The 113,535-nt window shown below is 65.0% G+C and carries 112 protein-coding genes, 2 tRNA genes and 1 pseudogene (1 of these 115 cut by a window edge); 56 read left to right on the top strand and 59 right to left on the bottom strand.

Annotation, left to right across the window (positions count from 1 at the left end; genetic code table 11):
* Positions 1-18 precede the first annotated feature (18 nt).
* Genes CSW57_RS06080 through mca form a run of 3 tightly spaced genes read right to left on the bottom strand, consistent with a single transcriptional unit; the run spans position 19 to position 3,153 of the window.
* A complete protein-coding gene (locus CSW57_RS06080) occupies positions 19-2,058 on the bottom strand; it encodes a thioredoxin domain-containing protein (protein ID WP_099381835.1) in 2,040 nt (679 codons plus the stop codon).
* Positions 2,030-2,284, bottom strand: a complete 255-nt coding sequence (locus tag CSW57_RS06075; RefSeq protein ID WP_023963047.1) for a hypothetical protein — start codon at positions 2,282-2,284, stop codon at positions 2,030-2,032. Before CSW57_RS06075 ends, CSW57_RS06080 begins: the two co-directional genes overlap by 29 nt.
* Positions 2,281-3,153, bottom strand: coding sequence for a mycothiol conjugate amidase Mca (mca, locus tag CSW57_RS06070; protein WP_099382102.1), 873 nt, complete (start codon positions 3,151-3,153; stop codon positions 2,281-2,283). The genes CSW57_RS06075 and mca overlap by 4 nt, the downstream gene beginning before the upstream one ends.
* A gap of 129 nt (positions 3,154-3,282) precedes the next feature.
* Between mca and CSW57_RS06065 the strand changes: the two genes are divergently transcribed.
* The 4 genes from CSW57_RS06065 to CSW57_RS06050 all read left to right on the top strand — a co-directional run bounded on the left by CSW57_RS06065 (position 3,283) and on the right by CSW57_RS06050 (position 5,581).
* Positions 3,283-3,711, top strand: a complete 429-nt coding sequence (locus CSW57_RS06065; protein ID WP_062799928.1) for a DUF4307 domain-containing protein — start codon at positions 3,283-3,285, stop codon at positions 3,709-3,711.
* 119 nt (positions 3,712-3,830) lie between these two features.
* Entirely contained in the window at positions 3,831-4,604 is a 774-nt protein-coding gene (locus CSW57_RS06060) for a queuosine precursor transporter (protein ID WP_099381834.1), read from the top strand.
* 96 nt (positions 4,605-4,700) lie between these two features.
* A complete protein-coding gene (gene greA / locus CSW57_RS06055) occupies positions 4,701-5,195 on the top strand; it encodes a transcription elongation factor GreA (RefSeq protein ID WP_030170928.1) in 495 nt (164 codons plus the stop codon).
* Between the two features lie 131 nt (positions 5,196-5,326).
* On the top strand, positions 5,327-5,581 hold the full coding sequence (locus tag CSW57_RS06050; protein WP_099381833.1) for a hypothetical protein: 255 nt from the start codon (positions 5,327-5,329) through the stop codon (positions 5,579-5,581).
* A 126-nt stretch (positions 5,582-5,707) separates the two neighbouring features.
* Here the strand turns inward: CSW57_RS06050 and CSW57_RS06045 are convergent, their stop codons facing one another.
* From CSW57_RS06045 to CSW57_RS06030, 4 genes are all read right to left on the bottom strand, one after another.
* Positions 5,708-7,252, bottom strand: coding sequence for an FAD-dependent oxidoreductase (locus tag CSW57_RS06045; RefSeq protein ID WP_099381832.1), 1,545 nt, complete (start codon positions 7,250-7,252; stop codon positions 5,708-5,710).
* 2 nt (positions 7,253-7,254) lie between these two features.
* Entirely contained in the window at positions 7,255-8,256 is a 1,002-nt protein-coding gene (locus CSW57_RS06040) for an AurF N-oxygenase family protein (protein WP_099381831.1), read from the bottom strand.
* Between the two features lie 187 nt (positions 8,257-8,443).
* Entirely contained in the window at positions 8,444-9,085 is a 642-nt protein-coding gene (locus CSW57_RS06035; protein WP_189339136.1) for a hypothetical protein, read from the bottom strand.
* A 44-nt stretch (positions 9,086-9,129) separates the two neighbouring features.
* On the bottom strand, positions 9,130-10,023 hold the full coding sequence (locus CSW57_RS06030; RefSeq protein ID WP_099381829.1) for an Lrp/AsnC family transcriptional regulator: 894 nt from the start codon (positions 10,021-10,023) through the stop codon (positions 9,130-9,132).
* A gap of 254 nt (positions 10,024-10,277) precedes the next feature.
* Between CSW57_RS06030 and CSW57_RS06025 the strand changes: the two genes are divergently transcribed.
* Genes CSW57_RS06025 through speB form a run of 8 tightly spaced genes read left to right on the top strand, consistent with a single transcriptional unit; the run spans position 10,278 to position 17,471 of the window.
* Entirely contained in the window at positions 10,278-11,108 is an 831-nt protein-coding gene (locus tag CSW57_RS06025) for an ABC transporter substrate-binding protein (protein ID WP_033335516.1), read from the top strand.
* Positions 11,109-11,113: 5 nt separating this feature from the next.
* Complete coding sequence (locus tag CSW57_RS06020) at positions 11,114-11,842, top strand: amino acid ABC transporter permease (protein WP_030170909.1); 729 nt, start codon at positions 11,114-11,116, stop codon at positions 11,840-11,842.
* A complete protein-coding gene (locus CSW57_RS06015; RefSeq protein ID WP_099381828.1) occupies positions 11,839-12,606 on the top strand; it encodes an amino acid ABC transporter ATP-binding protein in 768 nt (255 codons plus the stop codon). The genes CSW57_RS06020 and CSW57_RS06015 overlap by 4 nt, the downstream gene beginning before the upstream one ends.
* Before the next feature lie 26 nt (positions 12,607-12,632).
* Positions 12,633-13,637 carry a C-terminal binding protein gene (locus CSW57_RS06010; protein ID WP_099381827.1) on the top strand — a complete coding sequence of 335 codons (1,005 nt, stop codon included), beginning with the start codon at positions 12,633-12,635 and terminating at the stop codon, positions 13,635-13,637.
* Positions 13,634-14,539, top strand: a complete 906-nt coding sequence (locus CSW57_RS06005; RefSeq protein ID WP_143696484.1) for a sugar phosphate isomerase/epimerase family protein — start codon at positions 13,634-13,636, stop codon at positions 14,537-14,539. Before CSW57_RS06010 ends, CSW57_RS06005 begins: the two co-directional genes overlap by 4 nt.
* On the top strand, positions 14,539-15,735 hold the full coding sequence (locus tag CSW57_RS06000; RefSeq protein ID WP_099381825.1) for an aromatic ring-hydroxylating oxygenase subunit alpha: 1,197 nt from the start codon (positions 14,539-14,541) through the stop codon (positions 15,733-15,735). The genes CSW57_RS06005 and CSW57_RS06000 overlap by 1 nt, the downstream gene beginning before the upstream one ends.
* Positions 15,735-16,499 (top strand): class II aldolase/adducin family protein, encoded by a 765-nt coding sequence (locus CSW57_RS05995; RefSeq protein WP_099381824.1) that lies wholly within the window; start codon positions 15,735-15,737, stop codon positions 16,497-16,499. Before CSW57_RS06000 ends, CSW57_RS05995 begins: the two co-directional genes overlap by 1 nt.
* 9 nt (positions 16,500-16,508) lie before the next feature.
* Positions 16,509-17,471 (top strand): agmatinase, encoded by a 963-nt coding sequence (speB, locus tag CSW57_RS05990; protein ID WP_099381823.1) that lies wholly within the window; start codon positions 16,509-16,511, stop codon positions 17,469-17,471.
* 18 nt (positions 17,472-17,489) lie between these two features.
* Here speB and CSW57_RS05985 read toward each other — a convergent pair whose 3' ends face one another.
* The 4 genes from CSW57_RS05985 to CSW57_RS05970 form a co-directional block, all read right to left on the bottom strand.
* Positions 17,490-18,191 (bottom strand): Tellurium resistance, encoded by a 702-nt coding sequence (locus CSW57_RS05985; protein WP_099381822.1) that lies wholly within the window; start codon positions 18,189-18,191, stop codon positions 17,490-17,492.
* A gap of 40 nt (positions 18,192-18,231) precedes the next feature.
* Positions 18,232-19,449, bottom strand: coding sequence for a threonine ammonia-lyase (ilvA, locus tag CSW57_RS05980; RefSeq protein ID WP_099381821.1), 1,218 nt, complete (start codon positions 19,447-19,449; stop codon positions 18,232-18,234).
* A gap of 132 nt (positions 19,450-19,581) precedes the next feature.
* Positions 19,582-20,754 (bottom strand): cystathionine gamma-synthase, encoded by a 1,173-nt coding sequence (locus CSW57_RS05975; RefSeq protein WP_030170888.1) that lies wholly within the window; start codon positions 20,752-20,754, stop codon positions 19,582-19,584.
* 82 nt (positions 20,755-20,836) lie between these two features.
* Positions 20,837-22,225, bottom strand: coding sequence for a cystathionine beta-synthase (locus CSW57_RS05970; protein WP_099381820.1), 1,389 nt, complete (start codon positions 22,223-22,225; stop codon positions 20,837-20,839).
* Positions 22,226-22,285: 60 nt separating this feature from the next.
* Between CSW57_RS05970 and CSW57_RS05965 the strand changes: the two genes are divergently transcribed.
* Positions 22,286-23,197, top strand: a complete 912-nt coding sequence (locus CSW57_RS05965; RefSeq protein WP_099381819.1) for an SGNH/GDSL hydrolase family protein — start codon at positions 22,286-22,288, stop codon at positions 23,195-23,197.
* A gap of 108 nt (positions 23,198-23,305) precedes the next feature.
* Positions 23,306-24,526, top strand: a complete 1,221-nt coding sequence (locus CSW57_RS05960; RefSeq protein ID WP_099381818.1) for an acetyl-CoA C-acetyltransferase — start codon at positions 23,306-23,308, stop codon at positions 24,524-24,526.
* A gap of 82 nt (positions 24,527-24,608) precedes the next feature.
* Here the strand turns inward: CSW57_RS05960 and CSW57_RS05955 are convergent, their stop codons facing one another.
* The 6 genes from CSW57_RS05955 to CSW57_RS05930 all read right to left on the bottom strand — a co-directional run bounded on the left by CSW57_RS05955 (position 24,609) and on the right by CSW57_RS05930 (position 31,394).
* Positions 24,609-25,481, bottom strand: a complete 873-nt coding sequence (locus tag CSW57_RS05955; protein ID WP_099382101.1) for a Bax inhibitor-1/YccA family protein — start codon at positions 25,479-25,481, stop codon at positions 24,609-24,611.
* A 157-nt stretch (positions 25,482-25,638) separates the two neighbouring features.
* Positions 25,639-26,400, bottom strand: coding sequence for an SDR family NAD(P)-dependent oxidoreductase (locus CSW57_RS05950; RefSeq protein ID WP_099381817.1), 762 nt, complete (start codon positions 26,398-26,400; stop codon positions 25,639-25,641).
* A 47-nt stretch (positions 26,401-26,447) separates the two neighbouring features.
* Positions 26,448-27,146, bottom strand: coding sequence for a TetR/AcrR family transcriptional regulator (locus CSW57_RS05945; protein WP_099381816.1), 699 nt, complete (start codon positions 27,144-27,146; stop codon positions 26,448-26,450).
* The gene (locus CSW57_RS05940; RefSeq protein WP_099381815.1) at positions 27,097-29,379 is read right to left on the bottom strand and encodes an MMPL family transporter; all 2,283 of its coding nucleotides are present in this window, start codon (positions 29,377-29,379) and stop codon (positions 27,097-27,099) included. Before CSW57_RS05940 ends, CSW57_RS05945 begins: the two co-directional genes overlap by 50 nt.
* A 133-nt stretch (positions 29,380-29,512) precedes the next feature.
* Entirely contained in the window at positions 29,513-30,691 is a 1,179-nt protein-coding gene (locus CSW57_RS05935; protein ID WP_099381814.1) for an oxygenase MpaB family protein, read from the bottom strand.
* Between the two features lie 31 nt (positions 30,692-30,722).
* On the bottom strand, positions 30,723-31,394 hold the full coding sequence (locus CSW57_RS05930; protein WP_084248573.1) for a TetR/AcrR family transcriptional regulator: 672 nt from the start codon (positions 31,392-31,394) through the stop codon (positions 30,723-30,725).
* A 260-nt stretch (positions 31,395-31,654) separates the two neighbouring features.
* Here CSW57_RS05930 and CSW57_RS05925 point away from each other — a divergent pair.
* Positions 31,655-31,728: transfer RNA gene (locus CSW57_RS05925), tRNA-Leu, on the top strand.
* 2 nt (positions 31,729-31,730) lie between these two features.
* Here CSW57_RS05925 and CSW57_RS05920 read toward each other — a convergent pair.
* Genes CSW57_RS05920 through CSW57_RS05905 form a run of 4 tightly spaced genes read right to left on the bottom strand, consistent with a single transcriptional unit; the run spans position 31,731 to position 35,399 of the window.
* Positions 31,731-32,738, bottom strand: coding sequence for a glycine betaine ABC transporter substrate-binding protein (locus tag CSW57_RS05920; RefSeq protein WP_099381813.1), 1,008 nt, complete (start codon positions 32,736-32,738; stop codon positions 31,731-31,733).
* Positions 32,735-33,505, bottom strand: a complete 771-nt coding sequence (locus CSW57_RS05915) for an ABC transporter permease (protein ID WP_099381812.1) — start codon at positions 33,503-33,505, stop codon at positions 32,735-32,737. Before CSW57_RS05915 ends, CSW57_RS05920 begins: the two co-directional genes overlap by 4 nt.
* Positions 33,502-34,704, bottom strand: a complete 1,203-nt coding sequence (locus tag CSW57_RS05910) for an ABC transporter ATP-binding protein (protein ID WP_317615572.1) — start codon at positions 34,702-34,704, stop codon at positions 33,502-33,504. The genes CSW57_RS05915 and CSW57_RS05910 overlap by 4 nt, the downstream gene beginning before the upstream one ends.
* A gap of 47 nt (positions 34,705-34,751) precedes the next feature.
* On the bottom strand, positions 34,752-35,399 hold the full coding sequence (locus CSW57_RS05905; RefSeq protein ID WP_023962993.1) for an ABC transporter permease: 648 nt from the start codon (positions 35,397-35,399) through the stop codon (positions 34,752-34,754).
* A 340-nt stretch (positions 35,400-35,739) separates the two neighbouring features.
* On the opposite strand from CSW57_RS05905, the gene CSW57_RS05900 reads away from it, so the two are divergent.
* The 3 genes from CSW57_RS05900 (at position 35,740) to CSW57_RS05890 (ending at position 36,860) form a co-directional block, all read left to right on the top strand.
* Positions 35,740-36,219, top strand: coding sequence for a carboxymuconolactone decarboxylase family protein (locus CSW57_RS05900; protein ID WP_099381811.1), 480 nt, complete (start codon positions 35,740-35,742; stop codon positions 36,217-36,219).
* A 77-nt stretch (positions 36,220-36,296) separates the two neighbouring features.
* Positions 36,297-36,500: a DUF3072 domain-containing protein gene (locus CSW57_RS05895; RefSeq protein ID WP_099381810.1), complete on the top strand. Its 204-nt coding sequence runs from the start codon at positions 36,297-36,299 to the stop codon at positions 36,498-36,500.
* 156 nt (positions 36,501-36,656) lie between these two features.
* On the top strand, positions 36,657-36,860 hold the full coding sequence (locus tag CSW57_RS05890; RefSeq protein ID WP_020108824.1) for a cold-shock protein: 204 nt from the start codon (positions 36,657-36,659) through the stop codon (positions 36,858-36,860).
* Positions 36,861-37,022: 162 nt separating this feature from the next.
* Here the strand turns inward: CSW57_RS05890 and CSW57_RS05885 are convergent, their stop codons facing one another.
* Positions 37,023-37,226 (bottom strand): DUF2945 domain-containing protein, encoded by a 204-nt coding sequence (locus CSW57_RS05885; protein ID WP_099381809.1) that lies wholly within the window; start codon positions 37,224-37,226, stop codon positions 37,023-37,025.
* Positions 37,227-37,279: 53 nt separating this feature from the next.
* On the bottom strand, positions 37,280-38,962 hold the full coding sequence (locus CSW57_RS05880) for a DUF7800 domain-containing protein (RefSeq protein ID WP_099382099.1): 1,683 nt from the start codon (positions 38,960-38,962) through the stop codon (positions 37,280-37,282).
* 131 nt (positions 38,963-39,093) lie between these two features.
* On the opposite strand from CSW57_RS05880, the gene CSW57_RS05875 reads away from it, so the two are divergent.
* The 5 genes from CSW57_RS05875 (at position 39,094) to CSW57_RS05855 (ending at position 42,400) form a co-directional block, all read left to right on the top strand.
* Positions 39,094-39,612: a mycothiol transferase gene (locus CSW57_RS05875; RefSeq protein WP_099381808.1), complete on the top strand. Its 519-nt coding sequence runs from the start codon at positions 39,094-39,096 to the stop codon at positions 39,610-39,612.
* Positions 39,613-39,657: 45 nt separating this feature from the next.
* Positions 39,658-40,134, top strand: a complete 477-nt coding sequence (locus tag CSW57_RS05870; protein WP_099382098.1) for a MarR family winged helix-turn-helix transcriptional regulator — start codon at positions 39,658-39,660, stop codon at positions 40,132-40,134.
* Positions 40,134-40,556, top strand: coding sequence for an organic hydroperoxide resistance protein (locus CSW57_RS05865; RefSeq protein ID WP_099381807.1), 423 nt, complete (start codon positions 40,134-40,136; stop codon positions 40,554-40,556). The genes CSW57_RS05870 and CSW57_RS05865 overlap by 1 nt, the downstream gene beginning before the upstream one ends.
* A 129-nt stretch (positions 40,557-40,685) precedes the next feature.
* A complete protein-coding gene (locus CSW57_RS05860; protein WP_099381806.1) occupies positions 40,686-40,994 on the top strand; it encodes a hypothetical protein in 309 nt (102 codons plus the stop codon).
* Entirely contained in the window at positions 40,991-42,400 is a 1,410-nt protein-coding gene (locus CSW57_RS05855; RefSeq protein WP_099381805.1) for a carotenoid oxygenase family protein, read from the top strand. Before CSW57_RS05860 ends, CSW57_RS05855 begins: the two co-directional genes overlap by 4 nt.
* An 18-nt stretch (positions 42,401-42,418) precedes the next feature.
* Here the strand turns inward: CSW57_RS05855 and CSW57_RS05850 are convergent, their stop codons facing one another.
* Positions 42,419-43,117 (bottom strand): SIMPL domain-containing protein, encoded by a 699-nt coding sequence (locus CSW57_RS05850; RefSeq protein ID WP_223249057.1) that lies wholly within the window; start codon positions 43,115-43,117, stop codon positions 42,419-42,421.
* 264 nt (positions 43,118-43,381) lie between these two features.
* Positions 43,382-44,116 (bottom strand): annotated as a pseudogene (locus CSW57_RS05845) (TetR family transcriptional regulator); the annotation flags it as partial.
* A 146-nt stretch (positions 44,117-44,262) separates the two neighbouring features.
* On the opposite strand from CSW57_RS05845, the gene CSW57_RS05840 reads away from it, so the two are divergent.
* From CSW57_RS05840 to CSW57_RS05820, 5 genes are all read left to right on the top strand, one after another.
* Positions 44,263-45,357 carry a ferredoxin reductase gene (locus CSW57_RS05840; RefSeq protein WP_099381802.1) on the top strand — a complete coding sequence of 365 codons (1,095 nt, stop codon included), beginning with the start codon at positions 44,263-44,265 and terminating at the stop codon, positions 45,355-45,357.
* A 41-nt stretch (positions 45,358-45,398) separates the two neighbouring features.
* A complete protein-coding gene (locus CSW57_RS05835) occupies positions 45,399-46,514 on the top strand; it encodes a fatty acid desaturase family protein (protein ID WP_099381801.1) in 1,116 nt (371 codons plus the stop codon).
* 51 nt (positions 46,515-46,565) lie between these two features.
* Complete coding sequence (locus tag CSW57_RS05830; RefSeq protein WP_023962967.1) at positions 46,566-46,763, top strand: hypothetical protein; 198 nt, start codon at positions 46,566-46,568, stop codon at positions 46,761-46,763.
* Positions 46,744-48,213 (top strand): MFS transporter, encoded by a 1,470-nt coding sequence (locus CSW57_RS05825; protein ID WP_099381800.1) that lies wholly within the window; start codon positions 46,744-46,746, stop codon positions 48,211-48,213. Before CSW57_RS05830 ends, CSW57_RS05825 begins: the two co-directional genes overlap by 20 nt.
* A gap of 119 nt (positions 48,214-48,332) precedes the next feature.
* The gene (locus CSW57_RS05820; RefSeq protein ID WP_099381799.1) at positions 48,333-48,827 is read left to right on the top strand and encodes a DUF4395 domain-containing protein; all 495 of its coding nucleotides are present in this window, start codon (positions 48,333-48,335) and stop codon (positions 48,825-48,827) included.
* On the opposite strand, the gene CSW57_RS05815 is transcribed toward CSW57_RS05820, so the two are convergent.
* The 5 genes from CSW57_RS05815 to CSW57_RS05795 all read right to left on the bottom strand — a co-directional run bounded on the left by CSW57_RS05815 (position 48,817) and on the right by CSW57_RS05795 (position 53,061).
* Positions 48,817-49,770 carry a Ppx/GppA phosphatase family protein gene (locus CSW57_RS05815; protein ID WP_099381798.1) on the bottom strand — a complete coding sequence of 318 codons (954 nt, stop codon included), beginning with the start codon at positions 49,768-49,770 and terminating at the stop codon, positions 48,817-48,819. The genes CSW57_RS05820 and CSW57_RS05815 overlap by 11 nt on opposite strands.
* Positions 49,767-50,318, bottom strand: coding sequence for a DUF501 domain-containing protein (locus tag CSW57_RS05810; RefSeq protein WP_099381797.1), 552 nt, complete (start codon positions 50,316-50,318; stop codon positions 49,767-49,769). Before CSW57_RS05810 ends, CSW57_RS05815 begins: the two co-directional genes overlap by 4 nt.
* Positions 50,318-50,824 (bottom strand): FtsB family cell division protein, encoded by a 507-nt coding sequence (locus tag CSW57_RS05805; protein ID WP_223249056.1) that lies wholly within the window; start codon positions 50,822-50,824, stop codon positions 50,318-50,320. The genes CSW57_RS05810 and CSW57_RS05805 overlap by 1 nt, the downstream gene beginning before the upstream one ends.
* A gap of 107 nt (positions 50,825-50,931) precedes the next feature.
* Positions 50,932-52,218, bottom strand: coding sequence for a phosphopyruvate hydratase (gene eno / locus CSW57_RS05800; RefSeq protein ID WP_030170791.1), 1,287 nt, complete (start codon positions 52,216-52,218; stop codon positions 50,932-50,934).
* 153 nt (positions 52,219-52,371) lie between these two features.
* Positions 52,372-53,061 carry a lytic transglycosylase domain-containing protein gene (locus tag CSW57_RS05795; RefSeq protein WP_099382096.1) on the bottom strand — a complete coding sequence of 230 codons (690 nt, stop codon included), beginning with the start codon at positions 53,059-53,061 and terminating at the stop codon, positions 52,372-52,374.
* Between the two features lie 352 nt (positions 53,062-53,413).
* Between CSW57_RS05795 and efeU the strand changes: the two genes are divergently transcribed.
* From efeU to efeB, 3 genes are all read left to right on the top strand, one after another.
* Complete coding sequence (gene efeU, locus CSW57_RS05790; RefSeq protein ID WP_099381796.1) at positions 53,414-54,307, top strand: iron uptake transporter permease EfeU; 894 nt, start codon at positions 53,414-53,416, stop codon at positions 54,305-54,307.
* A gap of 83 nt (positions 54,308-54,390) precedes the next feature.
* A complete protein-coding gene (efeO, locus tag CSW57_RS05785; protein WP_099382095.1) occupies positions 54,391-55,572 on the top strand; it encodes an iron uptake system protein EfeO in 1,182 nt (393 codons plus the stop codon).
* Positions 55,572-56,918, top strand: coding sequence for an iron uptake transporter deferrochelatase/peroxidase subunit (gene efeB, locus CSW57_RS05780; protein WP_099381795.1), 1,347 nt, complete (start codon positions 55,572-55,574; stop codon positions 56,916-56,918). Before efeO ends, efeB begins: the two co-directional genes overlap by 1 nt.
* 68 nt (positions 56,919-56,986) lie before the next feature.
* Here efeB and CSW57_RS05775 read toward each other — a convergent pair whose 3' ends face one another.
* On the bottom strand, positions 56,987-57,637 hold the full coding sequence (locus tag CSW57_RS05775) for a MazG family protein (RefSeq protein WP_370623914.1): 651 nt from the start codon (positions 57,635-57,637) through the stop codon (positions 56,987-56,989).
* Positions 57,634-61,221, bottom strand: a complete 3,588-nt coding sequence (mfd, locus tag CSW57_RS05770; RefSeq protein ID WP_099382093.1) for a transcription-repair coupling factor — start codon at positions 61,219-61,221, stop codon at positions 57,634-57,636. The genes CSW57_RS05775 and mfd overlap by 4 nt, the downstream gene beginning before the upstream one ends.
* A 187-nt stretch (positions 61,222-61,408) precedes the next feature.
* Between mfd and CSW57_RS05765 the strand changes: the two genes are divergently transcribed.
* Genes CSW57_RS05765 through CSW57_RS05755 form a run of 3 tightly spaced genes read left to right on the top strand, consistent with a single transcriptional unit; the run spans position 61,409 to position 63,656 of the window.
* Positions 61,409-62,302 carry an oxidoreductase gene (locus CSW57_RS05765; protein ID WP_099381794.1) on the top strand — a complete coding sequence of 298 codons (894 nt, stop codon included), beginning with the start codon at positions 61,409-61,411 and terminating at the stop codon, positions 62,300-62,302.
* The gene (locus CSW57_RS05760) at positions 62,299-62,823 is read left to right on the top strand and encodes a GNAT family N-acetyltransferase (RefSeq protein WP_099381793.1); all 525 of its coding nucleotides are present in this window, start codon (positions 62,299-62,301) and stop codon (positions 62,821-62,823) included. The genes CSW57_RS05765 and CSW57_RS05760 overlap by 4 nt, the downstream gene beginning before the upstream one ends.
* Before the next feature lie 50 nt (positions 62,824-62,873).
* Positions 62,874-63,656, top strand: coding sequence for a dioxygenase family protein (locus CSW57_RS05755; protein WP_099381792.1), 783 nt, complete (start codon positions 62,874-62,876; stop codon positions 63,654-63,656).
* Between the two features lie 29 nt (positions 63,657-63,685).
* Here the strand turns inward: CSW57_RS05755 and CSW57_RS05750 are convergent, their stop codons facing one another.
* The 4 genes from CSW57_RS05750 to CSW57_RS05735 form a co-directional block, all read right to left on the bottom strand.
* Complete coding sequence (locus CSW57_RS05750; RefSeq protein ID WP_370623913.1) at positions 63,686-64,357, bottom strand: TetR family transcriptional regulator; 672 nt, start codon at positions 64,355-64,357, stop codon at positions 63,686-63,688.
* 57 nt (positions 64,358-64,414) lie between these two features.
* Entirely contained in the window at positions 64,415-65,311 is an 897-nt protein-coding gene (locus CSW57_RS05745; RefSeq protein WP_223249055.1) for a DUF5995 family protein, read from the bottom strand.
* Between the two features lie 66 nt (positions 65,312-65,377).
* Positions 65,378-65,449: transfer RNA gene (locus CSW57_RS05740), tRNA-Gln, on the bottom strand.
* Positions 65,450-65,512: 63 nt separating this feature from the next.
* Positions 65,513-66,322: an SDR family oxidoreductase gene (locus CSW57_RS05735; protein ID WP_099381791.1), complete on the bottom strand. Its 810-nt coding sequence runs from the start codon at positions 66,320-66,322 to the stop codon at positions 65,513-65,515.
* A gap of 100 nt (positions 66,323-66,422) precedes the next feature.
* Between CSW57_RS05735 and glmU the strand changes: the two genes are divergently transcribed.
* The 3 genes from glmU to arsC are packed head-to-tail and all read left to right on the top strand — an operon-like array spanning position 66,423 to position 69,249.
* Positions 66,423-67,925, top strand: a complete 1,503-nt coding sequence (glmU, locus tag CSW57_RS05730) for a bifunctional UDP-N-acetylglucosamine diphosphorylase/glucosamine-1-phosphate N-acetyltransferase GlmU (RefSeq protein ID WP_099381790.1) — start codon at positions 66,423-66,425, stop codon at positions 67,923-67,925.
* Complete coding sequence (locus CSW57_RS05725; RefSeq protein WP_023962927.1) at positions 67,922-68,902, top strand: ribose-phosphate diphosphokinase; 981 nt, start codon at positions 67,922-67,924, stop codon at positions 68,900-68,902. The genes glmU and CSW57_RS05725 overlap by 4 nt, the downstream gene beginning before the upstream one ends.
* 8 nt (positions 68,903-68,910) lie before the next feature.
* Positions 68,911-69,249, top strand: a complete 339-nt coding sequence (arsC, locus tag CSW57_RS05720) for an arsenate reductase (glutaredoxin) (RefSeq protein WP_062800567.1) — start codon at positions 68,911-68,913, stop codon at positions 69,247-69,249.
* Positions 69,250-69,265: 16 nt separating this feature from the next.
* Here arsC and CSW57_RS05715 read toward each other — a convergent pair whose 3' ends face one another.
* On the bottom strand, positions 69,266-69,745 hold the full coding sequence (locus CSW57_RS05715; protein ID WP_099381789.1) for a limonene-1,2-epoxide hydrolase family protein: 480 nt from the start codon (positions 69,743-69,745) through the stop codon (positions 69,266-69,268).
* A gap of 255 nt (positions 69,746-70,000) precedes the next feature.
* Here CSW57_RS05715 and CSW57_RS05710 point away from each other — a divergent pair, with 255 nt between their 5' ends.
* Positions 70,001-70,642, top strand: a complete 642-nt coding sequence (locus tag CSW57_RS05710; RefSeq protein ID WP_099381788.1) for a 50S ribosomal protein L25/general stress protein Ctc — start codon at positions 70,001-70,003, stop codon at positions 70,640-70,642.
* Position 70,643: 1 nt separating this feature from the next.
* On the opposite strand, the gene CSW57_RS05705 is transcribed toward CSW57_RS05710, so the two are convergent.
* Positions 70,644-71,582: a DMT family transporter gene (locus tag CSW57_RS05705; protein ID WP_099381787.1), complete on the bottom strand. Its 939-nt coding sequence runs from the start codon at positions 71,580-71,582 to the stop codon at positions 70,644-70,646.
* A 63-nt stretch (positions 71,583-71,645) separates the two neighbouring features.
* Here CSW57_RS05705 and CSW57_RS05700 point away from each other — a divergent pair, with 63 nt between their 5' ends.
* The 6 genes from CSW57_RS05700 to CSW57_RS05680 all read left to right on the top strand — a co-directional run bounded on the left by CSW57_RS05700 (position 71,646) and on the right by CSW57_RS05680 (position 76,682).
* Complete coding sequence (locus CSW57_RS05700) at positions 71,646-72,251, top strand: TetR/AcrR family transcriptional regulator (protein ID WP_099381786.1); 606 nt, start codon at positions 71,646-71,648, stop codon at positions 72,249-72,251.
* Positions 72,252-72,276: 25 nt separating this feature from the next.
* A complete protein-coding gene (gene pth / locus CSW57_RS05695) occupies positions 72,277-72,867 on the top strand; it encodes an aminoacyl-tRNA hydrolase (RefSeq protein ID WP_099381785.1) in 591 nt (196 codons plus the stop codon).
* A gap of 119 nt (positions 72,868-72,986) precedes the next feature.
* Positions 72,987-74,003, top strand: a complete 1,017-nt coding sequence (locus CSW57_RS05690) for a beta-ketoacyl-ACP synthase III (RefSeq protein WP_099381784.1) — start codon at positions 72,987-72,989, stop codon at positions 74,001-74,003.
* A gap of 210 nt (positions 74,004-74,213) precedes the next feature.
* Complete coding sequence (locus CSW57_RS24415; RefSeq protein WP_189339135.1) at positions 74,214-74,369, top strand: hypothetical protein; 156 nt, start codon at positions 74,214-74,216, stop codon at positions 74,367-74,369.
* Between the two features lie 64 nt (positions 74,370-74,433).
* Complete coding sequence (locus CSW57_RS05685; RefSeq protein ID WP_099382090.1) at positions 74,434-76,035, top strand: peptide chain release factor 3; 1,602 nt, start codon at positions 74,434-74,436, stop codon at positions 76,033-76,035.
* 95 nt (positions 76,036-76,130) lie between these two features.
* The gene (locus tag CSW57_RS05680; RefSeq protein WP_143696483.1) at positions 76,131-76,682 is read left to right on the top strand and encodes a hypothetical protein; all 552 of its coding nucleotides are present in this window, start codon (positions 76,131-76,133) and stop codon (positions 76,680-76,682) included.
* Here the strand turns inward: CSW57_RS05680 and CSW57_RS05675 are convergent.
* The 12 genes from CSW57_RS05675 to CSW57_RS05620 all read right to left on the bottom strand — a co-directional run bounded on the left by CSW57_RS05675 (position 76,679) and on the right by CSW57_RS05620 (position 91,101).
* Positions 76,679-78,724, bottom strand: coding sequence for a neutral/alkaline ceramidase (locus CSW57_RS05675; RefSeq protein ID WP_099381782.1), 2,046 nt, complete (start codon positions 78,722-78,724; stop codon positions 76,679-76,681). The two genes, CSW57_RS05680 and CSW57_RS05675, sit on opposite strands and share 4 nt — an antisense overlap.
* Before the next feature lie 17 nt (positions 78,725-78,741).
* Positions 78,742-80,052 carry a D-arabinono-1,4-lactone oxidase gene (locus tag CSW57_RS05670; RefSeq protein WP_099381781.1) on the bottom strand — a complete coding sequence of 437 codons (1,311 nt, stop codon included), beginning with the start codon at positions 80,050-80,052 and terminating at the stop codon, positions 78,742-78,744.
* Positions 80,040-81,299, bottom strand: coding sequence for an alanine racemase (locus tag CSW57_RS05665; RefSeq protein ID WP_223249054.1), 1,260 nt, complete (start codon positions 81,297-81,299; stop codon positions 80,040-80,042). The genes CSW57_RS05670 and CSW57_RS05665 overlap by 13 nt, the downstream gene beginning before the upstream one ends.
* Entirely contained in the window at positions 81,296-82,549 is a 1,254-nt protein-coding gene (locus tag CSW57_RS05660) for an MFS transporter (RefSeq protein WP_223249053.1), read from the bottom strand. Before CSW57_RS05660 ends, CSW57_RS05665 begins: the two co-directional genes overlap by 4 nt.
* A complete protein-coding gene (locus tag CSW57_RS05655; protein WP_223249052.1) occupies positions 82,546-83,259 on the bottom strand; it encodes a TetR/AcrR family transcriptional regulator in 714 nt (237 codons plus the stop codon). The genes CSW57_RS05660 and CSW57_RS05655 overlap by 4 nt, the downstream gene beginning before the upstream one ends.
* Before the next feature lie 178 nt (positions 83,260-83,437).
* Positions 83,438-84,439 carry an enoyl-CoA hydratase/isomerase family protein gene (locus CSW57_RS05650; protein ID WP_099381780.1) on the bottom strand — a complete coding sequence of 334 codons (1,002 nt, stop codon included), beginning with the start codon at positions 84,437-84,439 and terminating at the stop codon, positions 83,438-83,440.
* 13 nt (positions 84,440-84,452) lie between these two features.
* Entirely contained in the window at positions 84,453-86,273 is a 1,821-nt protein-coding gene (locus CSW57_RS05645) for an ABC-F family ATP-binding cassette domain-containing protein (RefSeq protein WP_099381779.1), read from the bottom strand.
* Complete coding sequence (locus CSW57_RS05640) at positions 86,270-87,208, bottom strand: 4-(cytidine 5'-diphospho)-2-C-methyl-D-erythritol kinase (RefSeq protein ID WP_099382086.1); 939 nt, start codon at positions 87,206-87,208, stop codon at positions 86,270-86,272. Before CSW57_RS05640 ends, CSW57_RS05645 begins: the two co-directional genes overlap by 4 nt.
* 24 nt (positions 87,209-87,232) lie before the next feature.
* Positions 87,233-88,096, bottom strand: a complete 864-nt coding sequence (gene rsmA, locus CSW57_RS05635; RefSeq protein ID WP_099381778.1) for a 16S rRNA (adenine(1518)-N(6)/adenine(1519)-N(6))-dimethyltransferase RsmA — start codon at positions 88,094-88,096, stop codon at positions 87,233-87,235.
* A gap of 31 nt (positions 88,097-88,127) precedes the next feature.
* A complete protein-coding gene (locus tag CSW57_RS05630; RefSeq protein ID WP_099382085.1) occupies positions 88,128-89,249 on the bottom strand; it encodes a resuscitation-promoting factor in 1,122 nt (373 codons plus the stop codon).
* 71 nt (positions 89,250-89,320) lie between these two features.
* A complete protein-coding gene (locus CSW57_RS05625; RefSeq protein WP_099381777.1) occupies positions 89,321-90,250 on the bottom strand; it encodes a TatD family hydrolase in 930 nt (309 codons plus the stop codon).
* Between the two features lie 2 nt (positions 90,251-90,252).
* Positions 90,253-91,101 (bottom strand): PhzF family phenazine biosynthesis protein, encoded by an 849-nt coding sequence (locus CSW57_RS05620; RefSeq protein ID WP_099381776.1) that lies wholly within the window; start codon positions 91,099-91,101, stop codon positions 90,253-90,255.
* A gap of 36 nt (positions 91,102-91,137) precedes the next feature.
* On the opposite strand from CSW57_RS05620, the gene CSW57_RS05615 reads away from it, so the two are divergent.
* A complete protein-coding gene (locus CSW57_RS05615; protein ID WP_223249051.1) occupies positions 91,138-91,653 on the top strand; it encodes a GNAT family N-acetyltransferase in 516 nt (171 codons plus the stop codon).
* 10 nt (positions 91,654-91,663) lie between these two features.
* On the top strand, positions 91,664-92,596 hold the full coding sequence (locus CSW57_RS05610; RefSeq protein WP_099381775.1) for an alpha/beta fold hydrolase: 933 nt from the start codon (positions 91,664-91,666) through the stop codon (positions 92,594-92,596).
* Here CSW57_RS05610 and CSW57_RS05605 read toward each other — a convergent pair.
* Positions 92,562-92,969, bottom strand: coding sequence for a TIGR03668 family PPOX class F420-dependent oxidoreductase (locus CSW57_RS05605; RefSeq protein WP_099381774.1), 408 nt, complete (start codon positions 92,967-92,969; stop codon positions 92,562-92,564). The two genes, CSW57_RS05610 and CSW57_RS05605, sit on opposite strands and share 35 nt — an antisense overlap.
* A 264-nt stretch (positions 92,970-93,233) precedes the next feature.
* On the opposite strand from CSW57_RS05605, the gene nhaA reads away from it, so the two are divergent.
* The 3 genes from nhaA (at position 93,234) to CSW57_RS05590 (ending at position 97,349) form a co-directional block, all read left to right on the top strand.
* Positions 93,234-94,526, top strand: coding sequence for a Na+/H+ antiporter NhaA (gene nhaA, locus CSW57_RS05600; protein WP_099381773.1), 1,293 nt, complete (start codon positions 93,234-93,236; stop codon positions 94,524-94,526).
* Between the two features lie 70 nt (positions 94,527-94,596).
* Positions 94,597-96,150 carry a methionine--tRNA ligase gene (gene metG, locus CSW57_RS05595; RefSeq protein WP_099381772.1) on the top strand — a complete coding sequence of 518 codons (1,554 nt, stop codon included), beginning with the start codon at positions 94,597-94,599 and terminating at the stop codon, positions 96,148-96,150.
* Positions 96,151-96,170: 20 nt separating this feature from the next.
* Positions 96,171-97,349, top strand: coding sequence for an aminodeoxychorismate synthase component I (locus tag CSW57_RS05590; protein ID WP_223249050.1), 1,179 nt, complete (start codon positions 96,171-96,173; stop codon positions 97,347-97,349).
* A 70-nt stretch (positions 97,350-97,419) separates the two neighbouring features.
* Here the strand turns inward: CSW57_RS05590 and rsmI are convergent, their stop codons facing one another.
* Complete coding sequence (gene rsmI, locus CSW57_RS05585) at positions 97,420-98,268, bottom strand: 16S rRNA (cytidine(1402)-2'-O)-methyltransferase (protein WP_099381771.1); 849 nt, start codon at positions 98,266-98,268, stop codon at positions 97,420-97,422.
* An 88-nt stretch (positions 98,269-98,356) separates the two neighbouring features.
* Here rsmI and CSW57_RS05580 point away from each other — a divergent pair, with 88 nt between their 5' ends.
* Positions 98,357-99,934: a dolichyl-phosphate-mannose--protein mannosyltransferase gene (locus CSW57_RS05580; RefSeq protein WP_099382082.1), complete on the top strand. Its 1,578-nt coding sequence runs from the start codon at positions 98,357-98,359 to the stop codon at positions 99,932-99,934.
* 61 nt (positions 99,935-99,995) lie between these two features.
* On the opposite strand, the gene CSW57_RS05575 is transcribed toward CSW57_RS05580, so the two are convergent.
* The 4 genes from CSW57_RS05575 to CSW57_RS05560 form a co-directional block, all read right to left on the bottom strand.
* Positions 99,996-101,696: a BCCT family transporter gene (locus CSW57_RS05575; protein WP_099381770.1), complete on the bottom strand. Its 1,701-nt coding sequence runs from the start codon at positions 101,694-101,696 to the stop codon at positions 99,996-99,998.
* A gap of 106 nt (positions 101,697-101,802) precedes the next feature.
* The gene (locus tag CSW57_RS05570) at positions 101,803-102,162 is read right to left on the bottom strand and encodes a GntR family transcriptional regulator (RefSeq protein ID WP_099381769.1); all 360 of its coding nucleotides are present in this window, start codon (positions 102,160-102,162) and stop codon (positions 101,803-101,805) included.
* A 22-nt stretch (positions 102,163-102,184) separates the two neighbouring features.
* Entirely contained in the window at positions 102,185-103,435 is a 1,251-nt protein-coding gene (gene arcA / locus CSW57_RS05565; protein WP_099381768.1) for an arginine deiminase, read from the bottom strand.
* 10 nt (positions 103,436-103,445) lie between these two features.
* Entirely contained in the window at positions 103,446-104,657 is a 1,212-nt protein-coding gene (locus CSW57_RS05560) for an MFS transporter (protein ID WP_099381767.1), read from the bottom strand.
* Positions 104,658-104,806: 149 nt separating this feature from the next.
* Between CSW57_RS05560 and CSW57_RS05555 the strand changes: the two genes are divergently transcribed.
* On the top strand, positions 104,807-105,640 hold the full coding sequence (locus CSW57_RS05555; protein ID WP_099382081.1) for an oxygenase MpaB family protein: 834 nt from the start codon (positions 104,807-104,809) through the stop codon (positions 105,638-105,640).
* 55 nt (positions 105,641-105,695) lie between these two features.
* Positions 105,696-107,843, top strand: coding sequence for a molybdopterin-dependent oxidoreductase (locus CSW57_RS05550; RefSeq protein WP_099381766.1), 2,148 nt, complete (start codon positions 105,696-105,698; stop codon positions 107,841-107,843).
* A 13-nt stretch (positions 107,844-107,856) separates the two neighbouring features.
* Here CSW57_RS05550 and CSW57_RS05545 read toward each other — a convergent pair whose 3' ends face one another.
* The gene (locus CSW57_RS05545; protein ID WP_099381765.1) at positions 107,857-109,368 is read right to left on the bottom strand and encodes an MFS transporter; all 1,512 of its coding nucleotides are present in this window, start codon (positions 109,366-109,368) and stop codon (positions 107,857-107,859) included.
* Between the two features lie 68 nt (positions 109,369-109,436).
* Here CSW57_RS05545 and CSW57_RS05540 point away from each other — a divergent pair, with 68 nt between their 5' ends.
* Both CSW57_RS05540 and CSW57_RS05535 read left to right on the top strand, forming a co-directional pair.
* Positions 109,437-110,021: a TetR family transcriptional regulator gene (locus CSW57_RS05540; RefSeq protein ID WP_099381764.1), complete on the top strand. Its 585-nt coding sequence runs from the start codon at positions 109,437-109,439 to the stop codon at positions 110,019-110,021.
* 149 nt (positions 110,022-110,170) lie between these two features.
* Complete coding sequence (locus CSW57_RS05535) at positions 110,171-110,650, top strand: VOC family protein (RefSeq protein WP_099381763.1); 480 nt, start codon at positions 110,171-110,173, stop codon at positions 110,648-110,650.
* A 6-nt stretch (positions 110,651-110,656) separates the two neighbouring features.
* Here the strand turns inward: CSW57_RS05535 and soxR are convergent, their stop codons facing one another.
* The gene (gene soxR / locus CSW57_RS05530; RefSeq protein ID WP_099382080.1) at positions 110,657-111,133 is read right to left on the bottom strand and encodes a redox-sensitive transcriptional activator SoxR; all 477 of its coding nucleotides are present in this window, start codon (positions 111,131-111,133) and stop codon (positions 110,657-110,659) included.
* 52 nt (positions 111,134-111,185) lie between these two features.
* Between soxR and CSW57_RS05525 the strand changes: the two genes are divergently transcribed.
* Positions 111,186-111,716: an NADPH-dependent FMN reductase gene (locus tag CSW57_RS05525; RefSeq protein ID WP_099381762.1), complete on the top strand. Its 531-nt coding sequence runs from the start codon at positions 111,186-111,188 to the stop codon at positions 111,714-111,716.
* 2 nt (positions 111,717-111,718) lie between these two features.
* Positions 111,719-113,206 (top strand): DHA2 family efflux MFS transporter permease subunit, encoded by a 1,488-nt coding sequence (locus CSW57_RS05520; protein WP_099382079.1) that lies wholly within the window; start codon positions 111,719-111,721, stop codon positions 113,204-113,206.
* Positions 113,207-113,317: 111 nt separating this feature from the next.
* Here the strand turns inward: CSW57_RS05520 and CSW57_RS05515 are convergent, their stop codons facing one another.
* Positions 113,318-113,535, bottom strand: partial view of a universal stress protein gene (locus CSW57_RS05515; protein ID WP_189339133.1) — the 3' end only. Its footprint extends 658 nt past the window's final position; only the last 218 of its 876 coding nucleotides appear in the window; its start codon lies off the right edge, out of view; it ends in the stop codon at positions 113,318-113,320.

Genomic DNA, 113,535 nt, shown 5'->3' with positions numbered 1-113,535 from the left:
GTTCGATTGGGCGATGGATCAATTCGCGGACGTACCGGCCAGCTGCTCCGTCAGCGCCTCCACCGATGTCGCCGGTAGGCCACACACCGACCCACGACACACGTAGGCCGCGGCCCTGCCGTCCACGGGTGGTCGGCCCTCGAGCAGGGGCGCCGAGTCGAGCGTTCCTCCCACCACCACGGTGCCGCCCGGAGCAAGAACGCGAGCCCGGGTCAGCAGTTCGCTCGGCTCGGTGCCCGTCTGGGCCACCGCTATCTGCACCGGGCCTGCGACCGCTGCGGACGACACTGCCAGCCAGTGTCCGGCCGATCGCGGCAACTTGGCCAGCAATACGCCTCCACGCGCCAACGTCGCATCGGCAAGCGCGGCGTACTCACCCGATCCACGCGGGCGGTGTTGCACCGGCGACAACGGGGCCGCGGTCAGCAGCGCCTCGGCGATCAACGAGGTGCCCGAGGGAGTCGCGCCGTCGATCGGATCGCGCGGCCGGGTCAGCAAGCCCTCGGCATCGACGCCTGCATCGAACCACGAACCGGCCGCTTCCGGATCCGAGAAAAGGTCGACGGTGGTGTCGAGCAAGTCGAGTCCGGCATCGAGCCAACGCCTTTCGCCCGTGACCTGATGCAGTGCCAGCAGAGCGGTCACCAGCGCCGCATGATCGTCGAGGACAGCCAGCGGGGCACCCGCCTGCCCATCGAGCGAGGAGCGTCTCAGCCGTCCGTCGACGATGTGGCGCTGCAACAGCTCTTCGGCGCACCAGGCCGCGAGATCCACCCAGTCCGGCCGGTTCAGTCCGGCGCCCGCTTCGACGAGTGCCGTGATGGCCATGGCGTTCCAGGCGGTGACCACCTTGCCATCCCGCGCGGGTTGCGGGCGTTCGGCCCGTGCCGCCGAGAGGCGCGCTCGCACCGAACGGTATCGCTCGACATCGTCGGGGTCGTGCCGCAGTTGCAGTGTGGACGCCCCCTCCTCGAAGGTTCCGGTGGGCGTCACGGTGAACAAGTCGGCGGCCCAGGCACCGTCGTCGGCCCCAAGAACCTCTACGAGTTGCGCGGGCGTCCACACGTAGGTCAGCCCCTCGACGCCGTCGGTGTCGGCATCAAGGGCGGAAGCAAAACCACCGACGACCTTGAGGTCGGCTTCGAGGAAGGCAACGGTCTCCTCGGTGATCCTCTGCGCCAACGGATCCGAGGTGAGGCGCGCCAGATGCGCGTACACCCGCAGCAATTGCGCGTTGTCGTAGAGCATCTTCTCGAAATGCGGGACCACCCAGTTCTGGTCCACCGCATACCGCGCGAAACCACCACCGAGTTGGTCATAGATGCCGCCCCGGGCCATCACCGACGCGGTCCGCACAGCAGCGTCGAGCGCCCGGAGGTCGCCGGACCTCTCGGCCTCACGGATCAGCCCTTCGAGCAGAGCGGATGGCGGAAACTTGGGGGCGCCACCGAATCCACCGTAGGTGCGGTCCTCGTCTTCGAGGATCGTGGTCACCGCATGGTCGAGCAGCTCCGGATCGATGGGCACCTGAGCTTCCGGCAGGCCCGAAGCGTTCGCCTGCAACTGGTCTACGACGGCAGAACCGACGCGGTCGATCTCGTCACGCTTGTGCTCCCACGTCTGGGTGATCGCCTCAAGCAGTTGGACAAACGACGGCATACCGCGACCGGGCCGTGGCGGGAAGTAGGTGCCGCAGTAGAAGGGGCGGCCGTCGGGCGTCAGGAAGCAGGTCATCGGCCACCCGCCCTGCCCTGTCATCGCGACGGTGGCGTTCATGTAGATCGCGTCGATGTCGGGGCGTTCTTCACGGTCGACCTTGATGCACACGAAGTTCGCGTTCATCACTGCCGCGGTGTTGTTGTCCTCGAACGACTCATGCGCCATGACGTGACACCAGTGACAAGCCGCATAACCGACCGAGAGGAGGATCGGGACGTCACGTTCGCGCGCCCAGTCGAGCGCGTCCGCGCTCCACTGTTGCCAGTGGACCGGGTTGTCGGCGTGCTGACGAAGGTAGGGACTGGTCGCCTCAGCGAGGCTGTTGGTGTCTCGGGTCAAGGTCGGTCCCGTCGTCGGCGGCCTGGTCGGCCTCAGGATGGTCCCGCTCGAACTTCTTGGGCAGGTTGCGGATGTGCCGGTTCATGGACCAGATCAGGAAGACGGTTCCCACCAGCAGCAACAAGATGACCAGGAGGCCGAGCGGCGACGCCTTGCCGAATTCGGGACCCTCCGTCTTGGCCAACACATCGGTGAGCTGCGCCGCAGCGTATGCAGTGGCACTCATGACGCCTCACCTTCACTTGCATCGGGTTCGATTCCCGCGAACAGGTCGGTCTCGGGGATTGCGGTCTTGACCCTGGTCTTCGCCAACTCGAACTCCTCGGTCGGCCACAGCCGGAGCTGCCAGTCCATCGGGACCGCGAAGAACACGCCGTTCGGGTCGATCTGCGTGGCGTGGGCCCGGAGCGCCTCGTCGCGCTGCGGGAAGTACTCGCCGCATGTCACCTGGGTGGTCACGCGGCCCATCAGGTTGCCGCGTTCGGGATCCCATTTCGAGAGCCACTCCTTGAAGGGGCTCTCCTTGCCGATCTTGGCGTACTCGTCAGAGAACAACACCATCCGGTCGCGGATGAAGCCGTGCGTGTAGTAGATCTTGGACACCGTCCACGGTTCGCCGGCGTCAGGGAACCGATCCGGGTCGCCCGCCGTCTCGTACGCCGCCATCGACACCTCGTGGCACCGGATGTGGTCGGGATGGGGATAGCCGCCGAGTTCGTCATAGGTGATCATCACGTGCGGTTTGAAATCCCGGATCACCCGTACCAACGCCTCGGTGGCCTCGTCGAGTGGGACCGTGGCAAACGAGCCCTTCGGCACCGGTGGCAGCGGGTCACCTTCGGGCAACCCCGAGTCGACGAACCCGAGCCAGGTCTGCTGCACACCGAGAGCTGCCGCCGCCTTGGCCATCTCCTCGCGACGGACTTCCGGCATGCGGTCCTTGATGCCCGGCAGGTCCATCGCCGGGTTCAGGATGTCCCCGCGCTCACCACCGGTGAGGGTCACCACCAGAACGTCGTGGCCCTCGGCCGCGTACTTGGCCATGGTGGCCGCACCCTTGCTGGACTCGTCGTCAGGGTGCGCATGCACCGCCATGAGTCGTAGTCCACCCACGCGTAGTCCTCACCTTCACACCGTCGTCGATCGCCTGTCCATACTCCCACCGCACCCCGGGCTCGCGCCGCGCCGGTCTCGGTTCTGCCACTCCATGGTAGGTATGAACCCATGACCAGCGCCCGCAGCCTCCCGCAGGGCCGCTATCCGGCCGAACGCACACCTCGATCACGCAGACGCTGGTTCCTCGCTCTCACCGGCCTGGTGATCATCATCGGCGTGGTGATCGCCTGGCTCGCCTACCAGCGGTTCGCCGATCCGGAGATCTCCGGCGAAGCCACCGGATACGACATCCTCGACGACACCTCGGTGGAGGTGAAGTTCACCGTCAACCGCAAGGACCCGACCGTCCCCGCCACGTGCGTGGTGCGAGCCAGATCCAAGGACGGGTCCGAGACCGGGCGCCGCGAGGTGTACGTCCCGGCATCCGAGGACCCCCGGCTCCCGATGTCTGCAGTGGTCCGCACCTCTGCCCCTCCCGCGGTCGGCGAGGTGTACGGATGCAGTGACACCGTGCCGCCATACCTCGTGGCCCCCTGACTTCTCTGTAGTCCGTATGGCCCGGTGCCTCGCGCACCGGTTCACACCGATGCGCGACGCTCACCGCAGCACGTGACCGCCGCGCCGGCAGGCCCGGACGTGCCCCATAATCGGCACCCATGACACCAACAACACAGTCTGGGCAGCCGGACCCGCTCACCGCCAAGGGAACGGGCCCGGCGTTCGCCACCATCACCAGTCACTACTTCCCCACGCTCGTCGGACTCTTCGTCGGCGTGATGATGATCAGCAACATCACCGGCACCAAAGGTGTGGTGTTGTTCACCGACCTCCACTTCGACTTCGGGCCCCTGTCCATGGACGGCTTGGTCACCGACGGAGCGTTCTACCTCTTCCCCCTCGCCTACGTGCTGGGCGACGTGATCAGCGAGGTGTACGGCTTCAAGGCGATGCGCCGCACGATCCTCACCGGTTTCGCCGTACTCCTGATCGCTTCCCTGTGCTTCTGGCTCACCGTCCATCTGCCCGCCGCCGACTTCTACGACGGTCAAGAAAGCTTCGAGACCGTCGCGGGAGTGGTTCCGCAATTCCTCGCCGCCGGGCTCGCCGGATATGTCGTGGGGGAATTCCTCAATTCCTGGGTTCTCGTGAAGATGAAAGAGCGCTCGGGAGAAAAACGTTTGTGGGCCCGGCTTTTCAGTTCGACCGTGGTCGGTGAATTCTTCGACACCCTCGTTTTCTGTTCCATCGCAGCGTCGGCTCTGGGCATCTCGACCTGGTCGGACTTCATCAACTACACCCTCATCGGATTCGTGTGGAAAACGCTGGTCGAGGTGGCCATCATGCCGCTGACGTACCTGGTGGTCGGATGGCTCAAGAGCCGTGAACCCAGCTACCGCACGGCCCTCGCCCAGCAGGGCACAATTCGATAAGAATTCGAGCCGTGTCCATATGTCCTGCTACTCTTGGCTGATACACGGTCCCGAGAGGGGCCGTGTTGCTGTATTTAACGAGAGGGAGTGACGAGCATGACCGACACCGAGGTGACCTGGCTTACCCAGGAGTCCCATGATCGGCTCAAAGAGGAGCTCGACGCCCTCATCGCGAATCGTCCGGTGATTGCTGCCGAGATCAACGAGCGCCGCGAAGAGGGTGACCTCAAAGAGAACGGTGGCTACCACGCCGCCCGCGACGAGCAGGGTCAGCAAGAGGCCCGCATCCGTCAGCTCCAGGAGTTGCTCAACACCGCAAAGGTCGGCGAGACGCCGACGCAGTCGGGGGTGGCACTGCCCGGTTCCGTGGTGAAGGTGTACTACGACGGCGACGAGAACGACACCGAGACCTTCTTGATCGCGACCCGCGAACAGGGTTCGTCCGATGAGAAGCTCGAGGTCTATTCACCGAAGTCGCCACTGGGCGGCGCGTTGATCGACGCCAAGGTCGGCGAGACCCGGAAGTACACCGTGCCCAGCGGGGCCACCATCTCGGTGACCCTGGTGAGCGCGGAGCCGTACCACGCCTGAGCAAGCACTCGAGTGCCCTATCGGGGCGTCCACGAAGGACGTCGCCGGTAGGGCATTTTTGTGCGCAGGCCACCGACACCGGCCGGGCCACACCATGTGTCGAACGGCTGCAGTCCGGGTACTCGGGCGCCATGTCTGAAGAAGTCAGCGCCACAGCCCGTCAGATCGCCCACTTCGCGGGAGAACATCCCGACTACGACGCCATCGCGTTCGACAACGACGGCAAGATCATCGACTGGCAGCAGAACGACACGTGGGCCAACGGTTCCCACCAAGGCGAGCGCATCTACGTCGTCGAGGGCGGCACGACGACTCCACAGGCTGTTCAGGATGTCTTGGACCAGACTGGGGCGCAGCGTGATTCCGCCTCCGACGTGACCACCTGATCGCCGCGACAACCTCCGACTGCAGCGACATCCTCCGGTAGTAACCGGAGCGAACGACTGAAGTCGGAGGACATGGCCGACCTCAAACGCCACCCTCCCCCTCCGGTTGCAGCGGAGTGCGCGAGGTCAGTGGTTCAAAAGCCGCCGCCGCCGCCTCACAGCCGGCGCTGACAGTAGGCCGGCTTCGAGATCTTCGCGGAATCTCGCCACCGTCTCGGCGGAGTCGGACTTGTTCGTCCCGATGAACCCTGACGGGCCTCGTTTGATCCATCCGGTCACATACAGACCTGGTGTCGGACCTGCGGACGTCACGACCCTGCCCTGTTCGTTCGGGATGATCCCGCGGGTGTGGTCGAACGGGAGGTCAGCGACCTCGACACCGCGGTACCCGATGGACGTCAGAACCAGTCCGGCATCGATGGTCTCCACCTCGCCGGTCGCCTCGATTCCACCCCTCTGTGAATCGAGGCGATTGATCCCGAATGTGACCCCGGTGACCGCACCGACTCCGTCGCTCTCGATCTGGAGAGGTGACCGTAGGAAGACAATGCGGATGGTTGGCCCCGAAGTCGCTGGGCGATCGGCCAATTCGGCGAGCAACCGCAGCTTGGTCTCGACTGTGTGATCATCGCTGCCCGTACTGGCGCGAACAGCGGCCACGGCGTCGGAATCGAGCGCCACGTTGACGCCTCCGTCGGCCAACCCGATCAGTTCTGGGAGAGTGAACGCAGCCTCGGCCGGACCACGACGAGCGACCACGACGATCTCGTCGATGTTCGCCGAGCGCAATGTATCCAAAGCCGGTCGTGAGATGGACGTGGAAGCCAGGCGTTCGGGATCGGTTGCCAGGATGCGAGCGACGTCGAGTGCCACGTTGCCGTTCCCGATCACGACTGCTCGGCGCGACGAGAGATCGAACTCCCGATCGGCGAAGTCCGGATGACCGTTGTACCAACCGACGAAGTCGGTCGCGCTGGCCACGCCGTCCAGATCGGCACCAGGTATGTTCAACCGGCGGTCGGTGCCTGCGCCGCCCGCGTAGATCACCCCGTGGTTGTCTCGCTGGAGCTCGGACAAGGTGACGTCGCGGCCGAGTTCACTGTTCAACAGGATGTCGAGCCGGTCGTTGCGCGCGATCTCGTCGAACAGAGCCATCACCTTGCGTGTCGAGAGATGGTCGGGCGCAACACCGTAACGGGCTAGACCAAATGGTTTGTCCAGCCTCTCGTGGATGGTGACGCTCACGTTCGGGTACCGGAGCAGTTCGTCCGCGGCATACATCGCAGACGGGCCTGAGCCGACGATTGCCACGCGCACCGGTTCCCCACCGGGCGAGGCCATCGGCTTCGGTTTCGAGATGGGCGCCAAGGGCAGGCGCAGTCCCGGGTCCACCGGGAATCGGACCGCCGGGGTTGCTGCATCGGAGTAGTGGTCGGCGTTGATGGCCGGATAGCGTTCGTGCGCGGGCTCGATCCGGTTGCCGGGAACAATCGCGCCCACCGGGCAGGCGCTCACGCATGCACCACAATCCACGCAGGTGGCCGGGTCGATGTACAGCATCTCCGATGTGAGGAAATCGGGCTCGTCCGGAGTCGGATGAATGCAGTTGACCGGGCACGCGTAGACGCACGACGCATCGGCGCAACACGCCTGCGTCACCACATGGGGCACTCTCAGGCCGCCGTGTACGTCGGTTCGCTGCGATAGCGCGAAGGACGACCGCCGATGCCGAGCAGTCGCCACACCACCCGCGACACCGGGTTCATCAGGCCACACTGCTCTCCGAGCATCCGGACATCACCGAAGACGTTCCGGAGGAACTGCTTGGAGCTCTCGGACTTCCAGAAGATGTCCTTCATGACCTCGCGCGGGATGTCGAAGTCGCGCTCGAAAGACTTGGGTGGCACGGTGATCGCCCCGCACAGCACCCGCATGACGATCGGCAGCATCAGCGACAGGAGAAAGCGCTGCACCCACGACTTGCGGGGCACAGTGTCGCGCAGCAGGTGGTGGGCGAAGGAAATGTGCCGGGCCTCCTCGGCGACGTGCAGCTGCATCACGGCCATCATGGTCGGGTGCATCTCGTCGCGATTGCGCAGGAAGTCCTTCTGGATGTGGTCGATGGGCTCTTCCCCACCGAGCACACCGAAGTAGAAGATCGTGGGAAAGATGGTGGAGGCCAACGGGACCAGGGGCGAGATCAACCGGTAGCCGAGCTTGGCGCCGGGAACGTCGACCCCGGTGCGGTTGATGAACTCCTGGAACATGAGGGTGTGGTTGCACTCCTCTTTGGCCTCGTGAGTCGTGTAGCGAAACTCTTTGGCTGCGTTGGGGAGTTTGAAGCTGTACTGCATCAGACCGCGGATCAGTACGGACTCGAACTGAAGGCCCACCTTGGCAACGTTGGCCTGGCGCCACATGCCGATCTTGATCTGCTTGTCGAGCGGCTGTTGCTGATACCAGGGGTGCCTGCCGATCGGGTCGACGACCTTGGACAGCACCCACCGCGGGTCGTTCTCGGTGATCGCCATGTGCGGCGCGTCCCAGTCGATGTCGAGATACGGGTCGAAGTTCCTGTGCACCGACGCGCTGGACAGGTCGTCGAGGACCTGGCCGTAGTCGTGCCCATCGGTGTCGCGGGTGTGTTCCGGGACGTACTTCAGCGCTTTCGTCAAAACGACTCTCCTGGCCTGTGCAACGTGTTCTAGACGAACGCTAGGGGGTATGCCCTAGCTTGTCAACGCCCGTTGTCATAAATCAACCACGATTGGCACACCCCACAATGTCATCTGCGAACTCGACCCGCCTTGAACAGGTACTTCACGCTCGTGACGCGCACCGGTTGCCGGCGACACGGACTTTTCAGCACATGTACTCATGAGGCAGTTTCGCGCTGCCCGGAACGAGGTATTCGTCGGCGGAGATCATGCGTAGCCACTCACTGGTCAGCCCCCGATACATATCCTCAGCAACGTTCCAGCCCGCCACCTGCACGCCCGGGGTGACCAGCCCGAGGACCGCGCCCGCAATGGCCGATGGGGCACTGTCGTCGGCATCCCATACCCCCGCGGCCAGTGGTCGAGGCTCGATGATCAGCTCCTCATCGACGACCGCCGCCACACCTCCGAGTCTGCGCACGTTGTCGATGACGCCGGTGACGTCGCCTTCGGTGACACCCCTCAGGCGGCTCACCCCCGTTGTTCGCGTGGCCAGCACGGCGATCAACGGAACGAGATCCGCGACATCGTGCACCGCCGCGTCAACAGGACCGAGCACCCCGCTGGTGGATCGCGAGGTGACCGTGAGACCCGCGTCAGACGTCACCACGTAGCCGTCCATCTCGGCGAAGACGTCGCAGATGGCGTCACCGGGTCCGCGTTCCCGCGGCCAGTCGCGGATGAGGACAGTGCCCCCGGAGATCAGCCCGGCTGCTGCGAACCCGGCTGCGACCGCAGGATCGACACGGCCCAAGGGCCCTTCAGGAGCGACGACACGCGCGCGCACCGGACTGGAGGTTGACGGCGTGAGCCACGCTGTCCTACGTTCACTCACGGCTTCATCGCCTCCACCGGGTAGTGGTAGCTCTCCTTGACGGTGTCGAGGTGAACCCAGCTGTCGAGCCTGAGCACGGGTCGCAGCGCACGCAACCGGTCGAGAACAGTGACGATGTCGGCCAGCGAATCCGCGTGCACGGTGGCGAGCAGGTCATAACGCCCCAAAGTCGCTGCCAAGAAACGGATCTCGGGCATCTCCGACAGCAGGTCGCCCCCGGTGGAGGCGGGGCCCCGCAGCGAGATACCCACCCCGACATCGAATTCCGTATCGCGGCCCGACCTCGCGATCGCGCCGATCCGTACGACTCCTTCGTCGATCATGCGCAGCACCCGTGTCCTGGCGGTACCCGTCGACACCCCGACCCGTTCGCCCAGGGTGGTGTACGACAGTCTGCCGTCCATCTGCAACTGCATCAGGAGCCGCGAATCCACCCGGTCGATCTCGACAGCTTCAGCTCGGGTCGGGCGCAGCACGTCGACCACCAACTCTGTGTAGAAGAGTGTCTCCGTGGAACGAACCCCCTCCACCGACCGCACCCGATCGAGCACCGTCGCGAGATCACCATCGCTGTAGGCACGGGCTTCGGCGATGAGCGGAAAGGCACCCGAGGCCAGACTCACAAAAGGCACCTCAGGCATGGCGGCGATGGCCTCGGCCACTCGGCGCACGGGCCGGTCTACCGAGATCGAGATGTGGGCAAGTGATTTGATCCCGATGGTCAGCGGATGCACGAGACCGACCACGCTGACGAATCCACCATCGAGCAGATGGCTCAGGCGCCTGGCGGTGGTGGTTCTGGACAGGCCCAGCTGGTCGGCGAGCTCGTGGGTGGAGACCCTGCCATCGCGACGCAGTGCCTCCACGATGCGCATGTCGACCTCGGGCATCGGTCCCGATCGACTCTGCTCACGAGAACTTAACAATTGACCGGTCCGATCGTCGGCGGGACGTTTTTGCAGGTGAGGGCCCAATCAGTGGATCTTTGTTTACAAACTGCACACATAATTGGGCTTTCCTTCAATCGATCCCGGTTTGATTGCAGATTTCGCCTTGCTGACCTATGCCGGCGATCCTACGGTGAGACCCGACAGTTCCGCACCACCGCCGGTGCTCACGAATCAAACACCCTGAGGATCCCCACATGCGAAGAGTTCTAGCGACTACGGCCGCAGTACTGCTGGCCACCACCATCGCCGCCTGCGGTGGCGGTGCGGAAAGCACCGAGGCCTCCGGCAAAGCGCCTGCGGGACTTCTCAAGAGCGGCGAGCTGACGGTGTGCACCGACCCCGAGTACCCGCCCATGGAGTACTTCAAGGACGGCGACACCTCCAGTCCCGTCGGCTTCGATCCCGACGCGGCTCGGGCACTCGCGGACCTGTGGGAACTCGACATCAAGTGGCAGAACACGGCTTTCGACGGACTGATGCCTGCACTGCAGGCAAAGCGGTGCGACATCCTCTGGGCCGCGCTCTACATGAGTCCTGAACGACTCGAGGTCGCCGACGGCTCACCGTTCATGGAGACCGGCCCCGGGCTGATCGTGCGCACGGACACGAGCGACATCACCACAGCCGATGACCTCTCGGGCAAGACGGTCGCGGTGCAGGGCGGCGGGTCGAACGAACAGACCCTGCGTGATCTGTCGAGCCGATTCGAATCCGAGGGCAAGCCGGGAATCACTGTGCAGCCCTACCCCAAGACATCAGAAACCGTTGCTGCATTGTCCAATTCGAAGGCCGACGCACTCATCGAGACCGATGTTGCCGTCGTCGACATGGTCGAGAAGTCCCAGGGCAAGCTCAAATCCATCCCCGATGTGTTCCCCGCCGACACCCAGTTCGGCGTCTTCACGCTCAAGGGTTCGCCGCTGAGCCCAGCGGTCAGCACCAGCCTCAAAGAGCTCGACGCCAACGGCACACTCGGCAAGCTCGCCGAGCAGTACGGTCTTGATCCCAACCGAATCGTCACCTGACCGCGATGGTCTTCGAGTGGAGCGTCTTCACCGACGCCTTGACGTCCGGGACATTCTTCCGCGGCGCGCTGCTGTCGCTCGGCCTGGCGATCAGCGCGATGATCGCAGCCACCGTGATCGGGTTCCTGGTTGCCCTCCTGCGCATCGCCAAGAACCCCGCTCCCCGTGCTGCGGGCTGGGTCTACGTCTGGTTCTTCCGGGCCATACCCACCTTGCTGGTGCTGCTGCTCATCTGGAACGCCGGACCACAGCTGTTCCCCGGCCTTCGTGAGAACTGGTTCACCCCCTTCCTGGCGGCCTTCATCGGCTTCGCGGTGGTGGAGGCCGCATACATGGCCGAGATCCTGCGGTCGGCGCTGCTCAGCGTCGACGACGGTCAGCACATCGCGGCGCGGGCACTGGGCCTTCCACCGCACAAGGTGCTGTTCAAAGTGGTTCTCCCTCAAGCCATCAAGGTTGCGATTCCGCCCAGCGGCAACGAGTTCATCGCCATGCTGAAGTACACGTCACTGGCATCGGTCATCTCACTACGAGAATTGCTGACCACCGCGCAAGCCGAGGTGTCTGTGACCTTCCGCTACGCCGAGTACTACTCGGCCGCCCTGGTGTACTACCTCGTGATCGTCAGTGTGGCCATGGTCATCCAATACTTCATCGAGGCTCGATACCGATGGATTTCCAAAGGCCACAACACATCCGGCATCACCCCGACCGTGCAGAAGGTACCGGCATGAGCAGCCCAGTCCTGCAGGCGATCAACCTGCACCGTTCCTACGGCCAGACCGAAGTGCTCAAGGGAGTCGACCTGACAGTCAACAAAGGTGAGGTCAAAGCCCTGCTGGGCCCTTCGGGCTCTGGCAAGTCCACGATCCTGCGCTTGATGGCTCTGCTCGAGACACCGGACCAGGGTGAGATCCTGCTACACGGCAAGCAACTGGGTGTGTCCGTCGGATCAACCGGGGCGACGCGGCCCCTGCGGGAGACCCAGCTGGCCCGTCAGCGCCGCGACATCGGCATGGTGTTCCAGCGGTTCAACCTGTTCGCACATCTTGATGTGCTCCACAACGTCACCCTGGCGCTCACCGAGGTCGGCGGTGTACGACGGACCGAGGCCAGGGAGCAGGCCACCGCCATGCTCGAACGGGTCGGTATGGCACACCGGCTCAAGCACTTTCCGAGTGAACTGTCCGGTGGTCAGCAGCAGCGCGTGGCAATCGCCCGCGCGCTGGTGATGAACCCGTCGGTGATGCTGTTCGACGAACCGACGTCGGCTCTCGATCCAGAACTGGTGGGAGAGGTGCTCGAGGTGATGGAACAGCTCGCCGAACAGGGAATGACCATGGTGGTGGTCACTCACGAGACGCGATTCGCGCGTCGCGTCGCCGACGAAGTCGCCCTCTTCGACGACGGGATGATCGTCGAAGCCGGACCGCCGGGGCCGTTCTTCGACGACCCACAACACCGACGGACGCAACAATTCCTTTCGCACCTGCGCTGAACGTCTGCGCTGATCCTGGAGCATCGATGCCCGACAACGGACCACTCGCGGTCTACACCGACACCGACGACCTCGACCCCGACATCGGGTGTCAATTGCTGAAAGACAACGGCTTTCGGGTCGAAGTACTGCAGACACGGGACTCCGACGTCATCGCCCGCGACGCCGCCGGGGCCACCGCTCTACTCGTCGGCTACGCACCGATCGACCGAGACCTCTTGCTGCGGCTGCCGAACCTGAAGATCGTCGCCTTGCTCTCGCGAGGACACGACAACGTCGACGTGGACGCCGCAGCCGAGCTGGGCATCTGGGTGTGCACGGTCGGTGACGTCGCGGCCGAGGAGGTGGCCACCCATGCCTGGACCCTCACACTTGCACTGATTCGCCGGCTCCCCTTCTTTGCCGGGTTCCCCACCACACGCGGCTGGCTGGACCGTCCCGACCCTTTGCCGCGGCGATTGTCCGAGATGACGGTCGGCGTACTGGGTCTGGGCAGCACCGGTCGGAGATATGCTGCCCTGGCGGCACCGACGGTGCGCGAGGTGCTGGGCTTCGACATCCGCACCGACCGTCCGGAACCGGACGCAGTCAACGTGCTATCAGGCATCGACGGCGCCCAGGTGGCAGACCTCGACACCGTTCTGAGCCGATCCGACGTCATCTCCTTGCATCTCCCGCTGACCGAGGACACCCGGGAGTTTCTCGGGGACAAGGCTTTTGCCCGGATGCGTCAGGGAGTCCATCTGATCAACGTCGCGCGCGGCACACTCATCGATTCGGCGGCGCTGCTCCGCGCTCTCGACACCGGGCGGGTCACGGCGGCCGCACTCGACGTCTTCGACACCGAGCCCCCTGATCCCGCCGGTCCCCTCATCGGGCACCCGAATGTGCTCTCCACCCCTCATGTCGCGTACCTGTCGGATGCCACGACGCGCGGGTACATCGTCGCTCAGGCCCAGAACGTGGTGCAGTGGATGACAACCGGCACACCGGTGCTGACCGTCAACGACCCCGTGGTGCCGGTGCCATGAGCGCGGGACTCGCTGTCTTCCAGTCACTGTGGGCCATGGAGGACCTACCCAGCACCGCAAATCAGTGGTCGCTTCCAGAGCAGATCCATCTCATCGCCGCTGCGGGTTTCAACGGTGTCGCGGTGGATCTCGGGGCACGACGGGCGCCTGCTGCCGCTGAGCTCGCCCCACTCATCCAGGGGTCGGACCTGAACGCCGCCGTCTTCGCCTTCGTTCACACCATCGACGATCTGCGTGCAGCGATCGCCTACGCCCACCAGGTCGGCGCCGGCCAGATGGTCGTGTGCGCGCAGATCTACGGGTTCGATCCCGAAGCCCTCGCCGGCACCGTGGCGAGGTGGTACGAGCTGTGCCGTGACGAGCAGATCGACATGCAGTTGGAGACACACCGCAACACCGTCACCAACGACATCCGATTCACCGAGCTGATCCTGCGTCACCTGGACCCACGCATCGAGCTCGCGGGGGACCTCTCACATTACGTGTGCGCCAACGAGATGCCCGACGAACCCACGCGTGAGTACGAAGACCTGGTGACCGCCATCCTGGACCGTTGCGGATCACTTCAGGGCAGGATCGCCACCCGCGCGCAGGTCCAGATCCCCCTCGGCACCCCAGCGGGTGAACGATGGGAGCAACGGTTTCGTGGATGGTGGGAACAGGGCTTCCGATCCATTCGGGCCCGAAGTGCCCCAGGCCGGCAGATCATGTTCTGCACCGAGCTCGGTACGCGTCCCTACGCGATCACCGACGCCGCAGGAGCCGAACTGTCGGACCGGTGGACCGAGGCCCTGATCCTCAAGAGCTGGGCCCACGAGGCGTTCGAGGCCTCGGGGATCGAACCCTCCTCTCCCCCGGCCACTTCGCCGATCACCGTTCCATCACCTCACGGGAGTCATTGATGACCACACACAGTCCGAACCCGGTCACCGCCACCGGCAACCAGGTGTTGCCGGGCCCACTGTCCTCGGACACCACCGGGCACGCGCTCATCCCGGCGCGTGCCTACAGCGGGGCGACCGAATACACACTCGAGCAGGAGCGGATCTTCTCGTCCGGCTGGGTGTGGGCCGGTTACGCGCACTGGGTCGACGAACCAGGGATGGTGCATCCGGTGGACATCGGCGGCAAGCCCCTTCTGATCATCCGCGGTGACGACGACCAGATCCGGGTGTTCCACAACTCCTGCCGACACCGTGGCATGGCCATGACCGACGAGCCGGTGAAGGTTCGCAAGCGGATTCAGTGCGCGTACCACTGCTGGTCCTACAACCTCGACGGGAGTTTGCACGCCACACCGTATTTCACCCGGGAGCGCACACGCGCCGTACCCGACGGTGCCGAGCGCCTGGGTCTGTTGCCTGTCGCCTGCCAGGTGTGGGCGGGAATGGTCTTCGTCAACCTGGCACTCAAGAGTCCCGAGGCCGGCGGGACGGACCAAGTCGATGCCGATTTCGCCGCCATGCTGGCACCGATCCTGGCGCGATGGGACCACGTCGACTTCAACCGCATCCATTTGGCCGAGGAGCGCCGGTTCGACATTGCCGTGAACTGGAAACTCGTGGTGGAGAACTTCCTCGACTTCTACCACCTGCCGTTCATCCACCCGCAGGTCGGGCCGGTCAGTGCATCGCTGGACGTGGACGATGTCCGTTTGGCCGACCACATCATCGGGGGTTGTTACCCGCATGGCGCAGCCGGTAAGGCCGCCAAGACCGACGAGGCGTTGCCATTCCTCGGCGATGTCCCCCCCGCTCGAACCGAGAGCCAGGACATCTTCTGTGTGTTCCCGAACGCGCTGCTGTTCTTGGAAGCGGATTGGTTCCAGGTGATCGGATTCGACGCCGCCGGTCCGGAACGGACCGTCGAACACATGGCCGTGTTCGTCGACGAGACGGCGACCGGCGAGCGGTTCAGCACCGAGCGAAAGCGATTGACGGACATATTGTTCGAGGTGAATGAGCAGGACATGCCAATCCTGCACAAGTTGCAGAGCGGTCGCAGATCTCCCGCGGCGGACCGCACCAATCTCGTCACTCACTGGGATCAGATCACCGCGATGTTCCAGAAGCTGGTGTCCGCAAAGGTCGGCTACTGATGCCGGATCTCACGACCATTCCGGCCGAGGAACTCGAACTACGCAGACAATTGGCCGCGGTGTACCGGTTGATCGCACACTTCCGGATGACCGATCTGATCTTCACACACATCTCGGTTCGACTTCCCGGTCCGGACGAGCATTTCCTCATCAACCCTTATGGGCTGCTATTCGAGGAGATCACCGCCTCGAACCTGCTCCGCATCGACGTGAACGGCCAGTTGACCGAACCCGGTGGTCCGCCGGTCAATCCGGCCGGATTCGTCATCCACAGTGCCATTCACCGAAACCGGGCAGACGCTCACTGTGTGCTTCACACCCACACGGTGGCGGGTTGCGCCGTGGCCGCCTCGGCGACCGGCCTCCTCGGCCTGAACCAGATCTCGATGGAGTTCCACAACCGCGTCGGCTACCACGACTACGAGGGCGTCGCTCTCAACCTCGACGAACAGGAGCGGCTGGTTCGAGACATCGGCAACCATCCGGCGCTGATCTTGCGAAACCACGGTCTGCTGACCGTGGGTTCCACACCCGCGCAGGCTTTTTTGCGGATGTACTACCTCAACAAGGCCTGCGAGATACAGGTCGCCGCCACCCGGGCGGGAGAGGTCATCGTCCCGGACGAGACGATCCGTGAACACACCGCACGTCAACTGAACGCCGAAGACACCGGCGACGATCTCACCGACGACATCGGCATCGACCTCGCCTGGTCCGCCATGGTGCGGTTGGTCGAGCGCATTGCACCTGACTACAAGGACTGAGGAAAAGCAGTGACGTCGAACTCGATTCATGGCCCTATCGATGCAAGTCTGGTGCCCCGCTACACCGAACCCGGCACCTTCGCCCGCCTGCCGCGTCTTGATGATGTCCGGACGGCCGCCGTGAAGATCGTGGGCGTCCCGTTCGACACCGGAGTCAGCTACCGCCCCGGTGCACGTTTCGGCCCCGGCCACATCCGTGCGTCGTCAAAGCTGTTGCGGCCCTACAACCCCGCGATGGACATCTCGCCGTTCGCCGTGCATCAGGTTGCCGATGCCGGCGACATCGCGGTCAACGCTTTCGACATCGTCGAAGCCCTCGACACGGTCGACCGTGCCGTGACGCACCTCGGATCGGACGGGGCGCGGCTGCTGACGCTGGGCGGTGACCACACCTTGGCACTCCCGCTGCTGCGGGCGTTGCATCGTGAGCGCGGAAAGCTGGCGGTGCTCCACTTCGACGCCCATCTGGACACCTGGGACACCTATTTCGGGGCGCCCTACACACACGGCACCCCGTTCCGGCGGGCCAGCGAAGAAGGTCTCATCGACATGGAGCGGTCGATGCACGTCGGTATCCGGGGGCCGCTGTACAGCGCGCAAGATCTCGAAGCAGATGGCGTGCTCGGCTTTCAGCTGATCCGCTCCGACGACTATCAGTTCGACACGGTGCGCAGCATCATCGAGCGCATCCATCGTCGCGTCACCGGAGGCCCGGTGTACGTATCCGTGGACATCGACGTGCTCGACCCCGCGCACGCACCAGGTACGGGTACTCCGGAAGCGGGCGGCATGACGTCGCGCGAACTGTTGAACACCCTGCGCGGGCTCTCCGGGCTCGACATCGTCGGCGCCGACATCGTCGAGGTGGCGCCCGCGTATGACCACGCCGAGATCACCGGTATCGCCGCCGCACATGTGGCGTACGAACTGTTGTCGGTGATGGCGGCCGACGCGCAATCGTCGACGAGCTGAGAGCGACTGGGGTGCAGGCTATTTGCTGCCTCTGCCCCAGTTCATGCCCCAGCGGAAATGTTTGTCCATCTTGTCTCCGCCGGAGAAGTACTCGACCGCTCGTGTGATGGTCACTCCTTGAGCGCCGACTTCGATGAGCGCGATAGATGCGGTACGAAGGTTGTTCTTGGCCGAGTCCATCCGGACCTCGATGGGCGGTCCGAACTGCGACTCCACGGTCACCACACCATCGACTGCGGCCCAGTTCGGGCTTCCCGCGTAGATGTCGGCGAACACCAGGATGCGCCGGAACACAGCAGGGTTGGCGAGGTTGACGAACATGTTCTCACCGCCCACCGAGTTACCGGATCGGTCATCCGAGTCCAGTTGGATGAACGGTTTCCTGTCGAGGGAGCCGAAGGCACGGTCGAGCGCACCGATCCCGCCGCGGGAGCCGTCGGCCAGTTCATAGAGGCACCGCAGGTCGAGGTCGACGCCCTTCTTGCGCTTGCCGAACAGCCCTCCTGACGACTCTCCCTGCGCCCAGTTCAGGTTGATCCGAATCGTGCCGCCGGATGCTCCGGGCTTGGCGAGGTTCACCGAGGGCGCCTGCTTGGTGAGCGCGATCTTGCTGAGGTTCACCGCCGACGCGGCCGCTGGTGCCGGTGTCGCGGGAGGCACCGGCGCAGGAGTTGACGGTGCCTGCGAAGGCTTGGGACGTTTTGTGTAGTCGATGGCCATGGGTTGAGCCTAGGGGAAAATCGGACATTCGCGCGTGCCGTCAGGTGAACGAGTACCCGGATTCGGTGAGGGCCGCGCGTACGCGGGTCTGGTGTTCGGGCCCCTTGGTCTCCAGACTCACGGTCACTTCCACCTCGCCGAGTCTCAGCTCGCCGCTGACGCGGGAGTGGATGACGTCGACCACGCTCACCCCGATGTCCCGTAGCAGCTCCAACAGGGCGACCAGGCCGCCGGGACGGTCCGGAACGGTAGCGGTGATCGTCAGGTATCGCCCGGCCGCCCGCAAGCCGTGGGTGGTGACCTGGGTCAATAGGAGCGGGTCGATGTTGCCGCCCGAGAGAACAACGCACACCTGCCCGTCGAGCCGTAGGTCGGGAATGCTGGTGATGGCCGCAACCGCTGTCGCGCCGGCCGGTTCGACGACCAGCTTGGCGCGTTCGAGTACCAGGACGAGCGCCTGGGAGATCGCCTCTTCGCTGACCGTGACCACCTCGTCGACGAGTTCGGACACATGGGCGAACGGCACCACCCCGGGTTTGGCGACGGCAATGCCGTCGGCCATCGTGTTCATCGACGTCGCCTTGACGGGGCCGCCCCGCGCCAGCGAATCCGGCCATGCCGCCGCCGCTGCCGCCTGCACCCCGATGACCCGGATGGCGCGGTTGTGCAGCTTGATCGCGGCTGCGACGCCTGCGAGCAGACCGCCGCCACCCAGCGGCACCAGCACCGTCCCCACATCGGGCATCTGTTCGAGCACCTCGATGCCGACGGTCGCCTGCCCGGCCACGATGTCCGGGTGATCAAACGGGTGGATCAGCACGGCCCCGGTCTCATCGGCGAAAGCAATTGCGGCATCCAGACTTTCGTCGACCGTGGCACCGTGCATCATGACGTCTGCGCCGTACGCCCTGGTGGCCGCCACCTTCGGGAGCGAGGCACCGGAGGGCATGAATACTGTCGAGGAGATGCCCAGCGTGCCCGCCGACCACGCGACGCCTTGGGCGTGATTGCCCGCACTGGCCGCGACCACACCTCGTGCCCGCTGCCGCTCGTCGAGCCCGGCGATCCGCAGATAAGCACCCCGGGGTTTGAATGATCCGGTGCGCTGCAGGTTTTCGCATTTCAACCAGACATCATGACCACAACGTTCGGACAGCGCCCGCGACGCGACCACCGGAGTCCGGCGCATCACCGGTGCCAGCAGCTGCACCGCCCGGTCGATGTGGGCGACGTCCACCAGCGACTGTGCACTCACCATCTAGCAATCATGCTCTAGTTTGGCGCGCTGGCGCGCGCGTGGCGCGCGGCCGTCCTCGCGTCGTCTTCCCTCGTCTTCGCATTGCTTCGCTCGCTCATCCTCGGTCCAGACAAAGCGAGCGGAGCGAGCAGACTAACCTAAAGCGTTCTCGAGATCCCCGATCAAGTCACCGATGTCTTCGATCCCGACCGACAGGCGGACGAGGTCGGCGGGGACCTCGAGCAATGAGCCGGCGGTGGAGGCGTGGGTCATCGCGGCGGGGTGTTCGATGAGGGATTCAATGCCGCCGAGTGATTCGGCGAGCGTGAACACCTCGGTGCGGTCGCAGAACTGTTGTGCTGCTTCCGATCCGCCGGAGACGCGCACCGAGATCATGCCGCCGAATCGGGTCATCTGCTTGGCGGCGGCTTTGTGTCCGGGGTGGTTGGGAAGGCCCGGGTACAGCACCGAGTCGATCTTGGGATGGGAGCTGAGGAACTCCACCAGCTTTTCGGCGTTGTCGCTGTGCCGATCCATCCGGACGCCGAGTGTTTTGATGCCCCGCATGGTGAGGTAGGCGTCGAACGGTCCCGGAACTGCTCCGGCGCCGTTCTGCAGGAACGCGATGTCGACGTCGAGCTGTTCGTCGTCGGTGACCAGTGCGCCACCCACCACGTCCGAGTGCCCGCCCATGTATTTGGTCGTCGAGTGCAGCACCACGTCGGCGCCGAGTGTCAACGGCCGCTGGAGGTAGGGCGACGCAAAGGTGTTGTCCACCACCAGTTTTGTCTTCGCTTCGTGGGCCACTGCGGCGAGCGCCTCGATGTCACCGATGTTCAGCAACGGGTTGGTGGGTGTCTCGACCCAGACGAGTTTGGTGTTGGGTCGGATCGCGGCACGCACGGCGTCGACGTCGGTGACCGGCGCGACCGAGTACTCGATGCCCCATTGGCTGAACACCTTGTCGATCAACCGGAACGTGCCGCCGTAGGCGTCGTTGGGGATCACCAGGTGGTCGCCGGGACGGAGCGTTGCACGCAGGAGGGCGTCGGTGGCGGCCATGCCCGAGGCGAAGGCCCGGCCGAAGCTGCCCTCTTCCAGGGCCGCGATGTTGGCCTCGAGTGCCTGACGGGTGGGGTTGCCCGTACGCGCGTATTCGAAGCCGCCGCGCATGCCTCCCACGCCGTCCTGGGCGAAGGTCGAACTGGCATAGATGGGTACGTTGACCGCACCTGTCGCCGGGTCGGGTTCGTAACCGGCGTGGATCGCCTTCGTCGAGAAACCTTGCCAGTTGTGCGAGTCGGTCTTGCTGCGCTGCTCACTCATGACATCCAGGGTAGAGCCCGGCCCGCCCGGCCTGCAGTTCGGCCGATGCGAACCGGTTTCCGCCCTGGGGTGACCTGGTCGGCTAGCCGATCGAGCTGACGAAGGCCAGCAGGTCGTGCCGGGTGATGACGCCGATCGGTTTGCCGTCTTCGACGACCATCAGGGCATCGGTGTCGCTGAGCGCTTTTGTGGCCGCCGACACCGGTTCACCCGAGCCGATCAGGGGGAACGGCTCACCCATGTGAGCGCTGACCGGATCGGCGAGGTTTGCCCGGCCCTCGAACACGGCGCTGAGGAGCTCGCGTTCACTGACAGCGCCGGCCACCTCACCGGCCATGATCGGTGGCTCGGCCCCGACGACGGGCATCTGCGACACCTCGTACTCGCGCAGGATCTCGATGGCGTCACGCAGCGTCTCGGACGGGTGGGTGTGCACCAGGTCGGGCAGTGCTCCCGACTTGCCGCGCAGCACGTCGCCGACCAGCGGTTCTTTCTTGGCGTTGCCGTCGAGCGGGGTGCGCAGGAAGCCGTAGCTGCTCATCCACCTGTCGTTGAAGATCTTGCCCATGTAGCCACGTCCACCGTCGGGCAGCAGCACCACCACAAGCGCGTCCGGGCCCTCACGTTCGGCGACCTGGAGTGCGGCGACAACCGCCATGCCACAGGAGCCACCGACGAGCAGTCCCTCTTCGCGGGCGAGCCGCCGGGTCATCTCGAACGAGTCCGCATCGGAGACCGCGATGATCTCGTCGGGGATCGCCGGGTCGTAGGCGGTGGGCCAGAAGTCTTCACCGACACCTTCGACGAGGTACGGACGGCCGGTGCCGCCCGAGTACACCGATCCTTCGGGGTCGGCGCCGATGATCTTGACCTTTCCGCCGGACACCTCTTTGAGGTAGCGGCCGGTGCCGGTGATGGTTCCGCCGGTGCCCACGCCTGCGACGAAGTGGGTGATCTTGCCGTCGGTGTCGTTCCAGATCTCGGGGCCGGTGGTCTCGTAGTGGCTCTCCGGTCCTGCCGGGTTGGCGTACTGGTTGGGCTTCCACGCGCCTTCGATCTCCCTGGTGAGGCGATCGGAGACGTTGTAGTAGCTGTCGGGGTGTTCGGGTGGAACCGCAGTCGGGCACACCACGACCTCGGCCCCGTAGGCACGCAACACGTTCCGCTTGTCTTCGCCGACCTTGTCGGGGCACACGAACACGCACTGGTAGCCCCGCTGCTGGGCGACCAGGGCGAGCCCCACGCCGGTGTTGCCGGAAGTCGGCTCCACGATGGTGCCTCCGGGCTTCAACTCGCCCGACGCCTCGGCGGCGTCGATCATCTTGACGGCGATGCGGTCCTTGGAGCTACCGCCTGGGTTGAGGTACTCGATCTTGGCGGCGACCAGGCCAGATCCCGGTTGGACAACCGAGTTCAGCCGGACCAGAGGTGTGTTCCCGATCAGATCGACGACGTGACTTGCGATGCGCATGACTCCATGGTCCCAGACGCGTTCGATTATGTTGGAGCTGTGTCCGGATCAAGGCAGCGGATGATTCGCGACCTCGCAGCAACCGCGGCCGCCACGGCGGGTACGGCAGGTGCCGGGTGGGGTGCGTGGACCTTCCTCAACGGCCAGGCGCGAGCAGCGCGCACAGTCATCCCGCACCGCACCGACAACGCACCCAACGGCGACGGGATCTATGGCCCCGACGGGATCGGACCGATCCGTTTCCGGCGGAGCGAACCGTTTGATCTGCACCTGATGATCTTCGGCGACTCGACGGCGGCCGGTCTCGGCGCCGAGGTCGCCGACGAGACACCCGGCGTCCAGTTGACGCGAATGCTCGCCGACGAGACGGGCCGGCGTATCCGGTTGAGTACCAAGGCGATCGTCGGTGCGACGTCGCGTGGGTTGTCCGGTCAGGTGGACGCCATGCTCATCGCCGGCCCCCCACCCGACGTCGCGGTGATCTTCATCGGGGCCAACGACGTCACCAGCACCAGCGGGATCCGCGCGTCGGCGAAACGGCTGGGTTCGGCGGTACGGCGGCTGCGCGATGCGGGTGCGCAGGTGGTGGTCGGCACATGTCCCGACCTCGGTGTGGTCGCGATGATCCCGCAGCCGTTGCGCACGGTGATCCGCCAGTGGGGCCTGCGTCTGGCCGCGGCGCAGGCCGTCGAGACCACGGCCGCGGGCGGCAAGCCGGTGCCCCTCGCCGATCTCCTTGCCCGCGAGTTCTTGGCCGCGCCCGATCGGATGCTGTCGGCCGACAACTATCACCCGTCGGCAGCGGGATACGAGCTCGCCGCGCAAACTCTGCTGCCCGCCGTCCTCGCGGCCGTCGGCGAATGGGGCAGCGGGCCGCTACCGGATCCACCCGAGGTCTCCGCGATCGCGGAGGACAACCGGTGGAGTCGCCGGATGCGCGAGTACATGGAACGCGCGGCCCGGCACCGTTGATCGCAGCGAGCGGTCAGGTCCCGCCATGCGCGTTCTCCAGCTGGCGTAACGTTCGATCAGAAACCCTTAAACACTTGCGTGTTCAACTTGATTCTACAGGGAGTCCATATGCCAGAAGCAGTCATCGTCGCCACCGCCCGTTCACCGATCGGGCGCGCGAACAAGGGGTCACTGAAAGATCTGCGGCCCGACGAGATGGCCCGCCAGATGATCGAAGCCGTACTCAACAAGGTGCCATCGCTCGACCGCGCAGACATCGATGATCTGCACTTGGGCAGCGGGCAGCCCGCAGGGCAGGCCGGCTTCAACATCGCCCGTTCTGTTGCCGTACAACTCGGCCTCGACCACGTTCCCGGTGTCACGGTGAACCGCTACTGCTCGTCGTCGCTGCAGACCACCCGCATGGCATTCCACGCCATCAAAGCGGGCGAGGGCGACGTGTTCATCTCCGGCGGTGTGGAGAGCGTGTCGAGCTTCGCCACCGGCAGCGCCGATGGCTGGCCCGACACCAAGAACCCGATGTTCGCCGAAGCGATGGAACGCACCGACAAGGCCACCGCTGGTGGCGCAGGCACATGGGTCGATCCGCGTGAGCAAGGCCTCATCCCTGACGTCTACATCCCGATGGGCCAGACGGCCGAGAACGTCGCCACCTACACGGGCATCTCCCGCGAAGACCAGGATCACTGGGGCGTGCGCAGCCAGAACCGTGCCGAGGAAGCCATCAAGTCGGGCTTCTTCGAACGCGAGATCGAGCCGCTCACCCTCGCCGACGGCACCAAGGTGACCACCGACGACGGTCCCCGCGCCGGAACCACCTACGAGAAGATCAGTCAGCTCAAGCCGGTTTTCCGTCCCGACGGCACCATCACGGCCGGCAACGCGTGTCCGCTCAACGACGGCGCCGCGGCGCTCGTGGTCATGAGCGACACCAAGGCCAAGGAACTCGGCCTCACCCCGCTGGCCCGCATCGTCTCCACCGCAGCCACGGGCCTCTCCCCCGAGATCATGGGCCTGGGACCGATCGAGGCCGTGCGCAAGGCGCTGAAGTACGCCGGACTGGGCATCGGCGACATCGATCTGTTCGAGATCAACGAAGCCTTCGCGGTCCAGGTGCTCGGCTCGGCCAACGAGCTCGGCATCGACCACGACAAGCTGAACGTCTCGGGCGGCGCGATCGCCCTCGGCCACCCGTTCGGCATGACCGGTGCCCGCATCACCGCGACGCTGCTCAACAACCTCAGCACGCAGGACAAGAGCCTGGGTGTGGAGACCATGTGCGTCGGCGGCGGACAGGGCATGGCGATGGTGCTCGAACGCCTCAGCTGATCACTCGGCAGGACACGAAAGAGCCCCGCGACCTGTGGTCGCGGGGCTCTTTTGTGGTTCTGATCGCCTGAGCGCTGTCGAACTAGTCCGAGTTGAAGTAGCTCAGCAGGCGCAGGATCTCGACGTACAGCCACACCAGGGTGACGGTGAGTCCGAGAGCGATGCCCCAGGCCGCCTTTTCCGGTGCGCCCGAGCGGATCAGCTGATCTGCGGCGTCGAAGTCGATCAGGAAGCTGAATGCCGCAAGCGCGATGCAGACGAGCGAGAAGATGATCGCGATCGGTCCGCCGTCACGAAGGCCCAGCCCGTCGCCACCGTTGAAGAACCCGATGACGAGGTTGCCGAGGATCAGCACGAGCACGCCGATCAGGCCTGCGAAGATCATCCGGGTGAACCGCGGGGTGACGCGGATGGCGCCGGTCTTGTAGACGATCAGCATGCCGCCGAAGACACCGAAGGTCGCGAGTACCGCCTGGCCGATCAGGACACCGGCGCTGACGTCGCCGGCAACAACCCAGTTGGCGAAGACGAACGACACCGTACCGACGAACAGACCTTCGAGCAGCGCGTAACTGAGCACGATGGCCGGATTGTCTTGCTTACGACCGAATGTCGCGACGAGGACGAGGCCGAGCCCGCCCAGCGCGCCGATCAGCATCAGCGGCATCGCCAGTGCTTCGTTCTGGCTGGCCAGGAAGTACGAGACGGCCGCCGAGAGGATGAGGACACCGAGGGTGGCGGCTGTCTTCATCACGACGTCGTCGATGGTCAGGGTTCGCGATCCGACCTGCTGCCCTGGACGGGCGTACGGATCGGCAGGCGGCTGCCCCGTCTGTTGATTCCACATCGCGCCCTGGCCGGCGCCGGCTGCACCAGCGCCAAAGCCGGCGTAGCCGCCGGGCCCCTGGTTGCTGCGCACTACTCCGCGCATCACCGGATTGCTGCTTTCACGCACCGTTTTGGTCCCTTCATCAAGTGATCCCACTTATGCACGCTCAACGAGCGGCGTGGCTATCGAGTTCCGACTTTACCTTCTCTTGAACTTCGGTGCAGTCGACTCCCCTGCGGGATCAGCTGTCGGGCCGAAAAGTCGGCTCAGAGCGTCGATCTGGTCAGCCCCACCGGCTGTGACCGCCATCGGCGGGGATCGTCACACCGCTGAGATACGCCGCATCCGTACTGCACAGGAACACCGCGATACGACCGATGTCCTGTTCGGCATCACCGATCCGGCCCAGCGGGATGCTCTTGACAAACGCTTCGGCCTCTTCCGGGTACGTCTCGGTCCACCACTGCAACGACGGCGTCATGGCATGCGGCGCAATGGCGTTGACGCGAATGTTGTCCTTACCCCATTCGCAGCCCGCCGCCCGGGTCAACGAGCGCGTCGCCTCCTTGACGGCGGCATAGGGTCCGTACGTGGCCATGTCCCAGCGGACCGCCGACGACGTCACCAGGTTGATCACCGATCCCCCACCTCTGGCGACCATCAGCGGATGACAGGCCTTCATCAACCGCAGCACGGCGAGCGGTCCGGTTCGGAAGAACCTGGTGAAGTCGTCGTCGGACACATCGAGCAGCGGGATCGGCATCGCATCGTTGGCGTTGTTCACCAGGATGTCGACCCCACCCAACCGTTCTGCGCACGCCTCGACGACGGTGGAGCAATCGTCGGCCTCGCTGACGTTGCCCACCAGGTACTCTGCCCGCACACCGTTGGCTTGCAGTTTCTCGGCAGCCGCGGCCAACGGCTTCTCATGGCGGCCGCAGATGAAGATGTCGGCACCTTCCTTGCTCAGTGCCGAGGCGATGCCGAAGCCCACCCCTTTGCCGCCGCCGGTGATCAATGCAACCTTGCCGTCCAGAACTCCCATGCAGCAGACACTAGCGAAACTAGAACACGTTCACCCCGCGAATGGAGTCACGAATCGGGGCCTCGGCGGCTTCGCTGTTCGACGATGAAGTCACGGATCTCGGTGGGCCCGACGTCTCCACCGATCAAGTCCTTGGTGGCCCGCCCGAGGCACACAGATGTCAGGACCCGTTCGGCGAGTTCGTAATTGTCGCCGATCGCAATGTAAGGCTTTGCGATCATCAACGCGGCGACACCGTGTGCGGCGGTCCACAACTCGAGCACCACGGGGGTCGGATCGCCCTTGTCGACGAACCCCTCGTCCATCAAACGCTCGATCGTCTCGGCGAAGTGAACAAAAGCCGATTGCCCGAGAACGGCATCGGCATCGGTGCCCTCGGCGCAGACCTTCATGGTCGCCACCCGGTACAGTTCCGCGTTCTCGACCGCAAAACGAACATAGGCCATCCCCTGTGCATGTGCCGCTTCCCAGCTGTCCTCGTGCTCGGCCCCAGCAGCGCGCATCACTTCGTCCAGTCGGGTGAAGTACTGCGCGACCACTTCGTCGATCAGTGTGTCCTTGTCGGCGAAGTGGATATAGATCGAAGGCGGTGTGACCCCCACCCGGTTGGCCACGGCACGGATCGAAACTGCCGATTCGTCTCCACTCTCGAGAAGCAATTCGGTTGCAGCCGTGAGGATCTCCGCGCGTAGCTGCTCACCCGAGCCGCGAGGGGACCTGCGGCGCCTCAGTCGTTCGACCGTCATGGCCACCTTCCTCACTCAGACCGAACCTGTCATGGAACTTACGCAGGGGTGCCGGCGCCCACCAGTTTGCCCGACCGGCGATCTTCATGAATGCAGGAACGAGGAACATGCGGATCAACGTCGCGTCCATCAACACCGCCAGCGCGAGACCGACACCGAACATCCGCATGAAAGACACCTGCGAGAAGGCGATTCCGGCAAAGACGATGGCCATCAGCAGCGCGGCGGCCGTCACAACCCGGCCGGTTCTGGCCAGGCCGTATGCAACCGCGTGATCGTTGTCCGCCCTTGTCCTGCCGGACTTGAGCCACTCTTCCCGTATCCGCGACAGCAAGAACACCTCGTAGTCCATCGACAACCCGAAAGCGATGCAGAACATGAGGACGGGCATGTTGGCGATGAGCGTGCCGGTGGTGGTGCTCCCGAGCCCTCCGAGATTGCCGTCCTGGAAAATCCAGACCATCGCGCCGAATGTCGCCGTCAGCGAGAACACGTTGAGCACCAGCGCTTTCACCGGTAGCAGAACCGAACCGGTGAGCAGGAACAACAGGATGAACGTCGTCACGACGATGACAACGAACACCTCGGGGAGGTGATCGATGATGCTGTTGACATTGTCGATGTTCTGCTGTGCCAGACCGCTGAACAACGTCTCGGCGGGTGCCGGCACCTCACGAAGTGCGTCGAGCTGGTCCTGACCGCGCTCGGAGAACGGATCGACGGTCGAGGAGACGGTGAGATAGGCGGCGTTGTCGGCCGTCATGTCGTTGCCACCGTTGCCCACCCGTTGCCCGTCGACGAACGTCCCGACCGGGGTGGTGACCGCGGTGACGTCGGTCACCTGGGAGAGGTCCTGACCGTACCGCGACATCGTGGGCTCGTCGAGGTCGCGGGCCTCCGGGATCACGATGTTGACGGACGCGGATGCGTTCTGTGAATAGTCTTCTCGTAGTTCGTCACCGAGTACGCGCGCGGACGCCGACTCCGGGAGCACGCGGTCGTCCGGGTAGCCGAACTTGATGCCGAGGAACGGGGCACCCAGGACGAGGAGCAACGCGACGACGGCCAGCCCGACCGGGACGGCATGACGCAGGACAAACTGTGTGGAGCGGTACCACATCGACTCTTCGGGTTCGGGCACATGCGGTTCGTCTCGGCCGAGGAGCCTTCGGATGGGCCTGCGCACATCGAGTGAGTCGATCCGCGGGCCGAGCACAGCGATGAGCGCCGGTGCCACCACGAGCGCGGCAGCGGCGGCCAGCGCCACCACGGCCAGTCCCGCATAGGCGAACGACCGCAGGAAGTACATCGGGAAGATCGCCATCGCGGCGAGCGAAAAGGCCACTGTCACAGCGGAGAACAGAACTGTGCGGCCTGCCGTCGCGACGGTGACGACAAGAGCGTCATCCCGGTTTCGTCCGGCCTGCACTTCTTCGCGGTAGCGGTTGATGATCAGGAGTGTGTAATCGATGGCCAGCGCCAACCCCATGGCCGTCGTCAGATTGAGGGCGAAGACGGACACGTCGGCGAAGAGTGTGAAGCCTCGCAGCACAGCCGTGGTTCCGATGATCGCGAAGATACCGATCGCCAGCGGTAGCACTGCCGCGGTGAGTCCTCCGAACACCCAGATGAGAAGTAGGAAACTGATCGGGATCGCCACCGCCTCAGCGACGAACAGGTCACGGCTGGTCTGTTCGTTGACCTGCGAGTAGACCATCGCCTGTCCACCGACGAGAACGTCGATCCCGAGGAACTGGCTGGTGAAAGACGGCGCGCTGAACCGGTCTTCGATTTTCTTGCCATTGCCCGCAGCGTCCTTGTCGCCCCCCGCTACCGTGAACGTGATCAGCCCGGATGTGCGGTCTTCGGAAATGAGCGCGGCTGCTGCTTCCGGATTGTTCCACGCCGAGATGATCGGTCTTTCGACGAATTCCAACGACTCGAGTTCGCGAACCACGGCGTCTGCCGCGGTCCGCGCGGTATCGCTGTCGGCGATGTTGGGTGTGCCCGGCTCGTGCAGGCGGATGACCACCTGCAGGCCCCCGCGCTCGAAGGTGTTGCTCATCACCTCGATCGCCTTGGCCGATTCGGAATCCGGGTCCTGAAATCCGCCGGCGGCCAGATGACCGGACACCGACGAGCCGAGGACCCCGCAGATGATGAGCAACAGCAGCGCTCCGGACAGGACGCGCTTCGGGGCGGCGATGACGCCACGGGCCAACGAGGACAACACGGCAGATCCTTTCGAGTCATTCTCAAGTGATCGCCGTTAAGTTATCAGCACTATCTTAGCGAGGTCAATGCCTTTTACCAGCGCTAATGATCGGAAACACGGCGGCAACCCATAGCCGACCAGAGCACGGGCACTACGCGACCGATTCCACGTGGGCGATCTGTCGAGCGTCCATGCCCAGGCCCCACATGACAACCCGCATCTCACGCCGGACCACCCGATCCTCGTCGCCGAGCAGCCCGATCACCCGTGCCACCTCGCGGGCGCGAACCGCCGGCCTCGCCACATCGACGAGGTGATGCAACGGCGTGCGACGAAGGCCCATCTTTCCGGCGGAGGGCTTGTCCATCCAGCGCGTCGAGATCGAAGAAAACGACACGGACAACATGGGCCGCAGCACCGAGTTCATCATCGTGGCCAACGGACCCGGCATCAGCGGGATGTCGATCCGGTAGCCCTGCCGCAGCAATGCCCGGGTCAAGGTCTTCGACGCCTCGTCTGGTTCGAGGTCGAATTGTGCTCCCACATCGAACAATTCGTTGGCGGCGCCGAAGTTGTCGGGAAGTAATTGCTCGTCCACCCCGATGACCCAGCCGATCCAGCGCCACAGATGCGCGATCGCTTCGTGCTCGGCTGCCGAGTACTGGATGCCGAGGTCTCGTGCCACCTTCATCGGCAACGCCAAGAACCCCCCACCGATGGTCAGGGCGCTGTACGTCTGGCTGATCGGGACGCCCCACTCGGTCACATCCCAGCCACCTTCGGTGATCAGATGGTGTCGGACCATCGCGTGGACCAGGCGGATCCGGAGCGTCTGCGCCCAACCTGCATTACCGGGCAGCATCTGACCCGGTGCTGTCGCCAGCGCGATCCAGCGACCGGTACCCAGCACACGGTCGTACGTGTGTTCCTCGAACCGGCCGGTGGCCGCGAGTGGCCGGACGAATCCGCGCGCCTGATAGCCGTAGATCAACGACTGATAGAGAGTGCTGGACTGGAGGGTTCCGAACTTCCACCAGGCTCGACCACCCGCTTGAGCGACGGCCGCATCGAACCACGGCGGCGGCGTCGATGCGGCATCAAGCAGCCCCCGCAGTCGAGGCGGTGCGGCATCGATCCGTCCAGGCAGGTCGTCGAGGATCTGCAGGATGTCTCGCCAGCCGTATCCGTCGAGCGCAAACATCTCCTCGATGGCGGCTTGGGCAAGCGGGTCACCCATATGCAACCCGGCCTCGAGCCGATCGACGAGGTCGGGATGGCGTTCGCGGACGACGTCCCAATTCGCTGCGCCTGTGATCTCCGATGCACCCATGAATCATGGTGTATTCAACAGGCGCTCGAGGTCAACCCTTTACTACTTCTCCGGCTTCATCGGTCTCGACCGGCAGCTCGACCTCGGGCAGTCGCACCCGTTCGCCGCCCACACCGGCAAAGCCTGCCCAGATCAGCTCGGTGATGTGGTCGACGAGTTCGGCACGATCCATCGTGGGCGTCTTGCTCCACCAGTCCACGGCGGTCCAGATGGCTCCGACCAGGGCGCGCGCCCAGGGCCCGGACGCCCGGGTGTCGGCCCCGAGCTGCGCCAGGGCTATGTCCAGGACCTGCTCGATGAATCCGGTGACCTCGGCCGAACCGACGCCGACCTGCATACGTGGTGCAAGAACAGCTGCGAGCTTGCTGTTGTCCTCCATCCACCGGGCGAGGATGTCGATCACCGACCGCGTTTGTTCCTTGGGGTCGTGCAGGGTGTTGACCATGGTCCCGACCTCTAAGACGAGGTTTTGGGTGTGTCTCTGCGCGAGCGCGGCCAGGAGGTCGCTGCGGTCGGCGAACGCGGCATATACGGCCGAGCGGGTCAGGCCAGCTCGTTTCGCGACACCGGCGAGACCAAAATCGACCCCGTTTTCGATGATTTCCGCCTCAGCGGCATCAAGCAATTCTTCGCGCCGTGCCCCAGGATCAACACCGGGGCCAGGCGGTCGGCCGCGACTGCGTCGAGTGGATCCGTCAGACATGTCGTCCAGTTTGCCACTTTCCTTGCCTCACATAGTTGCCCGAGGTCAATTACGGCGATTCGTCACATGTCTACAGCAGTGAGCCGGCCGTCACCGTCCACTTGTCCAGCTCGAATCAGCTTGTTTCCGAGGTCAGCTCGTGGGCCGTCGATCGGTCGGCAGCGTCAGACCGGCTTCCGACCTGACTCTGCCGGGGGCCCCGCGACGGCCGTGAGCTCCCGTGAGATTCTGGTCTCGCCCGGGATCCTGCGTCCGGGAACGCCCCCATAGCCCAATCGGCAGAGGCACCGGACTTAAAATCCGTCAAGTGTCGGTTCGAATCCGACTGGGGGCACCCTATTCCTTGGTGATGAACCCCTTGGACACCATCCAGTCGCGCGCGACGATGCTCGGATCCCGGCCATCGACATCGACCTGCTTGTTCAGATCGGTGATCACCTCGTTGGTGAGTGCCGCGGTGACCGGAGCGGTGACCGGCGCGATCTCGGGATGCTTCTCGAAGAAGCTCTCCTTCATCGTCACCGACGGGTTGTAGTGCGGGAAGAACTGCTTGTCGTCGGTGAGAACAACCAGGCCCAGACCGGCGATACGACCGTCCGTGGTGAACACCTCACCGAACTTGCACTGGCTGCCCGTCGACGTCGCCTGGTAGATGATGCCCACCTGCAGAATCGGCGTCTGAGCCTGAGCCGGGTCGAAACCGTAGGCTGCGGCCATGCCGGGGAAGCCGTCCTGACGGGCGCGGAACTCGGTGTCGACACACGTCGCCGCGGCGGCCGGATCGCGTTTGACGAGCTCGGCGTAGTCGGACAGCGTCGTCACACCGGTCTCGTCGATGACCTTCTTGCTGGCGGCCAGCGCGTAGGTGTCGTCCATCGGCCCGGGTTCGAGCCAGATCATGTCGTTGGCCGCGAGGTCCTCGTCCCGAACGGCCTCGAACTGCTCACGTGTATCGGCGATGGGCTTTTCGTGCCCGAGGTAGTTGATCCATGCATTACCGGTGAACTCGTACGCCACGTCGACCTGACCCGCCAACTGCGCGTCGCGCGTGCTGCGTGACCCCACGATGCCAGTCATGTCCCGCACGTCGGCGCCTGCTGCCACGAGGGTGAACTCGAGGATGTATCCCAGGATGACCTGCTCGGTGTACTCCTTCGATCCCACGGTGATCTTGACGCCCTTGAGGCCCTCGTTCTCCGTGATCGAACCCGGGCCCACCTTCAGCGGGACCGCGCCGCCCGACGACAGGCCGCAACCCCCCAGGACCACCGCGCAGACGAGCGAAAAAACGATCGACGGAAAGAGACGGCGAAACCCACGCGCCGAGCGAGGCGTTGTGGTCATCCGCGCACCCCTTTCGGTCCGAGGTAGTGCTCGGCCAAGGCGCCGAGCCAGTCCACGAGGAGCGCCAGACAGACCGCAAGGACACTGCCGAGGATCAGGGTGACGTTGTCGCGGAGTTTGTATCCGGTGTCGATCAGCACTCCGAGCCCACCGGCATTGACGAGGAAACAGAGTGTCGCGGTTCCGACGGCCAGCACCAGTGACGTCCGCAGCCCTGCGAGGATGTACGGCACCGCCAGCGGCAGTTCCACCCGGAAGAGGATCGACGACGGGGACATACCCTGCCCCTGACCCGCGTCGATGAGCGACTTGTTCACCTGGTCGATGCCGAGGATCGTGCTGCTGAACACCGGGAGCAACGAGTACACCGCGATCGGCAGTACCCCGATCCAGAAGCCCGTCTCACCTGTCCACAGGAAGAGCAGCACAAGCAGACCGACTGCCGGAGCCGCCTGCCCGATGTTCGCCACACCGATGAACGGCGGACGTAATAGCCGCGCCCGCCCGCGGGTGACCACGATCCCGAGCGGAACTCCCACCAGGACCACGATGAGCGTCACGGTGATGGTGATCAGCAGGTGCTGCCACACCAGTGTCGCCACGTTGCCTGCGCTGATGTTCACCTTCTGCGTGGCCGTCAGGTCACGGCTGAACGCCCAGAAGATGACGGCGGCCGCGACGATGACCACAAGGATGGGTTGGATGATCAGGCGGAGCTTGTCCGCCACGCTGATGGAGGGCGCCGGCGCCTCGACGGCAGTGGTCATCGCGCGGCGTCCGACGAGCCCGCGGCGCCTGGGGCATCCGAATCGGTGTGCGCGCCATCAGCCGGCGACTTGCGGAGGTTGGTGATGGTCGTGATGAGCGTTTCGAGGGTCACCACCCCCTGGTATCGATTGCCTGCTCCGGTGACCACCGCCGAGGCGTGATCCTCGGCGAGCATCGCCTCGAGTGCGTCCTGCAAGGTGGCCTGGACGCTGATCCACTCGTTGAGCGGTTCGGCGAACTCTTCGACGGTGCGGGCCTGCTGGAGACGGTTCTGTCGCACCCAGCTCACCGGCCGCTCGCGGCTGTCGAGAATGACAGCCCAATCATGTTCACTCGCTGCGAGTTCGGATCGCAGCGTGTCGACGGCTTCCCCGACGCGCGCGGTCGGCCGGGTCTCGAGGTCGATGTCCTTGACCCGGACAAGGCCAAGCTGCCGCAACGAAGCCCCGGTTCCCACAAAACCGGCGACCGTGTCGTCGGCGGGATTGGCCAAGATCGCCTGCGGGGTGTCGTACTGCAGGATCTTCGACTGCTGACCGAGCACCGCGATGCGGTCGCCCAGTTTGACCGCCTCGCTGAAGTCGTGGGTCACGAAGACGATCGTCTTACCCAATTCGCTTTGCAGACGCAGCAGTTCGTCCTGCAGCGAACTGCGGGTGATCGGGTCGACTGCGCCGAAGGGCTCGTCCATGAGGAGGACGGGCGGGTCTGCCGCGAGCGCCCGCGCGACGCCGACCCGCTGCTGCTGGCCGCCGGACAATTGCCGCGGGTACCGGCTCGCGTACTGGGCCGGATCGAGTCCGACCAGGTCGAGCAACTCGTCGACACGATCGGCGATGCGCTTCTTGTCCCACTTGAGCAGTCCTGGAACGAGCCCGATGTTCTGCCGGATCGTCATGTGCGGGAAGAGGCCGGCCTGCTGGATCGAGTAGCCGATCGAACGTCGTAACTCGGTGGGCTTGATCGACAACGCATCCTTGTCGCCGATCGTGATCTTCCCCGACGTGGGCTCACTGAGCCGGTTGATCATCCGCATCGTGGTGGTCTTGCCGCATCCCGACGGGCCCACGAACACCACGACGTCACCGGCCGGGATGTGCAGCGACACATCGTCCACCGCAGGTGTCTTGGATCCCGGGTAGGTCTTGGAGACATGGTCGAGCGTGATCTGCACGCCGGTCGGGTTCTCGGTACGCAGGGCCTTGGAAGCCGTGGCGGACTGTGGTGCGGCCGCTGGATGTTCTGTCACCGGATGCCTTTCGACGTTGTGAGTCGTCCGAGGAGTACGTAGAGAGCGTCGAGAACGAGGGCGAGTATGACGATCAGCAAGGTGCCGCTCAGCGCCATCGGAACCGCGGTCGGGCTACCGACTCGGGCGAGGCCTGCGAAGATCAGGTTCCCCAGCCCCGGTCCCTTCACATACGCCGCGATCGCCAGGACACCCATCGCCATCTGCGTGCTCAGCCGCATACCCGCGAGGATCGCCGGCCAGACCAACGGGAGTTCAACCCGTACGAGGGTGATCAGCCGACCCATACCAATGCCCCGTGCCGCATCGATGAGCGCAGGCTCGATGTTGTTCATGCCGACGATGGTGTTGCGGATGATGGGCAGCAGCGAATACAGCACCAGCGCGGTGATACTCGGGATGACACCCAGCCCGACCAGCGGGATGAGCAGGCCCAACAGCGCGAACGAGGGCACGGTCAACACGGCGCTGGAGATGGACGTGGCGAGGTTGGAAGCGATGTCGTTGCGGTAGGTGAGCAATCCGATCACCACGCCGATGACCGTCGCAATGACAACGCTCTGCATGACCGCACTGACGTGTTGATACGAGTCGAAGACCAACTGCGATTGGTGCGACGTGATGTAGTCCCACAACGCGTCCAAGCGATGCCCCGCTTCCCTCGGTCGTTCGGCCAACAAGCGACATCGCCGCCGTCTCGGCGTGGAGCCGCCGCGACGTGTTCGTCATTATGTTGTCCGACCACGACCGCGCCAAACATCGCTTCTCGGAAAAAGGGCTCACAGCGTCCCCTGCCGCTGCGGCAAACCTGCACGTGGCGGCCACCCGGTGCGGCGGAGCAAGCCTTCAAATCACGATGAGTGAAACACCTTCAGCACACCGGCTGCGTCGATCGGGCCGGAAACTGAAACGTGTTCCTTATTCTGGACTGCGGACGACGCGGTAGACGCCGCGGTCGACACGAACCGCAAGGACGGCGCCGTCATGATCATCGACGTACCCCCGGACAAAGACCCGATCACCTACGTATGGGGTGAGATGGTGCCCGGCATCGGAGTCGCAGCGTCCACCTTTGCGATGAAGGTGTACTCCGACAGCACCCTGGGACTCCGCGAGTTCGAAGCCGCCCGACTACGGATTGCGCAGATCAACGGATGTGCGTTCTGCCAGGACTGGCGCACCGAACGGGACGGGACGAAGGTCGAGGACTCGTTCGACCAGGCAGTGACCGAGTGGCGCACCACCGACGCGTTCGATACCCGTACGCAGCTGGCCGCGGAGTATGCCGAGCGATACGCCCTCGACCACCACGGACTCGACGACGACTTCTGGAAGAGGATGACCGCCGCCTACAGCCAGGCCGAGATAGTCGAGCTGAGCATGTGTCTCGGCTCATGGCTCGCCTTCGGTCGCCTCAACCGCGTGCTCGGCATCGACACGGTCTGTGTGTTGCCCAACCACTGACCGACCACTGCGATTCACCGCGCCCGATCTCGAATCGTCGGTGGCCCGATCCGCGGTCGACAGGTACCGTCGAACACATGAGCGAATCAAACATCCAGCAGAATCCCGAAAAGGACCCCTCCGACTGGGTCACCGGCGATGAGCCGGCCACCGGACCGCAACAGAGCTACCTCGAAACCCTGGCCCAGGAAGCCGGCGAAGAGGTCCCGGGCGACCTGAACAAGGCCCAGGCCTCGGAGATGATCGACAAGCTGCAGAGCGAGACCGGCCGCGGCCAATAGGCACGAATACCGTGTTCATCAGCCCCGCGCGGTGCTCCAGCGACGACGCGCGAACATTTTTCGCCCCTGCGCTATCGCTTTCGCCCAATCCGTGCAACACTATGTGCAGGGGCGTGTTCATGCGTTCTGCAGGAAAAAAGAGAGAAGTACTTTAATATGGCACAGGGAACTGTGAAATGGTTCAACGGCGAAAAAGGCTTCGGCTTCATCGCCCCCGACGGCGGCTCGGATGACGTCTTCGTTCATTACTCTGAGATCCAGGGCGGCGGCTTCCGCACCCTCGAAGAGAATCAGCGAGTCGAGTTCGAGATCGGCCAGGGCGCTAAAGGCCCGCAGGCCACCGGAGTAACCGCGATCTGAGATCGCCAGACTTCCAAAGAGTGGGTGACCAGCGAGAATTCGCCGGTCACCCACTTTTTTGTCTCCATTGCCGCTGAGCTCAGCCGAGCAGACCTCTCCGGCAAGGCGTTTCGCCGTCGGCACTCCCTCATGGATGTTTGACCGCGAGCGAACATGGGTACGTCACTTCTTCTTCAATGACGATTCTTTATGCGCGGCCTTCGAACCACTCTTTGCGGACTCGACTATCCAATAGGGTTCGTCATCACTTGCATTGAATTTCTGACCTGAAAAAGTAAAAGGTTTAATTCTCTTCTCGACGGCTTTCCCTTCAGTCTCGCCTTGCGGGGTATTCCATGACACTGAGTCGTTCTTACTGATGCTCATGTATCCGAGGGTAGCGATCGTCGGCCGGACGACAACGCCGTCCGGCCGACCGGTCAGGTTGTGAGCTGCATCTGGTGGGTTTGCACCAGCTTCTGCGACCCTCCCGGGCCGGTCTGTGCGTGGTCGACCCGCACAGATGCGGAGTCACCTTCGAGCCGCAGCGACATCACGCCGTTGTCGAACCAGGGCCCCGCCTCGGCCTGCCAGGTGATCGGATGGTCCTCCAGCCCGGCCCGGTGGGCGAGGAATCGCAGGAACCGGACCATCGGCTTCCGGATCGCGAGACGGTTCACCACGCGAATGGGCAGGTCAAGGGGATTCCGGAACGGCGACATCGTCAGTTGGTAGAGCACGGTCGAGTCGGTCGCGGTACGGGTCAGCTCGGCCTCGGCGACATAGGAACAGTGCACGTCGCCGGACAACCACAAGGCGCTGGCGGGCGGGTTGGGACGATCGACGATCTCCTCGACCAGGCCGACCATGTCTTCGAACGACTTGCCGAAGGCGGCCCAGTGCTCGAGGTCCAGAGCGAGCCGCAGCTTCTCCCCCACCTTGCCCCAGCGTTTACCCCACGCGCCCTGCGCGACGGCTTCATTCCATTGCTCGAGGTGGTGGAGCGCAGGCAACATCAGGTAGGGCAGTGACGTCCCGAAGACGATGTGGCGTGCATCGGTCCCAAGAGCCTGCTCGCGCAACCACTTCCACTCGGCCTCGTCGAGCATCGCACGGCGTTCGGGGGTCAAGTCACGTGAGCAGCGCGAATCGATCATGATGATCCGGGTGTTCCCGAGGTCGCGGACATAACTCCAACGCGCCGATGTCGGCTCGCTGTCGGCGCGGAGCGAGAAGTCGGACAGCAGCTTTTCACGTTCTTCGGCCGTGGCCGCCCCGCGCACGGCCAGGTACAGCTCGTCGTTCTGCAGCTCGTCCGGGGAGAGATTGCCGAGGTGCTGGTAGATCCAGTAGGACGAGAATGCCCCGACCACCCGTCGGTGCCACCACGGCTTCTGCTCGATGTCTTTTCGCCAATCGAGCGACGAGTTCCAGTCGTCGCGCAGATCGTGATCGTCCAGGATCATGCAGCTCGGGATGGTGGCCATCAACCCGGTGACCTGCTCGGCGCCCCACGACTCCCGATACAGCCAGGTGTACTCCTCGAAGTCGCAGATCTCTTCGAGCACTTCCTCGCCCAGTTCTGGATCCTTTTGGGTCTCGCGACGTTCGCGCAGGCGCTCTTTGATCTCGGGGGACGGGTCGTCGGCGTACACCTGGTCCCCGAGCAGCAGAAGCAACTGCGGCCACTGCTCGGCGTCTTGGTCCTTCACCCGTGCGGCCAGACCGGCGAGCCCGTCGGCCCCGATCGCCTTGAGCCGGTCCTCGTCGTATGTGTCGCCGCGCCGGCACGAGCCGAACGCAACCGTCAGGGCATCGTCCTCGGCCGCGGTCCGCAATGTGCCGCCGGCGGCCACCGTGGGCGCGGCCTCGACCATCGGATCCGCAGATGATCGCAACGTCACGGAATAGTCGACAACAGTGCCGGAGGGCAGATCGACCAACTGCACGATGGCGAAGTGGTGCTCGTGGACGGACCACGTGTTCTCGGCACCGCTCTGACCGGTCGAAGTCCGAACCTCCACGGTGCACTCGCGATCGGTCTCCACCCAGATGGTGGCCCGCGTGTTGTCCACGTAGCGAAGGATGGGTCCGAGAACGAGGGTCGGTATTTCATTGCTCACATACACACGGTTCCACCGATTGGTCCGATGTGCACCATTTCTGAGGTCACGCGCTCACACCGGGTGCCCATGAAGACGTTTCGCGGGGTAGATGTGGAGTGCGCCCATCAGAACATGACGGAAGGAACACCGTGAACGAATCTGCACTCCTGACCGACGCGTTCAACCGGATCAAGGAGATTGTCCACGAGACCCTCCAGGATCTGCCGGAGTCAGCCCTCACCTATCGGCCCGATCCGGAGGCGAACTCGATCGCCTGGTTGATCTGGCACCTGACCCGGGTGCAGGACGACCACGTCGCCGAAGTTGCCGGGACCGAACAGGTGTGGACCGGCGACGGGTGGGAGGCGCGGTTCGCACTGCCCTTTGACACCGGCGCCATCGGTTACGGACAGACATCAGACGAGGTCGGGCAGGTCGCCGCGAGCTCACAAGACCTTCTGGGATATCACGATGCAGTGCATGCGAGCACGCTGTCGTATCTGCAGACCATCGGCTCCGACGATCTCGACCGGATCGTGGACGATCACTGGGATCCGCCGGTCACGCTCGCGGTGCGTCTCATCAGCGTCATCTCAGATGACCTGCAGCACGCCGGGCAGGCCGCGTATATCGCCGGACTGTTCGACCGGGCTTCGACCACTTCCTGACGTTATTTGGTTGTGTACAACTGAATTGTGGTCTACCATTTCGGCATGTCCGCACTTCGGCTAGATCAGCAACTCTGCTTCGCGCTGTATTCGGCGTCGCGGGCAACAACGGCCGCCTATCGGCCGATTCTCGACGAACTCGGTCTGACCTATCCGCAATACCTGGTTCTCCTGGTTCTGTGGGAGGACGAACCCATCACGGTCCGACGGCTCGGTGAACGGCTTCAGCTGGATTCGGGAACCCTGTCCCCGTTGCTCAAACGCCTCGAGTCCGCCGGCCTCCTGGTGCGTCAACGGACACCCGCCGATGAGCGATCGGTCGAGATCACGTTGACCGACAAGGGCCGCGACCTCGAACGCCGCGCAGAGTGCATACCTGAAAATCTCTTCGCGGCAACCGATCTGACAGAGCTCGAACTGACGAACTTGCGTGACGCGGCACAGTTGCTGACCGCCGCGTTACGACAGGCCGGCGCCGCTCGAGCCGGCAATGAGAAGAACCGACAACGAAAGGCATTGTGATGAAAGCTATTTACACCGCAGAGGCACTCGCCACCGGAGAAGGTCGCGACGGCCGCGCCCGCACCTCGGACGGCAAAGTGGACCTCGAACTCTCGATCCCCAAGGAAATGGGTGGCAACGGCGTCGGCACCAACCCCGAGCAGCTCTTCGCAGCCGGATACGCCGCATGCTTCCACTCCGCCCTGCGGTTGGTGGCCGGCCAGGAGAAGGCGGATGTGTCCGACTCGGCCGTGGGCGCACGGGTCTCCATCGGCAGCCTCGACAACGGCGGCTTCGGGCTCGCCGTCGAACTAGAGGTGACCCTGCCGAACGTCGACCACGACACCGCACAGAAACTGACCGAGAAGGCTCACGAAGTGTGCCCCTACTCCAACGCCACCCGCGGAAACATCGACGTGAAGCTGGTTGTCACCGACGACTGAAGTGTGTCCGTTGCTCAATCGATAACCCCCGAACGGCCGTGCCCGCGTATTACAATTCACGCGGCGCGGCCGTCTTGGTGTTCATTCATCGGTTCTGCGTCCATCGACCGGGCTGCAGGAAGGCGACCGATGATCGAGATTCATGGCCTGTCCAACGAAACCGTTGTGCTCGACGGCGAATGGTTCGAGAAACTCCGCGGAGGCACGTCCAAGACCAGGCTTCCCGCGGCGTCGTTCGTCTCCGCAGAGGTGAAAGAAATCGATCGCCGCAAGAAGCTGTTCGGCGGAGACCGAGAACAGCTCATTCAGGTCACGTTGACGTTCGACCGCCCTCCCTTTGTAGGGTTGATGACACCGGTGACCAATCGCGAGAAGGTCGACGCACTACTCGCCGGTCTCGCCGCCGCCCGTGACAGCACCCAGCGGCCGACGCAATGACCTCGTCCCACGTTCCCCGGCCCGCCGTGGTCGACAGGGCGAATCACCCATACCTGTCGGGAGTGTTTGCCCCGCAGCGCAAAGAAGTCGACGTCACCGGTCTCCCCATCACCGGTGAGCTCCCACCGGACCTGGTGGGGAGCTATCTCCGCAACGGGCCCAACCCTCGTTTCGATCCGATCGGGAGTTACACCTACCCGCTTGACGGCGACGCGATGGTTCATCAGGTCGACTTCGACGGCACCACGGCGGGATACCGGAACCGCTTTGTCCGAACCCCGGCGGTCATCGCCGAGGAGAAGGCCGGCCGCGCCCTCTGGTCTGGGCTGTTCGACCCCTATTCCCCCACCGCCGACGAGCTCGGTCCGGACATGGCGAACACAGGACGCGACCTCCCGGACATCAACGTCGTCAAACACGGGGGACGGTTGCTGGCCATGGCCGAGACCGCGCCGCCGTACGCACTTGACCCTGCCGATCTCAGCACCATTGGCCGCGAGACATGTGATGGCGCAATGCTCGTCGGGAGCACGGCGCATCCGAAGATCGATCCGTCCAACGGCGAGATGGTTCTCTTCAACTACGCGTTCGAAGCCCCCTACCTCACCTGGTCGGTGGTGTCCGCAGACGGCACATGTACCCGTCCGCCCACGGCCATCGACGGCGTGAACGCACCGATGATGATTCACGACATGGCGCTGACCGAGAAGTACGCCGTCATCTTCGTCTGTCCGCTGAAGTTCGACATCTTCGGGGCATTCGCCACCGGAGGGTCGCCACTGGAATGGCAGCCCGAACTCGGCACCCGGATAGCGCTTGTCCCCCGGGACGGTTCAGCGGTGAGATGGATTGAAGCAGAGGCATTCTGGGTGTGGCATTTCGCGAACGCCTACGACACCCCCACCGGAGAGGTGGTCATCGACTACGTCTGGTGGAATCAGCCGGAAGCCCTTCACATCACGGATGATCCATCCGTCGGCAACATCACGCGCACGGTGCTCGATCCGGCGAAGGGGCGGTGCTCGCACACCATCTTGAGCGATTCCGATGTCGAGTTCCCCAGGGTCGACGACCGTTTGTTGACCCGACCACACGGTGCCATTGCCACCGCCGGACAGCTGCCCGGTGCGGCCGACGGCATCAACACCGTGTTCTTCGACAACCTGACGTCGGGTGGCCAGACGTTCTGGGACTCCGGATCGGTCAGCGTCGGTGAACCGATATTCATGTCCGGCGACAGCAACAACTACTGGGGGACCATCGGTACCGACATCGAAACGATGACGTCTGCCTTCTACATCTTCCCCGAAGACAGTCCGGAGACCGGGCCGCTCTGCACCATCGACCTTCCCATCCGAGTGCCCGCGGGCCTGCACGGATGCTGGGTTCCGGGCCCGCCGAGATGAGGCACGCAGGGGTACCGGCTACTTCAGTTGCCACTTCACTGTGACGGTGAAGCTGACTGTCTGCTGTCCGGGTTCCAGCGGCACTGCAGTGTCGACCATCGCCGACCGCATCTGATCGGACGCCGAAACCTCTTGGCCACTTGTGGTTTCGTCGATGGTCAACACCTTGCCCAGCTCGTCTCCGGACAGCCCTGCGTACTGTTGAGCGCGTTCTCGCGCGTCGTTGAACGCCTGCTCTCTGGCGTTGGTCACGAGCTCTGAATCGTCGTCGATCACAAACGACACGTTGCTGATCCTGGTGGCATCACCCCCGGCATTGACCGCGGCCGTCAGCACATCGGAAGCTCTTGCCAGATCATGGATCTCGACTCGAAGTGAGTTGGTGGCCCGGTAGCCCGTGATCGCACTGGAGCCGCCTGGAGAGGGGGTCGAGTAGTCCGGGGTGAGGGTGACCTGCTGGGTCTGCACGTCCTCCCGCGGTACACCGGCGTTGACCACCGCGTCGGTCAGTGCCTGAATGCTGGCGTTGGCCGCGTTGATGGCACCGGACACATCGTCGCCGGTTGCCTCCACCCCGAGATCGGCACGCAGGGTATCCGGAGCGCCTTTCACCTCGCCGTTGCCGACAACCGTCACCGACCTCTGGTTCCCGGGGTCGGACGGTTCGTCGCTGCCGCAACCCACAGCGACCGCGAGCACCAGAGCGGAGCTGGTCATGGCACAGGCAACTCGCGCTATTGAACGGCCTGATCGCATACGCCGGCGGGAAGTTGGTCGAGACGAGTGGACAGCCATGCGCTGACAGTATCGAGGATCGCCGTCGACGAGGCGGAACGAACAAAAGGTGAGCCGATCGACCTACCCGCTCCGCTCCGTTTCTGTTTCCGTCTTTTCTAACGGTCGAGCTTCGCTCCGCTCCGTCTCCGGTCGAGCTCCGCTCCGCTCCGTCTCCGTCTCCGGTCGAGCTCCGCTCCGCTCCGTCTCCGCGGGGCGCCAACTCCCCATCCCCAAGAAGATCATCACAATCTGCTTCTCGGTCCGCTCGATGAGGTCGGCCTCTTCTTGGGTGTTGCGGCGATCGAGTTCGACCAATTCGGCAACCGCGTGCAGCATCACTGTCACGATCAGGTCGCCGGCGAGCTCGAGATCGTCGGCGGGCCAGTCGGACAGCTCCGGGATGCGCGAGAGATCGATGGCGAGCTCGCGCGAGAACAACTTGAGCTCGGTGTCGATGGCGCGGCGGACCTCGCTGATACCGCCGTATTGTTCGCGGACCAGAAATCGGAACTGTGCTTCGTTTGCGTGCGCCTGGCGGACCAGCACCGCCAGCGACTCCTTCGCCGTCGGCACCGCTGCACGCGCTGCGAGGTCACGACGTCCTTGACGCAACATCCTGCGCAAGGTCCGCATGGCGTCTTCGACGAGCGTGACACCGACCTCTTCCATCGACGCGAAGTGGCGATAGAACGCTGTCGGAACGATGCCCGCGCGTTTTGTGACCTCGCGCAGGCTGATCGACGAGAAGCTGCGTTCGCCCACCAACTCCAGTGTCTGATCGAGAAGCGCCTGTCGAGTGCGGCTCTTTTGTTCGGCACGCGTCCGTGTCGCGTCGGCAATGCGATCGGTGGAGGCCGAGTCACGACGTGCAGCACTTCGGCTACTCGAACTGTGGTGTTTCGAACTCCGCGACACGCAGGTCAGTGTACGTCCGTGCACCGGCCGATTCGGTTACCGCGTCCGGCCCACGCTGCGAAAGACCTTCACAAGGTGATGGCGGTTACACCGAGAACCCTTGACTTCACAGACCCCTGTGATGCGACACTGTTTGTGTACAGTTGTTCACTGAACGGAAGGAAGTGCGGATGCCGAAGTCACTCTCCGGAATTCTCGGCTCGGTGCTCGAAGTAGCCCTGACGCCCCACCCTGTGGACCGCTATCTCGAACTGTTCGACCCTCGTATCACCTGGAGTGATCTTCGGGCCGAAGTACTACGGGTCGATCGCCACTCGCCGCGATCGGTAACCCTCACCCTCAGGCCGACCCGGCAGTGGACGGGCTTTGAAGCGGGGCAGTTCGTGCAGCTCAGCACCGTGATCAACGGTGTTCGGCACAGCCGTTGCTACTCGCCCGCCAATAGCGCAAAACGCCAGGATGTCATCGAACTGACCCTGACTGCCCACGACGACGGCTTCGTCTCCAAGCACCTGCGCGACCACGCGCAGGTGGGCCAGGTCCTCGGGCTCCAGCCGGCGACGGGGACGTTCACGATGCCCTCGGATCGTCCTGATTCGATGCTGTTCATCAGCGGCGGGAGCGGCATTACACCCGTGCTCTCAATGTTGAGAACACTCGTTGACGAAAAGCACCAGGGCGACGTCACATTCATCCACTATGCGCGTAGTCCGCAGGACCATCCGTACGCCGACGCGCTGGCCTCCATCGCCACTGCCCGCCCCGACTGGACGATCACCACCCACTTCACCCGACCCGGTGACGAGCAGTCGGTCGAAGGTTCGGCGCGCACGTACTTCTGCGCCGAGCACCTCGCCGATGTCGACCTCGCATCTACGGAAGTGTTCCTCTGTGGACCTCCGGCTCTGCACGAGTCCGTCACCGATCACCTCGGTGCCGGTGGCGCCGAGGATCGGCTGCACACCGAGCAGTTCGTGCTGGTGACCCCGGCAGCCGACGACGGCGCCCCTGCGCACGGTCGTCTGCAATTCGCCGGAAGTGGCAAGGAAACCGACAACGACGGCTCGTCGATTCTCGAACAGGCGGAGAACACCGGTCTGTCGCCCGAGTTCGGCTGCCGGATGGGGATCTGCTTCTCCTGCAGTGCGGTCAAGAAGTCCGGGCTGACGAAGAACATCCTCACCGGTGAGACCGACAGCGAAACCGACAAGCACATCCAGCTCTGCATCAGCGCGCCGGTCGGCGACTGCGTCATCGACATCTGACGCCCGCCTCCCCCGCCCACCCACCACCTTCAGGAGTTCTCATGACAAGTACTCAACTGGTTCTCACGGACGATCAGGTCGACGAGCTCGGTCGCGAGCTCGACGCTCTCAAAGCACGAGTCGTCGCCGATCTCGGCGAAGCCGACCGCGAATACATCTACTCGATCATCAAAGCTCAGCGCACCCTCGAGGTCGCCGGCCGCGCACTCATGTACTTCCCGTTCATCCCGCCGGCCTGGCTTGCCGGAGTGGGCGCACTCAGCGTGTCGAAGATCCTCGACAACATGGAAATCGGCCACAACGTGATGCACGGCCAGTACGACTGGATGCGCGAGCAGAGCCTGAACTCGCGCGAGTTCGAGTGGGACACGGTCTGTCCCGCCGACCAGTGGCGCCACAGCCACAACTACATGCACCACACGTTCACCAACATCGTCGGCCAGGACCGGGACATCGGCTACGGCATCTTGCGCATGGACCGCGACCAGAACTGGAACCCCTACTACCTGGGCAACCTGATCTGGGCCAGCGCCCTGATGGTGCTGTTCGAGTGGGGCGTGATGCTGCACGACCTCGAGGTGGAGAACATCGTCCAGGGCAAGCGCAAGTGGACGGACATCAAGGGTCTGGCCAAGGGGATGTGGCGCAAAGCCCGCCGCCAGGTCCTCAAGGACTACGTGGTCTACCCGGCGCTCACCGGACCGTTCTTCGTCACCACGTTGATCGGCAACGTCAGCGCCAACCTCATCCGCAACCTGTGGACCTTCTCGATCATCTTCTGCGGTCACTTCCCCTCGGGCGTACAGACTTTCACCCAGGAAGAGACCGAGAACGAGACCCGCGGCCAGTGGTACCTGCGGCAGATGCTCGGGTCGGCCAACATCACCGGCACACCCTTGTTCCACATCATGAGCGGTAATCTCTCGCACCAGATCGAGCACCACCTGTTCCCGGACATCCCGGCCAACCGGTACCCGCAGATCGCAGGCGAGGTCAAGGAGCTGTGCGAACGATACGGATTGCCTTACAACACCGGCAGTTTCAGCCACCAGATCGGCTCGACATGGCGCAAGATCGCGCGTCTGTCCCTCCCCAATTTCCTGGTGGCAGATGACGCGCAGTTCAGTGTTAAGGTCGAGTCCAAAGTCGCCGCTTAGCACCCGTCACCAGGGGCTGGGCCGCTGTCAGCGCAGACACGGAAGGGTCCCATGGTCTCGCGATTCGAGCGAAACAAAGACACAGCCCAGGAGATGATCGAGTCGACCGCCCACCGGGTGGGACGGATCGCCTCGATCATCACCGGGGCGGTCATCGATGTCACACGGGAGATCGGCGACCTGATCTCCGACGGTATCGAGATGCGGGAAGCGGCGAAGAAAGCTCGGGATGACAAACCCGACGTATAAACGCCGCAATCTCGCGATGGCGATATTGACCTTCGCGATGTTCATGGATCTGATGGACGTCACGATCGTCAATGTCGCCATTCCGTCCATCCGGGCAGACCTCAACGCAAGCCCCGCCCAGATCGAGTGGCTGGTCGGTGGGTATGTCCTGGCCTTCGCGGGTGTCTTGATCACGGCCGGCCGGCTCGGCGATCGTTACGGCCGCCAACGAATTTTCCTCATCGGGATCATCGGATTCACCCTCGCATCTGTCCTGGCGTCCACCGCCCAGACCGGCAGCATCCTGGTTGCCTCGCGTGTACTGCAGGGATTCTTCGCCGGACTGATGGTTCCGCAGGTGCTCGCCAGCGTGCAGGCGTTGTACCGCCCCAAAGAGCGGGCACCGATCTTCGCCATCCTGGGAACCATCACCGCCATGGCGGCGGTGATCGGGCCGGTCCTCGGCGGCTGGCTGGTCACCAACAACCCCCTTGGCGGCGAGTGGCGCTCCATCTTCTTCATCAACCTGCCGATCGGCATCGTCATCGCGATCGCCGGGTTCTTCCTGGTCCCCAACACCAAATCCGAGGAAGTCCGCGACCTCGACATCGTCGGTGTGGTGCTGGCGGTGGGCGGCGTGCTACTGCTCGTCTACCCGCTCGTCGAGGGTCGCCAGCTCGGTTGGCCCGCCTGGTCATTCGTTCTGATGGCGTTGTCGCCCGTGGTGCTGACCGCATTCGTCTTCCAGCAGAAGCGGCGGACGGTCACCGACGCGCTGATTCCCCTCCGCCTGTTCGGCAACCGCGGGTTCGTGGGCGGATCGGCCATCCAGTTCCTCTTCCAGGGGTCGATCACCTCGTTCTTCCTGATCCTTGCCCTCTACGTCCAGGTCGGTCTCGGATTCGAGGCCATCGCCGCCGGCGCGATGACACTGCCCTTCAGCATCGGGGCGGTGTTGGCCGCCGGTGTCGCAGCCGCGCTGACCACCCGTCTCGGCCGGAACCTTCCGCTGATCGGGGGGCTGATGATGAGCTCGGGAACCGCCTGGACCATCGTCACGATACGGTCCGCCGACGAGAGCTTCTCGAGCTGGGACACGGTCATCCCGATGGGTCTGGCCGGACTGGGCCTGACCATCATGCTGGTTCCTCTGCTCGACATCGCGCTGTCGACTGTCGACGTGGAGGACTCGGGAGCCGCGTCCGGCACCCTCAACACGTTCGCGCAGATCGGCGGCGCAGTCGGCGTCGCCGTCACCGGCGTGCTGTTCTTCGGGGAGGCGGGACGCTACTCACAGCCAGAGTTGTTGCACGCGTTGTCGATTGCTGCCTGGGTTCCCATCTGCGGCTACGCATTGTGTGCCGCAGCGAGCTTCCTGCTGCCCGGGTTGGGTGCGGTGCGCAAGCATGCCGAAGAGCAGGAGCGTATCGCCGAGCTCGAGGAAGCCCGACTCGCCGCCGAAGCCCGATGATGGTGGGTTCGGGCGGGCGTTCGACCAGGTCACGCTCGCCAGAACCCACCACTTCCGGGTTTCGGGCAGGCTGAGTTCAATGGTGGGCGATCGGGTGACCGGTCCGTAGCCTGTTCTCTGTGCTGACTTTTCCCAACCCGGTCAACGACTACGCTGCCCGATCCACCGCTGGGCTGGTCGTGGTCCTGGCCGTCATCGCCGTCGCGGTGAACAACCCCGTCGTCTACGCGCTGTTGGCGATCGGGTTCGCCCTACGTGTCGCGTCCGGCCCGACTCTGTCGCCGTTCGGTCAGTTGTCCGTGCGGGTGATCGTGCCGTATCTGATCAAGAGGACGAAGCTGGTGCCCGGGCCACCCAAACGATTCGCCCAGACCATCGGGCTTGTCGTCAGCGGCGCGGCACTGATCCTCTCGCTCCTCGGACTCGGGCTTGCCGCACAGATCGTCACCGGCATTCTCATCGTCGCAGCTCTGCTCGAATCAGCGCTCGGATTCTGCCTCGGATGCACCATTTTCGGCTTCCTGCAACGCCATGGCGTCATCCCCGAGAGTGTCTGCGAGGCGTGCAACAACATCTCGCTCCGGCACCCCGCCGGTGAACAGGTCAGCTCTTAGCGAGGAGCGACAACGCGATTCCGTCGAGGATGTCGTGCTCGGAGACGACCATCTCCCGGATCGGGCTCTGTTCGGCGATCACCCGGGCCAGTTCCAACGTCACCAGTGACCCGCCACCGATGACGTCCACCCGCCCCTCGTGCATCGGCCCCAGAGCGGCCCGCTCGGCGCGCGGCATCCCGACCAGATCCCAGCAGACACGGGCGAGGTCGTCGAAGCGCACTCGGGACAGATGGATGATCTCCGGGTCGTACTCGGACAAACCCGAAGCCAGTGCGGCAAGGGTGGTCATGGTGCCCGCGACGCCGACAAACGTGCGCGCATCGGCCACCGACACGTGCGTGAACGCCTCTGCCAGAAGATCTCTGATGACCTTCTGCGCCTCGTCGATCTCGGATTTCGTGGGCGGGTCGCTGTGCAGGCACCGTTCGGTCAACCGCACGCAACCGACGTTTGCCGAGTACGCGGCGTGCACTCCCTGCTCGTCGCCGACGACCACCTCGGTGGAACCGCCACCGAGGTCGACAACAACAAACGGACCCTGCGACGGATCGAGATCGCCCACAGCCCCCGCGAACGACAATCGGGCTTCCTCGTCGCCCGTGATCACCTCTGCCACACCGCCCGGAACCACCTCGCCGAGCAGTTCCCGGGTCATCGCGAAGAAGTCATCCCGGTTCGCCGCGTCGCGCGTGGCCGAGGTGGCGACCATCCGCACCGCGCTCACGCCATGCGCCTTCATCACATCCACGTACTCGGCCAGAGCCTGCCGCGTGCGCTCGATGGCTTCGGCGGCGAATGCGCCCGTCGCGTCGACTCCTTGGCCCAGCCGGACAACACGCATCTCGCGGTAGAGGTCCACGAGACCGCTGTCGCCGCCGCGCGCCACCAGCAGGCGGATGGAATTGGTGCCGCAGTCGACCGCGGCGACAACCTGGGTCATTTCGGGATGTCCCCTGCCGGCGTCCGCGGCCAATCCTCCGGTACCGCGGTGCCTCGCAGGCCGGCGTCTGCGGCAAGGGAGACCGCCTCGTCGCCGAGAGGGTTCACCCCCGGACCCTTCGCGAGCGAGTGCGCGATGAGGACATGCAGACATTTGACGCGCTGCGGCATCCCGCCGCCGGTGAAGTCTGTGCCGAGCGGTTCGATGGCATCACGCTCGGCGAGATAGGACTCGTGCGCTCGCCGGTAGTGCTCGGCCAACGCCGGGTCGTCGGCGAGACGCGTGGTCATGTCACGCATCACCCCGGCCGACTCCTGGCGGCTGGCCTCGGCTGTGAGCCGCGGGTCGGTGAGGTAGTACAACGTGGGGAACGGCGTGCCGTCGGGCAGTCGCGGAGCCGTCTTCACCACGGCGGGCCGGCCGTCGGGCGTGCGGTAGCTGATCTCCAGCACCCCGCGCGGCACCCGGCCGAGCTGCTCGGCAACGGCGTCCAGATCTTCTTGCGAGACAGCCGAACCCGTTTCTGCCCCCTGTTCGGACTCCGCCATCACTTCTCGGGAACCGAGATCGAGTTGTACAGGGTCGTGTACCAAGGGTTGGCCGCCACCCTCTCGGCTTCACGTTCTTCTTCTGTCTTCTCGGGAGGAACCGGGTACTGCATCAGCAGCGGCTTCTCCCCCGGCATCACGAACTGCAAACGCTCGCGCGCCTGCGCTTCGATGTAGGCCGGATCGTTCTGCTCGGCCACCTTTTCCTCGTACTCCTGCACCTGCACCTGCAGCTGAGCGTTGCCGGCGCGGAGTTCGTCGAACTCGGTCTGCTGCGAGAAATACGTCCGCATGGGCACCGCCAAGGTCAGCGCCAGAAGACTCAGAACCGCCGCGAGTACCACCGCCCGCTTCGGGTTGATGTTCTCCCACCGCGAGGAGAGTGCCGACGCGGTACGAGGGAACGCCGTCGACGATGCCGCGGATTGCCGATTCGCGCTCCGGGAACGGGCGGGCCCAGGACTGGGCGCACCTCGTGACCCGGAGCGCGATGGTCCGTGCTTCACGTCGGCCGAGGTCCGCCTCCGGTTCCCGCGGGGCGCATCGGAGCCGCCTCGCCTCCGGTTTCGTCTCTCGGCCATCATCATCGATCCATCAACCCGTTCGGTACCGATCAGCCTTCGAAGGAGAACCGCGGGAAGGCGAGGTCACCGGCGTACCGGGCCGCGTCGCCGAGGCCTTCTTCGATGCGGAGCAGCTGGTTGTATTTCGCGACGCGCTCGCTGCGGGCGGGAGCACCGGTCTTGATCTGGCCACAGCTGCACGCCACTGCCAGATCGGCGATGGTGGTGTCCTCGGTCTCCCCGGAACGGTGGCTCATCATCGACTTGTAGCCGTTGTTGTGTGCCAGCGCGACAGCGTCGAGGGTCTCGGTCAGGGTGCCGATCTGGTTCACCTTCACCAGCAGTGCGTTGGCCGCACCGCGGTTGATGCCGTCTTCGAGGCGCTCGGGGTTGGTGACGAAGAGGTCGTCGCCGACCAACTGGATCTTGTCGCCGATCGATTCGGTGAGGGCAACCCAGCCGTCCCAGTCATCCTCGGACAGGGGGTCCTCGATGGAGACCATCGGGAACTCGGTGATCAGTGCCGCATAGAAGTCGGCCATCTCGGCAGCAGTGTGGGTCTTGCCCTCGAAGGCGTAACCCGTTCCCTCGGTGTGGAACTCGGTGGCCGCTACGTCCAGGGCCAGAGCCACATCGGTGCCGAGCTTGAGGCCGGTCTTGCCGATGGCCTCACTGATGAGCTCCAGAGCTGCGCGGGTACCGGCCACGTCGGGGGCGAAGCCGCCCTCGTCGCCCAGCCCGGTGGCAAGGCCCTTGGCCTTGAGCACGGACTTGAGGGAGTGGTACACCTCGGCGCCCCAGCGCAGTGACTCCTTGAACGTCGCTGCACCGATAGGAGCGACCATGAATTCTTGGACATCGACGCCCGTGTCGGCGTGTGCGCCGCCGTTGAGGATGTTCATCATCGGTACGGGGAGGATGTGTGCGTTCGGTCCGCCGAGGTAGCGGAACAGCGGCAGGCCGGCCGACTCGGCGGCGCCCTTGGCCACGGCAAGCGACACTCCGAGCAACGCGTTGGCGCCCAGTCGCGACTTGTCCGGTGTGCCGTCCAGGTCCAGCAGCGCCTGGTCGACGAGACGCTGATCGTCTGCCTCGATGCCGATCACAGCGGGAGCGATCTCCCCGAGGACGGCCTCGACCGCCTTGGTGACACCCTTGCCGCCGTAGCGATCGCCGCCGTCGCGCAGCTCGACTGCCTCGTGCTCACCGGTCGATGCGCCGGAAGGCACCGCAGCGCGAGTGAAGGTGCCGTCGTCCAGTACCACCTCCACCTCGACTGTGGGATTGCCCCGCGAGTCGAGAATCTCGCGCGCTCCGACCTGATCGATGCTGGCCACGGCATATCTCCTTCGAGTTGGGATGTCACTCCACGTTCAGCGCACGCACCATCGCGGGTGCGGCGAGTATCGCTACAAAGACTAGTGCCCAACCCCTCGCGATACCGACTTGACTCACCGACCGGGAAGGTGGGAAATCGAGACGGCGGGGAATCAGTAGGCGACGTTGACCGAGTAGGCGTTCGCGTGGTCTCGCACATCCAGTACGTACTGCATCGAGTTGTTGTAGACCTTGACCGCGTTCTCCCAACCCTCGGGAGTGGTCATGTCACCGCCGGACACACACAGGTAGCGCGCCGCAGACAGCGCTGCGTCGTCGATGTTGTCCATGTCGGCACGCCCATCACCGTTGGCGTCGACCCCGAAGCGTTCCCACGTGGTGGGGATGAACTGGAAAGGTCCCATCGCACGGTCGAGCTGGTCGTCACCGTCGAGCACGCCGCCGTCGGTGTCGTTGATCGTCGCGTTGCCCTGCGTCCCGTCGAGCGGAACACCACGGATCTCCGGGGACACGTCCCCGTTCGCGGCGATGTCGGCTCCGCGGTAGCGCCCGTGTTTGCTCTCGACCCCTGCGATCCCGGCGAGAGTGGTCCAGGTGATGCCGCACTCGGGGTGTTGCTGGCGCTGGATCTCCGCGGCATTGCCGTACGCCTCCAGTGCCACCAACGGGATCCGGGTCTGTTCAGAGATGGGAGTCGCCCAGTCGCGCAGCAGTTCTGCCGTGCGTCCGGGGGTGTTGATGTCGATGTAGGGAACGGGCGCACCCGGATTGGGCGGTATGCCCTCCGGGATGGCGACCTTCGAGTTCGACGGCAGATCGAGGCAGCCCGCGGTCAGGAACATCGCCGAGGCGATGGCCGTGACAGCCACAGTCCGTCCGGCGGTCGACCGCACACCGGTTTGGGGTCGTCGCCGTCGCGAAGGCACCACCGTGATCCTCACTTCCGTTCTCGTCAACCGCTCACCGGTCACTCACCCACTGTGCCCGACACATCTCCGGCGACATGGCAACGAATCGCCGGTGCCCCGGTCAACCGACCCGACCACTATGCCCGATATGTCCGTATTCGCAGGTGGCGGACGTGTGCTTCCAGCCAACCAACTGTCGGGAGCCGCTCGGAGTTCCTGCAATCTGGCTGTACGATCGCCGAATTAGGCAACGCGACCCTAATCTGACGCACGAGGAGCCCACACCGTGAACCTGGCTGACACCGGCTCGGCACCATCGGTGGGGACACAACTGTTCGGCAGTGGGCTGATCGGTCTGCGTGAGGGCCTCGAAGCCGGGATCGTCGTGATGATCCTCGTCGCGTTCCTCGTGAGGTCCGACCGCCGCGACGCCCTGAAATGGGTGTGGCTCGGGGTGGGCGCCGCGGTCGCCATGGTGCTGATCATCTTCGCGGCCATCCACTACGGCACCTCCACCCTTACCGGACTCACCGCTGAAGCGATCGCAGGAGTGACGTCACTGGCCGCAGTGGTCATCGTGACGTTCATGGTGCTGTGGATGAAGAAGGCCGCGGCGTCGATCTCCGGTGAACTCAGGCAGTCGATGACCCGGGCCCTCGAAGTAGGGGCCGGCGCCGTTGTCCTGCTGTCGTTCCTGGCCGTCGGTCGCGAGGGCGTCGAGACCGCCCTCCTGATGGTCGGGTACGCGGAGAACACATCGGGAAGCAACTGGCCACTGATCGGTCTGATCATCGGCGTTCTCGGGGCGGTGGCGCTGACCGTCCTCCTGTATCAGGGCACCGTCCGGATCAACTTCCAGAAGTTCTTCACCTATACCGGCGCGTTCCTGGTGTTCGTGGCCGCCGGGATGCTCGCCTACGCGATCCGTGCACTGCAGACCGTCAACTGGATCCCGGGTTTGTCGAACATCGCCTTCGACATCACCGACCACTACGACCAGACGTCCTGGTACGGCACAGTTCTGGCCGGCATCTTCAACTTCCGGCCCGATCCCACCGTGCTCCAGGTGGTCGGCTGGGCGGCCTACCTCGTCATCGTCATGACCGCGTTCCTGTGGCCGACAAGACGCAAGAATGCCGCGACTCCCCCCGCACCGACCCCCACCTCGGCCACCGTCTGATCGACGCCCGGCCCCTCGCGCCACCCAAGAAAGGCAGCACCCCCTTGAAGAATCCCACCCGAGCCACGAAAGTCGTCGCACTCATGTGCGCGGCGGTCGCCGGCCCCGTGTTCCTCGCGGCATGCACCGACAAGTCGGAGCCGTCCGAAGGTGACATCGCGGTGACCTCCACCGATGAGAGCTGCGACCTCGCGGCCACCGACGCCCAGACCGGCGACGTGTCGTTCAACGTGACGAACAACGGCAACAAGATCACCGAGTTCTACGTGTACGGCAACAACAATCGGGTGCTCGGCGAGGTCGAGAACATCGGTCCCGGTCTGACCGGCAAGCTGACGGTCGAGATCGTCGAACCCGGCACGTACGAGACGGCATGCAAACCGGGCATGGTGGGCACCGGAATCCGCAAGCAACTCGAGGTCACCGGGGAGGCGAAAGAGAAGGCCAAGGCCCCGGCCGACGTCGAACAGGCCAAGGCCAGCTACCTCGACTACGTACGTGGGCAGGTCAACGGATTCGCCGCGCAGACCGCCACCTTCGTCGAGGCCGTGAAGTCCGGTGATCTGGAGGCCGCGAAGTCGCAGTTCGGCCTCACCCGCACGTTCTATGAGCGGATCGAACCGGTTGCCGAATCGTTCCCCGACCTCGACCCCGCAATCGACATGCGGTGGGATGACACCGAAGACGGCGCCCAGCCGTTCACCGGTTTCCACCGTCTCGAGCGTTTCCTGTGGCCGCCGCAGCAGTCCGATGTGGGCGAGAACCCCGGTGATGTGACCCAGGCCGACTTCGACAACGCCCAGAAGACAGACAACAAGACCGAGGCAGACAAGGCCGCGGACGAACTGCTGGCCAACGTGAACGAGCTCAAGACCGAGGTCGACAAGCCCGACTTCACCTTCGAGACAGGCTCTTTCGTCAAGGGTCCGCAGGCGCTCATCGATGAGGTCGCGGCCACGAAGGTCGGTGGCGAGGAAGATCGTTACAGCCATACCGACCTGTGGGATTTCGCAGCCAACGTCGATGGTTCCGAGACGCTCATCGCTGCGATGCAGCCCATCATCGCCGCCAAGAATCCCGAACTGATGAACAAGATCACGGCACAGTTCGCCACCGTCCGGCAGTCCGTGGAGCAGTACCGCGAAGGTGACGGATACAAGTCGTACGACCAGGTGCCCGAAGAAGCACGCAAGGCGTTCTCCGACCAGATCGATGCGCTGTCGCAGAGCCTGAGCCTGGTTCCGGGGCTCGTGATGGGTCAGTAGTGGACGAACCCGACGACAAGCGGGCCGCCGACAAGCCGGCCGACGCCCCGTCCGAGCAGCCCCGACACCATTCCGGCGTGACCCGCCGGGTGGTGCTGGGTGCTGCCGGCGTGGGTGCGGTCGCAGCTGCGGCCGTCGGCGGCGCTGCGGTGGGACGGTCCACCGCAGCCGAGTCGCAGGCCGACGCCAACGCCCACATCGTCCCGTTCTACGGCGAGCGGCAGGCGGGCATCATCACCGAGGCCCAGGACCGCCTGCACTTCGCCTCGTTCGACGTGATCACCGACTCCCGAGAAGAGCTGGTGGACATGCTGCGACGCTGGACCGCCGCGGCCGAGCGGATGACCCGCGGTCTCGACACCGTCGAAGGCGGTGCCCTCGACATGGGCGACTACACGCCCCCAGCCGACACCGGCGAGGCCATCGGCCTGTCCGCCGCATCGCTGACGCTCACCATCGGCTTCGGGCCAGGGCTGTTCGGGCCGAGCGCATCCAATCCCGCCGGGGTGGACCGGTTCGGCATCGCCGACCGCAAACCCGCTGCGCTGGTTGACCTCCCACCGTTTGTCGCAGATGCCATCGAGCGCACCCGCAGCTTCGGTGACATCGCCGTGCAGGCCTGCTCGAACGATCCACAGGTCGCGGTGCACGCAATCCGGAACCTGGCACGGATGGGGTTCGGCGTGGTGAGTGTGCGATGGTCGCAACTCGGTTTCGGCCGCACGTCGTCGACCACCACATCCCAGGCGACGCCGCGGAACATGTTCGGCTTCAAGGATGGAACAGCCAACATCAAGGCCACCGACACCAAGGCCCTCGACGAGCACGTCTGGGTGGCCGAGAGCGACAACCCCGCCGGCGCACAGTGGATGACCGGAGGGTCGTACCTGGTGGCCCGGCGCATCCGGATGGACATCGAGCCGTGGGACCGGGCGATGCTCCTGGAGCAGGAACAGATCGTCGGCCGCTTCAAGGGCAACGGTGCCCCTCTGGGCAAAGTAGACGAGTTCGACGATCCGGATTTTGCGATCGGCGACGGCAGCGGCCCGCTCATCGCCCGCAATGCCCATGTGCGCCTGGCACATCCGAACAACTTGAACGGCGTGCGAATCCTGCGCCGCGGCTACAACTTCACCGACGGTTCAGACGGCTTCGGACACCTCGACGCCGGCCTGTTCTTCATCGCCTACTGCCGCGACGCGCACAAGCAGTTCGTCCCCATGCAGCGTGCGCTCTCCACCAAGGACGCGATGATGGAGTATCTGATGCACACCGGCAGCGCACTGTTCGCCTGCCCACCCGGCATCGGCGAGGGCGAATATTGGGGTCAGCACCTCTTCGAATAGCCCGACCACTCCGATGATGTGCGGTTTTGGCGGACGTCACCTGCAGAAATGCTCGCCAAAAGGGCACATCATCGGGGGAGGTTGGTGCGCCAGAACTCCGCTGTTCTCGGCCCGGGCCCTGCGGCCTCTGCGACGCGGATGTCGGCCATGAACTGCAGGACCGCAGCGCGCAGGCCGTCCTCGACGCTCGGCCCGTCGGCAAACACCCGGACAGAACGTACGGCGTCCGGAACGAGGTCGTCCGGAAAATCGGCTGCGGCAAGGCGTTCGAGTACCTTCTGCGCCAGCGCGAGGGCCGGCTGACCGGTGGCGATGCCGTCGAGTACCGAACCCCTGGCCTTCTCCGCCGCTTTTCGGGTCTCCCATTCCTCGAGTTGGGTCTGCAGGTCGATCTCGTTCCCGCTGAGCACACCCTGGGTGCGAGCCGAGATCTTTGTGGTGAAAGCCCGTGCCACCTCGTCGATGTCGAACGGGTCATCGGGCCGGTCGGCCGCGATCCGAGCGTGGAACAGCACCTGCAGCAAGATGTCGCCCAATTCCTCGAGCAGGTGGTCGCGGTCGCCGGAGTCGATGGCGTCGAGCAGTTCGTAGGTCTCCTCGACGAGGTACCGGCGCAGCGACTCGTGCGTCTGCTCACGTTCCCACGGCCCGTCGCGGCGCAGTCGGTCCATCAGGTCGACAGCTGCGAGAAGCTCCCAGCCGCTGGGCTGTTCGGTCACGGGCCACCTGCCGTGCCGGCGGCTGCGGGAACGGCCGCACGCATGTTGACCGAGCCCGGGGTACGACCGTCGACAACCAGCAGCAGGTCGGCGACCACCTGCACCAATTCGACGTCGCGGACTCGGTCGCTGCCGATTCCGCCGGTACGTGGGATGGGCAGACCGACCACACCGGTGGCCGCGCGATAGACCACGCTCGGGTAGATGCGTTTGAGCCGAACCTGTTGAGAATCCATGAGTTTGAGCGGCGAGATCTTGATCTGACTGCCGGCCACACCCACCTCCTTGACCCCGAGTTCGCGCGCCAGCATCCGCAACTTGGCCACCGACACCAGCCGTGCGACCTCTTCGGGCAACGGACCGTAACGGTCGACCAGTTCGTCCACCACCCCACCGATCTCCTCGGCAGAGTCCGCGGCGGCGAACTTGCGGTACGCCTCCAGGCGCAACCGGTCCGAATCGACGTAATCGACCGGGATGTGCGCGTCCACCGGCAGATCGATCCGCACCTCGCGGTCTTCTTCGGTCGCGATCGGCCGGCCGTCCGCGGCCGCCCGATAGGCCTCCACCGCCTCGCCGACGAGTCGCACGTAGAGGTCGAACCCGACCCCCGCGACGTGGCCGGACTGTTCGGCACCCAAAACGTTTCCGGCGCCACGCAACTCGAGGTCCTTGAGGGCGACGGCCATGCCGGCGCCCAATTCGTTGTTCTGCGCGATGGTCGACAACCGCTCGTAGGCAGTCTCGGTGAGCGGCTTGTCGCCGTTGTACAGGAAATACGCGTAACCGCGTTCGCGGCTGCGACCGACGCGGCCACGCAACTGGTGTAGCTGCGACAGTCCGAGCACTTCCGCGCGGTCGACGATGAGGGTGTTCGCATTCGAGATGTCGAGACCGGTCTCGATGATGGTGGTACACACCAGGACGTCGTATTCGCGGTCCCAGAAACCCGTGACCGTGCGCTCGAGAAGGTCCTCGCCCATCTGGCCGTGTGCCACCACGACCCTGGCCTCTGGCACCATCTCCTTGATGGACGCCGCGGTCTTGTCGATGGTGCTCACCCGGTTGTGCACGTAGAACACCTGACCATCACGCAGCAACTCACGCCGGATCGCGGCCGCGACCTGCTTCGCCTGATAGGCGCCGACATACGTGAGAACCGGGTGCCGTTCCTCGGGCGGGGTCAGGATGGTCGACATCTCGCGGATACCGGCCATCGACATCTCCAGCGTTCGCGGAATCGGCGTGGCGGACATGGTCAGCACGTCCACGTGTGTACGCAGGGCCTTGATGTGCTCCTTGTGCTCGACGCCGAAGCGCTGCTCTTCGTCGACCACGACCAGGCCGAGGTCCTTCCACCGAACACCAGAGGCCAACAGTCGGTGGGTGCCGACCACGATGTCGATGCTCCCGTCGGCGAGACCGTCGGTGACCTTGCGTGATTCGCGGGTGTCGGTGAAACGGGACAGGCCGGCCACGGTGACCGGGAACCCGGACATGCGTTCGGTGAAAGTCTGCAGATGCTGTTGCGCGAGAATGGTTGTGGGCACCAGCACCGCAACCTGCTTGCCACTCTGCACAGCCTTGAACGCCGCGCGGACGGCGATCTCGGTCTTGCCGTAGCCCACATCGCCGACCACCACACGGTCCATCGGGACTGGCCGCTCCATGTCGCCTTTGACCTCGCCGATCACGGTGAGCTGATCGATGGTCTCGGTGAACCCGAAGGCATCTTCCATCTCACGCTGCCACGGGGTGTCTGGTGCAAACGCGTATCCGGGCGCGGCGTGCCGGGCCGCATACAGCTGCACCAGTTCGCCGGCGATCTCGCGAACAGCCTTGCGCGCCTTGCGTTTGGTGTTCTGCCAGTCCGACCCACCGAGCTTCGAGAGCGAGGGCGCCTCACCGCCGACGTACCGCGACAGCTGATCGAGCGAGTCCATCGGGACGAAGAGTCTGTCACCGGGATGACCACGCTTGCTCGGTGCGTATTCGATGACCAGGTATTCGCGGCGCGCGCCGCCGATCGTACGCTCGATCATCTCGACGAACTTGCCGATGCCGTGCTGATCGTGCACCACCATGTCGCCGGCGTTCAACGCCAGCGGGTCGACCTGGTTGCGTCGCTTGGCCGGAAGTCGCCGCCCGTCCTGGGCGCCGGTCACCCGCGCTCCGGTGAGGTCGGCTTCGGTGGCGACCACCAGGCCCGCATCGGGCAGTACCAGTCCCGAGGTCAGCGCGCCTCGGAGCACCGACACCACGCCGGGCTCGGGAACGGAGCCGGGTTCTGCCAGCCGCGCCGCCACCTCGGCCTCGCCCAGTCGTTCCACCAGGCGCTCGGCTGTTCCGGCGCCGGCCGCGACCACGGCAGCGCGATTCCCGGCGCCGATGTGAAGACGGAGGGAGGCAAAGGTTTTGGTGAGTTCGTCTCGGTCTCCGCGCGGTGCGGGCCCGGGCGTGACCGCGATTTCGGTGCCCATCCCCATCGGACTCAACGTCCACCACGGCCGTTCGGCCTCGACGGTTTGCGTGTGGACCTCGCCGAGTGACCGGTATGCGCTGGCCTCCAGGTGCAGGATGCCTCCCAGGTCGATCGGGGCGTCGGCCCCGCCACCGGCAGCAGTCCACGACGCCTCGAGGAACTCGGCGCCGGTGCGGGCGAGATCCGAGGCGCGGGTACGAACCTTCTCGGGATCCAGGACCAGCACGTGCGTGCCCGCCGGCATCACCTCGGTGAGCAGTTGCATCTGTCCTGGGACAAGTGCGGGGATCAGCGCTTCCATGCCCTCGGTCGCGATCCCGTCGGAGAGCTTGGTGAGCATCTCCACCAGCGGACCGGTCGAACTACGCTCGACATCGTTGCCGGTCCCGGCTATCTCTCCTGCCAGCTCTGCCGCACGAGTCCGGACCCCGGTGGTCAGCAGCAGCTCCCGGCAAGGATGGATGTGCACGACCTTCATGTCCACCTCGGGCTGACTGCGCTGGTCGGCAACCGAGAAGGCCCGCTGCTCGGTGATCTCGTCGCCCCAGAACTCCACGCGCACCGGGTAATCGGTGGTGGTCGGGAACACGTCCAAGATGCCGCCGCGTACCGCGAACTCGCCTCGTTTGCCGACCATGTCGACGCGGGCATAGGCGAGTTCGACCAATTTCTCGATCAGTGCGTCGAAGTCGACCTCCGCTCCCTCACGCAGGGTGATCGCGTCGAGGTCGCCGAGTCCCGGGGCCATCGGCTGCACCAGCGAACGCACGGTGGTGACCACCACGCTCAACGGTGGGCCGTAGCTGCTGTCCTCGGGATGCCGAAGGCGATGCAGCACTCGCAGCCGCTGGCCGACGGTGTCCGCCGACGGGGACAACCGCTCGTGTGGCAGCGTCTCCCACGACGGGAAGTTGCTGACCCTCTTGCCGATCATGTCCCGGAGTTGGGCCGTGAGCTCATCGGCTTCGCGTCCGGTTGCCGCGACGACGAGCACGGGATCCGGGGAGGCCGCGGCCATTGCCGAGATCAGGAACGGCCGGACGGCGGGTGGGCCCACCAGCTCCGATTCCGGGGCTCCCAGTTGGGCCACCACTCCGGTCATGGCCACGTCCGACGCCGCGATCTGCGCCAAACCCGACAGCTGTCCCGTGAAAAATGCAGCAGAGGGCCCAGTCACACGAACAGTTTACGGGTGCGAACAAGGCCCGCCGGGCCGGGACCGTCGTGGCCCTAAACGAAACCCGGGCAACACCCTCGTCGCCGGAGTCCGGGCAGTTACGCTAGGCCGCATGAAAACCCGCTGGTCGGTGGCCAACCTGCCACGTATGGACGGCAAGCGTGTTGTCGTCACCGGTGCCACGAACGGCATCGGATGGGAAACCGCGCGTGGACTGGCGCGTGTCGGAGCCCAGGTGGTGCTGGCGGTACGCGATCTCGATCGCGGCAAGGAGCGTGCCGAGCAGATCGCCGACGAGACCAGCGGCGCGCACACCGAGGTCGTCGAACTCGATGTCGCCGATCTGTCCTCGGTTCGTCGCTGCGCGGACGGTCTCGGACCGCTCGACATCCTCGTCAACAATGCGGGCGTGATGGCGTCGGAGCGGCGTACCACCGTCGACGGGTTCGAGATGGCGCTCGGAACCAACTTCCTCGGACCGTTCGCGCTCACCAACCTCTTGCTGCCCCAGATCGCCGAGCGCGTCGTGGTCGTCGGATCCACGTCGCACAAGACAGGTGAGATCAACCTGGACGATCCACATTTTGAGCGCCGCACCTGGACACGCCCCACGTCGTACTCCCAGTCCAAGTTGGCCGACATGTTGTGGGCTCTCGAACTCGATCGTCGCTTGCGCAAGGCTGGTTCGAGTATCACCACTGCCATCGCCCACCCCGGATGGGCCACCACCGGCATCCTCGGGGTCACCGGGATCGCACCTCTGGACAAAGTGATCGAGGCCGCCGGCGCAGTACTCGCCAACACGCCAGAACAGGGCGCGGCCGTCACGCTGTATGCGATGAATCCCGATGTGCCGTCGGGGGCATATGTCGGACCCGACGGTCGATTCGGCCTGCGCGGCGATCCGGTTCTGGTCGGGCGCACCCCGAAGGCCTGCGACTTCCGGACCGCCGGCCTGCTGTGGGAGTTCGCAGAGCGCGAGACCGGCACGGAGTTCGGTCTGTGAGTGTGTCGATCCGGCCGGCCACCGCGCCGGATTGTGTTGCGGTGGCCGACATCTACCGCCACTACGTCGAGAACACGGTGATCACGTTCGACTACGACTCGCCGTCCGCAGCCGATTGGAAAGCCAAGCGTGCGGATCTGAACGCCCAGCGGATGCCGTTTGTCGTCGCCTCGGACGAGACCGGCGCGGTGGTCGGATTCGCGTACGTGGCGCAGTATCGCGTCAAACAGGCATACGCCTGGACGGTGGAGAACACCATCTATCTCAGCCCCGACCACACCGGGAAGGGCTATGGAACCGCGTTGATGAACGGGCTTCTCGACGCGGTGCGATCAACATCGATCCGACGGATCGTGGCGGTGATCGCCGACGTGCCCGGTACGGGCTCCGTCGCACTGCACACCAAGGCCGGTTTCTACGACGTCGGCAGGTTGCGGCGGATCGGCTACAAACACGGCGCGTGGGTCGATTGCGTGCAGATGCAGCTGGACGTGAACGAATCGGACGGTCCACCTACCTGAACACCCCCAGCGCCGGGATTAAACGGACCGCGGTCCGCGTTGATACTGTCATGTCTGTGTCGCGCATGCCCGCCTTGTTCCTCAGCCACGGTGCGCCGCCGTTGGTGGATGACACCCGGTGGGTCTCCGAACTCCGTGCGTGGTCCGGCGATCTGCCCCGGCCGTCGGCGATCCTGATCGTCTCGGCGCACTGGGAGTCCGCTCCGCTGACCATCGGTTCGACCGACCCCACCGTGCCGCTGACCTACGACTTCGGCGGTTTCCCCGAGCACTACTATCGCGCACGCTACGACGCACCCGGGGCCGTCGACCTCGCCGCCCAGATCGCCGCGCTGATGCCCGACGGACAAGCAGTCCACCACGACACTGACCGCCGACTCGACCACGGCGCCTATGTGCCGCTGACCGTGATGTATCCGGAGGCACAGATCCCGGTCTTGCAGGTCTCGTTGCCGACACTCGACCCCGAGAAGTTGCTCGACCTCGGCCGTCGACTGCGCCCGTTGCGCGACCAGGGCGTCCTCATCATCGGGTCCGGATTCACCACACACGGGCTGCCGTTCCTGCGTGACCCACGCCCCGACGCCCCTGCACCCACCTGGTCGAGGGAGTACGACAGTTGGGCCGCAGAACGATTCGCCGCGGGCGACGTGGAGTCACTGGTGCGTTTTCGGACCGAGGCGCCGGGCATGCCGTACGCCCATCCGACGGTCGAGCACTGGTCGCCGCTGTTCGTGGCACTGGGCGCGAGCGACGACCCGGAGCAGCAGGGTCAGCAGATCATCGACGGATTCTGGATGGGTCTGAGCAAACGTAGCTTGCAGCTGAGCTGACGAGTCGGCAGTAGAAAAGCAGCCTCGGGCTAACCCTTCTCGGTGTAGTCCGGACCGACGAGATGTGGGTCGGATTCCAAGTGGGACAACCCGTTCCAGCAGAGGTTCACCAGGTGGGCGGCCACCACCTCCTTGGACGGCTCACGGACGTCGAGCCACCACTGGGCGGTCACGGTCACCATTCCCACGAGGGCCTGTGCGTACAGGGGCGCCAGTGCCGGGTCACGGTCGCGGCGCTGGAAATCACTGGCCAGAAGATGCTCGACCTGGCTGATGGCGTCGGTCAGCAAGCTCGAGTACTTACCGGTCTCGCCCGCTGTGGGGGTACCGCGCACCAGGATGCGAAACCCCTCGGTCCGGTCTTCCATATAAGTCAGCAAGGCCAAGGCGACCTGCTGTATCCGGAACCTCGACCGGTTCTGGGTGAGCGAGGAGGTGATCATCCCCAACAAGGTTTCCATCTCGCGGTCAACCACCACGGCGTAAAGCCCCTCTTTGCCGCCGAAATGTTCGTACACAACAGGTTTGGAGACGCCTGCGCGCTGAGCGATCTCCTCGACAGAGGTCGAGTCGAAACCGCGTTCGGCGAACAGTCCACGGGCCACCTCGATCAGCTGGTGGCGCCGCTGTGTTCCCGTCATGCGGGCTCGCGGAGCGCGTTGCACCTTCTCTTCGTGTGGGGCGGGACGGTCGACGGTCACCTCGGTCCCTCCTGTTGCTTGCCGGGCGTGCGCGTGCCCCACTATAAGCCGATGGGGCTAGAGCAGTTCCAGCTCCGCCAGCGCCGCGACAGCCACATCGGCTGTCTGCCACAGCGCCCAGATGTCGGCTTCGGTCGCCTCGACCGCACCCGGATTCTGCAGCGCCAGGCCGTTACCGAACGTCAGCACGTTGTAACCGACGTCGGCCGCCCTCAACAACAGTTCGCTGGCCACACCCGCCCCCGCCAGTCGATCGAGGCCTTCGCCGACGAAGTAGAAGCGGAACAGGGGCCCGAGGTCCGCAGCCGGACCGTAGGCGGCTCGGGTCTCGGTGACGATCGACTCCGCATGGATCGCGATGGTGTCGACGATGGTGAAGAAGTCTCTCGCCTGCGCGACAGTGGTCTGCGCATCAGCGACGGCGTAGGCGAGGTCCACGGTCAGGTGCGCGTTGTAACCGGCCATCGCCGTCCGGGGGGGCGACTCACCGCACTGCCGCGTGAGGTCGAAGTAATGCCGCCACTGAGCGGGTACGACGGTACCGGTGAACTCTGCGTGCACCGCGTCGAGAAACCGGTTGAGCAACGCCAGGCTGATGACCGGAGCCCACCGCGGATGCTCGAACGAATCCTTGTTGTGCTGTAGTGGCGTGACGGCGTCGCGCTCGACACTGAAGAGGCCCAGAGCAAACAGTCCACGCCGGTCGCCCTGCTCTACCAAGACATTCGTGATCACCTCGAGGTCGGCGATTGCCCCGTCGAGTCGCGCCAGCGGGGTCGAACCCTCCTGCTCTGTGGTGTCGGACCTGTCGATGATCGTGTGCATCTGACTGTCCGACAACGTCTTTCCACATGCTTGCGCGGCGACAGCCGACGCCGTTCCGGCACCTAACGGCACAACCAGCGTTGTGAAGGCGACCACTGCAGCGACAGAACCGGCAATTCGTCTCATCATGGCTAGATATGTGCCCCGTTCCCCTCGGGCCAAACACGTACGGGCCGATCGCGACCGACGATGTTGCTCCGCCACCAGGACTCGAACCTAGAATGCCTGAACCAAAATCAGGAGTGTTGCCGATTACACCATGGCGGATTGCGCTCACGATTGTGCCACGCGTCCGGACCCCGAGCGCAACAGGTCCGGACTGCGCACGGCTCAGTCCTTGGGGCCGCCTGCGACGTAGATCACCTGTCCGGACACGAAACCGGCACCTTCGCTGACGAAGAACGAGGCCGTGTGGGCGATGTCATCGGGCACACCGGTCCGCGCGACCGGGATCTGCGAAGCAGCGGCCTTCTTGAAGTCCTCGAAGGGAACGCCGACGCGTTCGGCCGTCGCAGCGGTCATCTCGGTCTCGATGAATCCGGGGGCGATGGCATTGGCGGTGACGCCGAACTTGCCCAGCTCGATGGCCAGGGTCTTGGTGAAGCCCTGCATGCCCGCCTTGGCTGCCGAGTAGTTGACCTGGCCACGGTTGCCCTGCGCCGAGGTGCTCGAGAGGTTCACGATCCGGCCGAACTTGGCGCCGACCATGTGCTGCTGGACCGCACGCGACATCAGGAAAGCTCCGCGCAAGTGCACGTTCATGACCGCGTCCCAGTCCGAGACGGGCATCTTGAAGAGCAGGTTGTCGCGGGTGATGCCGGCGTTGTTGATCAGGACGGTCGGGGCACCGAGTTCGCTCGCGACACGCTCGACCGCGGCGGCCACCGAGTCCTCGTCGGAGACATCGGCGCCCACGGCAAGCGCCTTGCCGCCGGCGTCGGTGATCGCCTTCACGGTGTCGGCACAACTGCCCTCGTCGAGGTCCAGCACTGCCACCGCCAGGCCGTCGGACGCCAGACGCTTGGCCACCGCCGCGCCGATGCCGCGGGCCGCTCCGGTCACGATCGCCGTTCTCTGTTCGCTCACAAACAACTCCTTGTCGAAGAAACCTGATTCGTCCACCCGGCCGGCCCGAACCATCACTGCGCTGCCCGGTCGATACTCCCCCAGTTGTATCAAGACCCCCCCGAAGGTGCGTAGGATCGGGCCGTTCCCCCGCTTCCAACCGCATGGGAGTTCTATGTCCGCGGCCCCCGCATCCGCGCCTTCGTCGTCCGGACCGACCGCAGTTCTGGTTCTCGCCGCAGGCGCAGGCACCCGGATGAAGTCCGCGACCCCAAAAGTCCTGCACACCATCGCCGGCAGCACGCTGCTGTCCCACGCGCTGCACGCAGCAGACGACATCAACCCCGACCACCTGGTGGTCGTCGTCGGACACGACCGCACCCGGGTCGAGACCGCGTGTTCGGAGATCGCCGCCACGTTGGGCCGCGAAGTGGTGACAGCAGTGCAGGCGCAGCAGAACGGCACCGGTGACGCCGTGCGCGCCGGACTGTCGGCGCTGCCCGACGGCTTCGACGGCACCGTGCTGGTGACCGCGGCGGACGTCCCCCTGCTCGACGGATCGACACTTCAAGCGCTGATCAGCGACCACACCGCATCGCCTCGCGCCGCGGTGACGGTGCTCACGTCCACCGCCGAAGACCCCACCGGGTACGGCCGGGTTCTGCGCACCCAGGACGGAGCGGTCACCGCGATCGTCGAACAGAAGGACGCCACCGAGCAGCAGCGGGAGATCACCGAGGTCAACTCGGGCGTCTACGCCTTCGACGCGCAGACCCTGATGGGGGCACTGGCCGAGTTGTCGCCCGACAACGCCCAGCACGAGCTGTACCTCACCGATGTCATCGAAATCGCCAACCGGCACTCGAAAGTGGTGCGCTCCAAGCATATCGACGACGCCGCCCTGGTCGCCGGCTGCAACGACCGGCTGCAACTGTCCACCCTGGGCGCCGAACTCAATCGCCGGGTCCTCGCCCGCCACATGCTGGCCGGCGTCACGATCATCGATCCGGGCACCACCTGGATCGACGTCGATGTGACGATCGAGCCCGACGTCACCATCGCGCCCGGTACTCAACTGCTCGGAACCACCGACGTCGCGACAGGGGCGCAGATCGGGCCCGACAGCACTCTTGCGAACGTCACCGTGGGTGCCCGCGCCTCGATCATCCGAACCCACGCGACCGATGCGGTGGTGGGCGCCGACACCCAGGTCGGCCCCTTCGCCTACCTGCGACCCGGCAGCGTGCTGGGCGATCGCGGCAAGATCGGGACCTTCGTCGAGACCAAGAACGCCGACATCGGGCCCGGCGCCAAGGTGCCGCACCTGACCTATGTGGGCGACGCCACCATCGGCGAGGGCACCAACATCGGCGCCTCGAGCGTCTTCGTGAACTACGACGGCGTGAACAAGAACCGGACCGTCGTCGGTGCTCATTGCCGCACCGGGTCCGACACGATGTTCGTCGCACCGGTCAACGTCGGTGATGGCGCCTACACCGGAGCGGGTACCGTCTTGACGCAGGATGTGCCCGCGGGCGCCTTGGCGATCTCCGGTGGCAAACAACGAAACATCGACGGTTGGGTGCAAGCCAAACGGCCCGGCACGCCCGCAGCCCGGGCGGCTGCCGACGCACTCACCGTCGCCGATCACGTGCAACAAGAAAGTGAAGATCAGTGACCTGGACCACCACCGACAACCAGAAGAGCCTCATGCTGTTCTCTGGTCGTGCACATCCCGAGCTGGCCGACGCGGTCGCCCGGGAACTCGACATCAAGGTCACCCCGCAAACCGCCAGAGACTTCGCCAACGGTGAGATTTTCGTGCGTTTCGAGGAGTCGGTCCGTGGCTCGGATGCTTTTGTGCTCCAGAGCTGCCCGTATCCCCTGAACAAGCACCTGATGGAACAGCTGATCATGATCGACGCCCTCAAGCGTGGGTCGGCCAAGCGCATCACCGCCATCCTGCCGTTCTACCCGTATGCACGCCAGGACAAGAAACATCGTGGCCGCGAACCCATTTCGGCTCGCCTGGTTGCCGATCTGCTGAAGACCGCGGGCGCCGACCGCATCATCACCGTCGACCTGCACACCGACCAGATCCAGGGGTTCTTCGACGGACCGGTCGACCACATGCACGCGCAGGGTCAGCTGTCGGAGTACGTCAAGAACAAGTACGGCACCAAACACATCACCGTGGTCTCCCCCGACTCCGGACGCGTCCGCGTCGCCGAGAAGTGGGCCGACTCGCTCGACGGTGCCCCGCTGGCCTTCATCCACAAGACACGCGACCCCCTGGTGCCCAACCAGGTGAAGTCCAACCGTGTGGTCGGTGACGTCTCGGGACGCACCTGCGTGCTGATCGACGACATGATCGACACCGGCGGCACCATCGCCGGCGCAGTCCAGGTCCTCAAGGACGCCGGCGCAGGCGACGTGATCATCGCGACCACACACGGCGTCTTCTCCGACCCTGCTGCCGAGCGACTCGCCAACTGCGGAGCCCGTGAGGTCATCGCCACCGACACGTTGCCGATCGGACCGGAAAAGCAGTTCGACAGCCTCACCGTGCTGTCGATCGCGCCACTGCTGGGCCGCACCATCCGTGAAGTGTTCGAAAACGGTTCGGTGACAAGCCTGTTCAACGGAAGCGCATAGGCACGCCGGTGGCGACCATCTACCACAACCCCAAGTGCTCGACGTCGCGCAAGGCATTGCAGCGTATGCGCGACGGCGGGGTCGAGCCGACGATCGTCAAATATCTGGAGACACCGCCGAGCCGTGTCGCCCTGGAGAAGATGATCGCCGACGCCGGCATCGAGGTCCGTCAGGCAGTTCGCAAGCGCGAGTCCCTGTACACCGAGCTCGATCTCGCCGACGCGACCGACGACGAATTGCTCGACGCGATGGCTACCAATCCGATCCTCATCGAGCGGCCGTTCGTGGTGACCGACAAGGGCACACGACTCGCGCGTCCGGTCGAATCGATCGACGACATCCTCTGAGAAGAGGGCGGGCCGCCTAACCGCCGAACGGCGCGATGGCGGTCAGGGTGGGCTTCGGTAGCGGTCGCTGCACACGCGGCACTGCGATGGCGGCCAGGCCGCGAAGTACGCCCTTTGTCATGTCGAAGAAGTCGAAGTAGTCGCGCCAGACCGTGATCAGGCCATCCTCGATCTCGAATCGGCCACAGACCCAGAACTGCATCGAGAACCTGCCGAAGGTGAGTTCGTCGATGCGTTCGGTCAGCACCACGGGGCCGTCGGTGGTGACGTTGATGAACTGCACGCCGAAGCCCGCGCGAGGGTTCTCCATCACCCTGAGGACTTTGGCCACGCGGGACTTGCCGCGGATCGTCGAGACGCCCACGTTGGTGTAGTCGATGTCGGGGTGAACCAGCTCCATGGCGGCGTCGAGGTCGCCGAGGGCGAGCAGTTCGAGGAATGACCGGGCGATCTCCGCCTCAGATCTGTCGGTCTCTGTGTCGAAATCGTCTGTCATACCGGCGACGCTACCCGCCGGTGCCGCGGCGTGGTCGCCGAAGTCGGCGAGCCGGTCACAGCGCCGCCCATCAGCGCGAATCGGAGCCAGGGCACGGGTGCGGTATAGTCTGACCCGTTGTCTCGGCGAGGGTGATCTCGATTGTCACCGTGATCGGCGCGGCGTGGTTCTCCCCTTCGGGTGCACTGTGGCTGTCTGTCGATGTTGTCGTGACCCACAGACCCACCACCCGTAACACCGAGGAGAACACCCATCATGGCCACTGCCAATCAGGCCAGCAATCTGAGCGTTTCGATCCGCACCGAGAGCGGCAAGGGCGCAGCCCGTCGCACCCGTCGCGCAGGCAACGTGCCCGCCGTCCTCTACGGCCACGGCACCGAGCCCAGGCACCTCACCATCCCGGCCCGCGAGTTCGCCGCGATCTTGCGTAACAACGGTCTCAATGCCGTCATCGACCTCGACATCGAGGGCGAGACCCAGCTGGCACTGACCAAGCAGGTCGACGTGCACCCGATCCGCAATTACATCGAGCACGCCGACCTCGTCGTGATCAACCGCGGCGAGAAGGTCACCGTCGAGGTCGCGATCGTTGTCGAGGGCGACGCCGCCCCCGGCAACCTGGTCACCCAGGACGCCAGCGTCATCGAGATCGAGGCCGACGTGCTGTCGATCCCCGAGCAGATCGTCGTGTCGGTGGAAGGCAAGGAAGCCGGATACTCGATCAGCGCTGCCGAGCTCGACCTGCCCGAGGGCGTCACCCTGATCTCCGATTCCGAGACGCTGATCATCGCCGTCAACGAGGCACAGAAAGCCGAGACCGAATCGGACGCCGATGCTTCAGAGCCGGCAGAGACGACCGGTGAAACGGCCGACGAGGGCGACTCCGCCGGCGAGTAGATCAACGCCGCAAGGATTCCGCCGTCTCCGGCCCGCGCACTTCGGTGTCGCGGGCCGGAGTCGTCTGCGGCGTCGGCCTCGACGAGGCGCCTGCCGACGTTCCCACTAGCTTGATGGTCACTCCCGCCGCGCTGACCACGACGCCGGCCACCTCCCACACCCCGAGCTGGTCGCCGAACATGGGCCAGGCGATCACCATGGTGGTGGGCGGCACGAGCAGCAGCAGGGTGCTCAGGTGCATCGGTCCGGCCTCCCGATTGACCCACAGGTAGGCACCCCAGCCGCCGAACGTCGCAAAGAGAACGGCCCAGCCCAGCGACCACGCGAAGTCGAACGTCATCGGCGGAATCACGTCCCCGACAGCAACATTCACGGCCCAGAAGATGACGGCACCCACGACGCACTGCACCGCCAGCGCGGCTGCCATCGGCTCGGGTGGCCGCAGTCGCCGCTCGGTGAGTGTGGCCGCGACCAGGGCGAGCATCCCGAACGTGCACAGCAGGTAAGCCCACCAGGGAACGCCGCCGCCGTGCATCTTGCCCCCGACCACAAGTCCGACACCCACGATGCCGACGGCCAGGCCGAGCCACTCACGGGCTCCTATCCGCTGACCGAGCACGGGAACCGCACACGCCGCCACCACCAACGGCTGCAGTGAACAGATCAATGCGGTGATGCCGGGACTCAGCCCCGCGCCCACCGAGGCGCTGATCGCCCCCAGGTACAGACCCTGCATCACGATCGCCAGGCCCACCTGTCGCATCACGCCTGCGCGGGTGATGCGCAGACGCCTCACCACACAGAAGCCGATCAGCAGGATGGCAGCCACCGCGAACCGGCAGCTGAGCAGCATGTGCCAGGAGGAGTAGCGGGCGGCGAGCTCTGCTCCGAGATAACCCGAGCTCCACGTGAGCACCAGAACCGTCGAGGCTTTGATCATGACGACAGGTAAACACACCGGTCGGTATACTTGCAGTGTACCGAGCCACCGACGAGGAGATCCATGACCGTTCCCGCTGTCCTCGACGTACCGACCGAGGCGCCCATGACCCCCGCAGCAGAGCGAATCCTCGACGCCGCGGGGACCTTGTTCTACACCCACGGCATCCGAGCGGTCGGCGTCGACTCGATCGCCGAAGCCGCCGGCACCACCAAGAAGACGATCTACGACCGGTTCGGATCCAAGGACGGGCTGATCGTCGCGTATCTACATCGCCGAAGTCTGCGTTGGCGCAGCCTCGTGCTCGACTTCATCCGCCCCCTTCCGGTCGGCCGCGCACAGGCCCTGGCCGTCTTCGACGCCACCGACGAATGGATGGCGTCGTGGGTACGCGGCTGCGGTTTTATCAATGCGTACGCCGAGCTCGGCGGAACCGACCATCCGGGTGTCGAGATCATCGTCGAAGAGAAGGCTTGGGTGCGTGACCTGTTCGCGCACACCTGTACCGCAGCCGGCTATCCCGAGCCCGAGTTCCTCGCCGGGCAGCTGACGCTCCTGCATGAGGGCAGCATCGTCGCCCGGACCGCGGGAGCACAGGACGATGCGTCACGGGTTGCGAAGCTGACCGCGCAGATACTGCTGGACGTCCCGGTGGGCGAACCGTCGTGATGGGCGCGGGTGACAGAATGAGCGCGTGACCGAGAGCATCGTGATTGTCGGCCTGGGCAATCCGGGCTCCCGCTACGAGAAGACCCGCCACAACGTCGGGACGATGGCGGTACAGCACCTGGCCCACAAGCTCGGCGAAAAGTTCAAGGTGCACAAGAAGTCCGGGGCCCAGATCGCGGTCGGACGGTTGGCAGGCAGTCCCGTTGTCCTGGCCGTCCCGACGTGCTTCATGAACGAATCAGGCCGCCAGGTCGGGCCGTTGGCGGCGTTCTATTCCGCAGGTCCGCAGTTCTCGGGACCACACACACTCGTGGTGGTCCACGACGAATTGGACATCGACTTCGGTGCTGTCCGCCTCAAGCAGGGTGGCGGCGAAGGTGGCCACAACGGCCTTCGCTCCATCTCGCAGGCCGTTGGCAGCAAGGACTACCTCCGGGTCCGGCTCGGAGTGGGCCGACCACCCGGTCGTCAGGATCCCGCCGACTTCGTCCTCAAGCCCTTCTCGACGTCCGAACGCACCGAGGTGCCACTGCTGCTGGAGAACGCGTCCGACGCGATCGAATTGCTGATCTCGAACACTCTGGAAGACGCTCAGAACCGCGTGCACGCGTGGTGAGCTGACAACCGCGCCGTCGCGCCGGAGAAGCTCGATTTGTGAGGTGGCACTCGCTAGCCTGTTACAAGCTTCGCCGGCCGACCGATACATCGAAGAAGCCGCAATGAAAAGAGGAACGCATGCCAGTCATCGCTGACAAATCGGGGATCAACAACGTCGGGATTCTCGGCATCGGCGCCTATCGGCCGGATCGCGTGGTCACCAACGCAGAGATCTGCGAGAAGATCGACTCCAGCGATGAATGGATCTACACCCGCACCGGCATCAAGACCCGGCGGTTCTGCGGGCCGGACGAGAACGTCACCACGATGGCCATCGATTCCGGACGCAAGGCCATCGCCAATGCGCTGCTGAGCGGTTCGGACATCGACGCCGTCATCGTCGCCACCAACACCCACCTGCTGCTCACCCCCGGTGCCGGCACCGCAGTCGCCACCGCGCTCGGCGCCAACGGCGTGCCCGCTTTCGACGTCACCGTCGGATGCGCCGGATTCGGCTACGCGATGGGTATCGGCGCCGACATGATCCGCGGAGGCAGTGCCACCAACGTTCTTGTCATCGGATCCGAGCAGCTGTCGATCGCGCTCGACATGACCGATCGCGGCAACTGCTTCATCTTCGGTGACGGCGCCGGTGCCGTTGTCCTCGGAGCCACCGAAACCCAGGGCGTCGGCCCGGTCATCTGGGGCAGTGACGGTTCGCAGTACGACGCGATCCGCCAGGACATCGACTGGCTCGAGTTCATCGAAGGCGACCGCAAACAGCGCCCCTACCTGCGAATGGAGGGCACCAGCGTGTTCCGCTGGGCGGCATTCGAGATGGGCAAGGCAGCTCAGCGGGCACTGGACGCCGCAAAGATCGACGCGCAGGAACTCGACGTCTTCGTCCCGCACCAGGCGAACGCACGAATCAACGACCTGCTGGCCCGCGGCCTCAAACTCCGCGACGACGCTGTTGTCGCCGGCGACATCGAGACCACCGGCAACACCTCTGCCGCCTCGATCCCGCTGGCCATGGAGGACGTGCTGTCCAACGGCAAGGCCAAACCGGGCGATACCGCACTGCTGCTCGGTTATGGCGCCGGCCTCAGCTACGCCGCGCAGGTGGTCACCCTCCCGCCGGTCCCCTTCGAGTAGCACCTCCACCGACCGGGCCGAAAACGCCGTTCAACGTGCCCTTACTTGCGTTGACCGGGCCGAAAACGCCGTTCATCGTGCCCCAACTTGCGTTGACCGGGCCGAAAACGCCGTTCAACGTGCCCCAACTTGCGTTGACCGGGCCGAAAACGCCGTTGACCGGGCGTTGGACCGCGTTGATCGGGCCACTGCGCGCGTAAACCCGGGCCTTTGGGCACGGTCGACGCCTGTTTCGGCACGGTCGACGGCTGTATCGGCACGGTCGACGGCTGTATCGGCACGGTCGACGGCTGTATCGGCACGGTCGACGGAGTTATCGGCACGGTCGACGGGCGGCGATTGGTACCCGAACGCGCTGGTCTGTAGCCTTTTCTGAGTGAGTTCCGACCCGACCGCTACACCTGCCGAAACCCCTACCGCCAACAAGGCCGTGGTGGCCCGCGAGGTGGCCCGCCGTCGCACATTCGCGATCATCTCGCACCCGGACGCCGGTAAGTCGACGATGACCGAGGCGCTGGCCCTGCATGCGCGGATGATCAGCGAAGCGGGCGCCATCCACGGCAAAGCCGGCAGGCGCTCGACCGTGTCGGACTGGATGGAGATGGAAAAGGCTCGCGGAATCTCCGTGAGCTCGACCGCATTGCAGTTCAACTACCGACTCGACAAGACAGGTGGCGGTGTCGACGAGGTCAATGTGATCAACCTCGTCGACACGCCCGGTCACGCCGATTTCTCCGAGGACACCTACCGGGTGCTCACGGCCGTCGATGCCGCCGTGATGCTCATCGATGCGGCCAAGGGACTCGAGCCGCAGACTCTGAAGCTGTTCCAGGTGTGTCGCCACCGCGGCATTCCCATCATCACCATCGTCAACAAGTGGGACCGGCCGGGACGCACTCCGCTGGAGCTGATCGACGAGATCAGCGACCGCATCGGTCTGACCCCCACCCCTCTGTACTTCCCTGTCGGCATCGCCGGAGACTTCCGCGGATTGCTCGACCGGCGGACCGGCAAGTACATCCACTTCACACGCACCGCCGGTGGCGCGACGATCGCACCCGAAGAGCTCGTCGAACCCGAGGACGCCCTCGCTCGCGAGGAGGACGACTGGACCACGGCAGTCGAGGAGAGCGAGTTGCTCTCGGAGATGGGGCAGGACCACGACCAGGAGAGGTTCCTGGCCGGCCAGACGTCGCCGATGATCTTCGCCTCGGCTGTGCTCAACTTCGGTGTGCGCCAGCTACTTCAGGCCCTGATCGAGTTGGCGCCGCCCCCCACAGGCCGTGAGGCGATCGACCACACGGTCCGCGAGGTCGTCGACCCGTTCAGCGCCGTGGTCTTCAAGGTGCAGGCGGGCATGGATTCGTCGCATCGAGATCGACTGGCGTACATGCGTATTGTCTCGGGAGAGTTCGAGCGGGGCATGGTGGTCACCCACGCTCAGACCGGAAAACCGTTTGCCACGAAGTACGCCCAAGCCGTGTTCGGCCGAGACCGCTCGACGGTGGACACCGCTTACCCCGGTGACGTGGTGGGTTTGGTCAACGCCATGGCGCTGGCCCCCGGCGACACCCTGTACTCGGGTCCGAAAGTTCAATTCCCGCCCATCCCCTCCTTCGCCCCCGAACACTTCTCGGTGTGCCGTGCCGAATCGGCAGGCAAGTACAAGCAGTTCCGCAAGGCCATCGACCAACTCGATTCCGAAGGTGTTGTGCAGGTGCTGCGCAACGATATTCGCGGCGATGCCTCCCCGGTGCTCGCCGCTGTCGGTCCGATGCAGTTCGAGGTCGTGACGGCCCGGATGAAGACCGAGTTCGGGGTTGAGACGAGCTTCCAGGGCCTGCCTTACCAGTTGGCCCGTCGAACCGACGCCGAGAGTGTGGACGAACTGAACCGGCAGCGAGGGGTGGAGGTGTTCACCCGCAGTGACGGGGCACTGCTGGCACTTGTCAGCGACAAGTGGCGGCTGCAGTACATCGAGAAGGAACACGGCGACCTGACTCTGGAACCCCTGGTGGCGGCGGCAGATTGATGCGGTCACGGTTCCACCGGGTCGCGATGGCGGTCGTCGCATGCGCTCTGGTGACGGCCGGATGCGGTGGCCCGTCGAACTCGTCCGAGGACCCCGTGAGTTCATCGACGGTCGCGCCGACGCCGACGGTCCCGCAGAACGCCAGAGTCGCCGATGACCAGTGCCGATCGACACCGCCGGCCGGCCCGATCGATCACAGTCTGCAGAATCTCTCGTTCGCGACCGGCCAGGCCACGGTTGCGATCACGGGCGCCGAACCACAACAAGGCTGCTATCGCTTCGCGCGGTGGGGCAACGCCGATCCGGCGGTCCCGATCGACAGTCTGCTGTTCCTGTTCAAAGACGACGGCTCCGACGGCGTCACCATCGACATGCTCGTCGGCGACCTGACCACCCGCACTGCACTCAATGCGCGGATCACGGCTGTCGTCGACGGGACCGCCTACGGTGCCGACACCTGTGCGACGACGGTGACCGCCCTGTCCAGCACCGCCGTCGCCGGTGAGTTCAACTGCCCGACCGCAACTCGCGTCTTCGGCAACCCTTTTGCTCCGCTCGACGACACCGAGCCCGAACCGAGCCAGTCGTCACCCTTGCCGACGGTCGCGGTGTCGGGTTGGTTCACCGTCGCTCCGGACGCGGGCTAACGCGAGACGTCGAAAGCCGCCGATGTACCGGTGAAGCCGGTGATCGTGCCCGCCGGATTCTTCGAGTCGCCGAAGTAGCGGATGCGGAACCTGCCGGACGTCCCGGCAGGAATGTTCCACAGGACGGTGATCACCGAGGTGTCGGTACTGTTGGCCGGTCGCGCCCAATGCATCTCGGTCGACCATGCGTTGTCGTCGTAGACCCGGTCCCACGTGCCGTCCGTCCACTGTTGCACTTCGACGTAGGTATCTGACGTACGCAAATTGTTGTTGGGATGGGCACCGACGAACTCCACGGCCACCGTGCTCCCGCCTTGATGACGAGGCTCAGGACCCCTCAGTACGTCTCCGAAACGGTGCCCCGCGATCGGGACGTCCGGAGGTGGAGGCGGCACGAGATCCGGTTGGATGCCGGATTTGTTCAGGGGCGCCGGTCCCCGTCCGAGATCGGAACCCCTCGCCATGGCCCCGGCGAGGGCGTCGAAACTCTGCATGTACGCCGACAGTGTCCACCGGCCGAACTGCGTCTCCCCACCCTCGTACTGCTGTGACACATACTCTTCCGGGATGGTGACGTACTGGCTGTATCCGTTGGCGAAGCCCTGCAGCAGTACGTTGTCCGCCGAAATCTGCAAGGCGTGTGCCACGACTTGCCGCACCCGGAGCCCTGAGACGATGGTGAACTCGGCAGGGGCAGCCGCAAGCACGAGATCGCCTATCCGGATGATCTGGACCGGCATGATCTGAGGTATCCATGGCCACGGTGGCAGCAGCCCCAACGGAAACGCGATGAGCTTGGGAGCCTGCACGTCTCGCATCCATGGCGACACCTCGGCGTCGAGCCCACCCACCGCGGCCACCAACGGATTGACCTGCCCCTCGTAGAAGAACGGCAAGGGCTGTTCGAAGTTGTCCTCCGAGCTGGTTGCCACCGCGCCGGCGCCCATCATCGCCGGGCTGGTGCGCGCCGGCTTCCCATCTGGGGTGTACGTACCGTCGATGGCGACGTCGGAGAAGTCGACGTAGTGCACCACAGATTCCACCCCGCTGCGAGTCATCGGCGAGGCAGAGCGGGATGCCTCCCGGCCCGCCTGATATTGACGCTCACCGATGATGGCGCAGTTGGCCCGGTTGTCGGCCGTGGGTCCAGATGGACTGAACGGCACCAGATCGAGGTTCGGGGTCATGTCTCCGGCGTTGGTCTGCGGGAACGCCGCGATCACGCCCGGCTCATCACTCTCCCATCGGTGGCTGGCATATCCCTTGTTGTCCACCGTGATCAGACGATTGTGGTCGGCGATCGAGGTGCCGTGCGTGGAGAACCAGGTGATCACGCCGATGTCTTTGCCTGCCTGCGCCAGCCGGAGCACGGTCACTGCTGGGTCGATGGCGTCGGGGAACGCATTCTTGTCATGGGGCGGGTTCAGATCGAAGGCAACTCTCGAACGCTGCGCGCTCGCATTGTGCAGCTCGGTTCGCCCCAGCTTCACCGTGCCGGGTGCAAGAGAGTCGTGTGCGCGGCAGATCGCGGCGAATATCCCGTTGACCTCAGCGTCGTACGAGTTCTTCTTGAAGCCGAACGCCGCCAACGTATACGCGTAGTCCCATGCGGTCCCACCACAAGAGTTGTGGTTGTGGGTGGCGTTGAGGTTGACGTTCTTCTCGGTGTACAGATCGCCGTACCGTGCCCGCAGCTTGGCCAGCACTCCGATGTGGATCGATTCGAACACGCACGAGGAGTCAGCCGTCACGAAGACCACCCGCTGACCCGAGGCACTGTCGGCGATGATGTAAGCCCTCGCGTGATAACGCATGTGCAATCCCGCGGCGACCTGCTGGGGCTGGGAGTAGCCCATCATTCCCTGGCCTGCCACCGCGCCCGTCATGTCGGCACGTCCGGCTCCCACGAGATAGCCGGGCTCTGCCGGTGCGGCCCCCGCTTGTGCGGAACCGAGCATTCGGGAGGTACCGACCGCCACGGTGGTCGCGGCAGCGCCGCCGAGGACGCGGCGTCTGGAGACTTCTGGTCCGTCGATCTTCATGGTCACCGATCCGTTGTTCAGTCGCCGAGTACCGAGGCGAGGTAGGGGTTGACAAACACGCGATCGGGATCGAGATCCCCACGCACACTGAGAAACTCATCGAACCGCGGGTACACCGACCTGAGGTGACGAGCGTCGCGGGTGTGCATCTTCCCCCAATGGGGCCGCCCACCGTGGTCGGCCATGATCCGTTCGACCTCGTCGAAGTAACCGTCCACCGGGTCTGCGTGATACCGGTGGACGGCAATGTACCCACTGTCCCGCCCACTCGCCGTCGACAGCATAAGGTCGTCTGCCGCCGCCGCACGAACCTCGATCGGGAAACTGACCCTGAACCCTCGCCGGTTGATCATGTCGCGTACCTCGTTCAGCGCCTGCGGTACCCGGTCCAGCGGGATCGCGTATTCCATCTCCCGGAAGCGAACCCGACGAGGTGAGACGAATACCTTGGTCGATGCATCCGTGTACGTCCGAGCCGACAAAGCGTTCCCGGCCAGTGAATTGATCCTCGGAACCGCCGAAGGAAAGCGGGCCCCGACCTCACAGGTGACGCGAAACAGCCCGTTGCTCACGACCTCGTCGTCGATCAATCGCCGGACCGCGCCGGGGCCAGACCTGGGTGTCTCGGGGGGAAGCTTGGTGTTGGTCTTCGTCAGCGCAAAGCCGGTGTGCGGGAACCAATAGAACTCGTAGTGGTCGTGGAGCGCGACCTTCTCGAGGAACGAGTCGATGACGTCGTCCACCTGCTCCGGACCTTCCTGGGCTCGCAGGGTGAATGCGGGTACACACTGCAGTGTCACCTCGGTGATCACACCGAGTGCACCGAGCCCCAGCGCGACGGCCGAGAGCAGTTGAGGCTCAGAGGTATTCACTGTGCGGACGTCGCCCTTGCCCGTGACCAACTGCACCGCGGTGATCTGTGTGCTGATCCCACCGTGGCGCAGGCCGGTGCCATGGGTCCCCGTCGATGTTGCACCTGAGATGGTCTGGGCATCCACGTCGCCGAGGTTTGCCATGGCCAACCCGTACGGCGCGAGAAGACCCGGGATCTCGCGCAAGGTGGTACCAGCTCGCAGTGTCGCCCGACCCGTGGCCGTGTCGACGGCGACGAGTCCGCGTTGACCTGACATGTCCAGCTGAATCTCCGGAGCAATGGCAATAGCACTGAAGCTGTGCCCCGACCCCACGGCCTTGACGGTCACACCGGTGGTACGAGCTCTCGCCACCACATCGGCAACTTCATGGGTGTCTCGTGGCGTCACCACCTCGGCCGGGTTCACCGATTCCGTCCGGCCCCAATTCCGCCACACCGCCGTCACAGAAAGCACTTCCCTTCGCCGCGATAGGTCGGCAGTTCACCGACCACCCTGCCGCCGTCGACCACGAGGATCGAGTTGACGTGTTCACTCAGTTCACCGGACTTGGTGTGGCGCATCCACACCCGGTCGCCGACCCGCATCTGTTGTGCGGCCTTGCCGGTCAGTGGCGTCTGTACTTCCCCGGCCGCCTCGCGCGGCAGGTAGTCGAGTCCCGCCGGCCACACCGGCAGCGGCAACCGGTCCCGGGCCGGCGGTCCGGACGCGACCCACCCACCACCCAGGCACGTGACGATGCCCCGTGCCGGAACGCGAACAACCGACAAGCCGAACGACATGGCCGGCGCCGGCTTGAAATAGGCATAGTTGTCGAACAGGTGGCCGCCGAAGAAACCACTACCCGCAGCGATGTCCGTGATGGACGGGTCGGCGGCGGTGACCTCGATCGAACCGGTCCCCCCGGCGTTGACGAACTCGAGGTCCGCGATCGTGCGCAGGGCATCGACCACCCGCCCCCGCCGATCGACCAATTCGGCCATCGACCGCCGCTGCATCTCGGTGATCATCTTGTTACGCAAGCGCTTGCGCGGAATGGCATCGCCCACACCGGCCACCTGGGCCTCGTACGACATCACTCCGACCAACCTCACTCCAGGCCGCGCAGCCACCTCGTGCGCGAGTCGTTTGGCTTGCGCCACTGTGCGAATCGGCGATCTCCGAACACCGATGTGCCCGAGCAGTCGGGAGGAGTAGGACGCATCGACGTCGATGGCGACCCTCACGTCAGCGGCACCCGGTGGCACTGCGTGCGCGATGAGGTCGAGGTGGTCCACCGAATCGACCAGGAGGGTGACCCTTTCCGCCGCCACCGGGTCCGTCGACAGTTTTGCGATCGCATGCGCATTGGCTGTCGGATATCCCACCAGTACGTCGGTCACAGCCGCCTCCGTGGCGAGCCAGTGGGCTTCGGCGACGTCGTAGGCCAGAACACCGGCGAAGCCATCGGTGGCCAGGATCTCACTGATCACCGAACGCACCCGCAACGATTTGGAGGCGATCCGAATCGGCACTCCACCGGCTCGCGCACGCAGATCTGCCACGTTGTGCCGTAGCGCTGTCAGTTCGAGTACTGCCACCGGCCCGTCGGGCGCACCGTGGTCGCGCACCGCCTGATCGATGGCACGCCAATATGTTTCGGGTTCTGCCGCCCACGGCCACTCCGGTCGCATCACGGCTCCGTCCAGTCCGAGTTCGGTCATCGCACACTCCTGACCCGGAGCACCGACAAACCGCCGAGTATCCCGAAGAACGCCGACGCGACGAACAGGCCGGTGAACCCGGACGTGAGGTGGACGATGAAGGCCCCGAGCAGCGGGCCCAGCGCTTGGGGCACGGCCATCGCGATGTTCATGATCCCCAGGTCCTTTCCGTAGTGGTCGGCGTCGGGCAGCACTTGCGTGGCCAGCGCTTGGTCGACGGCGAGGAAGCATCCGAATCCCGCGCCCAGCAACGCGGCCGCGACGATTGTCGTGGCGAGGCCGGGAACCAGCGCGATCACCAGTGCAGCAGCGCCTTGGAGCACACCGGCAACGAGGACAAACGGTTTGCGCCTCCCGATCCGGTCACTCAGGGCGCCGGATCCGACCGCGACGGCGATGACGAACACCATGTAGACCGCGGTGAGAGCCAGCAGCGACTCCTCGGGCTCGGACACCTCGAGCCCGAACTGGAGGTAGAAGAACAACAGCGATGTCCCGAGCGCATTGCCGATGTTGACGAGCACCCGTCCCAGCAGTGTCCAGCCGAAATCTGGTTGTTCGCGCGGCGAGATCCACAGCTCGGCGAACAGCGCGCCCACAGCCAGCCGCCGTGTCGCGACCGATTGCACGGGCGGGTCAGGAACCCAAAGGGCAAAGGGCACAACGAATACAACGAGCAGCAGCGCCAGCAAGGCATACCCGGCGACGTAGTGTGCGCCCACCGCGGTGAGCACAGCGATACCGGCGATGGTGCCGATCGCCTGCGGCGCCGATACCCAGCTCGACACCACCCCGCGTTGCTCGACGGGCACGTGGTCGCTGATGAGTGCGGTCAGTGCCGCTGCGGCCATGCTGAAGCCGGTCAGCGCCAGGCACCAGAAGAGGGCCAGCCCCCAGTAGGTGTGCTGCGGGCCCAGCATGACAAGCGCGGCCGCGAAGACCGCCGTGCCGGCGAGGATCCAGGGGCGCCTGCGGCCGAATCGACCGGAGGTCCGGTCACTCAGGGCGCCGGCGAGCGGGAACGCCACCAGAGCGCACACCGCCGACATCCCGGAGATCGTTCCGAATGTGGTGACGCTGCGTTCCCAGTTACTCTGCTGCAGTACGTCTCCCACGCCCAGCCAGTCATTGATCTGTTCGGGCAGCGCCAATTGGAACGGTGCAAGCTGCGCCATCCAGATACCCACCCAGGCCAGCGCGAACAGCGCCACCCACCGTCTCGACACCCTCGGCTGCGTCGTGATGGTCACGGTGACACCAGATGTGAACGCAACATGGTCACGGTTGCATCGATGATCCGCTCTGCGATCTCACGGTTGCCGGTGCTGAGGTACGCCAACGTCAGACCATCGGTGGCCGCGACCACCAGCGGTGCGAGATTGCTGGGCGCGGTGGCCCATTGAACATGCATCGCCTCGGCCGCCGCTTCCAGCGTCGTCTGCGCTATTTCGTAGTACCGGTCGTAGAGACGTTGCGCGAAGTGCTCGAGTCCTTTTGTCCGCCTGGCGTATTGAGCCAGTGTGATCATGGCCGATTCACGCCCGGGGTCGGCGATGATGCTCTCGAGATACGACATCAGCCCGGCTTTGAGGAGATCGCCGATGTCGGCCGGCAGAACCCATTCGGCTGCTTGTTCGGCCCCAGCACCTTCGGTATGACGCTCGGGTTCGTCCGGCCCGGCGGCAATGGACTCGGAAGCAATCAGCCCAGAATCAACCGATTCGGGGCTCGGCGACGGAGGACTCAGGGGCGCGATGAAGGTGGCAAGTTCGTCGGAGGTTCCACGCGCCACCAACTCGGCGAGTAGTTCGTCGCGCGATTCGAACGCGTAATGGAAACTGGCGAGTGACATCGAGGCAGCAGCACTGATCCGCCGGGTGGTAGCGGCTTCGACCCCGTGCTCGGCGATCACCCGGAAAGCGGCCTGGACCAGCAGATCTCTGCGGGTCTCCACGGACATCCTCGCCACGGACCACCCTTTCGCCACCGAGTGAGTGGGTCAGATGACCCACTCGTGGTGTCGAGAGTATGGCACCGGGAGTCACCGCGCTGTACGAATGGCCAGGTCGACCAGAATCGGCATGGTCACGCATTGCCCACCGACGTGGGAACGCCTTCGAACTCCGGCCAGGTGACGGCTAGCCGACGATGCGGGCAACCACTGCTGGATCCACATCGGCGAGGTCGGCCGGGTCGAACCGCGGGTTTCGATCCTTGTCCACGAGCACGGCCCGAACCCCTTCGGCGAAGTCGTGAGTGCGGGTGATCTGTTCGGCGGCGTTGAGCTCGCGTTCAAGGCACTGATCAAGCGTTGAGCGGCTACCGAGGTCGATCATGGCAGCCGTCACGGCAAGGCTGGTGGGTGACGCCTGGTCGAGCAGGGCAACCATCTCGGTGGCCCATTCGTCGACCACGGCGCCGCGCAACCCGCCGACGATCGCCTCGATCGGGTCATCGCTGAAGTACTCGGCGATCTTCGCCAGCGGCAACTCGGTCCCGGTGACGGGTTCCGCGCGTCCCGACAACGCCTGGCCCAGCGGCACTCCCGCGCGGATGTCGTCCGCCAGGCCCTCGAACAGATCGCTCGGCACGAAGTGGGTGGCCAGGCCGAGCGCCACCGCGTCCGCGCCACGCACCCGCGCGCCGGTGAGGCCGAGCCAGAGCCCGACGCCGGCCGGCAGTCGCGGCAAGAAGTAGGTGGATCCGATGTCCGGGATGAACCCGATTGCGGTCTCGGGCATTGCGATCATGGCCTTTTCACTGACCACGCGCACCTCACCGTGCACACTGATGCCGAGCCCGCCACCCATGGCGGCACCGTCGATCAGCGCGACATAAGGCTTGGGGTATTCGGCGATCAGCTGGTCCAGTTCGTATTCTGCGCTGAAATACCGTGTCACAGAAGCGTGGTCGCCGGCAACGGCGGCGTCCCGAATCGCACGGATGTCGCCACCTGCGCAGAATGCTCGATCACTGGCCGAGGTGACCAGCACGAGTTCGATGGCCGGATCGTCAGCCCACGCCGTGAGGACGGGGAACATGTCGTCCACCATCGTCTGGTCCAGGGCATTGAGCGCCTTGGGGCGATCAAGGATGATCTCACCGACCCCACCTGAGACCTGTGTACGGATGAACGACATCGATTCCTCCTTCTCAGCCGACCTGGTCGGCGAGTTCCATCCATGACTCCTCGGCCGCTTCCCGCTCTGCGACAACGTCTTTGAGCTCGGCATTGAGCTTCATCAACTGGTCTGCATCGGTCGCGGCCGCGGCCAGCAGTTCGTGCAGTTGCTTCTCGCGGTCGGCCAACCGCACCACCTGCTTCTCCAGGCGTTTCAGCGACTTCTGCATGTCCCGCTCGCTGCCGGAGCCCTTTGCCGCACCGGCACCGGCACCCGTTGCCGGGGTCGCACCGGGGCGTGACGGGGCCGCCGAAGTCGGCGCCGGTCCGGCCGCGAGCTTCTTGAGATATTGCTCGATGCCACCCGGCAGGTTGGTCAATCGGCCGTCACCGAACAGTGCCCAGGTGCTCTCGCAGATCCGCTCGATCAAGAACCGGTCGTGACTGATGACCACGAGCGTGCCCGCCCAGTTGTCGAGCAGATCTTCCAGTTGCTGCAACGTGTCGATGTCGAGGTCGTTGGTGGGCTCGTCGAGCAGCAATACATTAGGCTGCGCCATCAAGACTCGGGTCAACTGCAGTCGGCGGCGCTCCCCACCCGAGAGATCACCGACCGGCGTGCGCTGCTTGGCCGGGGTGAAGCCCAACCGTTCGGCCAACTGGCCGGCCGATATCTCCTTGTCACCCAGGGTGATCCGGCCGGCCACATCTTCGACCGCCTCGATCACGCGCATGTTGACGGGCAGGTCGTCGAGTTCCTGGCGCAGCCAGCCGATCGACACGGTCTGACCTTCGATCCTCTTGCCCGCGGCAGGCGGTGTCTCACCGGCCAGTGTGCGGAGCAGGGTGGTCTTACCCGAGCCGTTGATACCGACGAGTCCGATCCGCTCCCCCGGGGCCAGGCGCCAGGTGAGGTCGTCGAGAAGAACGCGTCCGTCCGGGGTGGTCAGCCGTGCATCTTCCAGCTCGATGACAACCTTGCCCAGCCGCCGTTTGGCAAAACTGGCCAACGCCACCGAATCTCGCGGTGGCGGTACGTCGGCGATCAGCTTCTCCGCGGCCTGGATCCGGTACTTCGGCTTCGACGTACGAGCCGGGGGGCCACGCCGCAGCCAGGCGAGCTCTTTCCGGGCCAGGTTCTGCCGGCGTTCCTCGGCAGCGTCGGACAACCGCGACCGTTCCGCGCGGGCATACACCCAGTCGTTGTAACCGCCTTCGTAACTCTCGACCTTGCCGTTCTGCACCTCCCATGTCTGGGTGGCGACGCGGTCGAGGAACCACCGGTCGTGGGTGACCACCACGAGTGCACTGCGCCGCGAGACCAGATGGTCTGCGAGCCAGGCGATGCCCTCGAGGTCGAGGTGGTTGGTGGGCTCGTCGAGGATCAACAGGTCGAGGTCCTGGACCAGTGCGGCCGCCAGCGCGACCCGGCGCCGCTGTCCACCGGAGAGGTCGGTGACGAGAGTGTCCAGACCCAGTGCGCCGATACCGATTCCGGCCAGCACCGAACGGATTCGGGCGTCGCCGGCCCACTCGTGTTCGGCCACATCGAGGGGTGCGAGCACAACCTGGCCGATGGTTTCCTCCGGCGGCAGATGGCCGCGTTGGGTGACCACCGCCATCCGCAGACCGGTGCCCCTGGCGACACGGCCTTCGTCGGGGGGTTCGATACCGGCCAGGATCTCCAGCATCGTGGTCTTGCCACCACCGTTGAGGCCGACGACCCCGATCCGGTCGCCTTCCTGCACACCGAGACTCACCTTCTCGAGCAGCGGCTTCACCCCGAACGACTTGCTGATGTTCTCGACGCTGATGAGGTTCGCGCCGTTCGTCTTTCGTCCTGCGGTGGTCATGTGGCCCCTTCGATCAGGCGGGCGCCGGCAACCGGTCCGGACGCGGTCCGGACTGCGCGGCACACCCCGGCTCCCGACAACTCGGCGGCGGTGGTCACGGCGGACGTCTCATCGGCACACAGGAACGCGCAGGTCGGTCCGGACCCGGACACGATCCCGGCCAGCGCCCCGGCGTCGACGCCTGCGCGCAGTGTCCTGCGTAGCGCCGGTCGCATCGACAGCGCGGCCGGTTGCATGTCGTTGTGCAGCAATCCCGCCACGCGCACGGGGTCTCCCGACGCCAGCGCCTGCAAGAGTTCGTCCGGCGATTCGGTGTAGGTGCCGGTGTCCTCTTCCGAGGAGTACGACTTTCGGAGTTGATCGAGTTCGCGGTACACGGCGGCGGTACTGAGTCCTTCCTTGGCCACGGCCAGCACCCAGTGGTACTCGCCGCGTGAGAGCACAGTGGTCAATTTCTCGCCACGACCCGTGCCGAGTGCGGTACCGCCCCGCACCGCAAACGGGACGTCGCTGCCCAGTTCGGCCGCGAGGTCGCGCATCTTGTCGCGACCGATGTCCAGTCGCCACAACCGTGCCAGTGCCACCAGCGTCCCGGCGGCGTCCGCGCTTCCCCCGGCCATCCCCCCGGCAACGGGAATGCCCTTGGTGATGCTGATGGCGACAGCGGGCTCGCGACCGGCCACCCGGGCCATCAGCTCCGCGGCGCGCCAGGCGAGGTTGGTCGCATCGAGGGGTACCGCACCGGCGCTGTCGCCGGTGACGGTGATCGACAGTGCGTCGGCCGTGACCACCGAGATGGTGTCCGACAGCGAGAGCGCCTGGAAGACGGTGGTCAATTCGTGATAGCCGTCACGACGCGGCAAACCGACCCCCAGGTGCAAGTTCACCTTGGCAGGCACCCGAACGGTGACGGGGCGTGGGACGACAGACAACACGGTGTTCAAGTCTATGCGGCCCGCCTAATCGAGCTGCGCGGCGAGCGCGACGTAGTCCTCGATGGCCAGCCGCTCACCGCGCAGACCTGGGTCGATCCCGGCGGCGACCAGCATGCTCTCCGCCTGTGCGGCAGAACCGGCGAGTCCCGAGAGGGCGGCCCGTAATGTCTTGCGCCGCTGGGCGAAAGCCGCATCGATCACCGAGAACACCCGACGTCGATGTACGTCGTCGATCGGCCACGGCGACTGGGCGTATCGGCGGATCCGCACGAGTCCGGACTCCACCTTGGGTTCGGGCCAGAACACGCTGCGCCCCACGGTTCCCGCCTGCCCGACATCTCCGAAGAAGCGCGCCTTGACGCTGGGGACCCCGTAGACGCGACCACCTGGCCCCGCGGCGAGCCGTTGGGCCACTTCGAGTTGCACCATCACCAGGGCCGAGGTGATGCTCGGGAACTCCGACATCAGGTGCAGCAGAACCGGCACCGCGACGTTGTACGGGAGGTTCGCGACCAACGCGGTGGGCGGCTGCGGTAGATCGGCTGCCGTGACCCGCAGTGCGTCGGCGGTGACAACGGTGAGTTCACCTGCCTGATCGGGCGCGCGGTCGGCAACAGTGTCGGGCAGACGACCGGCGAGGCGAGGGTCGATCTCGACGGCGAGCACCGATCGTGCCGCGCCGAGCAACCCCAGGGTCAGCGAGCCGAGCCCCGGACCGACCTCCAGGGCGACGTCATCGGTTCCGACGCCCGACGCCGCGACGATCCGCCGCACGGTGTTCGCGTCGTGAACGAAGTTCTGCCCCAGCGTCTTGGTGGGCCGGATGTCGAGAGCGGCTGCGAGTTCCCGGATTTCGACGGGGCCGAGCAGCGCGGGCGAGTTCGTCAGAGCGCTGCCCGATCAACGGGTGCCTGCGCGGTCAGCGCAAGCCGAGTTTCGAGGAACAAGAGGGCCACGCGCCCCATCCTTGCGCGGCCTGGGTCTTGGTGGCAATTGCGATCTGTTCTTCACGGGTCGCAAGGTCGGCACGTGGGGCGTATTCCTGCCCACCCCAGCGGTCCCAGGTGTTCTGGTCGAACTGCACGCCACCGTAGAAGCCGTTACCGGTGTTGATCGCCCAGTTACCGGTGGCCTCGCACTGCGCCAACGCATCCCACACCGAGCCCGGCGGCACGTACGGCGCACCCGGTTTGGTGCCCACGGCAACTTCTGCGGCGACCGGTTCTACCTTGACCTCGGCATCGACCTGCTTCTTCGCGGTCTCCTTGCCGTTGACCGTCGTCACCTCGTAGGTGACCTCTTGCGAACCGGGGGTGCCCGGCTTCTTGACGACCTTGCGGTCCTTGACGAGGTTCGGGTCGTCGACCTTGTTCTCGGGCGGCGCGACGGGTTCGGTGACGGTGATCGTCTCGGTGCGAATACGCGTCACCGTGATGTCCATGTTGTTGGTCACCGGGGTCTCAGGCGCCGGGGTCACCTCATCGGTGGGGGCCAGCGGCTTCCCCGTGTCCGCGAGGAGTTCGGCGACGGTCTTGGCCGCGATGTCCTTGGTGACCTTCTCGGATCCATCGGTCAGGTGAACCTTCTTGGGCAGCACCACGTTCACCAGGCCGCCCGAGACGGGGAGCTGAGCGGTGGTGGGGCCTTCGATCTCGATCGAGTCCGAGACCAGGTTCACCTGCGCCAGTGCCTGCTCGACGGTGGTGGCGTTGGTCTTGATCTCCCGGGGGCTGCCGTCGACGTTCACGGTCAGGGTCTTGAGCCGGTGGAACGTGATGGTCTCACCGTCGCCGACACCTTCGCCCGGGGCCGGCTGGACCAGATCTCCGCCAGACGGGTCATAGCCCTGTTCCTGGAGGATGCCCTCGACGGAGGTGCGCATCGTGGCCACCGTCTTGAGCTCCCCGTCGACGTCGATGGTGACGTTCTTGTACATCGCGGTGCCCATGATGCCGCCGGCGATGAGCACGATGAGCAGAAGGGCGACAGCGATGCGCGGGGTGCGGGAGGTCGACGAGTTGATACGAGAGAGCACAGACATGATCACGTTAAGATAACGGGATGGTGTGTTTTGTGCAAAGCGGCAACTAAACGGCCTGTTCAGGCCCTTGTTCAGATGTCGAGACGATAGGCCCTCACGGCATTGGCCGTGATCGCCGAAGCGACCTCCGCAGCGTCCTGTCCTCGCACCTCCGCCAGCGCTCGCGCGGTGTACGGCAGCACGTACGACTGATTCGGCTGCCCGCGGTACGGGTGCGGGGTCAGGAACGGCGCGTCCGTCTCGATCAGCAGCAGGTGGTCGGGCACCAACTTGGCGGCCGCCTGCAAGGTGGTGGAGTTCTTGAAACTGACCGTCCCGGCGAAACTCAACAGATAGCCACGCTCGATGCACTCAGCCGCGATCTGCTCATCTCCCGAGAAGCAGTGCATGATCACCGTGTCCGGCGCCCCCTCGCGAGCAAGCACGTCCAGCAGATCCCGATCGGCCTCACGGTTGTGGATCATCAACGGCTTGCCGACCCTTTTCGCGAGGTCGATGTGCCAGGCGAACGCCTCGTGTTGTTGCGGCACCATGGCGCAGTCGTCCGATCGACCCGGCCAGTAGTAGTCGAGGCCGGTCTCCCCGACCGCGACGACCCTGGGATCGGTGAGCATCTGCTCGAGCTCCGCTTTGGCGGCGTCGTCCAGCTCATGGGCGTGGGTGGGATGCAGGGCCACCGCGGCGTACGCGCGCTGGTCCCACTGTGCTGCGGCGACTGCCCAGCGGGCGTCGACCATGTCATCGGCAACCGTGACCACCGCCCGCACGCCGACGGATTCGGCGTGGTCGAGGATGGCGGTCACCGAATCGGCGTCGCGGCCGCCACAGGCAGCCAGGTGGGTGTGGGAATCGATCAACGGTGCAAGGGGCTCAGGATCGGGTGGCGGGGTCCGGCGACGCTGCTTCTTCAACTCCTTGTTGCTGAGCCCGGAGTCGATGCCGTCGGTGATGTTTCCGTCAGGGGTATTGCCGTCAGGGGTGGTGCTCTGGTGGTCGGCCATCGCTACAGGTCCACCTCGCCGCTGATGACGGTGGCACTGCGGCCACCGACCCAGATGTCGGTGCCGTCATCGTCGATGTAGACCCGGCCTGCCCTGCCGAGCACGGTCCCCTGCGAGGCCACGTACGACGCCGGTACCGCCTGCTCACCACGCAGCCACGTCGCGAGGCCGGCATTGAGGCTCCCCGTCACCGGATCCTCGGGCGCGGCGACCCCCGGGATGAACGCCCGGACCTCGAAATCCGGCCGATCGGCGGGCATGGGCATATCGCCACGATACGAACCGATCACACCGACGTTGAGCGACCCGAGTGCATCGAAATCCGGGCGGACCTCGAGTACTCGCTGCGCGGAGGTGAGCATCAGACCGATCCACCGTGGCCCGTTGTCCACCCAGTTCGAGGCGACCACATCGGACGGTGCGAGACCCAGGGCTTTGTGGATCGTGGCCAGATCCTGGTCGTCGACAGCCCCCGACCGGACCAGCGGAGGACTCGCGAAAGCCAGGCGGTCGCCGTCGGACCTGATCGTGACCAGCCCGGCGCCGCACTCCTGAACGATGTTGTCGCCCTTGGGGACTCCCCCCGCACGCAACCAGGCGTGGGCTGACCCGAGGGTGGGGTGGCCGGCGAACGGCAGCTCTTCGGCAGTGGTGAAGATGCGCAGCTTGTAGTCCGCCGCCGGGTCGTCAGGGGTTTGGAAGAACGTCGTCTCCGCCAGATTCGTCCAGTTCGCGAAGGCCGCCATCGACGCATCGGTCAATCCGTCGGCGTCGAAGACGACGGCGACGGCGTTCCCCGAGAGGGATCCGGAGACGAAGACGTCGACTTGCTGGAAGGGGCGCAGGGGCATGTGTGAATTGTGCCCTGGTCGATTTACCGTTTTCCAATGGATATCGACATGGGCCGCGATGGCGGAACCCGGACGGACATCGAGACCCGGCCGGCCGACGACTCCGATGTACAGCGCTTGATCGCCGCTGCCGTCGCCGAGCTGAACGTCCGCTACCCAGAGGACGTGGAACTCGAACCCCTTCCCGCGACCGGCGACCACTTCGTGGCCGTTGTCGACGGTGTAGCAGTTGGTGTTGTCGTCCTGATCGGTGTGCGCCCTGGACTCGACGAGGTCAAGCGGCTGTACGTCGGGCCCGGGCAGCGCGGGCGAGGCGTGGCGCGGTCACTGATGAATGCACTCGAGCATCGGGCGAAAACTCGTGGGACCGATGTGGTGCGGCTCGAGACCGGCACACGCCAACCGGAGGCGATGGCGCTGTACGAGTCGTTGGGGTACTCCCCCATCGAGAACTACGGCCACTACGCAGGCAGCCCGTTGAGCCGCTGCTACGCGAAATCCCTGCGGTCCGTCGACGAGAGTCCACCCTCCGCCCGCGGGGCCGGGTACTAAGGTCGTGACGATGAGTGAGATCGAGAACCGGGTAGGAACGGCGCAGGTCGGCGACATCACGATCGCTTACGAGGACATGGGTGACCCGAACGATCCGGCCGTACTGCTGATCATGGGTCTCAGCGCGCAGTTGACGTTCTGGCAGACCGCGTTCTGTGAGTCCATCGCCGCCAGGGGTTATCGGGTGATCCGCTTCGACAACCGGGACATCGGCCTCTCGACGCATCTCGACGGAGTACGCGTCGACGGTTCGATGCTCACCAGGATGGCCCGCCACCAACTCGGCCTTCCCAGCGATGTCCCCTACACCCTCGTGGACATGGCCCAGGACGCCGTGGGCCTGCTCGACACCCTCGAGATCGAGAAGGCGCACGTGGTCGGCGGATCGATGGGCGGCATGATCGCCCAGGTCCTCGCGGGCCGACACCCCGAGCGGGTGCTCTCGCTCGCGATCTTCTTCTCCAGCACCAACGAGGCCTTCCTGCCACCCCCGGATCCGCGCAAATTGTGGGCGCTGCTGTCCGGACCCGGAAAAGGTGCCACCCGCGAGGCCTACATCGAGAACGCAGCCAAGGCGATCCGGGCCATCGGTAGCCCGAAGTACCAACTCAGCTGGGACGAGGCCCTGCGACGGTCGACCGCAGCGTACGACCGCGCGCACGACCCCGCCGGCGTGGTGCGTCAGACCTGCGCGGTGATGGGAACCGGCAGCCTGAAGAAGTACACCACCGCGATCACGGCACCGACCGTCGTGATCCACGGTAAGGCAGACGGGCTGATGCGCCCGTCCGGCGGCAAGGCCATCGCGCGCGCGATCAAGGGTTCCAAGCTCGTGTTGATCGACGGCATGGGCCATGATCTGCCCGAACCGCTCTGGCCTCAGTTCATCTCCGAGTTGGTGGCCAACTTCAGCCGGTCCACGAACTCCAACGCCGCACGGTGAGGGCGATCACCGGACCGTCGAGCGAAACGGTCTGATACTGCGGATATTTGGCGCGCAGGAGCCGAAATGCAACATCCACTTCGGGGCCGTCATCGTGGATCCGGGCTGTTCCCTCGGCCCGCACCCACCACAGTCGGCTCCAGTCATCCTCGTAGTGATCCACCACCAGGCTGACCTCCGGGCATTCGGCGATGTCAGCCAGGCGCCGCAAGGGTTTACCGGACTTCGGCTTGCCGTCGACCGCGGTGTAGATCAGGTCGCCGGCCGCGGCGAACACCACCGGGACCACATGGGGCCGGTGGTCGGCGGACACCGTGGCCAGCCGGGCAACGGGCGCACTGGCGAACAACTGTTTCGGGTCGGAGACGGCCACGATTCACCCTAGATCGCCGAGCCGGACCGGCAGGCGATGCCCACAGAGCCGTCAGCAGAGCCTGCGCAGACCTTGTAAGGTGATCACCCAGGAGTGCCGGGAAGTCTGGTCGGCCATGTGCAACGCGTAATCGATCTGCGTGCCATGTCATGTCATCACCGACAGATGTGAGGTACCTCGTTGTCTGACAACCAAGCTCCCGAGCCCACCGGACCGACACCGCCAGGTTCGGCCGGGCCACCCTCGCGGGGAACCGCACTCCCCATGTTCGCCCGGGGATCGTGGTCGGAGGTATCACGGGTCTCGTCGATTCTCCGAAAAGAAACCGTCGGCGGAGCCTTGCTGCTGGTCGCCACGGTGATTGCGCTGGTGTGGGCGAACTCACCGTGGTCCGATGCCTACACGTCGCTGGGTGAGACGACCGTCGGGTCGGACGCGCTGGGGCTGCATCTCGACCTGAGTCTGGCGACCTGGGCGGCCGACGGGCTGCTCGCCATCTTCTTCTTTGTCGTCGGCCTCGAACTCAAACGGGAATTCGTCGCCGGAGATCTCCGCAATCCTGCGCGTGCCGCGCTCCCGATCGCCGCGGCCGTCGGCGGGATGGTGGTGCCCGCCGCGATATTCGTGGCCATCACCCTGCCGGCCGGCGACGGCGCCGTCGAAGGGTGGGCCATCCCCACGGCCACCGACATCGCCTTCGCTGTCGCGGTGCTGGCCGTCATCTCCACCCATCTGCCTTCCGCGCTACGCACGTTTCTGTTGACCCTCGCTGTTGTCGACGACCTACTCGCGATCACCGTCATCGCTGTGTTCTACACCGAAGACGTCAACGTGGGAGCACTTGCGCTCGCGGTGCTGCCGCTCGCCTTGTTCGCAGTCTGTGTGCAGCGACGCATCCGGTCCTGGTGGGTCCTCCTCCCACTCGCCGCGTTGACGTGGGCGTTTGTACACGAGTCGGGCATCCACGCGACCGTGGCCGGCGTGCTCCTCGGGTTCACGGTTCCGGTGATCCGCAGTAAGGCAGCCGGAGGCCCCGACGCAGGGCCCGGCCTCGCCGAACACTTCGAGCACCGGATCAGGCCCATCTCCGCCGGCTTCGCGGTCCCGGTGTTCGCGTTTTTCGCCGCGGGCGTCGCCATCGGCGGTCTGTCCGGGTTCACCGACGCCCTACGAGATCCGATCGCACTGGGCATCATCGCCGGACTTGTCCTGGGTAAGCCGCTGGGGATCTTCGGCACCACCCGACTGCTGTCAGCCTTTACCCGCGCGAGCCTCGACACGGCGATTCGCTGGATCGATGTCCTCGGCATCGCGATGCTGGCCGGTATCGGATTCACCGTGTCCCTGCTCATCGGCGACCTGGCCTACGGCATCGGCTCCGAACGCGATGAACACGTGAAGATCGGTGTGCTCACCGGGTCACTGCTGGCCGCGGTACTCGCGGCCGTCCTGCTGCGCATCCGCAATCGGCATTACCGGGCCGTCTGTGCCGAAGAAAGCGTCGATGACAACCACGACGGCATCCCGGACGTCTATCAGACGCCACAGTCCCGTTGACCGAGCAGTGAGATGAGCCGGTCAGGCCCGGTGATTGCCTCTACACATCGGCGATAAGCTGTCACCCACCATGGCTTCTGCATCGAAACCGCCGTTTTACATCACCACGGCCATCGCTTACCCCAACGGGGCACCACACATCGGGCACGCGTACGAGTACATCGCCGCGGACGCCATCGCCCGATTCAAACGACTCGACGGCTACGACGTGCTGTTCGTCACCGGCACCGACGAGCACGGCCAGAAGATGCAGCAGACCGCCGAGAAGGAAGGCATCGAGACCCGGGCCCTCGCCGATCGGAACTCCGCAGCGTTCCGCACCTTGCAGGAGACCCTCGGTAGCAGCTTCGACCGGTTCATCCGGACCACCGACGCCGACCACCATGTCGCGTCGCAGGCCATCTGGGAACGAATGGTCGCCAATGGCGACATCTACCTCGACAAATACTCGGGCTGGTACTCGATCCGGGATGAGGCCTTCTACTCCGAGTCGGACACCACCGTGAACGAAGACGGTACGAGGGTCTCGACCGAGACCCAGACGCCGGTGGAGTGGACCGAAGAAGAAGCGTACTTCTTCCGACTGTCCGCCTACCAGGACAAACTGCTCGATCTCTACGAGAAGCACCCGGAATTCATCGGTCCTGGAACTCGCCGTAACGAGGTGTCGAGCTTTGTCCGCGGCGGTCTGCGCGATCTGTCGGTGTCGCGCACCACCTTCGACTGGGGCGTGAAGGTCCCCGGTCACGACGACCACGTCATGTACGTCTGGGTCGACGCGCTGACCAACTACATCACCGCTGCGGGCTACCCCGACACCGACTCGGAGCGATGGAAGAAGTTCTGGCCCGCCGATCTGCACATCATCGGCAAGGACATCATCCGGTTCCACTGTGTGTACTGGCCTGCTTTCCTGATGAGCGCCGGCATCGAACTGCCCAAACGTGTGTACGCGCACGGATTCCTGCTCAACAGCGGCGAGAAGATGAGCAAATCGATCGGCAATGTCGTCGACCCGTACGTGCTGGTGAACGAGTTCGGTCTCGACCCCATCCGCTTCTTCTGTCTGCGGGAGGTGCCGTTCGGGCAGGACGGGTCCTACAGTCACGAGGCCATCGTCGCGCGCGTCAACGCCGACCTGGCCAACGAACTCGGCAACCTCGCCCAGCGCACACTGTCGATGGTCGGCAAGTACTTCGACGGTGTCCTGCCTGCACCCGCCGCCCTCACCGACGCCGACACCACCTTGCTGGACAAGGCCGACGGACTGCTGGCTCGCGTGCGCACCGAAATGGATCAGCAAGCCATCCACACCGCACTCGAGGTGATCTGGGAGGTGCTGGGCGACACCAACAAGTACATCTCCGTCGAACAGCCGTGGAAGCTCGCGAAGACAGACCTCGAACGCACCGGGACCGTGCTGTACGTCTGCGCGGAGGTCGTTCGGATCACCACGCTGCTGGCGCAGCCGGCCATGCCGGAATCAACCGCCACGCTTCTCGATCTCCTTGCCGTGAAGCAGGATTCGCGCACTTTCGAGTCCATCGGAGAGCGGTTGACCGCCGGAACGGCGCTTCCGAAACCTACGCCCGTCTTCCCCCGGTACGAACTCCCCAAGAGCTGACGAGATCAGGGCGCGGGCGGGTGTTGCGAAGCGTTGAACTCGGTCCGGGTTCGGCGTCTGATGTGGTGCGCGCTCTGGACTTTCACACCCGGCGACTCGGGATACCCGGTCCGGCGGCGCTGATAGGCGATTGGCTCGACTCCGATGCCGTCATCGCTCCGTCGATCGACCTTCGGGCCGGAGTGCCGATACCCGATGACCCGCAAGGGTTCTGGTTCGGATACCAGGGTTTCCCGGATCGCGTCAGCGAGAACCCGTTGCCTTCCGCTGCCGGCGGTGAGACCGACAATGTGCTCGAACTCGACCGGACGGGCAGCTGGTGGTGGACGTCGCTGAACGGTCAGGAGTGTCCGGACTGGGTACGCGCCAGTCTCAGCGAGCATCACAGTCGGACGTGGTCGGTCACCTGGCAGCCGCCCGCGCAGCGGCCACACGTGGAGGCCATTGCGCAGTGCCTCGAGGCCATCCGATCCGGCGAGGTCTATCAAGCCTGTATCTGCACCCGTTTCGCCGGCCGGTTCGCAGGTTCGGCGGCCAACTACTTCGCCGACGGCGTGCACTTCACCCGTCCCCGCAAAGCAGCTCTACTCCATGGTGATTGGGGATCTGTCGTCTCGTTCTCCCCCGAGACCTTTCTTCATCGACGAGGATCGGTGGTGACCTCGAGCCCCATCAAGGGCACCCTGCCCATCGACCTCGACCCACAGCTGTTGCTCGCCTCGGCCAAGGATGTCGCCGAGAACATCATGATCGTCGATCTCGTGCGCAACGACCTGGGGAGAGTGGCGCTCACCGGCACCGTCGCCGTGACCGAGTTGCTCGACGTGCATCCCGCGCCGGGGGTGTGGCATCTGGTGTCCACCGTGCAGGCAACGGTGCCGCCATCGGTGTCGAACTCGGCGCTGATCGACGCCACGTTTCCACCCGCCTCGGTGACGGGTACGCCGAAAGCCCGTGCTCGCGAATTGCTTTCCGAATGGGAGCAGAACTCACGCGGGTTGTACTGCGGGGCCGTCGGAGTGGTCTCCCCCACTTCCGGACTCGACCTGAACGTGGCGATTCGCACCGTCGAGATCGCCCCGGATGGCGCGGCGTTCCTGGGCGTCGGCGGGGGAATCACCATCGACTCCGACCCCGACGGCGAATGGCAGGAATGCCTGGACAAAGCTGCGGCCATCCTCGGTATCCAGCCCGCCTGACGCACTTTCCGGTGTCGACGTACCGGCTCGTTCCGTTGCGCGAGAACGCGATCCGTGCGCGAGGGCTAGATCAGTTCTCGCGGCTCGCAAGCACCGCCTCGTACAGTTCGCGGCGCGAGGCACCTGTCTTCGCCGCGAACTGGGCACAGGCATCTTTGAGGCGCACTCCACCGGCGACAACTTCTTCGACGCGCGCCACAAGCGCTTCGATGTCGGGTTCGCCCGCGACCGCGCCGTCGAGAACCACGGTGATCTCGCCGCGGACACCCTGGGCCGCCCACTCCGCGAGCTCGCCGAGCGACCCACGGCGCACCTCTTCGTACGTCTTGGTGAGCTCGCGGCACACTGAGGCGCGACGGTCGGGCCCCAGCACCGCCACCGCATCGAGCAGACAGTCCGCGAGCCGGTGTGGTGCCTCGAAGAAGACAACCGTGCGCGCCTCGTCGATGTACTCGGTGAACCACGATCGCCGTTGCCCTGACTTGCGGGGAGCGAAGCCGTCGAAGCAGAAGCGCTCCACCGGCAGACCCGACACCGCCAGCGCGGTGGTCACCGCGGACGGACCCGGCAGGCACGTGACCGGCAGATCCGCCTCAATACACGCGACCACCAGCCGATAGCCCGGGTCGGAGACCGACGGCATGCCGGCATCGGTGATCACCAGGACGGTGGCGCCCGACCGCACCTCGTCTACCAGGGCGGGGGTTCGCTTCACCTCGACCTGGTCGTAATAGCTCACCACCCGGCCGCCGATGGTCACGCCCAGTCCCGCAGCCAGCGCCTTCGCGCGGCGGGTGTCCTCCGCGGCCACCACGTCGGCAGCGGCCAGTGCCTCCCGGAGTCGGGGGGACGCGTCGTCGATGCGTCCCATCGGGGTCGCGGCGAGTACGAGTTGGCCTTGTGGCTGCGGAGAGTTCATCACCGCACAGCCTACGATTGGCAAGGTGACGTTCGCCCCGCCGCTCGAGAACTCCGTTCCGGAGGCCTCGGACAACGCTCGACGGTCCCTGCCCGGGTGGCATTCCTCGGACGAACTACCCGGCGTCCACGCCGAGGACCTGGGCACCAGCCCTGGCGCGGCGCGCAAGGTCCCCGCGCCTGTCTTCGGCCCCACCGATCGTCGACGCGGCTGGATCGTCGCTCTGATCATCACCGCGATCGGCGCGATCACCCGTTTCGCGAACCTCGGCAGCCCGACCGACAAGGGCACGCCCGTCTTCGACGAAAAGCACTACGTGCCGCAGGCCTGGCAGGTGCTCACCGGCGACAACTGGCTCGAGGACAACCCGGCCTACGGTCTGGTTGTCCACCCGCCCGTCGGCAAGTGGATGATCGCCATCGGCGAGTGGCTGTTCGGCTACGACGCCTGGGGCTGGCGGTTCATGTCCGCGGTGTGCGGCGCGCTGATGATCCTCATCGTCGTGCGACTGGTGCGTCGACTGACCCGCTCGACGCTTGTCGGCGCGATCGCCGGGGTGCTGATGATCGTCGACGGGGTCACCTTCGTGGCGTCGCGGACGGGATTGCTCGACATCTTCCAGATCTTCTTCATCCTGGCCGCGCTCGCCGCGATCGTCTGCGACCGCGACCAGATGCGGGCCCGGATGCACAAGGTCTACTCCGAGGGCCGGATCCACGACTCGCCGTACGGACCGCGGCTGGGTTTCCGGTGGTGGCGTTTCGCCGCTGCCATCGCCTTGGGCCTCGCCTGCGGCACCAAGTGGTCGGGCATCTACTTCGTCATCTTCTTCACCGTGCTCTCACTCGGTTTCGACGTGGCCGCACGCAGGGCCTATCTGGTGCAGCGTCCGTGGCGGGGTGTGCTGCTCCGCGATGTGATCCCCACCGGTTTCTCCCTCGGCGTCACCCCCGTGCTGATCTACCTGGCGACGTTCGCTCCGTGGTTCAGTTCCGAGACAGCGGTGTACCGGTACGAGGTGGGCAGGCAGATCGGCACCGGTGGGCCCTTCGCGTGGGTTCCCGACGCCTGGCGTTCGCTCTGGTACTACGAGTCGGGCGTGCTGTCGTTTCACGCCAACCTCACCAACTCGGCAGGCAACCACCACCCGTGGGAATCGAAGCCGTGGACATGGCCCATGGGCCTGCGCCCGATGCTGTACTACATCGAGTACGGCCCGGAGAAGTGCGGCGAGTCCGAGTGCGTCAAGGCCATGATGTTCATCGGCACCCCGATCATGTGGTGGCTGGCGTTACCGATGCTCGCGTGGGCGCTGTGGCGCATGTTCATCCGGCGCGACTGGCGGTACGCCGTCGTACTGGTGGGATACGGCGCGGCCTACCTGCCCTGGTTCACCAATCTCGACCGACAGATGTACTTCTTCTACGCCACCGCGATGGCGCCGTTCCTCATCATGGGACTGGCGCTCTGCGTCGGAGACGTGCTCGCCGCGAGTCGCCGCGCCAAGAACTATGCGTACGAGAAGCGGCTGGTCGGTGCAGTCGCGGTCAGTATTTACTTGGGGCTTGCGGTGGCGAACTTCATGTGGATGTGGCCGATCCTCACCGGCGAACCCATCTCCCGCGAGATGTGGAACATGCAGATGTGGTTGCCCAGCTGGACATGATCGCCCGGACGCAAAACGGGCCCCCTCGAGAGGGGGCCCGTTCACATCCGAATCGAGATGATCACTTCAATTCGTCGGGAGACTTCCGCAACTGGTCAGGTGTGATCGCCGGGAACTGATCCGAAGGCAGCACGTCGTTGGCCTCGTCGTCGCCGGCCAGGATGTTCGCGTGCGTCCGCAACGTGTGGTCGACCTGGGTGTCGTAATTGCGCTGGGCGACGATGAGCGGATCGCGGCGCAGGTCCATGTAGAGAGACACGCACATGAAGATCATCACGATGACAAACGGCAGCGCGGCGATGATCGCCATCGTCTTGATGCCGTTGAGCGCGTCGTCACCACTGGCCCACAACAGCAGTGCGGCAACAGCTCCGGTCAATGTGCCCCAGAAGATGGTGACGCCCTTGCTCGGTTCGTGCGCTCCTCGTTCAGACAAGGTGCCCATCACCAACGAGGCCGCGTCCGCACCGGACACGAAGAAGATTGCCACGAGCACCATCACGAGCACCGATGCGATGCCTGTCAGTGGCAGGTTGCCGAGCATGTCGAAGAGCTGACTCTCCGCCGAACTGGCGTCGGCCAGTCCCTTGCCGTCCTGTTGTTGTCGTATCGCCGTCCCACCGAAGATGGCGAACCACAGCAGCGAGACGATCGTCGGGACCAGCAGCACGCCGATCACGAATTGGCGGATGGTGCGGCCACGGCTGATCTTGGCCAGGAACATACCGACGAAAGGCGTCCAGGACACCCACCACGCCCAGTAGAAGATGGTCCAGCCGGCAAGCCAGGTCTCGCCCTCGCTGTCGACGGTGGCGCCTGATCGAGCCGAGAACGATGTGATGTCGTTGAGGTAGGTGCCGATGCTGGTCGGCAGCACGTTCAGGATGAAGACCGTGGGCCCGACGACGAAGATGAAGAGTGCCAACACGATCGCCAAGACCATGTTGGTGTTGGACAGCCACTGGATGCCCTTCGCGACGCCCGAAACCGCGGATGCGACGAATGCTGCGGTCAGCACCGCGATGATGGCCACCAGCAACAACTTCGACGGGTCGTTGATCCAGCCGACCTCCACGAAGCCCGAACCGATCTGCGCGGCACCGAGTCCCAGGGAGGCGACCGTACCGAACAGGGTCGCGAAGATCGCGAGGATGTCGATGACCTTGCCGCCCCAGCCGTTGGCGCGGTGGCCGAGGATGGGAGCGAAGACTGCACTGACCAATTGTCCTCGGCCACACCGGTAGGTGCTGTAGGCGATGGCCAGGCCGACCACCGCGTACATCGCCCATGGGTGGAAACCCCAGTGGAACATCGTGGTTGCCATGGCGATACCCACGTCGTTCTGCGACGTTCCGGGAGGTGCTGTCACGAAGTGGGTGAGGGGCTCGTTCGCTCCGTAGAACATCAGGCCGATACCCATACCGGCGCTGAACATCATCGCGACCCAGCTGACGGTGTTGTACTCGGGCTTCTCCCCGTCACGGCCCAGTGGGATCTTCCCGTATTTGCTCACCGCCAGGAATATGGCGAACAGGACGAAGAAGGTGGCCGACAGGATGAACACCCAACCGAGGTTGTCGGTGATCCAGGCCAGCAGGTCCTGCGTCCTGGTGTTCAGGCTCTCTTTGTCGACCAGGCCCCAGATGACAAACGCGATCACTGCAGCAGCGGTGACCCCGAAGACAACTAGGTCTATCCGCGGTTTAGGACCCCGAACATCCGGAGTCGGAACCGCATCGGTGGTTTCAGTGGTCAAGGCCATGAACCTAACTAGAACAGGATTCACCTCGATTGTTCAACTTTCACAACCGATTTGCTACCTGGTCGTAACCACCGGGTACACCCTGCACAACCGGCCTACATGGCCCCTAGCTGCGCAATGCCTGCTTGAGCAGCGCCTCGATCTGTGTGTCGTCGACACGCAATTGTCTCAGGGCGGCAACATGCTCCACGGTCAACTGCGCGGCCCGCTGCACCGAAGAATCGGCGTGCGCCTTCACGAACGACCCCTGTCGCCCTCTGGTCTCGATGACGTCCTCGGCCTCGAGTTCACGGTATGACCGGGCGACGGTGTTGGGGGCCAGATCGAGCTCTTCGGCCAATGCGCGGACAGTGGGAATCCGGCCGCCGGCGAGCAGCTTGCCCGAATTGACCAGTTCGATGATGCCCCGGCGCACCTGCTCGTACGGTGCGACGTCGGATTCCGGATCGATGGACAGTTCGATCATCCCGGCACCACGCCTGCGCGTGTCACAGCGGATCCCTCGACACCGGGCACGACATGCACCGCGGACCGCCGCGTCCCGAGCCGAGTTCACTGCCCGCGATGGTGAGTACCTCCACGCCCGAATCCTCGAGTCTGCGATTGGTCTCCACGTTCCGGTCATACGCCACGACAACACCCGGGGCGAGGGCCAGGGTGTTGTTACCGTCGTCCCACTGCTCACGCTCGGCGGTCACCGCATCCAGACCTGTGTCGATCACCCTCAACTTGTCGATTCCCATGGCGTCGGCCGCCGCCTCGACGAACGGGTCGGGACCCGTCACCGAGACCGAGCCGTCTGTCATCGCGATCGTGAACGCCGACAGGGAGTCCTGGATCACCGGGTACATCACCACCGCGTCGGTGTCGACCATGGTGCAGACCGTGTCGAGATGCATCGACGCGCGGCGCTGCTCGATCGGGACGGCGAGCACCGTGTGTGCCAGACCATCCTCGAACAGGCTGCGCGCCAACGCTTCCGCACCTGCTGGAGTGGTGCGCTCACCCACACCGACGGCGACCACCCCGGGAGCGAGCAGCAGTACGTCACCACCTTCGACCGGCGCGGTGTGCGATTCGTAGGCACGCCGGACGCCGAGGAACCGTGGGTGGTGGGCGTAGATCAGATCGGTCAGCGACGTCTCGCGGACACGGGCCGGCAAGGCGAGGGAGGTGATCGCGAAACGGTCCCCGATCCAGAACGAGCTGTCGCGGGTGAACAGCAGATTGGGCAGTGGGTCGATGGCGAACTCGGTCCCTTGGTGCATTCGCCAGACCAGAGATGACCGGGCCGAGGCTGCCGACTCGGGCATCTCGTCGAAGGTCATCCCCGCCATCAGGACGCCCGCCAGGTCGGTCGGCGACAATGTGCGCAACTCGGTGGCGAGGTCATGGGCGAGATGGTGACCGAGGCGGCGGGGGCTGACCGCAGCGGCGATCCCCTGCATCCTGGCGGCGCCGCTGTTCGCGATCGTCTCGGTGAGCAGGTCACCGAGCAGCAGTACCTCGACGCCACGCCCACGCAACACCTCGGCGAAGGCATCGTGTTCTTCCTGCGCGCGGTCCACCCACGGCAAGCCGTCGAACAAGAGTTGGTCACTGTTGCGCGGGGTCAGTCGCCGCAATTCGTCGCCAGGGCGATGCAGCATGACGGCGCGGAGTCGGCCAACCTCGGAATTGGCACCCAATGCTGGTCCTTCACCCGACTCGGGGTGCTCGGGACCGGACTCCTCAGACATGCCGTCAACGTTAGTTCGGTGGCGGCGCTTTCGCCGGTATCTCTACACCGGTGCGCGCGGGCGCGGTCTCCCGTGCAAAGCACCAGACGATCAACGCGGCGAAGGCGATCGCCCCGGTCATGGCGAACGCCGGCCCGAAACCCCAGGTTTGGGCGACGGCCCCGGCGATCACCGGCCCACTGATGGATCCCAGATCGGTGGTCATCTGGAAGGTCGCCAACGCAGGACCGCCCTGGCCCCTGCCTGCCAGCACGTCCGCGAGCGCGGCCTGGTGGGTGGGCGCGAAGAGGCCGGAGCCGATGCCCGCCACGAAAGTGAGTCCGCCCACGATCCAGATGTTCCCGCTGTAGCCGAGCACCACGGTGGCCCCGCCCATCAGAGCCAGGCCCGGCAACATGATCGGCCGGCGACCCCATGAATCCGACAACCTCCCGGCCACCATGATCGCGAGTACGTTGCCCGCCGAGTAGATGGCCAGCACCACCCCGGACATCGCCGCGGATTCACCCAGCTCGTCGACGATGAGCAGGGGCACCAACGCCACCCGCACGCCCATCGACGCCCACCCCTGCGTGAAACTGGACGCGAGAATCGCCCGGTAGGCCGAGTCGCGCAGCGCTTCTCGCAACGGCATCGCCGCCTGGGCGGCCGCCCCCGGCTGCGGTCGGCCGCCGACGCCGCGCAACTGGGTGGCCACCACTGCAGAGGCGACGAGCAGGGCGATGGCGTATACGACAAACGGCATCCGCAGCCCGAAGCCGATCAGCGCGCTCCCCACGAGAGGGCCGGTGATGTTGCCGACGAGGAATCCGGCACTGAAGTAACCGGACACACGACCGCGGATGTCAGGTGGCGCCAGCCGGATCATCAGTGCGGTCGCCGACACCGAGAACATGGTCGAGCCGATACCGCCGAGACCACGGAAGACGAGTAGTTGCCAGTAGCTCTGCGCGAATGCACACGCGAGTGTGGACGCCGCGACGATCAGCAGGCCCGCCAGGTAGATTCGCCGCTCCCCCAGCACCCGCACCAACCGGCCGCTCACCGGGGCGAAGGCCAGACGCATGAAGGCGAACGCCGAGATGATGATCGACGCGGCGGTGATGCCCACGTTGAAGCTGCGCGCGAATGTCGGCAGCGCCGGGGCGATGAGTCCGAAACCCAGTGCGATGACGAAGTTCGAGCTGAGCAGTACCCAGATCTCGCGGGGTATCTGCTTCACACCGCCCAAGTTACCGCCGACTCCTGACCGGTCCCCAATCGCGCCCCGGTGAACGAGCCGGGCCGCGTTCTGCGCCGGCAGTCGGCCTGAAGGTCTACGATCTGATCACACGCGTAACCACAATGCCACAGCCCTGGAGCCACACCACGATGCACAAGAACCCAACCCGCACGGCCGATCTCATGACCACACTCGGCTCCACCATGGGTGTGGCGAACGTCATCATGCAGCTGTCGTTGCCAGGGGTGGGCTATGGGGTGCTCGAGAGCCGGGTGGACAGCGGCAGCACCTTCAAGCACCCGTTCAAACGAGCGCGCACGACCGGGCAGTACCTCGCGGTGGCCATCCAGGGCACCGACGACGATGCCGAGTACGTCCGCACGGCGATACAGGCGATCCATTCTCAGGTCACCTCGACACCGCAGAGCCCGGTCGGCTACAGCGCGAACAACCCCAACCTGCAGCTGTGGGTGGCCGCCTGCCTCTTCCGCTACTTCGTCGACCAGTACGAGTTCATGTACGGCAGGCTCAGCGATGCGTCCGCCGACGCGATCTACGCCGATGCCGCCCGGCTCGGCACCACGCTGAACGTGCGTCCCGACATGTGGCCCGCCGACCGAAATGCCTTCGAGGCCTACTGGGCCGAACAGTTGCAGAAGATCTCCATCGACCCGCCGGTGCGGGAAATGCTTGCGTCGCTGGCCGACCTCAGCTTTCTGCCGGGGCCCCTCGGCTTGGCCGGAGTGGTGATGCAGCGGGCCCTCGGTCAACGCACCTTGTTCATGACCAAGGGAGCCCTGCCGGCCGAGTTCCGCGACGCGATGGGCTTCACCTGGACAGCGGACGACGACCGCCGCTACCGCAAGGCCATCGCCATGCACCGCCGCTTCGACCGGCTCAATCCCGGCATGCTCAAGGGCTACAACCAACTGATGCTGGCGGGCCTGCGTGTGCGCCGGAAACTGGGTATCCGTGTCTTCTGACCAGTTGTCCCGAACGGAGCCGCGAGCCGGTGGTCGGGGGCTAGGCTCGGCACGCATGCTGCCCCTCACCACGCACGGCGTGTGCAACCTCTGCGAAGCCATCTGCGGACTGCAGGTCACCGTGGAAGACAACCGCGTCACCGACATCCGCGGTGACCGCGACGATCCACTGTCGCGCGGGCACATCTGCCCCAAGGCGACGGCGCTGACAGATCTGCACGCCGATCCCGACAGGCTCCGCACCCCGGTTCGCAAGACCGCCGACGGCGGGTGGGAACCGATCAGCTGGAGAGACGCGACAACACTGGTGGCCGAACGCATCTCGGCAACACAACGTGACCACGGCCGCGACGCGGTGGGCCTCTACCTCGGAAATCCAAGTGTGCACAGCCTCGGATTCGCGACCCACGGTCTGTCGTTCCTCGGCGCCTTGGGTTCGAAGAACATGTTCTCCGCGACATCGGCCGACCAGCTACCCATTCAGCTGGTGGCGCACCTGATGTACGGACATCAGCTCCAGATCCCCATTCCCGACCTCGACAACACCGATCATTTCTTGGTCTTCGGCGCAAACCCGGTGGTGTCCAACGGATCGATGATGACCGCACCCGACTTCCGGAACCGCATGCGCGACCTGCGCCGTCGCGGCGGTCGGCTGGTGGTGATCGACCCTCGCCGCACCGAGACCGCCGCCATCGCCGACGAGCACCACTTCGTCCGGCCCGGCACCGATGCGGCGCTGCTGCTGGCGATCCTGCATGTGCTGGTGCATGAGCGGGGCGTGGACCACGCACGCATCGAACATCTCCCGTTGTCGGGCATGGACGGCGTGCGCGATGCGTGCGCCACCACCACACCGGAGTGGGCCGGACCGATCACCGGGATCGATCCTGGCGAGGTTCGTCGCGTCGCCTGTGATTTTGCCGAGGCAGATCGTGCCGTGGCGTACGGCCGGATGGGTGTGTCGACCCAGCAGTTCGGCACCGTGTGCCAGTGGGCGATCCAGGCGATCAACGCTGTCACCGGCAACCTCGACCGCGTGGGCGGGTCTCTCCTGACCGATCCCGAGATCGACCTCGTGGCTCGGAAGCTGAGCGGTCGTGGGCATTTCGACAAGTGGCGCAGCCGCGTCCGAGACCTGCCCGAGTTCGGCGGCGAACTGCCGGTGGCCACCCTCGCCGACGAGATACTCACCCCTGGCACCGGGCAGATCAAGACGCTCATCACCCTCGCCGGCAACCCGGTGTCGTCCACCCCCGGCGGAAGCCGCCTCGACCACGCCCTCGAGAACCTCGACTTCATGGTCTCGCTGGACTTCTACATCAACGAGACCACGCGTCATGCCGACATCATCCTGCCGCCGACGATGATCCTCGAACGAGACCACTACGACCTGGTGTTCCATCAGCTCGCGGTCCGCAACACCGCCCGATTCTCGCCTGCGGTGGTCGAGAAAAGCGCTGGCGCCAAGCATGATTGGCAGATCTTCCGTGACCTGACCCTGGCGCTCGGGCGGGCCCGCACCACCAAGCGAAGCCTGCGTGAGCGGCTTCGTGCCGTCCCCGCCTCGGCCACGTCGTCGGCTCGCATCCGTGCGACCCCGAAGATGCTGATCGCGTTACTCCTGCGGACCGGGCCCGGTGATCTCACGATGAGCGACCTCCTGGGGTCACCGTCGGGCCGTGACCTCGGGCCGTTGCGTCCCGGCCTCCGACGCAAACTGGTGGCGAAGTCCAAAACGGTGAACGTCGCTCCCTCGCTGATCGTGGACGATCTCGAGCGGGTCCACAGCGACCTCGTGGGAACACACGACGGAGAGCTGCTGCTGATCGGACGGCGGCATCTCCGATCGAACAACTCCTGGATGCACAATTCCGAGAGACTGTCCAAAGGCCAAGAGCGTCATCATCTCCTGATGCATCCCAAAGACCTGGCGCACAGCGGACTGTGTGCCGGCGACAAGGCTGTGCTGCGCTCACGCGCCGGCAGCACCACGGTCACGGTAGCCGAGACCGAGGACATCATGCCGGGTGTCGTCAGCCTGCCCCATGGCTTCGGTCAGAACCGCAGCGGCGTGCAACTGGCGGTGGCCGGTCTCATCGACGCACCGAGCGCCAACGACGTGACCGACCCGCAGTTGCTGGATGCGGTCTCGGGCAACGCCGTACTCAATGGCGTGCCCGTGACCGTCTCCGCCGTCTGACGAGGCCCGGGCGTCAGCCCATGTGGACCGCGCTCTGGGCAGGCAGGTCGTGCTTCTTGACCCGGGTCAGGATCAGCACCACCGGTGTCACCAGGACCAGCAGACCCGCGGCCCACGCGAACGCGGACGTGTAACCCGACACCTCGGCGGCGAGGAACGATGTCGCATCGGATGTGGCCGGATTCGACGGCAGTGCATCTGTTTTGGCCGAGGTGTACACCGTGGTCAGAAGAGCGGTACCCAGTGCCGCGCCGACCTGCAGGCCCGCGCTCGAGAGTGCACTGGCGGCGCCGGCGTCATGGTCACGTACACCGATCAGGGCCACGTTCTGCACGGGCACCATCAGCAATCCCATACCGAATCCGAAGACGCCGAGGGCCGGGAAGACACCGGTCCAGTACGAACTGTCCACGTCGACCTGGGCGAGCAACAGCAGACCCGCGGCGGCGACCACCGGGCCGATGGCCATCGGGACCTTGGGCCCCACCGCCACAGCCAGTTTCGCGGCGATGCCCGACGCGAGGACGATGAACGCCGTGATCGGCAGACATGCGACACCGGCGATCATCGGACTGAAACCCAGAACCGCTTGCAGGTAGATGGCCAGATACAGCGTGCTCCCGACGAGCGCGACGCCGGCGAGTGCGATACCGATGAGTGCCGAACCACGGTTGCGGTGCCACGGAACCGACATGGGCAGCAGCGGATTGGCAGACCGGTGTTCCACCACCGCGAACAACGCGAGCACAACGAGTCCGCCGACGATGAACCCGATGGCGTCGGGTTCCAGCCAACCGTGCTCGGCGCGGGTGAAACCGTAGACGAGGGAGCCCAGGCCCACGGCGACGAGGATCGCCCCGGGCAGGTCATAGCTGGTGTCGCCGTGCGCCTTGGTCTCCTTGACCACCGGAACGGCGGCGGCGATGGCGACCACTGCGATCGGGATGTTCACCAGCAGGCACCAGCGCCAGTCGACATACTGGGTCAGAGCGCCACCCAGGAGCAGTCCGATGGCCGCGCCACCTCCGGAGATCGCACCGTAGACAGCAAATGCCTTGGCGCGCTCTTCATCCCGGGTGAACGTGGTGGTGAGGATCGCAAGCGCGGCCGGTGCGACCAGCGCCGCGAACACACCTTGACCGGCGCGGGCGATGAACAGTTCGATGCCGTTCTGTGCGATGCCACCGACGCCGGACATGACCGCGAAACCGACCATGCCCACAACAAATGAGCGCTTGCGCCCCCAATAGTCGGCGATGCGTCCGCCGAGTAGGAGCAACGCTCCGAAGGCCAGCGCATACGAGGTGACCACCCACGCGCGGTCGCCGTCGGTGATGCCCAGATCGGCCTGGGCGTCCGGCAAAGCGATCGAGACGATTGTGCTGTCGAGGACCACCATGAGCTGAGCCAGGGCCACGATCGCCAGCACCAGCCAACGGCGTTGGTGATTGGGATTGGCGGGTCCGGGGTCGATCGCGACGGAGCCGGTTTCGGGCACGTGTGTACCCACAGGGGATGTGGTCATGGGAAGCGACGGTAATCGTGTTTCTCCCCAAAATCAAACGAACTAGTTCGACTGACTATGCTTGGTCGATGGCCCCCACCGATGTGACGGCGACAAAGCAGCGAATTCTCGACGCAGCGCGAGACGAGTTCGCGGTCCATGGACTGGCCGGCGCCAGAATCGATCGCATCGCCTCGAATGCCAGCGCCAGCAAGGAGCGTCTCTACGCGTACTTCGGCGACAAAGTGGCCTTGTTCCACGCGATCCTCGACGCCGATTTCGACCGCTTCCTCGATGCTGTCCCGTTCGACGCCGAGGATGTGCCCGCTTATGTGGTGGCCCTTTTCGACGACCTCGTCGCCAGACCCCAGACCCAGCGATTGCTGTTGTGGGGCCAACTCGAGGGCCGCGCTCCGCGACTGCGTGAGCTCGCGACATCCGATCCGCGATGGCGCATCCGCATCGACGCCATCGGTACCGCGCAGCAAGCGGGACAGATCGAGCCGCACTGGGATCCGGAAGAGGTGCTGACGGTCATCTTCGGGTTGGTGTCGAGCTGGGTCACCACCCCGGGGTCAGACGGCCATACCGATGTCTCCCCCGCTGTCGTCGATCACCGCAGATCGATCGTTCGCGAGTCCGCGCGCCGGATCTTCAGTCCGGCGCCGAGCTGATCAGCAATTCTCGATCTCGATGATCGGTGATCCCTCACGGTGGGCGAGGCGAGATGTCGCCAGATTGCACAGCCCTGGGGCGATGAGTTCTGATGCCGTTCGCAGTCCCCACAAGGGGAAGACTTTTCCGACAACCCCAGGAGAACCCGATGCCCGAGATCACACCGTCACTCTGGTTCAACCAGAACCTGGAAGAAGCCATGAAGTTCTACACCGAGACGTTCCCCGATTCGTCGATCGACCACGTCGCCTACGTTCAGGGCGATGGTGGTCCGGGACCCGCCGGCAGCGTGTTGTCGGCCGAGTTCACCCTGTCGGGACGAAAGTTCAACGGGATCAACGCCGGACCGGAGTTCCCGTTCACCGAGGCGGTCTCGTTTGTGGTGCCGTGCGATTCACAGGAGGAGGTGGACCACTACTGGAACACCCTGTCTGCCGGGGGCGCCGAATCACAGTGCGGCTGGCTCAAAGACCAGTTCGGGCTCAGCTGGCAGATCGTGCCCAAGCGCCTGTACGAATTGCTGTCCGACCCCAACCCCGAGCGCGCCCAGGCCGCCGTGCAAGCGATGCTCCAGATGCGCAAGATCATCGTCGCCGACCTCGAGGCGGCTGCCGACGCCGTGACCTAGCAGCGCCTACTCGGCCGCTTCGAGTTTGCGTTCGCAGTCGTCGGTGATCAGCCGGTTGTTGCCCAGCCCCTGTTGCGCATAGGCGTCTCCGGGATTGAGCAGCAGGCACGCCTTCATCGACAAGCAGCCGCACCCCACGCACGAGTCCATCAGGTCTCTCATACGTTGCAGCAGAGCAATTCGCTCGTCGAGGTCGTCGACCCATCGTTGTGACGCGCGGTGCCACATCGACTTGGTCGGTGACTCGTGCTCCCCGAGAGCTTCGAGTACCGAGCCGATGGTGGCGAGCGGAATGCCCGCCGCCTGCGATGCGCGGATGAACGCGACCCTGCGCAACATCGCCCGGTGATAGCGGCGCTGATTACCTGCCGTGCGCCTGCTGAATATCAGTCCGCGATCCTCGTAGTATCGAACCGCCGAGGGCGCAACCCCTGCTCGAATGGCCAGCTCCCCGACCGTCATCTCCAATTTCTTCGGTGGCATGACCACATCGTAGCTTGACTTCAAGTTCACTTGAACTTGAATACTCGTTTCCATGATGCACACACAGCCAAAATTCGTTCTCATCATCGGTTCGGTACGCAAGGGACGGGTCGGCCCCACAGTCGCGGAGTGGTTCCTTCACCACATCCGTTCTCGTGACGCCGATTTCGAGGTGGTCGACCTCGCCCACCCCAGCGACACCCGGACGAGCGCCGTCTTGGCATCCGCGGACGGCTTCGTCGTGGTCACCCCCGAGTACAACCACTCCTACCCCGGTGAGCTCAAGATCCTCATCGATGCCCATCGTGAGGAGTGGAAGAAGAAGCCCGTCACTTTCGTGTCCTACGGCGGGATGTCGGGCGGTCTTCGTGCGGTGGAACATCTACGCGCAGTGTTCGCCGAACTCTATTCGATCGGCACCCGCAATGGCGTGGTGATCCATGCGCCGTGGGACCACCTTGTCGACGGAACGCTCGAACTCGACGATGCCGCCGTCGCCTCCGCCCTGGCAGCGATGGACGAATTGATCTGGTGGGCCGAATTGTTGAAGTCGGCACGCGTTGCGGATCAAGGGGCGGCGTGATCATGGATGCTCGAGCAAAGAAGGTGGCGGCGATTCTCGCGCTGGGCACCCTGATGGTGATGCTGGACGTCACGGTGACAGTTGTCGCGATCCCCGGGCTCGCCGAATCGTTCACTACGAATCTCGCGACCGTGCAATGGGTCACCACCGCATACGCTCTCGCACTTGTCGCCGTGATGCCGACAGCGGCATGGATGATCGGACGATTCGGTGCCGCACGCGTATACATCTGCGCACTGACCATCTTCGTGGCAGGATCTGCCCTCGCAGGTCTGGCCTGGAATGTGGAGAGCCTCATCGCCTTTCGGGCAGTTCAGGGATTCGGCGGAGGTTTCCTGCAACCAGTCGGCATGACCATAGCTCTTCAACTCGTCGATGAACGGCACCGGGGGAAGATGATGGGCTGGCTCGGCCTCCCGTTGCTCATCGGGCCGGTCCTCGGCCCTACGGCGGGTGGCTTCCTCGTCGACAGCGTGGGCTGGCGATCGCTTTTCCTGATCAACGTTCCGATCGGGATCGCGGCAATCATCCTGGCCATCAGGGTGTTCCCGCGAACAACGGGGACAGAGAAACGCCCCCTCGACTGGGCGGGTCTGCTGATGCTGGCACCCGGTGGCGCACTGCTCGTGTTCGGCCTGGCCAAGGCCGGCGATCACGGGGACCCTCTCACGCTCGCTGTCATCGCCCCTGCCGGGGGCGGGGCACTGCTGCTGGCGCTGTTCGCGCGGCGGGCACTGAACACCGAACGTCCCTTGCTCGACCTCCGGTTGCTTCGCGAGCGGTCGTTGTCGACGGGCGCGCTGACCATGCTGCTGGTGGCCGGGGCTTATTTCGGTTCGATGATGATTCTGCCCATCTACGTCCAGGCAGTTAGGGGAGACACCGCGACCACTGCCGGCCTCCTGATGATCGGCCAGGCACTCACCACCGGCGTGGTGGTGCAGATCGCCACCCGTCTGGTCGATCGTGTGGACCCGCGAATGGTGGTGTGGTTCGGGATCTCGGCCACGGTGGTCGCAATGTCGTTGATGACAACGATCCTCGACGACAACACCTCGTACGTCGTGGTCGCCGGGATCGGCGTGGTGATGGGTATCGGCATCGGTTCCACGTTGATGCCCGTGATGACTGCCGCCCTACGTGGCGTCTCGGCCGAGCACATGCCCTCGGGTACAACGATATTGACGACCGGCAACCAGTTTGCCGCCGCGATCGGCGCGGCGGCGGCCGCGACAGTGCTCACGACTCACCTCAACAATCGGGTGCCCCTGCTCGACGACGGCGGTATGGCTGCGGCGCTCGGACTCTCGGCAGCCGAACGCTTGGTCACAGGGCCGGCACTCGCCGGCGCCGTAGCCGACACCTACCTGCTGACACTGGGCCTACTCGTCGCGGCACTTGTGACGTCGTTCCTTCTCCCGCGGACAGCAGTCCCGCTCAGAACGGCCGGGCCCGCCGAACGAACCGAACTCGCCGCAGAAGCGGGCTGAGCGCAGTCGTCGGCGACCTAAATCGACCCGCCTCCCCATCGCGGTGGCACCAGCAGCCGGCTGTTCGGCGTGACACTGGTGCCACCGCAGATGGAGTCCAGATGTGTTGTGCTACTGGCTTTTCACCGGCTTGACCACGAGCACCGGGCACGTGGCCTTGTGCAACACGGCCTGACTGGTCGAACCGAGCAGCAGCCCACGGAACCCGCCTCGGCCGCGGCTACCCACCACGAGCAACTGGGCATCGGTGGCATGTTCGATCAGTTGGTTGGCCGGGCCGTCCGGCACCACGACGCGTTCGATCTCGACATCGGGGTAGTCGCTGCCGA

It is taken from the genome of Williamsia muralis (assembly GCF_002735905.1).
GTDB lineage: Bacteria > Actinomycetota > Actinomycetes > Mycobacteriales > Mycobacteriaceae > Williamsia > Williamsia muralis_A.
This window is presented reverse-complemented; position numbering and strand designations above follow the sequence as displayed.

What these genes read in the sequence shown, in the direction of transcription:
- CSW57_RS06075 (WP_023963047.1), bottom strand. Translation starts at nt 2,284, where the DNA reads ATGAGTGCCACTGCATACGCTGCGGCGCAGCTCACCGATGTGTTGGCC.
- mca (WP_099382102.1), bottom strand. Translation starts at nt 3,153, where the DNA reads ATGGCGGTGCATGCGCACCCTGACGACGAGTCCAGCAAGGGTGCGGCC.
- CSW57_RS06065 (WP_062799928.1), top strand. Translation starts at nt 3,283, where the DNA reads ATGACCAGCGCCCGCAGCCTCCCGCAGGGCCGCTATCCGGCCGAACGC.
- CSW57_RS06060 (WP_099381834.1), top strand. Translation starts at nt 3,831, where the DNA reads ATGACACCAACAACACAGTCTGGGCAGCCGGACCCGCTCACCGCCAAG.
- greA (WP_030170928.1), top strand. Translation starts at nt 4,701, where the DNA reads ATGACCGACACCGAGGTGACCTGGCTTACCCAGGAGTCCCATGATCGG.
- CSW57_RS06050 (WP_099381833.1), top strand. Translation starts at nt 5,327, where the DNA reads ATGTCTGAAGAAGTCAGCGCCACAGCCCGTCAGATCGCCCACTTCGCG.
- CSW57_RS06030 (WP_099381829.1), bottom strand. Translation starts at nt 10,023, where the DNA reads ATGCCCGAGGTCGACATGCGCATCGTGGAGGCACTGCGTCGCGATGGC.
- CSW57_RS06025 (WP_033335516.1), top strand. Translation starts at nt 10,278, where the DNA reads ATGCGAAGAGTTCTAGCGACTACGGCCGCAGTACTGCTGGCCACCACC.
- CSW57_RS06020 (WP_030170909.1), top strand. Translation starts at nt 11,114, where the DNA reads ATGGTCTTCGAGTGGAGCGTCTTCACCGACGCCTTGACGTCCGGGACA.
- CSW57_RS06015 (WP_099381828.1), top strand. Translation starts at nt 11,839, where the DNA reads ATGAGCAGCCCAGTCCTGCAGGCGATCAACCTGCACCGTTCCTACGGC.
- CSW57_RS06010 (WP_099381827.1), top strand. Translation starts at nt 12,633, where the DNA reads ATGCCCGACAACGGACCACTCGCGGTCTACACCGACACCGACGACCTC.
- CSW57_RS06005 (WP_143696484.1), top strand. Translation starts at nt 13,634, where the DNA reads ATGAGCGCGGGACTCGCTGTCTTCCAGTCACTGTGGGCCATGGAGGAC.
- CSW57_RS06000 (WP_099381825.1), top strand. Translation starts at nt 14,539, where the DNA reads ATGACCACACACAGTCCGAACCCGGTCACCGCCACCGGCAACCAGGTG.
- CSW57_RS05995 (WP_099381824.1), top strand. Translation starts at nt 15,735, where the DNA reads ATGCCGGATCTCACGACCATTCCGGCCGAGGAACTCGAACTACGCAGA.
- CSW57_RS05985 (WP_099381822.1), bottom strand. Translation starts at nt 18,191, where the DNA reads ATGGCCATCGACTACACAAAACGTCCCAAGCCTTCGCAGGCACCGTCA.
- ilvA (WP_099381821.1), bottom strand. Translation starts at nt 19,449, where the DNA reads ATGGTGAGTGCACAGTCGCTGGTGGACGTCGCCCACATCGACCGGGCG.
- CSW57_RS05975 (WP_030170888.1), bottom strand. Translation starts at nt 20,754, where the DNA reads ATGAGTGAGCAGCGCAGCAAGACCGACTCGCACAACTGGCAAGGTTTC.
- CSW57_RS05970 (WP_099381820.1), bottom strand. Translation starts at nt 22,225, where the DNA reads ATGCGCATCGCAAGTCACGTCGTCGATCTGATCGGGAACACACCTCTG.
- CSW57_RS05965 (WP_099381819.1), top strand. Translation starts at nt 22,286, where the DNA reads ATGATTCGCGACCTCGCAGCAACCGCGGCCGCCACGGCGGGTACGGCA.
- CSW57_RS05960 (WP_099381818.1), top strand. Translation starts at nt 23,306, where the DNA reads ATGCCAGAAGCAGTCATCGTCGCCACCGCCCGTTCACCGATCGGGCGC.
- CSW57_RS05950 (WP_099381817.1), bottom strand. Translation starts at nt 26,400, where the DNA reads ATGGGAGTTCTGGACGGCAAGGTTGCATTGATCACCGGCGGCGGCAAA.
- CSW57_RS05945 (WP_099381816.1), bottom strand. Translation starts at nt 27,146, where the DNA reads ATGACGGTCGAACGACTGAGGCGCCGCAGGTCCCCTCGCGGCTCGGGT.
- CSW57_RS05935 (WP_099381814.1), bottom strand. Translation starts at nt 30,691, where the DNA reads ATGGGTGCATCGGAGATCACAGGCGCAGCGAATTGGGACGTCGTCCGC.
- CSW57_RS05930 (WP_084248573.1), bottom strand. Translation starts at nt 31,394, where the DNA reads ATGTCTGACGGATCCACTCGACGCAGTCGCGGCCGACCGCCTGGCCCC.
- CSW57_RS05920 (WP_099381813.1), bottom strand. Translation starts at nt 32,738, where the DNA reads ATGACCACAACGCCTCGCTCGGCGCGTGGGTTTCGCCGTCTCTTTCCG.
- CSW57_RS05915 (WP_099381812.1), bottom strand. Translation starts at nt 33,505, where the DNA reads ATGACCACTGCCGTCGAGGCGCCGGCGCCCTCCATCAGCGTGGCGGAC.
- CSW57_RS05900 (WP_099381811.1), top strand. Translation starts at nt 35,740, where the DNA reads ATGATCATCGACGTACCCCCGGACAAAGACCCGATCACCTACGTATGG.
- CSW57_RS05895 (WP_099381810.1), top strand. Translation starts at nt 36,297, where the DNA reads ATGAGCGAATCAAACATCCAGCAGAATCCCGAAAAGGACCCCTCCGAC.
- CSW57_RS05890 (WP_020108824.1), top strand. Translation starts at nt 36,657, where the DNA reads ATGGCACAGGGAACTGTGAAATGGTTCAACGGCGAAAAAGGCTTCGGC.
- CSW57_RS05885 (WP_099381809.1), bottom strand. Translation starts at nt 37,226, where the DNA reads ATGAGCATCAGTAAGAACGACTCAGTGTCATGGAATACCCCGCAAGGC.
- CSW57_RS05870 (WP_099382098.1), top strand. Translation starts at nt 39,658, where the DNA reads ATGTCCGCACTTCGGCTAGATCAGCAACTCTGCTTCGCGCTGTATTCG.
- CSW57_RS05865 (WP_099381807.1), top strand. Translation starts at nt 40,134, where the DNA reads ATGAAAGCTATTTACACCGCAGAGGCACTCGCCACCGGAGAAGGTCGC.
- CSW57_RS05860 (WP_099381806.1), top strand. Translation starts at nt 40,686, where the DNA reads ATGATCGAGATTCATGGCCTGTCCAACGAAACCGTTGTGCTCGACGGC.
- CSW57_RS05855 (WP_099381805.1), top strand. Translation starts at nt 40,991, where the DNA reads ATGACCTCGTCCCACGTTCCCCGGCCCGCCGTGGTCGACAGGGCGAAT.
- CSW57_RS05850 (WP_223249057.1), bottom strand. Translation starts at nt 43,117, where the DNA reads ATGACCAGCTCCGCTCTGGTGCTCGCGGTCGCTGTGGGTTGCGGCAGC.
- CSW57_RS05840 (WP_099381802.1), top strand. Translation starts at nt 44,263, where the DNA reads ATGCCGAAGTCACTCTCCGGAATTCTCGGCTCGGTGCTCGAAGTAGCC.
- CSW57_RS05835 (WP_099381801.1), top strand. Translation starts at nt 45,399, where the DNA reads ATGACAAGTACTCAACTGGTTCTCACGGACGATCAGGTCGACGAGCTC.
- CSW57_RS05830 (WP_023962967.1), top strand. Translation starts at nt 46,566, where the DNA reads ATGGTCTCGCGATTCGAGCGAAACAAAGACACAGCCCAGGAGATGATC.
- CSW57_RS05825 (WP_099381800.1), top strand. Translation starts at nt 46,744, where the DNA reads ATGACAAACCCGACGTATAAACGCCGCAATCTCGCGATGGCGATATTG.
- CSW57_RS05815 (WP_099381798.1), bottom strand. Translation starts at nt 49,770, where the DNA reads ATGACCCAGGTTGTCGCCGCGGTCGACTGCGGCACCAATTCCATCCGC.
- CSW57_RS05810 (WP_099381797.1), bottom strand. Translation starts at nt 50,318, where the DNA reads ATGGCGGAGTCCGAACAGGGGGCAGAAACGGGTTCGGCTGTCTCGCAA.
- CSW57_RS05795 (WP_099382096.1), bottom strand. Translation starts at nt 53,061, where the DNA reads ATGTTCCTGACCGCGGGCTGCCTCGATCTGCCGTCGAACTCGAAGGTC.
- efeO (WP_099382095.1), top strand. Translation starts at nt 54,391, where the DNA reads ATGTGCGCGGCGGTCGCCGGCCCCGTGTTCCTCGCGGCATGCACCGAC.
- mfd (WP_099382093.1), bottom strand. Translation starts at nt 61,221, where the DNA reads ATGACCGGAGTGGTGGCCCAACTGGGAGCCCCGGAATCGGAGCTGGTG.
- CSW57_RS05765 (WP_099381794.1), top strand. Translation starts at nt 61,409, where the DNA reads ATGAAAACCCGCTGGTCGGTGGCCAACCTGCCACGTATGGACGGCAAG.
- CSW57_RS05755 (WP_099381792.1), top strand. Translation starts at nt 62,874, where the DNA reads ATGTCTGTGTCGCGCATGCCCGCCTTGTTCCTCAGCCACGGTGCGCCG.
- CSW57_RS05745 (WP_223249055.1), bottom strand. Translation starts at nt 65,311, where the DNA reads ATGATGAGACGAATTGCCGGTTCTGTCGCTGCAGTGGTCGCCTTCACA.
- CSW57_RS05735 (WP_099381791.1), bottom strand. Translation starts at nt 66,322, where the DNA reads ATGGTTCGGGCCGGCCGGGTGGACGAATCAGGTTTCTTCGACAAGGAG.
- glmU (WP_099381790.1), top strand. Translation starts at nt 66,423, where the DNA reads ATGTCCGCGGCCCCCGCATCCGCGCCTTCGTCGTCCGGACCGACCGCA.
- CSW57_RS05715 (WP_099381789.1), bottom strand. Translation starts at nt 69,745, where the DNA reads ATGACAGACGATTTCGACACAGAGACCGACAGATCTGAGGCGGAGATC.
- CSW57_RS05710 (WP_099381788.1), top strand. Translation starts at nt 70,001, where the DNA reads ATGGCCACTGCCAATCAGGCCAGCAATCTGAGCGTTTCGATCCGCACC.
- CSW57_RS05705 (WP_099381787.1), bottom strand. Translation starts at nt 71,582, where the DNA reads ATGATCAAAGCCTCGACGGTTCTGGTGCTCACGTGGAGCTCGGGTTAT.
- CSW57_RS05700 (WP_099381786.1), top strand. Translation starts at nt 71,646, where the DNA reads ATGACCGTTCCCGCTGTCCTCGACGTACCGACCGAGGCGCCCATGACC.
- CSW57_RS05690 (WP_099381784.1), top strand. Translation starts at nt 72,987, where the DNA reads ATGCCAGTCATCGCTGACAAATCGGGGATCAACAACGTCGGGATTCTC.
- CSW57_RS05675 (WP_099381782.1), bottom strand. Translation starts at nt 78,724, where the DNA reads ATGAAGATCGACGGACCAGAAGTCTCCAGACGCCGCGTCCTCGGCGGC.
- CSW57_RS05665 (WP_223249054.1), bottom strand. Translation starts at nt 81,299, where the DNA reads ATGACCGAACTCGGACTGGACGGAGCCGTGATGCGACCGGAGTGGCCG.
- CSW57_RS05655 (WP_223249052.1), bottom strand. Translation starts at nt 83,259, where the DNA reads ATGTCCGTGGAGACCCGCAGAGATCTGCTGGTCCAGGCCGCTTTCCGG.
- CSW57_RS05650 (WP_099381780.1), bottom strand. Translation starts at nt 84,439, where the DNA reads ATGTCGTTCATCCGTACACAGGTCTCAGGTGGGGTCGGTGAGATCATC.
- CSW57_RS05645 (WP_099381779.1), bottom strand. Translation starts at nt 86,273, where the DNA reads ATGACCACCGCAGGACGAAAGACGAACGGCGCGAACCTCATCAGCGTC.
- CSW57_RS05630 (WP_099382085.1), bottom strand. Translation starts at nt 89,249, where the DNA reads ATGTCTGTGCTCTCTCGTATCAACTCGTCGACCTCCCGCACCCCGCGC.
- CSW57_RS05625 (WP_099381777.1), bottom strand. Translation starts at nt 90,250, where the DNA reads ATGGCCGACCACCAGAGCACCACCCCTGACGGCAATACCCCTGACGGA.
- CSW57_RS05620 (WP_099381776.1), bottom strand. Translation starts at nt 91,101, where the DNA reads ATGCCCCTGCGCCCCTTCCAGCAAGTCGACGTCTTCGTCTCCGGATCC.
- CSW57_RS05615 (WP_223249051.1), top strand. Translation starts at nt 91,138, where the DNA reads ATGGATATCGACATGGGCCGCGATGGCGGAACCCGGACGGACATCGAG.
- CSW57_RS05610 (WP_099381775.1), top strand. Translation starts at nt 91,664, where the DNA reads ATGAGTGAGATCGAGAACCGGGTAGGAACGGCGCAGGTCGGCGACATC.
- nhaA (WP_099381773.1), top strand. Translation starts at nt 93,234, where the DNA reads ATGTTCGCCCGGGGATCGTGGTCGGAGGTATCACGGGTCTCGTCGATT.
- metG (WP_099381772.1), top strand. Translation starts at nt 94,597, where the DNA reads ATGGCTTCTGCATCGAAACCGCCGTTTTACATCACCACGGCCATCGCT.
- rsmI (WP_099381771.1), bottom strand. Translation starts at nt 98,268, where the DNA reads ATGAACTCTCCGCAGCCACAAGGCCAACTCGTACTCGCCGCGACCCCG.
- CSW57_RS05575 (WP_099381770.1), bottom strand. Translation starts at nt 101,696, where the DNA reads ATGGCCTTGACCACTGAAACCACCGATGCGGTTCCGACTCCGGATGTT.
- CSW57_RS05570 (WP_099381769.1), bottom strand. Translation starts at nt 102,162, where the DNA reads ATGATCGAACTGTCCATCGATCCGGAATCCGACGTCGCACCGTACGAG.
- arcA (WP_099381768.1), bottom strand. Translation starts at nt 103,435, where the DNA reads ATGTCTGAGGAGTCCGGTCCCGAGCACCCCGAGTCGGGTGAAGGACCA.
- CSW57_RS05555 (WP_099382081.1), top strand. Translation starts at nt 104,807, where the DNA reads ATGCACAAGAACCCAACCCGCACGGCCGATCTCATGACCACACTCGGC.
- CSW57_RS05550 (WP_099381766.1), top strand. Translation starts at nt 105,696, where the DNA reads ATGCTGCCCCTCACCACGCACGGCGTGTGCAACCTCTGCGAAGCCATC.
- CSW57_RS05545 (WP_099381765.1), bottom strand. Translation starts at nt 109,368, where the DNA reads ATGACCACATCCCCTGTGGGTACACACGTGCCCGAAACCGGCTCCGTC.
- CSW57_RS05540 (WP_099381764.1), top strand. Translation starts at nt 109,437, where the DNA reads ATGGCCCCCACCGATGTGACGGCGACAAAGCAGCGAATTCTCGACGCA.
- CSW57_RS05535 (WP_099381763.1), top strand. Translation starts at nt 110,171, where the DNA reads ATGCCCGAGATCACACCGTCACTCTGGTTCAACCAGAACCTGGAAGAA.
- soxR (WP_099382080.1), bottom strand. Translation starts at nt 111,133, where the DNA reads ATGCCACCGAAGAAATTGGAGATGACGGTCGGGGAGCTGGCCATTCGA.
- CSW57_RS05525 (WP_099381762.1), top strand. Translation starts at nt 111,186, where the DNA reads ATGATGCACACACAGCCAAAATTCGTTCTCATCATCGGTTCGGTACGC.
- CSW57_RS05520 (WP_099382079.1), top strand. Translation starts at nt 111,719, where the DNA reads ATGGATGCTCGAGCAAAGAAGGTGGCGGCGATTCTCGCGCTGGGCACC.